Source organism: Flavobacterium sp. 2, from assembly GCF_049949195.1.
Classification (GTDB): domain Bacteria; phylum Bacteroidota; class Bacteroidia; order Flavobacteriales; family Flavobacteriaceae; genus Flavobacterium.
Map to the genome: position 1 here is coordinate 4,729,058 of NZ_CP188206.1, position 115,343 is coordinate 4,844,400.

Annotated in this window: 95 protein-coding genes and 1 pseudogene (2 of these 96 running past the window's edge); 35 read left to right on the forward strand and 61 right to left on the reverse strand. The window is 34.9% G+C overall.

Features of this window, described 5'->3' with window-relative positions; genetic code table 11:
• From ACNFIH_RS20580 to ACNFIH_RS20610, 7 genes are all read right to left on the reverse strand, one after another.
• Positions 1–1,265, reverse strand: partial view of an aminopeptidase gene (locus ACNFIH_RS20580; protein WP_426486737.1) — the beginning only. 1,486 nt of this gene lie to the left of the window's left edge; 1,265 of the gene's 2,751 nt are visible here — the first part of the coding sequence; the start codon lies at positions 1,263–1,265; its stop codon lies off the left edge, out of view.
• A 270-nt stretch (positions 1,266–1,535) separates the two neighbouring features.
• Positions 1,536–2,264: a TIGR00730 family Rossman fold protein gene (locus ACNFIH_RS20585; RefSeq protein ID WP_035650835.1), complete on the reverse strand. Its 729-nt coding sequence runs from the start codon at positions 2,262–2,264 to the stop codon at positions 1,536–1,538.
• Positions 2,265–2,622: 358 nt separating this feature from the next.
• A complete protein-coding gene (locus ACNFIH_RS20590; RefSeq protein WP_426484564.1) occupies positions 2,623–6,435 on the reverse strand; it encodes a hypothetical protein in 3,813 nt (1,270 codons plus the stop codon).
• Between the two features lie 14 nt (positions 6,436–6,449).
• Positions 6,450–9,281 (reverse strand): excinuclease ABC subunit UvrA, encoded by a 2,832-nt coding sequence (uvrA, locus tag ACNFIH_RS20595; protein WP_426484565.1) that lies wholly within the window; start codon positions 9,279–9,281, stop codon positions 6,450–6,452.
• Positions 9,282–9,397: 116 nt separating this feature from the next.
• Positions 9,398–11,182: a chloride channel protein gene (locus tag ACNFIH_RS20600; protein ID WP_426484566.1), complete on the reverse strand. Its 1,785-nt coding sequence runs from the start codon at positions 11,180–11,182 to the stop codon at positions 9,398–9,400.
• Between the two features lie 84 nt (positions 11,183–11,266).
• A complete protein-coding gene (ggt, locus tag ACNFIH_RS20605; RefSeq protein ID WP_426484567.1) occupies positions 11,267–12,949 on the reverse strand; it encodes a gamma-glutamyltransferase in 1,683 nt (560 codons plus the stop codon).
• Positions 12,950–12,978: 29 nt separating this feature from the next.
• Entirely contained in the window at positions 12,979–13,563 is a 585-nt protein-coding gene (locus ACNFIH_RS20610) for an ACP phosphodiesterase (protein ID WP_426484568.1), read from the reverse strand.
• 306 nt (positions 13,564–13,869) lie between these two features.
• Here ACNFIH_RS20610 and glmM point away from each other — a divergent pair, with 306 nt between their 5' ends.
• Positions 13,870–15,258 (forward strand): phosphoglucosamine mutase, encoded by a 1,389-nt coding sequence (glmM, locus tag ACNFIH_RS20615; protein WP_426484569.1) that lies wholly within the window; start codon positions 13,870–13,872, stop codon positions 15,256–15,258.
• Positions 15,259–15,329: 71 nt separating this feature from the next.
• Here the strand turns inward: glmM and ACNFIH_RS20620 are convergent, their stop codons facing one another.
• Together ACNFIH_RS20620 and ACNFIH_RS20625 are read right to left on the reverse strand one after the other, a co-directional pair.
• On the reverse strand, positions 15,330–16,814 hold the full coding sequence (locus ACNFIH_RS20620; protein WP_426484570.1) for a glycosyl hydrolase: 1,485 nt from the start codon (positions 16,812–16,814) through the stop codon (positions 15,330–15,332).
• Positions 16,815–17,035: 221 nt separating this feature from the next.
• Positions 17,036–17,911: a lysophospholipid acyltransferase family protein gene (locus ACNFIH_RS20625; RefSeq protein WP_426484571.1), complete on the reverse strand. Its 876-nt coding sequence runs from the start codon at positions 17,909–17,911 to the stop codon at positions 17,036–17,038.
• Positions 17,912–18,023: 112 nt separating this feature from the next.
• Between ACNFIH_RS20625 and ACNFIH_RS20630 the strand changes: the two genes are divergently transcribed.
• The 6 genes from ACNFIH_RS20630 to ACNFIH_RS20655 all read left to right on the forward strand — a co-directional run bounded on the left by ACNFIH_RS20630 (position 18,024) and on the right by ACNFIH_RS20655 (position 28,166).
• On the forward strand, positions 18,024–18,662 hold the full coding sequence (locus ACNFIH_RS20630) for a rhomboid family intramembrane serine protease (RefSeq protein WP_142450770.1): 639 nt from the start codon (positions 18,024–18,026) through the stop codon (positions 18,660–18,662).
• A 52-nt stretch (positions 18,663–18,714) separates the two neighbouring features.
• The gene (locus ACNFIH_RS20635; RefSeq protein ID WP_035650855.1) at positions 18,715–19,407 is read left to right on the forward strand and encodes an SIMPL domain-containing protein; all 693 of its coding nucleotides are present in this window, start codon (positions 18,715–18,717) and stop codon (positions 19,405–19,407) included.
• Positions 19,408–19,920: 513 nt separating this feature from the next.
• Positions 19,921–23,289, forward strand: a complete 3,369-nt coding sequence (locus ACNFIH_RS20640; protein ID WP_035650857.1) for a SusC/RagA family TonB-linked outer membrane protein — start codon at positions 19,921–19,923, stop codon at positions 23,287–23,289.
• A gap of 13 nt (positions 23,290–23,302) precedes the next feature.
• A complete protein-coding gene (locus ACNFIH_RS20645) occupies positions 23,303–25,306 on the forward strand; it encodes a RagB/SusD family nutrient uptake outer membrane protein (RefSeq protein ID WP_035650859.1) in 2,004 nt (667 codons plus the stop codon).
• Positions 25,307–25,481: 175 nt separating this feature from the next.
• Positions 25,482–26,636 carry a TlpA family protein disulfide reductase gene (locus ACNFIH_RS20650; RefSeq protein ID WP_426484572.1) on the forward strand — a complete coding sequence of 385 codons (1,155 nt, stop codon included), beginning with the start codon at positions 25,482–25,484 and terminating at the stop codon, positions 26,634–26,636.
• A gap of 105 nt (positions 26,637–26,741) precedes the next feature.
• Positions 26,742–28,166 carry a TlpA family protein disulfide reductase gene (locus tag ACNFIH_RS20655; RefSeq protein WP_426484573.1) on the forward strand — a complete coding sequence of 475 codons (1,425 nt, stop codon included), beginning with the start codon at positions 26,742–26,744 and terminating at the stop codon, positions 28,164–28,166.
• A 138-nt stretch (positions 28,167–28,304) separates the two neighbouring features.
• Here ACNFIH_RS20655 and ACNFIH_RS20660 read toward each other — a convergent pair whose 3' ends face one another.
• From ACNFIH_RS20660 to ACNFIH_RS20700, 9 genes are all read right to left on the reverse strand, one after another.
• Complete coding sequence (locus ACNFIH_RS20660) at positions 28,305–28,793, reverse strand: CHRD domain-containing protein (RefSeq protein WP_426484574.1); 489 nt, start codon at positions 28,791–28,793, stop codon at positions 28,305–28,307.
• 29 nt (positions 28,794–28,822) lie between these two features.
• A complete protein-coding gene (locus ACNFIH_RS20665; RefSeq protein WP_426484575.1) occupies positions 28,823–29,365 on the reverse strand; it encodes a YceI family protein in 543 nt (180 codons plus the stop codon).
• 9 nt (positions 29,366–29,374) lie between these two features.
• Positions 29,375–29,719: a c-type cytochrome gene (locus ACNFIH_RS20670; protein ID WP_426484576.1), complete on the reverse strand. Its 345-nt coding sequence runs from the start codon at positions 29,717–29,719 to the stop codon at positions 29,375–29,377.
• Between the two features lie 18 nt (positions 29,720–29,737).
• Positions 29,738–30,601 carry a DUF5777 family beta-barrel protein gene (locus tag ACNFIH_RS20675; protein WP_426484577.1) on the reverse strand — a complete coding sequence of 288 codons (864 nt, stop codon included), beginning with the start codon at positions 30,599–30,601 and terminating at the stop codon, positions 29,738–29,740.
• 4 nt (positions 30,602–30,605) lie between these two features.
• Positions 30,606–31,001, reverse strand: coding sequence for an OB-fold protein (locus ACNFIH_RS20680; RefSeq protein ID WP_426484578.1), 396 nt, complete (start codon positions 30,999–31,001; stop codon positions 30,606–30,608).
• Between the two features lie 90 nt (positions 31,002–31,091).
• Positions 31,092–32,000, reverse strand: a complete 909-nt coding sequence (locus ACNFIH_RS20685; protein WP_426484579.1) for a COG4315 family predicted lipoprotein — start codon at positions 31,998–32,000, stop codon at positions 31,092–31,094.
• 305 nt (positions 32,001–32,305) lie between these two features.
• A complete protein-coding gene (locus tag ACNFIH_RS20690; RefSeq protein ID WP_426484580.1) occupies positions 32,306–34,756 on the reverse strand; it encodes a TonB-dependent receptor in 2,451 nt (816 codons plus the stop codon).
• Between the two features lie 84 nt (positions 34,757–34,840).
• Positions 34,841–35,740: a FecR family protein gene (locus tag ACNFIH_RS20695; protein ID WP_426484581.1), complete on the reverse strand. Its 900-nt coding sequence runs from the start codon at positions 35,738–35,740 to the stop codon at positions 34,841–34,843.
• A 49-nt stretch (positions 35,741–35,789) separates the two neighbouring features.
• Complete coding sequence (locus ACNFIH_RS20700) at positions 35,790–36,305, reverse strand: RNA polymerase sigma factor (protein WP_035650877.1); 516 nt, start codon at positions 36,303–36,305, stop codon at positions 35,790–35,792.
• A gap of 201 nt (positions 36,306–36,506) precedes the next feature.
• Here ACNFIH_RS20700 and ACNFIH_RS20705 point away from each other — a divergent pair, with 201 nt between their 5' ends.
• Entirely contained in the window at positions 36,507–37,526 is a 1,020-nt protein-coding gene (locus tag ACNFIH_RS20705) for a hypothetical protein (protein WP_426484582.1), read from the forward strand.
• Between the two features lie 134 nt (positions 37,527–37,660).
• Positions 37,661–38,617 (forward strand): YheT family hydrolase, encoded by a 957-nt coding sequence (locus ACNFIH_RS20710; protein WP_035650880.1) that lies wholly within the window; start codon positions 37,661–37,663, stop codon positions 38,615–38,617.
• A 164-nt stretch (positions 38,618–38,781) separates the two neighbouring features.
• Here the strand turns inward: ACNFIH_RS20710 and ACNFIH_RS20715 are convergent, their stop codons facing one another.
• Positions 38,782–40,185, reverse strand: a complete 1,404-nt coding sequence (locus ACNFIH_RS20715; RefSeq protein WP_426484583.1) for a DUF1254 domain-containing protein — start codon at positions 40,183–40,185, stop codon at positions 38,782–38,784.
• A gap of 700 nt (positions 40,186–40,885) precedes the next feature.
• Between ACNFIH_RS20715 and ACNFIH_RS20720 the strand changes: the two genes are divergently transcribed.
• From ACNFIH_RS20720 to ACNFIH_RS20745, 6 genes are all read left to right on the forward strand, one after another.
• Positions 40,886–43,315: a tetratricopeptide repeat-containing sensor histidine kinase gene (locus tag ACNFIH_RS20720; protein ID WP_426484584.1), complete on the forward strand. Its 2,430-nt coding sequence runs from the start codon at positions 40,886–40,888 to the stop codon at positions 43,313–43,315.
• Between the two features lie 586 nt (positions 43,316–43,901).
• On the forward strand, positions 43,902–44,459 hold the full coding sequence (locus tag ACNFIH_RS20725) for an RNA polymerase sigma-70 factor (RefSeq protein WP_142450744.1): 558 nt from the start codon (positions 43,902–43,904) through the stop codon (positions 44,457–44,459).
• 112 nt (positions 44,460–44,571) lie between these two features.
• Positions 44,572–45,501, forward strand: a complete 930-nt coding sequence (locus tag ACNFIH_RS20730; protein ID WP_426484585.1) for a FecR family protein — start codon at positions 44,572–44,574, stop codon at positions 45,499–45,501.
• 117 nt (positions 45,502–45,618) lie between these two features.
• Complete coding sequence (locus ACNFIH_RS20735; protein ID WP_426484586.1) at positions 45,619–48,936, forward strand: TonB-dependent receptor; 3,318 nt, start codon at positions 45,619–45,621, stop codon at positions 48,934–48,936.
• A 19-nt stretch (positions 48,937–48,955) separates the two neighbouring features.
• Positions 48,956–50,491, forward strand: coding sequence for a RagB/SusD family nutrient uptake outer membrane protein (locus ACNFIH_RS20740; RefSeq protein ID WP_426484587.1), 1,536 nt, complete (start codon positions 48,956–48,958; stop codon positions 50,489–50,491).
• 145 nt (positions 50,492–50,636) lie between these two features.
• Positions 50,637–52,454: an alkaline phosphatase gene (locus tag ACNFIH_RS20745; protein ID WP_426484588.1), complete on the forward strand. Its 1,818-nt coding sequence runs from the start codon at positions 50,637–50,639 to the stop codon at positions 52,452–52,454.
• 458 nt (positions 52,455–52,912) lie between these two features.
• Here ACNFIH_RS20745 and ACNFIH_RS20750 read toward each other — a convergent pair whose 3' ends face one another.
• From ACNFIH_RS20750 to ACNFIH_RS20785, 8 genes are all read right to left on the reverse strand, one after another.
• Positions 52,913–53,914 (reverse strand): NADP-dependent oxidoreductase, encoded by a 1,002-nt coding sequence (locus tag ACNFIH_RS20750; protein WP_426484589.1) that lies wholly within the window; start codon positions 53,912–53,914, stop codon positions 52,913–52,915.
• A gap of 149 nt (positions 53,915–54,063) precedes the next feature.
• Positions 54,064–54,867, reverse strand: coding sequence for an enoyl-CoA hydratase/isomerase family protein (locus ACNFIH_RS20755; RefSeq protein ID WP_426484590.1), 804 nt, complete (start codon positions 54,865–54,867; stop codon positions 54,064–54,066).
• A 33-nt stretch (positions 54,868–54,900) separates the two neighbouring features.
• Positions 54,901–55,734: an alpha/beta fold hydrolase gene (locus tag ACNFIH_RS20760; protein ID WP_426484591.1), complete on the reverse strand. Its 834-nt coding sequence runs from the start codon at positions 55,732–55,734 to the stop codon at positions 54,901–54,903.
• A 72-nt stretch (positions 55,735–55,806) separates the two neighbouring features.
• On the reverse strand, positions 55,807–56,706 hold the full coding sequence (locus ACNFIH_RS20765) for a helix-turn-helix domain-containing protein (protein WP_426484592.1): 900 nt from the start codon (positions 56,704–56,706) through the stop codon (positions 55,807–55,809).
• Between the two features lie 142 nt (positions 56,707–56,848).
• Positions 56,849–57,736 carry a helix-turn-helix domain-containing protein gene (locus ACNFIH_RS20770; RefSeq protein ID WP_426484593.1) on the reverse strand — a complete coding sequence of 296 codons (888 nt, stop codon included), beginning with the start codon at positions 57,734–57,736 and terminating at the stop codon, positions 56,849–56,851.
• Between the two features lie 111 nt (positions 57,737–57,847).
• Entirely contained in the window at positions 57,848–58,687 is an 840-nt protein-coding gene (locus ACNFIH_RS20775) for an alpha/beta fold hydrolase (protein WP_426484594.1), read from the reverse strand.
• A gap of 39 nt (positions 58,688–58,726) precedes the next feature.
• Positions 58,727–59,461: a hypothetical protein gene (locus tag ACNFIH_RS20780; protein ID WP_426484595.1), complete on the reverse strand. Its 735-nt coding sequence runs from the start codon at positions 59,459–59,461 to the stop codon at positions 58,727–58,729.
• A gap of 118 nt (positions 59,462–59,579) precedes the next feature.
• Positions 59,580–60,404, reverse strand: a complete 825-nt coding sequence (locus ACNFIH_RS20785; protein ID WP_426484596.1) for an SDR family NAD(P)-dependent oxidoreductase — start codon at positions 60,402–60,404, stop codon at positions 59,580–59,582.
• 237 nt (positions 60,405–60,641) lie between these two features.
• Here ACNFIH_RS20785 and ACNFIH_RS20790 point away from each other — a divergent pair, with 237 nt between their 5' ends.
• Together ACNFIH_RS20790 and ACNFIH_RS20795 are read left to right on the forward strand one after the other, a co-directional pair.
• Positions 60,642–61,445 carry an SDR family oxidoreductase gene (locus ACNFIH_RS20790; RefSeq protein WP_426484597.1) on the forward strand — a complete coding sequence of 268 codons (804 nt, stop codon included), beginning with the start codon at positions 60,642–60,644 and terminating at the stop codon, positions 61,443–61,445.
• Positions 61,446–61,483: 38 nt separating this feature from the next.
• The gene (locus ACNFIH_RS20795) at positions 61,484–62,389 is read left to right on the forward strand and encodes a helix-turn-helix domain-containing protein (RefSeq protein WP_426484598.1); all 906 of its coding nucleotides are present in this window, start codon (positions 61,484–61,486) and stop codon (positions 62,387–62,389) included.
• A 54-nt stretch (positions 62,390–62,443) separates the two neighbouring features.
• Here ACNFIH_RS20795 and ACNFIH_RS20800 read toward each other — a convergent pair whose 3' ends face one another.
• Together ACNFIH_RS20800 and ACNFIH_RS20805 are read right to left on the reverse strand one after the other, a co-directional pair.
• Positions 62,444–62,983 (reverse strand): carboxymuconolactone decarboxylase family protein, encoded by a 540-nt coding sequence (locus ACNFIH_RS20800; RefSeq protein WP_426484599.1) that lies wholly within the window; start codon positions 62,981–62,983, stop codon positions 62,444–62,446.
• Positions 62,984–63,030: 47 nt separating this feature from the next.
• Complete coding sequence (locus tag ACNFIH_RS20805; protein WP_426484600.1) at positions 63,031–63,852, reverse strand: SDR family NAD(P)-dependent oxidoreductase; 822 nt, start codon at positions 63,850–63,852, stop codon at positions 63,031–63,033.
• Between the two features lie 177 nt (positions 63,853–64,029).
• Here ACNFIH_RS20805 and ACNFIH_RS20810 point away from each other — a divergent pair, with 177 nt between their 5' ends.
• Entirely contained in the window at positions 64,030–64,932 is a 903-nt protein-coding gene (locus ACNFIH_RS20810; RefSeq protein ID WP_109192244.1) for a helix-turn-helix domain-containing protein, read from the forward strand.
• Positions 64,933–64,975: 43 nt separating this feature from the next.
• Here ACNFIH_RS20810 and ACNFIH_RS20815 read toward each other — a convergent pair whose 3' ends face one another.
• The 3 genes from ACNFIH_RS20815 to ACNFIH_RS20825 are packed head-to-tail and all read right to left on the reverse strand — an operon-like array spanning position 64,976 to position 68,550.
• Positions 64,976–66,463, reverse strand: a complete 1,488-nt coding sequence (locus ACNFIH_RS20815; RefSeq protein ID WP_426484601.1) for an L-dopachrome tautomerase-related protein — start codon at positions 66,461–66,463, stop codon at positions 64,976–64,978.
• A gap of 2 nt (positions 66,464–66,465) precedes the next feature.
• Complete coding sequence (locus ACNFIH_RS20820) at positions 66,466–67,596, reverse strand: L-dopachrome tautomerase-related protein (protein WP_426484602.1); 1,131 nt, start codon at positions 67,594–67,596, stop codon at positions 66,466–66,468.
• Between the two features lie 12 nt (positions 67,597–67,608).
• Positions 67,609–68,550 (reverse strand): NADP-dependent oxidoreductase, encoded by a 942-nt coding sequence (locus tag ACNFIH_RS20825; protein ID WP_426484603.1) that lies wholly within the window; start codon positions 68,548–68,550, stop codon positions 67,609–67,611.
• 115 nt (positions 68,551–68,665) lie between these two features.
• Between ACNFIH_RS20825 and ACNFIH_RS20830 the strand changes: the two genes are divergently transcribed.
• Positions 68,666–69,517, forward strand: coding sequence for a helix-turn-helix domain-containing protein (locus ACNFIH_RS20830; protein WP_426484604.1), 852 nt, complete (start codon positions 68,666–68,668; stop codon positions 69,515–69,517).
• A 242-nt stretch (positions 69,518–69,759) separates the two neighbouring features.
• Here ACNFIH_RS20830 and ACNFIH_RS20835 read toward each other — a convergent pair whose 3' ends face one another.
• The 17 genes and pseudogenes from ACNFIH_RS20835 to ACNFIH_RS20915 form a co-directional block, all read right to left on the reverse strand.
• A complete protein-coding gene (locus ACNFIH_RS20835) occupies positions 69,760–69,918 on the reverse strand; it encodes an IS3 family transposase (protein WP_426484605.1) in 159 nt (52 codons plus the stop codon).
• 3 nt (positions 69,919–69,921) lie between these two features.
• Positions 69,922–70,440: pseudogene (locus ACNFIH_RS20840) on the reverse strand (IS3 family transposase); the annotation flags it as partial.
• A 1,102-nt stretch (positions 70,441–71,542) separates the two neighbouring features.
• Entirely contained in the window at positions 71,543–71,719 is a 177-nt protein-coding gene (locus ACNFIH_RS20845) for a hypothetical protein (RefSeq protein ID WP_426484606.1), read from the reverse strand.
• A gap of 602 nt (positions 71,720–72,321) precedes the next feature.
• Positions 72,322–73,110: a cation transporter gene (locus tag ACNFIH_RS20850; protein ID WP_426484607.1), complete on the reverse strand. Its 789-nt coding sequence runs from the start codon at positions 73,108–73,110 to the stop codon at positions 72,322–72,324.
• A gap of 1 nt (position 73,111) precedes the next feature.
• On the reverse strand, positions 73,112–75,292 hold the full coding sequence (locus tag ACNFIH_RS20855; RefSeq protein WP_426484608.1) for a TonB-dependent receptor: 2,181 nt from the start codon (positions 75,290–75,292) through the stop codon (positions 73,112–73,114).
• A gap of 73 nt (positions 75,293–75,365) precedes the next feature.
• Entirely contained in the window at positions 75,366–75,689 is a 324-nt protein-coding gene (locus ACNFIH_RS20860; protein ID WP_426484609.1) for a DUF6660 family protein, read from the reverse strand.
• Positions 75,690–75,797: 108 nt separating this feature from the next.
• A complete protein-coding gene (locus ACNFIH_RS20865; RefSeq protein WP_426484610.1) occupies positions 75,798–77,102 on the reverse strand; it encodes an alginate export family protein in 1,305 nt (434 codons plus the stop codon).
• Between the two features lie 167 nt (positions 77,103–77,269).
• Positions 77,270–77,443 (reverse strand): hypothetical protein, encoded by a 174-nt coding sequence (locus ACNFIH_RS20870; RefSeq protein ID WP_426484611.1) that lies wholly within the window; start codon positions 77,441–77,443, stop codon positions 77,270–77,272.
• Between the two features lie 127 nt (positions 77,444–77,570).
• Positions 77,571–78,128 carry an RNA polymerase sigma factor SigZ gene (sigZ, locus tag ACNFIH_RS20875; protein WP_426484612.1) on the reverse strand — a complete coding sequence of 186 codons (558 nt, stop codon included), beginning with the start codon at positions 78,126–78,128 and terminating at the stop codon, positions 77,571–77,573.
• Positions 78,129–78,167: 39 nt separating this feature from the next.
• Positions 78,168–78,731 (reverse strand): hypothetical protein, encoded by a 564-nt coding sequence (locus ACNFIH_RS20880; RefSeq protein WP_426484613.1) that lies wholly within the window; start codon positions 78,729–78,731, stop codon positions 78,168–78,170.
• A gap of 68 nt (positions 78,732–78,799) precedes the next feature.
• Entirely contained in the window at positions 78,800–79,375 is a 576-nt protein-coding gene (locus tag ACNFIH_RS20885; protein WP_426484614.1) for a Crp/Fnr family transcriptional regulator, read from the reverse strand.
• Positions 79,376–79,394: 19 nt separating this feature from the next.
• A complete protein-coding gene (locus ACNFIH_RS20890; RefSeq protein ID WP_426484615.1) occupies positions 79,395–80,129 on the reverse strand; it encodes a metallophosphoesterase family protein in 735 nt (244 codons plus the stop codon).
• Positions 80,130–80,134: 5 nt separating this feature from the next.
• Positions 80,135–81,220, reverse strand: coding sequence for an ACR3 family arsenite efflux transporter (gene arsB, locus ACNFIH_RS20895; protein ID WP_426484616.1), 1,086 nt, complete (start codon positions 81,218–81,220; stop codon positions 80,135–80,137).
• A 1-nt stretch (position 81,221) separates the two neighbouring features.
• Positions 81,222–81,836 (reverse strand): low molecular weight phosphatase family protein, encoded by a 615-nt coding sequence (locus ACNFIH_RS20900; RefSeq protein WP_426484617.1) that lies wholly within the window; start codon positions 81,834–81,836, stop codon positions 81,222–81,224.
• 42 nt (positions 81,837–81,878) lie between these two features.
• Complete coding sequence (locus ACNFIH_RS20905) at positions 81,879–82,352, reverse strand: DUF6428 family protein (protein WP_008463724.1); 474 nt, start codon at positions 82,350–82,352, stop codon at positions 81,879–81,881.
• 33 nt (positions 82,353–82,385) lie between these two features.
• On the reverse strand, positions 82,386–82,892 hold the full coding sequence (locus tag ACNFIH_RS20910) for an N-acetyltransferase family protein (RefSeq protein ID WP_426484618.1): 507 nt from the start codon (positions 82,890–82,892) through the stop codon (positions 82,386–82,388).
• Positions 82,883–83,215: an ArsR/SmtB family transcription factor gene (locus tag ACNFIH_RS20915; protein WP_426484619.1), complete on the reverse strand. Its 333-nt coding sequence runs from the start codon at positions 83,213–83,215 to the stop codon at positions 82,883–82,885. The genes ACNFIH_RS20910 and ACNFIH_RS20915 overlap by 10 nt, the downstream gene beginning before the upstream one ends.
• A 505-nt stretch (positions 83,216–83,720) precedes the next feature.
• Between ACNFIH_RS20915 and ACNFIH_RS20920 the strand changes: the two genes are divergently transcribed.
• The 11 genes from ACNFIH_RS20920 (at position 83,721) to ACNFIH_RS20970 (ending at position 97,453) form a co-directional block, all read left to right on the forward strand.
• Entirely contained in the window at positions 83,721–85,364 is a 1,644-nt protein-coding gene (locus ACNFIH_RS20920; protein ID WP_426484620.1) for an ATP-dependent nuclease, read from the forward strand.
• Positions 85,365–86,456 (forward strand): UvrD-helicase domain-containing protein, encoded by a 1,092-nt coding sequence (locus ACNFIH_RS20925; RefSeq protein WP_426484621.1) that lies wholly within the window; start codon positions 85,365–85,367, stop codon positions 86,454–86,456.
• Positions 86,457–86,517: 61 nt separating this feature from the next.
• Complete coding sequence (locus tag ACNFIH_RS20930) at positions 86,518–88,041, forward strand: AAA family ATPase (protein WP_426484622.1); 1,524 nt, start codon at positions 86,518–86,520, stop codon at positions 88,039–88,041.
• A 1-nt stretch (position 88,042) separates the two neighbouring features.
• On the forward strand, positions 88,043–88,891 hold the full coding sequence (locus tag ACNFIH_RS20935) for an HNH endonuclease (RefSeq protein WP_426484623.1): 849 nt from the start codon (positions 88,043–88,045) through the stop codon (positions 88,889–88,891).
• Between the two features lie 552 nt (positions 88,892–89,443).
• Positions 89,444–90,295, forward strand: a complete 852-nt coding sequence (locus tag ACNFIH_RS20940) for a restriction endonuclease (protein ID WP_426484624.1) — start codon at positions 89,444–89,446, stop codon at positions 90,293–90,295.
• Between the two features lie 442 nt (positions 90,296–90,737).
• Positions 90,738–92,780: an ATP-binding protein gene (locus ACNFIH_RS20945; RefSeq protein ID WP_426484625.1), complete on the forward strand. Its 2,043-nt coding sequence runs from the start codon at positions 90,738–90,740 to the stop codon at positions 92,778–92,780.
• A 90-nt stretch (positions 92,781–92,870) separates the two neighbouring features.
• Positions 92,871–93,734: a hypothetical protein gene (locus ACNFIH_RS20950; protein ID WP_426484626.1), complete on the forward strand. Its 864-nt coding sequence runs from the start codon at positions 92,871–92,873 to the stop codon at positions 93,732–93,734.
• A gap of 158 nt (positions 93,735–93,892) precedes the next feature.
• A complete protein-coding gene (locus ACNFIH_RS20955) occupies positions 93,893–94,666 on the forward strand; it encodes a hypothetical protein (protein WP_426484627.1) in 774 nt (257 codons plus the stop codon).
• A 153-nt stretch (positions 94,667–94,819) separates the two neighbouring features.
• Positions 94,820–95,644 carry a hypothetical protein gene (locus ACNFIH_RS20960; RefSeq protein WP_426484628.1) on the forward strand — a complete coding sequence of 275 codons (825 nt, stop codon included), beginning with the start codon at positions 94,820–94,822 and terminating at the stop codon, positions 95,642–95,644.
• Between the two features lie 89 nt (positions 95,645–95,733).
• Positions 95,734–96,804 (forward strand): AAA family ATPase, encoded by a 1,071-nt coding sequence (locus ACNFIH_RS20965; RefSeq protein WP_426484629.1) that lies wholly within the window; start codon positions 95,734–95,736, stop codon positions 96,802–96,804.
• Position 96,805: 1 nt separating this feature from the next.
• A complete protein-coding gene (locus ACNFIH_RS20970) occupies positions 96,806–97,453 on the forward strand; it encodes a DUF4276 family protein (RefSeq protein WP_426484630.1) in 648 nt (215 codons plus the stop codon).
• A gap of 138 nt (positions 97,454–97,591) precedes the next feature.
• Here ACNFIH_RS20970 and ACNFIH_RS20975 read toward each other — a convergent pair whose 3' ends face one another.
• The 9 genes from ACNFIH_RS20975 to ACNFIH_RS21015 all read right to left on the reverse strand — a co-directional run bounded on the left by ACNFIH_RS20975 (position 97,592) and on the right by ACNFIH_RS21015 (position 106,508).
• Positions 97,592–98,014 (reverse strand): hypothetical protein, encoded by a 423-nt coding sequence (locus ACNFIH_RS20975; RefSeq protein ID WP_426484631.1) that lies wholly within the window; start codon positions 98,012–98,014, stop codon positions 97,592–97,594.
• A gap of 10 nt (positions 98,015–98,024) precedes the next feature.
• Positions 98,025–98,651 (reverse strand): SOS response-associated peptidase, encoded by a 627-nt coding sequence (locus ACNFIH_RS20980; RefSeq protein WP_426484632.1) that lies wholly within the window; start codon positions 98,649–98,651, stop codon positions 98,025–98,027.
• Positions 98,652–98,939: 288 nt separating this feature from the next.
• Positions 98,940–101,993: a DNA polymerase III subunit alpha gene (locus tag ACNFIH_RS20985; RefSeq protein WP_426484633.1), complete on the reverse strand. Its 3,054-nt coding sequence runs from the start codon at positions 101,991–101,993 to the stop codon at positions 98,940–98,942.
• A gap of 3 nt (positions 101,994–101,996) precedes the next feature.
• The gene (gene dinB, locus ACNFIH_RS20990) at positions 101,997–103,178 is read right to left on the reverse strand and encodes a DNA polymerase IV (protein WP_426486738.1); all 1,182 of its coding nucleotides are present in this window, start codon (positions 103,176–103,178) and stop codon (positions 101,997–101,999) included.
• Between the two features lie 169 nt (positions 103,179–103,347).
• Complete coding sequence (locus ACNFIH_RS20995) at positions 103,348–103,587, reverse strand: DUF6965 family protein (protein ID WP_426484634.1); 240 nt, start codon at positions 103,585–103,587, stop codon at positions 103,348–103,350.
• Positions 103,588–103,645: 58 nt separating this feature from the next.
• Complete coding sequence (locus ACNFIH_RS21000; RefSeq protein ID WP_426484635.1) at positions 103,646–104,116, reverse strand: JAB domain-containing protein; 471 nt, start codon at positions 104,114–104,116, stop codon at positions 103,646–103,648.
• Positions 104,117–104,384: 268 nt separating this feature from the next.
• Entirely contained in the window at positions 104,385–105,701 is a 1,317-nt protein-coding gene (locus ACNFIH_RS21005; protein WP_426484636.1) for a PcfJ domain-containing protein, read from the reverse strand.
• Positions 105,698–106,081 (reverse strand): Cas9 inhibitor AcrIIA9 family protein, encoded by a 384-nt coding sequence (locus ACNFIH_RS21010; RefSeq protein ID WP_426484637.1) that lies wholly within the window; start codon positions 106,079–106,081, stop codon positions 105,698–105,700. Before ACNFIH_RS21010 ends, ACNFIH_RS21005 begins: the two co-directional genes overlap by 4 nt.
• Before the next feature lie 37 nt (positions 106,082–106,118).
• A complete protein-coding gene (locus ACNFIH_RS21015; RefSeq protein ID WP_426484638.1) occupies positions 106,119–106,508 on the reverse strand; it encodes a single-stranded DNA-binding protein in 390 nt (129 codons plus the stop codon).
• A 327-nt stretch (positions 106,509–106,835) separates the two neighbouring features.
• Here ACNFIH_RS21015 and xseA point away from each other — a divergent pair, with 327 nt between their 5' ends.
• Together xseA and xseB are read left to right on the forward strand one after the other, a co-directional pair.
• Entirely contained in the window at positions 106,836–108,272 is a 1,437-nt protein-coding gene (gene xseA / locus ACNFIH_RS21020; protein WP_426484639.1) for an exodeoxyribonuclease VII large subunit, read from the forward strand.
• Positions 108,250–108,459, forward strand: coding sequence for an exodeoxyribonuclease VII small subunit (gene xseB, locus ACNFIH_RS21025; protein ID WP_426484640.1), 210 nt, complete (start codon positions 108,250–108,252; stop codon positions 108,457–108,459). The genes xseA and xseB overlap by 23 nt, the downstream gene beginning before the upstream one ends.
• 52 nt (positions 108,460–108,511) lie before the next feature.
• Here xseB and ACNFIH_RS21030 read toward each other — a convergent pair whose 3' ends face one another.
• Positions 108,512–110,839, reverse strand: coding sequence for an ATP-dependent helicase (locus tag ACNFIH_RS21030; RefSeq protein ID WP_426484641.1), 2,328 nt, complete (start codon positions 110,837–110,839; stop codon positions 108,512–108,514).
• Between the two features lie 221 nt (positions 110,840–111,060).
• On the opposite strand from ACNFIH_RS21030, the gene ACNFIH_RS21035 reads away from it, so the two are divergent.
• The 3 genes from ACNFIH_RS21035 to ACNFIH_RS21045 all read left to right on the forward strand — a co-directional run bounded on the left by ACNFIH_RS21035 (position 111,061) and on the right by ACNFIH_RS21045 (position 112,434).
• A complete protein-coding gene (locus ACNFIH_RS21035; RefSeq protein ID WP_426484642.1) occupies positions 111,061–111,525 on the forward strand; it encodes a hypothetical protein in 465 nt (154 codons plus the stop codon).
• Between the two features lie 67 nt (positions 111,526–111,592).
• The gene (locus ACNFIH_RS21040; protein ID WP_426484643.1) at positions 111,593–111,985 is read left to right on the forward strand and encodes a hypothetical protein; all 393 of its coding nucleotides are present in this window, start codon (positions 111,593–111,595) and stop codon (positions 111,983–111,985) included.
• Between the two features lie 14 nt (positions 111,986–111,999).
• Complete coding sequence (locus ACNFIH_RS21045; protein ID WP_426484644.1) at positions 112,000–112,434, forward strand: DUF1810 domain-containing protein; 435 nt, start codon at positions 112,000–112,002, stop codon at positions 112,432–112,434.
• 48 nt (positions 112,435–112,482) lie between these two features.
• Here the strand turns inward: ACNFIH_RS21045 and mobC are convergent, their stop codons facing one another.
• Both mobC and ACNFIH_RS21055 read right to left on the reverse strand, forming a co-directional pair.
• Complete coding sequence (mobC, locus tag ACNFIH_RS21050; protein ID WP_426484645.1) at positions 112,483–114,471, reverse strand: conjugal transfer protein MobC; 1,989 nt, start codon at positions 114,469–114,471, stop codon at positions 112,483–112,485.
• A gap of 16 nt (positions 114,472–114,487) precedes the next feature.
• On the reverse strand, positions 114,488–115,343 hold the 3' portion of the coding sequence (locus ACNFIH_RS21055) for a relaxase/mobilization nuclease domain-containing protein (protein WP_426484646.1). It continues 410 nt past the right edge of the window; the window shows 856 of its 1,266 coding nt (coding positions 411–1,266); the start codon falls outside the window, past its right edge; the stop codon is at positions 114,488–114,490.

Sequence of the window (115,343 nt, forward strand, 5' to 3'; positions counted from 1 at the left end):
TTATGATTCAAATAATCATCTAAATAACTCAAACTTAAACCAGCGCGATATTTACTTGCGATTTGTTCGTTGAATTTAATAAGTGTATTTTTTGGATCACCAAGAGGCTGATCTAAATTTTTACGTGCCATCAACATATAATAATAGCTGTATTGCTCGTTAAAAGTCAGATTGGTAATGTTATAGCTTTTAAAGAGTTTCATGTCCGAAAGCCTTCCCAGCATTTTTTGATCGAGATGGTTTTCTTCCATGTATTTCATCATGGTATAAATCTGAATTCCGTCATAAACCCAATTGTCTTGCCTTGGATCCAATCGGAGACTATTTTTCAGATAATTGTTCAGATAAGTCTTCAGAAAAGTAATTTCAAATATAAATTCATCTGAAAAGGGACTAATAAAGGAAGGAAGCTGATTCAATCCATAAAACGGATTTCGGTCATAATCTGCCTGTGAAACAGTGATTTTTGAATGTGGATATTTTCCAATAAACGCATTTGCAAAAGAAGCTACTCTATTGATAACTATCGCTCTTTGAATTTCGTTCAGTTTTTTTGTTTTTAAATCCGAAACTACTTCTAAACCACCAGTTGTATAACTTCTGAAGCTATTTTGTTTTTCAATAATAACATTAAAATCGGTTCTGTTAGTTCCTGAAAAAAGATAACTCGTAAACGATGGATTTGATTGGTCTTTTGAAACCGAATCCAAATCGGTACTAATAAAATAATTAGTAGGAAGTTTTATTTCAAGCTGATAATCAACAACTGAATTGGCAATATCATCAAGATTGAAATTGTTGTTTTTTACAAAACGATGATTTTCAAATCGGGCAGGAGTTAAAAACCAGTTCTTTAAGTTCATGCTGCCATCTTGCTCAAAACCATAATGCGTGAATTTTGCGCTCGGAATTTTTGCAATATACGTCAAATGCAAATCCATTTTTTCACCCGGACGAAGCTTTCGGTTTAGTTTTATAACAATAAAATCAGGATTTTTATCTGTTCTTTCCCATTCGAGCGCCATATTATCAGAATCAGTAAGATTCAAAATAGTTGTATTTCCTCTTTCTTCAGGTTTTGCTACATGAAAACCCCTGTAAAATTCATCTGAAAATCGTCTTGCAAGCGGCGTATTTTTATCCGAAAACGCATTGTTCCAATCATTCAGAACAATTGAAATCAATGAATCGTTTGAAGTATTGTAATACGTAATATCCTGTCTGACATTAAGCGTTTTAAGGTCAAGATTTACCGCCACTTCCATCTTAGATTGATGTTGTGCATATTGTTTTATCGAACTCAATAAAACAAAAAACAGGATTATAATTTTATAAAATGATTTCAAATAGTGGCGTAAAAAAATTATTGATATATCTTAAGTTACGAGTATAAAGATGTTTCGGTTTTTTGTAAAAATAGCATAAAAAAAGCTGTTTTAAAAAACAGCTCTTAAAATTTAATCATATTATAAGTAAATGAAGTTGATACTGCTAAGTATCAAATAAATAGCTTATATGACTTATGTCGTGAAAAATTAGAAATTCGGACTCAAATCGTATTTCTTGTAGAATTTATCTAAAACATCAACAACTTCATCTTCAGTATCAACAATTTTAAATAAGTTCAAATCTTCAGGGCTTACAGTGTGCATTTTTTCAACTAAAACCGTTTTTACCCAATCAATTAAACCCGACCAGAATTCAACTCCAACAAGTATAATTGGGAATTTTCCAATTTTCTTTGTCTGAATCAAAGTAATCGCTTCAAACATTTCATCCAAAGTTCCAAAACCTCCAGGCATAACCACAAATCCTTGCGAATATTTAACGAACATAACTTTTCTCACAAAGAAATAATCGAAATTCAGGTTTTTATCGTGATCGATATAAGGATTAAAATGCTGTTCAAAAGGCAATTCGATGTTCAAACCAACCGAAGTTCCGCCTCCTAAATGCGCACCTTTATTTCCGGCTTCCATAATTCCCGGGCCTCCTCCCGTAATTACGCCATAACCAGCTTTACTTATTTTAAAAGCAATTTTTTCAGCCAATTGATAGTATTTTTCATCCGGTTTTGTTCTCGCCGATCCAAAAATCGAAACGCAAGGTCCAATTCGTCCCATGCTTTCGTAACCATTCACAAATTCGGACATGATTTTAAAAATCGCCCAGCTGTCATTGGTTCTTATTTCATTCCAAGTTTTCTGTTTTAAACTGTCTTGGATTACTTTATCTTCATCATTATCAAAATCTTCTAATCTCATTTTAGGTATTTTATAATTTATATTTTTATTTATGCCGATTCTTTTAGCTATAATCCCAAGTGCAGTTGAAGGAGAAGGAGCTGATCCTGCTGTCCGCTATATCTTTTCCTGGCTAAAGAAGCCAGAAAAAGGATGCCGCTTCCATCAGGGCTAGGGCAATCGGTTTCAATTGAACAATTGGTTTAATCGAAACATTTTTATTTAAAGCTCAAATTTTTGAAAAAAGGCGGATGCTAAATTAACACTTTTTATTAGAATTGTTACAAAAAGGAAAGGTTATATTGTAAAAGTAATATTTAGGTAATAATGAGATTTAGGGTTTGATTTCATTATCAATCGATTGCAGAAAACTGATTTGTTATTTTTTAGTTTTTAAATTGACTTTTATTCTTTTGCCGTCTTCAATAAAGTTTTTACTCGAAATAAAGATTTTGTCGGTTTCCAAGAGATTAATAAATTTTAAATTATCATTATTATTGATGAATTTACTAACTTTTCCGATAGTTATTGTTGAGTATGGATCTCCAAGTAATATAATTAAACTTTTTAAATCTGTCTTATTAATAGTTGAATAATATTTATTAAAGAGTTTTACTTTGTCTTCTTGGGATTTGCTTTTCGATAACAGTTCTTTAAAAAGTTCTTTACTGATTTTTATTATTTCATTTTTTGATAAATAATGGCAAACTTTTTTTAATAATTCTACATTTTCTAAAAGTAGTGACTCTTCAGTGTTTTTAATTATAAAAGTTTCATTTCCTGCCGTATATTTTGAATTTATAAGTTCTAAAATAGTTTGACTTTCTAAAGGATAGGTATTCATTTGGCCTAAAAATTCAGTTATATTTGTTTCCAATAAAACTATAAGTAAATTGGTGTGTTTATTGTTGATAAAATTGTAATTTTCTACAGTCAAGGTAAGTATTTTATTCTCAATTAAAATCTTCATCTTTTCAATAGAGATTTCATTAAAATAGATTACGCCATTTGGATAAGAATAAGGAATTATTGAATTTGTAATTAAAACAGAAAATGAGCTTAATGAAATATTACTTTGTATAAGTTCACGAGTAAATTTTTGGATTACTTGTTTATCTTCTTCAATGTCTTTATTAATTCGATATTTAAGTTCACTTTTATGTTCATTAATATTTAAATAGTTTATTAATGTATCGTCAAAACTGTTTATAGTTTTGAAATATTGTAATAAATTGTTCCATGAGATTGAGACTTTATCTGCCTCAAGTAAAACCTCCCAAATTGAAGTATCATTTATTTCAGAAAGATTATTAATTAAATTTTGATTTTTATAAATGATTTCAGCTTTGAGCTCTAGATTAATATTTTTATTTAAAATGTCAATAATTGTTTTTTCAGATTCATTATTGTTATTTTCTAATTGTTGAAATACGTTTTCTAAATACTCTTCTATATTATTATCAATATACGACTTAAGTTTTATAGCTCCTGAATTTGTAATTGTTGTATAGTTTTCAGTTTTAAGTAAAGAGAGATTTATATCATTTTGTTTGTATAAATTTGTAAATAATTCAATCATAGTATCATTGATTGCATAATTATTATTATCATAAATGAAATCGAGAATAACTTTAGAACCTTTTCCATTAATTTTTTTGAATTTAATGTCATTTTTAGATATAAAAGCAGTTATTTCCTTATCTATGCCTTTAAATGATTCTAGGTTTTCAATTTCGGATATATAATTTGAAATACTATTTCGGATATTTAAATTTTGTAATATAGATACATCTAATTTTGAAAACATGAAATTTACATATTCAAAAAGTTTGTCATCTGATAAATTCGACATTAATTCCTCCCAAATATTTTGATTAGAGTTTTTCCAATTTTTACAAAGAGCTTGAAAAAAAGCTTTTTTATTAGGATCTTTTGTATAGGTTAGATATTCATCTATAAAAGTAACTGGTTTAATTATTTTTGTGCTTAATAACGTAACGATTTGATTTAATTGCTTATCTGTGTTGTTTCTTTCAATAATAAAATCTAGAAGCGAAAAATTTAAGATTTCCTCTCTGCTGAAATCAGATTCTAAAATATCCGAAAATAAATTTTCAATTTCTTGTAATTTGAAATTGTAAGGTAAAGGTTTATTATTTGTAAAACTTTTTAAGAAATCATTATCTTCTTTAGTAATGGTTCCCGGATAGAAATAAGAAATATAATGTGAATAGCTTTCATCTATATGACCATATCTTATTAGAAAATTAATTAGATCATAGTTATTTATTTTCGGAATCACTATAATTTCAGTAGTAATTATAGATTCTTTTCCGTCAATGGTTTCTTTTGTATTTATATTTTTTTTGTATTGCATATCATTCAAACATTCTTGAAAATATTCATCAGATACTATGTCTTTAATTTTCTGAGTTCTTAGAATTTGTTTTTCATTTTCTAATCTTTCAATTTCTTTTTTAATCTCGTTTATTTTATCATTGTTTTTATTGTCAATAATCTCAAAACGCTCTGAATAAGATCCAACTTCTGATTCTAAATTTTGAAAAGAAATACTACTACTTGAAGGCATATATCTTCCGTAGCTCGAATTCCATTGATAAAATGAAATGTTACTAAGTTTACTAAAAGCATCAAAATAACTGTCAAGAACAAGTTTATTTATTGGACACTGTTCATTTTCAATTTGTATATTTTGTATATTTTGATTTTGAGGAAGAAGTAATTTCTCATAAAATTTTACTATATATAATCTTCTTAATTCGTTAACATCTTTGATTAATTCTTTTTTTGAATTTTCAATTTTGAGATTTTCTTTTATTATTTCTCGATCTAGAGAATCAATTGTATCTTTTATTAGCTTATAAGAATTATTAAAAACAGAGTGAACGTATCCTCTTTGACTATTTAAATTATCAAAATCTCTAGGCTCTACATTTTTATATATCATCATTGCTAAAAGTTTTGTTTTATCTAAACTATTGCCAATTATATTTTTATAAATTTTGTACTCATTATTAATTGAAATTAGGGTTCTTTTATCACATAAATATCTTGCAACTTGCTTAATGAAAACTTTTGGTATTTGATCTTCCTTAATATCGATTTTATCTAATAATTCAATACTTGAGTTAGAGTAATTAATTACAGGTATTACTGGAATAATAAAATCGAAGAATTTTGCTCTTTCGTCTTCTTTGAAAGTATCATCTTGAACTGCATAAATAAATGTTATTTTTCTTTTCTCTTTTATTGGATCATAATTGTTTATCAAATAATTAATCTCCCGGAGTTTTATAAAAATTTCTGTATTTTTAAAACGATCTAAATCCTCGATAAATATTACATTAAAAGGATTTCTCTCAAAAAAATATAAAATCTCGTCGATTTCATTTTCAAAATTCACACTTTTTTTATCATCTCCATTTTCAATTTCTGCATCTTGAAAACTAAATTTAGTAAGTTTGAAATTTAAGACGAATCCCATTGTTTTGTATACTATAAAGGCAATACCACTTAAAAAGTAGATGAGATAAACTATGTTATAATATTTAGAATAATAGTTAACGGAAAAAAGTTTTGAAGCTTCATTTAAGAAGCTGATGTTTGAGAAATAGGCAAATGACACTAACCATAGAAAAAATAAAAAAGCCTTCCAAGCAACATTTTTATGATTAACAATTCTTTTGAATCTTGATTCAGGGATTCTTTCTTGTTCAATTTTATAGAATAACTGCTTTAGTATACAATATTCTATTTCTTTTAAAGTATGAACTTTTTCGTCAAAAGTTGCTAATGATATGTTTAAATATTTGTAGTCAAGATTTTTAGATTCAAATGTTTTTAGTATTGAACTTTTTCCTGAGCCATAAGGTCCAGTTAATGCTACATTTTTAGTATTTGGATTTTCAATGGAATATTTTAGAACATCACTATAATTATCATCCTTATCTTTAAGGGTCGTGGGGGTGAAATCTTCAAAATTTTGAAGGTTAATTAAATTATTAGCTTTGCTTAATTTTTTATACCAATTGGTTAATAAATTTATAACATTTAGCAATGCACTAATTAATAAGTTTTTTATTGATATTTTAATTTTTGTTTTACGCTTATTAATTTGACTAATAGGTACTAACTTATTTACTTCAGAAATTAATAAAACGAATACATTCATAATAATTTAATAGATTAGTTTAATTCTTTTTTCAAAAACTTAGCTGTATAACTCTTTTTATTATTCGCCACTTCTTCTGGAGTTCCTTTAGCAACTAATTGTCCGCCGCCTTTTCCGCCTTCAGGGCCAATGTCAATTATGTAATCGGCAAGTTTGATAACGTCCATATTATGTTCGATAACAAGAATTGTATTTCCTTTATCAACCAATTTATTGATAACGTCCATTAAAACGCGAATGTCCTCAAAATGCAATCCCGTTGTTGGTTCATCAAGAATGTAAAATGTGTTTCCGGTATCTTTTTTGGATAATTCTCCTGCCAATTTAATACGTTGTGCTTCACCACCAGATAGCGTTGTGCTTTGCTGACCAAGCGTAATATAACCTAAACCAACATCCTGAATTGTTTTTACTTTTCTGTAAATCTTAGGAATGTTTTCAAAGAAAGGAACTGCTTCATCCACTGTCATATCCAAAACATCAGAAATAGATTTTCCTTTGTACCTGATTTCCAAAGTTTCTCTATTGAAACGTTTTCCCTGACAAGTTTCACATTCTACATAAACATCTGGTAAAAAGTTCATTTCAATCGTTCTTACACCAGAACCCTCGCAGGTCTCACAACGTCCGCCTTTTACGTTGAAACTGAAACGTCCGGCTTTGTAACCTCGAATCATACTTTCAGAAGTCATGGTAAAAAGGTTTCTGATTTCAGTGAAAACTTCTGTATAAGTCGCTGGGTTTGAACGAGGAGTTCTTCCAATCGGACTTTGATCGATATCAATTACTTTGTCAATATGTTCTAAACCTTCAATTTTTTTATAAGGCTGTGGTTTTTTTACGCCATTAAAATAATAAGCGTTCAGAATCGGATACAGCGTTTCATTAATCAATGTAGATTTTCCGCTTCCCGAAACTCCTGTAACACAAGTTAATTGTCCCAAAGGTATTTCGATCGAAACATTTTTTAGATTATTTCCTGTAGCTCCCGTTAATTTTAAAAACTTTCCATTTCCTTCGCGACGCTTTTTCGGAATTTCAAGTTTCATTTTACCATTCAAATATTGAGCGGTAATAGTGTCTGATTTTAAAGTTTCTGCTGGAGTTCCAATACTGATAATTTCGCCGCCATATTTTCCGGCTTTTGGTCCAATATCAATTACATAATCTGCCGTTTCAATCATGTCTTTATCGTGTTCAACAACAATTACAGAGTTTCCAATATCGCGTAATTGTTCTAAAGACTTGATCAATTTTTCGTTATCTCTTTGGTGCAAACCAATACTTGGTTCATCCAAAATATATAAAACACCAACCAATTGAGAACCAATTTGTGTTGCTAGACGAATACGTTGCGCTTCTCCACCAGAAAGCGATTTTGAACTTCGGCTTAAAGCCAAATAATTCAAGCCTACATTCATCAAAAAGTTCAAACGATCTTTGATTTCTTTTACAACTTCAGAAGCGATTAAAAGCTGTTTATCAGTTAAATGACTATTTAGATCCAAAAACCAGGCTGTTAAATCTGAAATGTCCATATCACACAATTCGGTGATATTTTTTTCATTTACTCTAAAAAATAAAGCCTCTTTTTTAAGACGAGAACCTTCGCAAACCGGACAATCAATTTCGTCCATGAAATCTTTTGCCCAACGTTTTATGCTGGTTGTAGCGCTTTCATCGTATTGATTTTTGATGAAATTAGAAATTCCTTCAAAATCTATTTTATATTCTCTGGTTACGCCAAGATCTTTTGAATTGATAGCAAATTTGTCTTTTCCGCCATACAAAATCATGGTCATGGCTTCTTCCGGAATTTTCTCAATCGGATCCGTAATTTTAAATCCGAATTTTTCTCCAATGGTTTCTAATTGCTTGAAAATCCAGGAAGATTTATATTCGCCAAGGGGAGCAAAACCGCCACTTTTTATTGATAATTTTGGATTTGGAATGATCTTTTTAACGTTGATTTCGTGAACCGTTCCTAGTCCGTTACAATGCGGACAGGCACCTTTTGGTGAGTTGAAAGAAAATAAATTCGGTTCCGGATTTTGATATGAAATACCTGTTGTAGGGCACATTAAATTCCTACTGAAATAACGCACTTCATTCGAATCCTGATCTAAAATCATTAAAACATTTTCACCATGATGCATCGCTGTATTGATGCTTTCCGATAATCTTTTTTGAGTATCTGGATTATCTTCAATAACCATTCTGTCTACAACAATTTCGATATCATGTGTTTTGTAACGGTCTAATTTCATTCCTGAAACCAAATCCTGAACTTCTCCGTTTACGCGAACTTTTAGAAATCCTTGTTTGGTGATTTGTTGGAATAATTCAGCATAATGCCCTTTTCTGGCTTTAATAACTGGAGCCAGAATATTAATTCGTTTCCCGTTATAATCCTGAATAATCAAATCTTTAATTTGTTCATCAGAATAAGAAACCATTTTTTCGCCGGTGTTGTAGCTATAAGCGTCAGCACCACGTGCAAATAAAAGTCTAAGAAAATCGTAAATTTCAGTAATTGTTCCAACCGTAGAACGCGGACTCTTACTTGTCGTTTTTTGTTCAATTGCAATTACAGGAGAAAGCCCGTCGATTTTATCTACATCCGGACGTTCTAAACCTCCAAGGAATTGCCTGGCGTATGCCGAAAAAGTTTCAACATAACGGCGTTGCCCTTCAGCATAAATCGTATCGAATGCCAAAGAAGATTTTCCCGAACCAGATAAACCAGTAATTACAACCAGTTTTTCACGCGGAATAGATATATCGATATTTTTAAGATTATGAACTCTTGCACCAAGAACTTCAATAGTATTGTCTTTATCTAGCATAATTTTGAGCAAAACGCAAAGTTACCACTTTGATTTGTTCTTTTTGTGCTCGATAGCAAAAGTTTATGTTACAAATAGTAACAAAATAAGTATCTCGATTAAAGTCTTTTGATCATTTATTCAATCGTCATCGATCGCAGTTTCATTCTGTAAGCTTCAAGTGCAATTGATTTTGAAATGATACCATAATACTTATCATTTCGAAGCACAGGCAGAAAAGCTGATTTTGAATTTTCGAACTTTGTCATTACGATTTCCATGCTGTCATAAGATGAGATAGTTGCTGCAGGAGTTTTCATAACATCTTTAATCTGAGTGTATTTTACACGGTAAGCATTAAAAATGATTTCTCGGATATCATTAAAATGTACAATTCCAACTAAATCTTTTTCGTTGTTGACAACCGGAAATACGACTTGATTAGAGTGTGAAATAAGATCAACGAGTTTGCTTAAATTTTCGTCAGGATGAACAGTTAGATAATCACATTGAATGATTGTATCGATATCTAAAGTCGAAAGAATATTTGAATCTTTGTTGCTGGTAAAGGCATGGCCTTTTTTTGCCAGATTTTTTACGTCAAGCGAATATTTCTCAAAACGTTTAGAAATCGCAAAACTGATTGATGAAACGATCATTAGCGGAATCATAAGTCCGTAACCTCCTGTTATTTCTGCAATAAGGAAAATTGCGGTCAATGGTGCATGAAATAATCCGCTCAAAATTCCAGCCATTCCAACCATGGTAAAATTACTGATTGGCAAATGTGATAAACCGGTTAAGCTTATTAGTTTTGAGAAAAAATAACCTAAATAAGATCCTAAAAATAGAGATGGAGCAAAATTTCCTCCATTACCACCGCTTCCAATTGTAAGCCCGGAAGCAAATACTTTTACCATCATGGTACAGCCTATAAACAAAAGCAATACCCATTGATTGTTTCTAAAATCAGCAAATAAAGTATTGTCTAATAATTGTCCGGGATCGCTTTCAGATAAGGTTTTAATGCTTTCATATCCTTCCCCAAATAAAGTTGGAAATACAAAAATCAGTAAAGCCAAAAGCGATGAACCTATCAAAGCTTTTTTATAAGGATCAATCTGCATTTTGCCAAAATAATGCTCAACACGTTGAAAATTTCGTGAATAATATATTGCAGCCAAACCTGTCAAGATTCCCAATATCACATAAAAGGGAATATTATGATAATTAAAAGTTTCTTGTTTTTTGAACGACAGCAAAATAGTTTCATCTAAAACAATTGCAGAAACTAAAGCACCTGTTGCTGCAGAAATCATAATTGGTGTAAAGGCAGAAATACTCACATCGACTAATAAAACTTCGATTGCGAAAAGAACTCCGGCAATTGGAGCATTAAAAGCAGCAGCAATTCCGGCAGCAACACCGCATCCAATTAATAAAGTCCGGTCTTTGTAAGCTAATTTATAATTTTGGGCATAATTTGATCCAAAAGCCGCTCCTGTAATTACAATTGGGCTTTCTAATCCGGCAGAACCTCCTAAACCAACAGTCAAAGAGCTTGTAACAATCTGCGCATACATTTGTTTTTTCGGAATTATACTCGCTTTTTTGGCAACCGCATATAAAATCTGTGAAGTTCCTTTTTGGATTGTTCCGTTTAAAACCTTTTTAATAACAAGAACAGTCAATAAAATTCCAATTATGGGAAGAATACTATTGATGAAGCTTAATTTTAAAGTCCCGTTAATATAAGTTGCAAATGAAAAAACGCTATGCGCAAAAGTTTTCAAAACAATTACAGCAAAAGCACATGAAATACCGACTAACACACTCGATAAAAAAATAAATTGCTTTGGCGTCAACAAGGATTGAGCTAATGCAATAATGCTTTCTAGTTTTCGAAAAAGTCGTTTTATCATAATTTTATTACAAAGTTACCAGGGGATACAAATTTAGCTCTAAACATTCAATTTTGTATAATTTTTTGATGTAAATCTTTTTGTTTAAAATCCTGCGGCTTTGTCATCACCGCGAAAATCGGCACCTCCTTCAAGAGTGTTGTCTGGCAAAACCAAAATCGCATCCACTTTACCAATTACAGGTGTCGTTTTTTCGTTGATCAAATATCCTTTTGCTTTTAAACTTTCTAATGTTTTGTCACTAAAAGTATTAGGCTCGAAAGTAATTAAATCAGGAAGCCATTGGTGATGAAAACGAGGTGCGTTTACAGCTTCCTGCATGCTCAAATTATATTCGTAAACATTTAAAATAGTTTGCAAAACAGAGGTAATAATGGTTGATCCGCCTGGTGAACCTACAACCATATAGAGTTTTCCGTTTTTTTCTACAATGGTTGGTGTCATGGAACTCAGCATTCTTTTTTGTGGCGCAATGCTGTTCGCTTCGTTTCCAACTAATCCAAACATATTTGGAGATCCTGGTTTTGCACTAAAATCGTCCATTTCATTATTTAGGAAAAAGCCCAGTTCATCGCAATAATATTTTGAACCAAATCCGTCGTTGATAGTGGTTGTGGCCGCAACTGCATTTCCAAATTGATCTACAATCGAGTAATGCGTTGTTTCTGTGCTTTCGCTATACGTGATTTTTCCTTCTTTAATATCCGATGATAAAGTGGCTTTTTCGGAATTGAAATTTGACATTCGTTCTTTCAGATAACTGTCTGATAGAAGTCCGTTTATTGGAATTTTTACAAAATCAGGATCGCCTAAAAACTGGCTTCTGTCAGCATATGCTCTTCTTTCAGCTTCTACAATAACTTGTATAGAATTCTCAGAATTATGACCCATTTTTGAAAGATAAAACGGTGAAACCATTTTCAGGATTTGTGCCAGACAGATTCCGCCGCTGCTTGGCGGTGCCATCGAAGTTATTTTTAAATCTTTATAGTCAAATTGAAGTGGTTTTCTCCATTTTGCTTCATAAAGTGCCAAATCTTTCATTGTGATTATACCACCTTTTTTCTTCAAATAATCAACTAAAATTTGTGCTGTTTTGCCTTTATAAAACTCATCTTTTCCATTTTTTAGAATTCGTTTTAAGGTATTAGCAAGTGCAGGGTACTTTATGGTGTCTTTTTCTTTGAAATTTCCAGCCATAAGTGTATTTGGTCCATTGGCTTTTACAATGGCGTCATGGTAGGATTCAAGTTGTTTTTGTTGTTTTAATGTTACTACAACTCCTTTTTCGGCAAGGGCAATTACAGGTTTCAAAATTTCTGACATTGGCAACGAACCTAATTTTTTATGAACGGCAAAAACGCCTGCGATTGTTCCCGGAACTCCAATTGCCAAAGCTGTTTCGGTACTTTTTCCTTTTATGACATTTCCGTCTTTGTCCAAAAACATATTTTTTGAGGCAGCGAGCGGTGCTTTTTCACGATAATCAAGACTTCCAACTTCGCCGTTTGCTTTTCTGTAAACCATAAATCCGCCTCCGCCAAGGTTTCCTGCATAGGGATATGCAACAGCCAATGCTAATTCTGTAGCAGCCATTGCATCAAACGCATTGCCGCCTTTTTTCATTATTTCAACACCAATTTTTGAGGCTTCTTCGCGAGCCGAAACAACCATTGCTTTTGAAGCTGTTAAACCTGTTGGGTGAACAGCTTGCTGTGCAAAACTGTATAGCGATATAAAAAAGAATAAAAACGAAATTTTTTTCATAACTGAAACTATAATCTATCGGTTTGAATTTATAAGGAAATTAATTTTTGATTGGCATGCAAACGAAGATCTTCAAAAAACAGCGTGAATTCTTCTTCAAATTCATCATAAAACTCTTTTAGTTCTTCGCTGGCATATTGCATTTTTGACATGTTTTTGGATCTTCGATCCATTTGTGTTAGGATTTGATGAATTCCTTCGACTGTTCTATAACTTAGAAGCCAGTTTCTTTCGATCATATAAGGCATTAAACCTTGTGTTTTTTCAGTTAAAATTGAATAATTTTCGTCTAATGATTTATAAAAACGATTTATAAAGCTTTCCAGATTTTCATCGGAATATTTTGTCCAGTTTTTGGCTAAAAAATGATCATAAACAATATCCACAATTACTCCTGCGTAATGATGGTATTTTTCATGTAAACGTTTGGTACTTTGTCTAAAAACATCATGAGAATCCGTGTAAGTATCTATAAATCTATGCAAAAGAATTCCTTTTTGAACATCTTTTGGGAAATGTTCAAATTGTTTTCCGCGAATGCCATCGGCCATAAAATTACCAATTTTGATTAAATCATTATCGCCTGAAAGATAGATGTGGGCTAGGAAATTCATTTTTTTTAAGATACTAAGGTTCTAAGATACTAAGAAACTAAGTTTTTAGCAAATATGTTTTTACGATGCTAAGGCTCTAAGATACTAAGGAACTATGTTATTTTAGTAAATGTATGAAAAGTTTTTAATATGGATTTATTGAAGTGTTTTGCAATTTCTAAACTTGATAATTATTTAAAATCACGGCAACTTAGCAACTTAGTATCTTAGAACCTTAGCATCTTTTTTTAAAATCTTAGCAGCTTAGTATCTTAGAACCTTAGTAACTTTTTTATATTTGTAATAAAATAACCTTAACTCAAAAAAATGACTTTAATAAAATCGATATCCGGAATTCGTGGAACGATAGGAGGAAAAGTGGGTGACAACCTGACTCCTGTTGATGCGGTGAAATTTGCATCGGCGTACGGAACATTTCTAAAAAATAATACTTCAAAAGAAAAATTAACCGTTGTAATTGGTCGCGATGCCAGAATTTCAGGGCCAATGATTCACAATCTTGTTGTGAATACCTTAATTGGTTTAGGAATTGATGTTATTGATCTTGGACTTTCGACAACACCAACTGTAGAGGTTGCCGTTCCTTTAGAAAAAGCTGATGGCGGAATTATTTTGACAGCATCTCATAATCCAAAACAATGGAATGCCTTAAAATTATTGAATGAAAAAGGGGAGTTTTTAAGCGGTGCTGATGGCGCAAAAATTCTTGAAATTGCCGAAGCTGAAGCTTTTGATTTTTCTGACGTTGACAGTTTGGGAGAAATTACAGTTAACGACGCTTATATGGATATTCATATTGATGAAGTTTTAAATCTTCCATTAGTTGATGCTGAAGCTGTTAAAGCGGCTAAATTTAAAGTGGTAGTTGACGGTGTAAATTCATCAGGAGGAATTGTTATTCCGAAACTTTTGGAACAAATGGGTGTTGAAGTTGTAAAATTATACTGCGAACCAAACGGACATTTCCCACATAATCCTGAGCCATTAAAAGAACATTTGACTGATATTTCAGAATTGGTAGTTAAAGAAAAAGCGCATCTTGGAATTGTAGTTGATCCAGATGTTGATCGTTTGGCTTTCATCAGCGAAGACGGTGAAATGTTTGGTGAAGAATATACGCTTGTTGCTTGCGCAGATTATGTTTTGAGTAAAACTCCAGGAAATACAGTTTCGAATATGTCATCTTCACGTGCATTAAGAGATGTTACTAAATCTTATAATGGAGGTTATGAAGCAAGCGCAGTAGGAGAGGTGAATGTTGTGGAATTGATGAAGAAAAATAATGCAATTATTGGCGGAGAAGGAAATGGTGGTATCATTTATCCTGAATTGCATTACGGAAGAGACAGTTTGGTTGGAGTTGCTTTGTTTTTAACGCATTTAGCAAACAAAAAAATATCAGTTTCTGCATTGAGAGCTTCTTATCCAGAATATTATATGAGCAAAAACAAAATTGAATTGACACCACAAATTGATGTTGACGCAATTTTAGCTGCAATGACGGACAAATACAAAAACGAAGATATTTCGACAATTGATGGTGTGAAAATTGATTTTGCCGAAGAATGGGTTCATTTAAGAAAATCGAATACAGAACCGATTATTCGTATTTATACTGAATCAGCAACGCAAGAATCAGCGGATAAATTAGCACTTAGAATTATTGATGAAATTAAAGTAATCGCGGGATTATAAAATTTTCATTTAAATATAAAAAAGCCTCTTTTGAAATTTCAAAAGAGGCTTTTCTTTTTGGTTAGATATATTTAGTTTTTGATAATTTTTACTGATTTCTGGATTTTTCCATAAGAAGCATTTACGATATAAACACCAGTAGCAAGTTTTTCGCCAATTTTAATATCTTCATTGGTAAAATAATCTTTAGATTCGAAACAAACTTTTCCGCTCATATCAACTATTTTCAAAGTCAAAGGTTCAGTTGAAGATGATTTTATATGAAGCGTAGATTGATTTTTAACCGGATTTGGATAAATCGTAAAAGAATCTTTTTCAGCAATAGGATCATTTACTCCTAGATTTCCGGCAGTAACATCAATATAATTAAAATTCATGTCGTTTGATTTGAATTTAATTTTAAGATAAACTTCTCCTTTAGGAAGTGTAACACCACTTACGATTTTATCTGTATAAGTTTGATATCCTCCAGTTGCAGGAAAGGTTTCATCTGTTTTTACAACTACATTGTTTACCAGAATATCGAATTTTCCGTTTATAGAAGGTGCGGCTACTCTAAAATTTAGATTGTACGTTCCAGCATCAGCTACATTCAATAAAAATTCATTCCAGTCTCCTTCATTTATAAAACATACATTTTGTCCTGTATCAGAATCTGTTGTAGCTTGTAAACCAGTTCCTTTTCTGCGGTAATGTTTGTTTGCGGTAATTTTTCCTGGAACATTCATTTTTTTAGAAGTATAGCTTTCGTTTACGTAAGCAGTTCCAATTGGCTTTAAAACGCCGCTTGTTGGGCTTAACAATTGTCCTTCTTGCATGTCAGTCCAATCGGCAGGAACTCGACCTGTAAACCAAGAATATCTGTAAATATCCGGATCATTTTCAAAACTGCTTACAATAGTTTTCATGAAACTGATTTTATCGGCTTCACTTTGAATAACTCGGTTTGCAAATTCAGTTACCCAAACTGGGCGATTGTATTTTTTAAGGTTTCCGGTAACTCCAATAACCGAACCTGCTGTATTATCATAAGTATGAAAAGCGATATAATCGACTTTGCAAGTTGGACATAAAAGAAAAAATTGATCGTGCCATGCAACCGGATCGCTGAATCCTCCATAATTGTTTGGTCCATTGTAAGCAGGAGATGCGCTGACGATTTCTAAGTTTTTGGCAGCAGCAATTTTTTCGACATTAGCCCATGCATTTACCGCTTCCTGAGGTGTTAAACGCGCGCCATCAGTAAAATTAGGTTCATTAAAAGCCAATAAATATTTTGCTCCGGGTTTAATATTGTCAATAAAAGTCTGTACTTCGTTATCATTTAATTTTCCCCAGGCCATCGGAACATATTCAATGCCAATAGAAGCGTAATTGGCATTCGTATCATTTTCGGGGATTCTTCCCCAGTTGTACCACCATGAAACTCCGGGTTTTAGAGCCATTAAATCGGCAGCGCTGTTTTGTCCGTAGGCAATACCTCGTTTTGGGCTTTGAGCAAAAACGGGTTTCGAAAAACAAATTATTAAAAATGTGAAAAGTAATTTTTTGATCATGGGTATTAATTTTGCAATGGTTTTTGGATAGTTTTTAGTCAGCTTCAAATTTATATTGTTTGTCTAAATTTGCTTCTGTTTTAATTCAACAAAAATCATTACAAAAACACATCAAAAATTTATTTGAGGGCTTTAAAACATCGTTTTTTATTGTTGTGTACTTTCATAAATAAAAAAGTCCAAAAAGTATTTCTTCTTTTTGGACTCTGTTTTTTATAAAATTAGGAATCAACACGATGTTTCCATCTTTTGTGTGTCCATAAATAATATTCTGGTTTTGCAAGAATTTGTTTTTCTACCTCTTTCAAATACATTTCTGTAATTTCAAAATCGGGAAAATCTTTTGGGTTATCAGCAATAGGAATAAATGTAGCTTCATAATAACCTCTTCCTGTTTTTTTTACGTTGGCAAAAATAACGCTTAGATTGTATTTTTTTGCCAGCATTTCTGCTCCAGTATGTACAGGAACTTCAACTCCCATAAATTCCATTGAGTGGAAAATTCGATCTAATTTAGGAGATTGATCACTTGCCAAACCGTACATGCTCAAAGTTCCGTCGCGCTGGTTTTGTGCCATTGTCGGAATTGCTTTTCGGGTTTCGATCATTTCTGTTTTGTATTTAGAGCGAATTTTTCGAACTAATTTATCAAAATAGGGATTAGCTAATTTTTTATAAACAGCAACACCCTGAAAACCAATTTTTGGGTTGATTGTCATAAGCCATTCATAACTTGCATAGTGAGAAGCAACGAGAATTACGCTTTTTCCTTTTTTAGCATAATCCAATACCAAGTCAAGATTCGTTACTTTGAATCTTCTTTCCATTTCTTCCGGAGAAATACTCATGGTTTTGATCATTTCTAAAAACATATCACACATATGGCTGTAGAATTTTTTCTCAATAACTTTTCTTTCAGCATCACTTAAATGTGGCAAAGCCAAAGCCAAATTCTCACGAACTACTTTTCGGCGATAGCCAATAACGTGATAAACCAGAAAATAAACGAAATCTGAAAACCAGTAAAATAACCGAAATGGAAGTATAGAGATAAGCCAAAGTAAAGGATAGGCTAAAATATAGACTAGAAATTGCATGTAATTTTTTTTTACAAATATAAAGTAAAAATGAATAGATGCCGATATTTTGGTTAGTGGCGGACTTGTGTTCAAGAATGACTATATTTACCATTCACAATAAATATGTTTTATGAATGCTATTTTGATTGGAATTATAGTTGCCAATGTTCTTTTTAGTTATAAAGGTTTTAATGATTATGCTTTTTTTAGAAAATATGAATTTCATGTTGGAAGTATTCGTTCAGGAGAGCAGATAAGAATGCTTTCTTCGGGATTTTTGCATGTTGATTTTATGCACTTGGCTTTTAACATGTTTACACTTTGGTGTTTTGCGCCTGTTGTTTCAAGCTTGTTAAGTGATTTTTCTTTTGTTTTGATTTATTTTGGAAGTTTGATTTTTGGAAATCTGCTTACTATGCTTTTTCATAAAAACGATTATAGTTATCGTGCAGTTGGAGCTTCTGGCGCTGTGACAGGAGTTTTGTATTCGGCTATTTTATTGCAGCCTGATATGACATTAGGAATTTATGGCATAATTCCGATACCGGCATATTTATTCGGAATTTTATATTTATTGTATTCAATTTATGGAATGAAAGCCAAAAATGACAATATTGGACATACAGCACACTTTGGAGGTGCTATAGGCGGGTATTTGATTACTTTGATCAAAGATCCTTCTTTAATTGTTGATCATACTTTAATGACAATTCTATTGGCAATTCCAATTATTATACTTTTTGGGATGGCTAAATTAGGAAAATTGTAAGGCTGGCATAACTTTTGAAATGTCCTTATCAATAATTTAAAATATAACAAAAATGAAAAAACTAGTATTATTTTTAACAATCATGTTTATGACTATGTCTTACGGCCAAGAAACCAAACAAATACCTCTTATTAACGTTAATGGGGAAGGAAAAGTAAAAGTAGCACCTGATCAGGTTTGTATTTCGGCTACGGTTGAAACAAAAGGGAATAATGCTAAAGACGTCAAAAAACAAAATGACGAAAAAATGGACGCTGTTTTAAAATTCATTAAAAAGATGAATATTCCAACAGCAGATTTCAAAACAAAACAAGTTGCTTTGAACCCGCAGTATGATTACGAAAAGAAAAAAACGAGTTATAATGCGACACAAACTGTTGAAATCATCGTAAAAGATTTGTCTAAATACGATGAATTGATGGAAGGTTTGGTTCAGCAGGGAATTAACCGAATTGACCGAGTAACTTTTGAATCTTCTAAAGAAGCTCAATTACAAGCTGAAGCTAGAAAACTTGCAATGAAAGATGCTAAAGCAAAAGCAGACGATTATGTTTCTGTTTTAGGTCAAAAAGTTGGAAAAGCTTTTGTTATTTCTGATAATTCTCAAGTTTATCATCCACAGCCAATGTATGCTGCTATGAGAATGAAAGAATCAGCAGATTCTATGGGAGCTTCTAATGAAACTTTAGCGATCGGTGAAATCGAAATTACTGCGAATGTAAGCGTAAGTTTTATTTTGGACTAAAAAAATAGAATTCCAAATATTTAAAAATCCAAATTCCAATTCAAATTGGAGTTTGGATTTTTTTTTGTTTAAAACTATAATAGGAACTTTAAACAAATAAGGTTTGTGTAAAAACGTGATAGGATTTCTCAAAAATGTTTAAACACTTTTGATGAAAAATTTATCGGGTTGAATAGTAATTTGAATCGATTAAATAAAAAAGCAGCAATGTCATATTGCTGCTTTTTTATTTAAATACTTTCTGGATTTGTATTTCATAATAGATTCTTAATTATTTATGTGTTCTGTAATTTTTCCAGATATTTTTTATAGGAACGTCATTTTTTAGCTACAAAACATGGGTAAAATGTATACGTGAGACATTATTATACCCAAAAACGGATTTTATTGCTCCCTCTGAAAACCATTAATTAATCAAATTTGTCCCAGTAAAATCATTAATCGGTTTTGACCGAAGCTCAGAAGATTTTAGAAAACTAACTAATTAATTAACCAACAAATTACAAACCAAAAATGACAAATTTTACTAGGATTAAAAAAAGTCCTAATGGTGGATCAGGATTTAATTTGAAAAAGAAGATGATGATGTTTTGCGTCTTATTTTCTTTGTCACAAGTTCATGGCTACGCTATTAGTTCTAAAAGTACAATGGAGTCTCACGATGTTGTTCCACAAAAAAGCATTAAGGGACTAGTAGTAGATGAAAGCGGCATGCCGATGCCGGGAGTTTCAGTTTTAGAAAAAGGAAGTAAAAATAGTACTTCAACCGATTTTGATGGAAAATTTACTTTAAAGGTAGATAACGACAATGCAGTAATCGTTGTGTCTTATTTAGGCTATGTAACTGCAGAGGTTAGCGTAAAAGGCGAAGCTTCAATTACTGTAAAATTGAAAAAAGCGACTACCTCATTAGAGGAGGTTGTTGTAGTAGGTTACGGTAAAATGAAGAAAAAGGATTTAACTGGAGCAATTGTTCAGGTAACGCCTGATAAATTGGCGAACCAAAATCCACAAACAGTTCAGGATATCTTAAGAGGTACTCCGGGTGTACGAGTAGGTTATGATCCTTCAGCAAAAGGAGGAGGAAGCATACAAGTTCGTGGTCAGACTTCAGTTTATACAGGAGGTAGTCATAATTCACCGCTTATTATTTTAGACGGAATGCAGTTTTATGGTGAGTTATCAGAAATAAATCCTGATGATATTCAGCAACTTGATATTTTAAAAGATGCTTCGGCAGCATCAGTATATGGATCGAGAGCAGCAGCAGGGGTTATTCTTATTTCAACTAAAAAAGGAAAAACAGGTAAGCCTATTGTTAGTTTTACTACAAACACAACAATTAGCAATAAAAGCGCCTATCGTGGTGTGTATTCTCCAGAAGGATACTTAAAATATCGTGAAGACTGGGAAACTGCCCAAACTTACGGTGTTAATCCAACAACTAAGCAATACGAAGCGTGGATTGCGGGAACAGTTGCTAACGGTAAACCGGGATATTTTTCGAATCCAAATGATTTAGCGAAATGGGGTATTACTGAAGCGCAATGGTTAGCGTATCAACCGGCTACTCAAACAGCAGGAAAAAGCAGTAAAGAAGTATGGGGAACACGTTTAGGATTGAATTTTGATCCTTCGTTAATGGCTAATTTCTTAGCTGATAAAACGCATGACTGGAGCGACAGCTCTTTTAGAACAGGGATTAATCATGATAATAATTTGAGTATTTCGGGAGCAGGAGATAAGGTTAACTATTACATGTCGTTTGGTTATTTAACTTCAGAAGGAGCTATTGTTGGAAATGATTATAAATCAGCTCGTTCTAATATGAAAGTTGATGCTAAAATTACAGATTGGCTTGACTTTGGAGCAAATATTAATTTTCAGGATCGATCAGATGGAGACATAACTCCTTCGTTAGGTACAAATGCTGGAGATAACAATATGATGAGAACCAGCCCATTCGGAACTTTTATAGATGCAAATGGAAACTATGAGAGACAGCCAATGGGGAAAAATGTTTCTGGACAGAATTATAACTATTACTACGAACGTCAATATATTGACAAGGAAACAGGATTTACAACATTGAATGCTATTTTCAATACAAAAGTAACGTTGCCGTTAGGAATTACTTACTCATTTAATATTGCTCCTCGTTATCAGTTTTATCATGATCGTTATTTCAGATCAACACAAAATCCAAACTGGCCGGCAGCTACGACTGGTGTAAATAGAAATAATTCTACAAGATTTGAGTATAACTTGAATAATACAATCACGTGGGATTATACAATTGCTGAAAAACATCACTTCATTGCAACTTTTGTCCAGGAAGCTGAAGAACGCCGCTTATGGTCAGACGGAATGGATGCTTATAATATTCAACCATCAGATGCATTAGGTTTTCACAATGTTAGTACAGCAACTATGGCAAATAGTGCACTTAGATCAAACGATACACATGAAACAGCAGATGGTTTGATGGCAAGACTTTTCTATTCATTCGATAATCGTTATATGTTGACAGCGACTGTTCGTCGTGATGGATATTCAGCATTTGGAGCTTCAAATCCTTATGCAGTTTTCCCTTCTTTTGGAGTGGCTTGGAATTTTAAAAATGAAAACTGGTTCAAATGGGATGCGATGAGCACAGGTAAATTACGTTTGTCTTGGGGTAAAAACGGAAACAGATCGCTTGCAGATCCTTACATTTCTCTTGCAAACTTAGTAAATACTGGAACAATGGGATATTTAGATCCTTCAGGAAAAGCGCTTGAGTTGAAATATTTAGCACTTGACCGTATGGCCAATCCAAATTTGGAGTGGGAAAAAACAACATCAACAAATATTGGTCTTGACTTAGGTTTCTTACACGATCGTATTACGGCTACTTTAGATCTTTACAAAGCATCTACTCATGACATGATTATGAGTCAATCATTACCTGGTTTCACTGGATTCTCATCAATTGCAACTAATCTTGGAGAGGTTCAAAATAAAGGTTTTGAGTTTAGTATTAATACACTTAATATGAAAACACCAAACTTTGAATGGCGTACTACATTTGGTATCTCATATAACGAAAATAAAATTATCTCATTGTATGGCAATATGGTAGATATTAAAGATGCCAGTGGTAATGTTATTGGAAAAAAAGAGGGTGATGATTCAGCTAATGGATGGTTTATAGGAAGACCTATTTCTCAAATCTGGGATTATAAAGTAACTGGAATTTGGCAAAAAGATGAGTGGAAAGAAGCTCAAAGATACGGACAGCGTCCTGGAGATCCAAAAGTTGAAAACAGCAATACATCAGATGACGTAGATGCAGTAGATGCAGATGGTGTTGCTTACAAAAAAGCGGTTTATAATGAAAAAGATAAACAGTTTCTAGGGAATTCAAATCCTCCAGTACAGTGGACGTTGCGTAATGATTTTAAAATTTACAAAAACTGGGATTTAGGAATCAGCATGTATTCATATAATGGTGGGAAATCACTTAGTTCAATTTATATGAACACTTTCAACGATGCCAGTTTGTATAAATTCAATTTTAATCCATATGTAAACCCTTATTGGACACTTGATAACCCAACTAATGAATGGGCTCGTCTTGACGCTAAAGGACCTGCTGGAACTCCAGTTGCACCAGGAAAATTATATGACCGTAGTTTTATTCGTCTAGACAACATTTCTATAGCTTATACGCTTCCTAGAGATCTTTTAGATCGCGCGCATATTAAAAATATAAAAATTTACGCTTCAGTTCAAAACGTAGCAACATGGTCTGCTTCTAAAGAATGGAAATATTTTGGAGATCCAGAAACAGGAGGATTGGCTACAAGACAATTTAATTTAGGTTTTAATTTCCAACTTTAAAAATTATTCAACAATGAAAAAATATATAAAAAATAAAATAACAAGACTAGTGCCTTTTGCTTTATTGGCAGTATTGGCCAGTTCTTGTTCGAAAGATTTTTTGGAATCTGACCCGCTTTCGTTTTACGAACCAGAAACTACATTTTCTACAGAAGCTGGTTTGCAGGCAACTTTAGCACTATGTGATAAACAGTTGCGCAATAATTATATTCATTACGGTTTTTCTGGTGTGAGTGTGCCTATTGGTACAGAATATCTTTTCTCAGACATGGCGCAATATGGTAAAACAGATACAGGAAGTAACATTGCTGATTATGCTGCTACGATCGTTCCAACTGGAGATTTTAGAAGAGACCCAAGTGGTGAATCACTTTATCTTGGATTCCTTTGGACTGAAGCTTATACAGGTATCAAAAATGCTAACACAGTATTAACTTATATTGGTAATGTAAAAAGTTTATCGGAAGAGGTTAAAAATAAATATATCGGTCAGGCATATTTTCACAGAGCATACCGTTATCTTAATTTAGTGTATGAATTTGGTGATATACCATTGATTACTAAAATCTTGTCGGTTCCTAAACAGAGTTATTATTCTACAAAAAAAGAAGCGATCATTGAAATGATTACGGCTGATATGGAGAAAGCTGTACAATGGGTACCAGAGCAATCAAAAATAGGATATGTAGGTATGGTTAGTAAAGGTGCTTGTCGTCAATTGCTAATTAAGTGTTATTTGGCATCTGGAAGATTTGCTGATGCTGAAGCACAAGCTAATCTTTTGATTAATGGATCAGGTTATTCTTTGGTACAAAATTCTTTAGGTATTTTTGATCCGGGAGGAAATCCTACTGCATGGCCTATTACAAGGAATGTAATTTGGGATTTACACAGACCAGAGAACAAAGTGATTTCTGCTAATACTGAAGCGATATTAGTTGCACCAAACGGAGGAGCACAGTCATTTTTAGCATTTGCTTCAATGAGAATTTTTGGACCAAACTGGAATGATGCTAACTTAATTACTCCTGATGGTAAAACTGCAGCACCTCGTTTTCCTTTAACTGATAAAACGAATTACAATGCAAAATACGATTACCAAAGAGCAATAGGGCGTGGTATCGGGACTATAAGTGGATCTTATTATTCGCAGCATCCTATGTGGGTTGTAAATGGTGTTGAGGATAAGGTGGATCTTAGACATAACAGTACTGTTGGTAACTGGGTAAACATGGAAGACCTTAAATACGCTCCAGGAGCGGGGGGAAGTGCTACATGGGCTGGACAAAATTTCAGAATGAAAGATGCAGCTGGTAAATTGCTAGCAACAGATTCCATTCGCGATTGGTTTGATTTTCCTCATTATAAAATCTTTTATCATGATGTTGTAGCCGAGGCTAATCCAGCAGCAAATGATTTTCAAGGAGCTACTGCAGGAGCAAGTGCACATATGTACATTTATCGTTTAGCTGAAACTTATTTGTTACGTGCTGAAGCTCGTTTTTATCAAGGCAATGCGACTGGAGCAGCTCAGGATGTTAATGTTGTAAGAGCGAGAGCAAAAGCAACACAAATGTATACTACTGTAACTATTGGTGATATTTGTGCAGAAAGAGGAAGAGAGCTTTACATGGAAGAATGGAGAAATGTGGAGTTAAAACGTATTTCGCACTGTTTAGCTATGAGTGGAAAACCTGATGAGTGGGGTAATACCTATAATAAAGCAACTTGGGATAAACAATCTGGTAAAGATGCATCTGGAGGAAGCTACTGGTGGCAACGTATTGTTCATTACACACTTTACAATAAATATCCAAATGGTATTTCGCTTAAGCCAGGTGTAAAGTTTTATACTATGGATAAACGTAATAATTACTGGCCAATTCCTTATAGACTTGCTATAGAGCCTAACATCAAAGGTCAGCTAAGTCAAAATTATGGTTATGATGGCTACAATGAAGCTGTTAAAGTATGGGATAAATGGCAGGATGCTGTTGATGACGAAAGTAAAATTTAATTTTTTTTTCTCAAAGTAAAATTTGAGATATAAAATGAAAAAATAGCTTGAAGCCCCCAAATAAAGCTAAAACAAGAAACGAGTTAATTTATATAGTTAACTCGTTTTTTGTCTTTATTTTAAAATGTATTGTTTGTCTGCGTTAACTCAAAGAACGATTTTAATTTTTATAATTATGAAAAAAACAGCGATTACTGTTTTAATGATATGTTTTTGTCTCACATTGAGTGCACAACATAAATTTTCGATTTCAGGAACTATTCCTTCTCAATATAAAGGAGCAGATATTATACTTTCATCCCAAAATTCTGCTTTTGCTTCTGTAAGTACAAAAGAAAAAAATGGTAAATTTTATTTATCTGGTGAAATTAAACAAGGTTATGAGCCAGTTGTTTTAAGTGTACAGAAAGATGATAAATATGTGGGGACTTTTTTTTTATTAATTGGCTCACAGAATATGACAATTGATATTGAAAAACTAAATCAAAAAGATTTCTTAAATAACTTTCATGCTTCCAATCTTCCCTTTAATGAAGAGCAAAAAGAATACAAGCTCTTGACAAGATCACTTAGTGAGAGTGCTTATGCAGCTTTTAATGTTTATTTCGATGCCAGAAGCAAACATTTGAAAGCAAGCACGCAAGATTCTTTATGGACAATCGTTTCAGATTTAAGGAAAAAACTATTAGTCCAAAAAATAAAATTTATTGAATCACATCCTAATCAGTATATCTCATTATATGTTTTTAACAAAGATATAGTGCATGGTATTCATTTATTTGATCCTGAGGAGCTTAGTGTAGTTTATGATAAATTCAGCAATGATTTGAAGCAAACCGATTTAGGAAAATCGCTTAATGAGTATATCCAGAAAAAGCTGTCATTCACAGTGGGGCATATTTTACCCAATTTCTCTTTTTCAACAGACAAAGGACAAAATTTTGAATTATCATCATTTTCTAAAGAGAAAAAATACGTACTTCTTTGTTTCTGGTCAAACGGTTGCGCACCGTGTATAAAGAAGATCCCAACCTTAAAAGTACTCAATAAAAAATATGAATCCAGAGGGTTGCAATTGATCTCGATTTCATTAGATTCAAATACTGATGTGTGGTTAAATTCTTTAAAAAAATATGAAATGCCGTGGTTACAAACGTGTGACGCTTCAACTTATATTCAAGGAAATCGAGTCCAAGATCTTTTAGAGGTAGATCATATGCCACAGTATTTTTTAATTGATTCTACAGGAAAGTTGATTTATCATAATGAACAATTAAATGATGATGATGAGTTTAGTGTTTTACAAAAGCTGTTAGAAAGTAAGTTATGAGGTAAACACATATTCTATTAAATTTTGATAAATGAAATACTAGATTTAGTTACTTTGAACTGAATTAAAACAATTAAATAACAGCCCAGAAACCTCTTTAAACCAATGCGTAAAATTCTTTATTTTATCCCTTTCTTTTTTTTGCTTTTATGTAATACAACAAAAGCATCTGTAAAACCTTATCAGACAAAAAACGAAATTGTTTTTATATTCAAAAAAAATGATCACGTTCCAACTACAAAGTATCGTACTATCAACGGGACTATTAATCCAATTTATATTTCAGAACAAGGAGATTTTAAACGTTCGGAATTGATTATTAATAATAAATCAAAGACGGATACAATCAGAAGAGCAGTCAAAGGAGATTTAATTTGTATGACTTATATTTATGATTCTCCCAAAACGTATTATTACTTGTTTCAAAAAGGAGATACTGTAATTTTTGATTATGAAAATGGTGTACCAAAAGCAACGATAGTAGGTCGCAAGACTAAAGAGTTTGATGGCAATTTTGAAGCTTCTTTTAAAATTCAAAAACCGCTGGATGATTTTGAGTTTTTTGATCAAAACAAAAGAATGCGAAATGAATTTGATAACCAAAAGTATAAGACAGAAATGCATAATTATACAGTAAAAACATATAATACTTTAGATTCTTTGTCTACTAAAGGTTTAATTTCTAAAGATGTTATGGAATTTCAAAAAGAGCATGCAAAATATTATGAAATTAATGTAAATAAGGAGCTGTTAGCCACTATTTCAGCTAGTGATTTAAAACGAGATGACTTGTTGTGTTTGAGAGGTTATCAAGTTTTTTTAGACAATTATATTGCCAAAAAAATAAAAGAAACAAATACAAAATCACAACTAGATAATCCTAAAATAGCATTTGATTATGTTTTGAAGAGTAATGTTTTTTCTGTTATAGTAAAAGATTATTTATTGTACACAACTTTGTGTCGAATTATAGAATCATCATCAAATGCGGATTCGGAAATATATTTTGAAAAATTCAAACAAGCAGTGCATAATAAAGAAATGTGCAATGAAATTTTTGAGAAATATGCTTTTGATCTTTCTAAAATGAAAGAAGAAAAAAAGATAAGTTATTTCATCAATTCAACTAAACAGAAATTTACATTGGATGAAATCCTTTCAAAAAATAAAAACAAAGTAGTTTATGTTGATTTTTGGGCAAGTTGGTGCGGACCCTGCAGAGCTTCTATGCCGGCATTCAATAATTTAAAAAAAATGTATAAGGATAAAGAGGTTGTGTTTATCAATATTTCTATCGACAAAGATTTATCAGCATGGAAAATGGCTTCTGATAAAGAAAAATTATTTTCAAGCAGCAGTAATCTATTTGCTGTCAATTATCCGAATGCGGAGTTTTATCAAGATCTGCAATTGAAAACAATTCCAAGATATTTACTTTACAATAGAAAAGGAGAATTAGTCAATAACACAGCACCACATCCTGAAAGTAAAGAAATTGAAATAGAATTAGATAAATTATTACAAGAATAAAGATATGTAAAGTATTATAAAGGATTGTTTTATTCAGCTCAATATGCTATTAAATAATTAAAAACTCTTAAAAACACCAAAGCCTTACTAATTCAACAGTAAGGCTCTGGTAATTAATAAAAATTAAGAAAGGAGAAGTTAGTAGCCTCCGCCACCTCCGCTTCCGCCACCACTTCCGTTAGGATTTTCAGTAATAAGTTGCCCTCTTATTTCACCTCCTGCAAAAGCATCAGTATGCAGATTGACATAATAATTATTAGCTATAAGATCCGTTTCTTGAGCTGCAGTCAAAGCAGTACTAGTATAACTAATAGGTGATGCCAAACTAGAGAACGGAAATATTACAGGACCATTAGTACCTGCGGCGCCCATATGTATATGTCCCATAGTTGGCGTTAAACCGGAATACGTCACAGTGACCGTAAAGATTTTTGTTGTTTTATTATAACTCAAGGTTGCTGTTCCTGTTGCTGTTGAAGCGTTTGCAGGAACTTCACTTGCACCACTCAAAGTCGCATTGAATGTTACAATAATAGGCGACGGATTAGAATTGTCATCATTACTAGAGCAAGAAACTCCAATAAATAGCAACAAGAAGAGAGCTGAAAAATTAAATAGAGATTTCATAATTGTATAATTTTAGAGTTTAAAAAAGATTATTTTCCATCGAGAATAAAATTCAGGGCAATATTTACATCTTCCGAAACTTTGCTTTTTACAACACTTGGTATTTTGATATTATAATCTTGAGCTTTTACTGTAAAATTGTTGGAGAGATATAATTTTCCATCTTTCAAGGCCAAACTGACTTTAGTTTTAATCTTCTTTGTAACACCATGTATAGTCAGATCACCTTCAGCATCATATTTTTTTGAAGTGCTTAATTTAGAAGCATCAAAATCTATGATTTTTCCTTTAAATGTGGCTTTTGGATAAACGGAAGATTCCATATAATTTTCATTAAAATGTTCTTCCATAAGCGGAATTTCAAATTTGAAAGCTTTTACCAAAGCCAGTACAGCAAATTCACCAGTCGATTTATCAAGAATTGCTGAAACCGAATTGTTTACAGCTGCAACAGGCTCAAAAGAAGGTGCAGAAGCTTCAAATTTTATTTGTCCGGTTCGGGTTATCATTTTTTGGGAGAAAATGGTGCTTCCCACAAAAAATAATAGAATTAAAAATGCTGTTTTTTTCATCGTTTTAATTTATTCTTTTACAAATCCGTTTGCTGCCCAAAGTTTTATCATATCAATATCGGTTTGAGGTAAACTTCCTCCTAATGGCATTCTTGCTCCGCAGGATTCAGATTCTATTCTGCAGATTAAATTGGCATTGGTACAGGCATTTTTGACTCCATCATATGTTTCCAGATTTGGATATTGCGATGTTCCGGAATGACAGCTGATACAGTTATGTTCCATAATGTGCTCTATGTTTGCTACATAAGTTGGATTGCTGGTAGGCGGAGCTAATTCACTATAAGTGTTAGATTCGCAGGAGACAATGAAAACACTGGATAATAGGATCAGACAAATTTTTATTTTTTTCATAGAATTTCGTATTAATTTTTAAAAAACCCTGTAGAGATTAAATCCGAAGTAAATACCTCCGCCATTCCATTTTCCTGTAGCATTAGAAAATGCATAAACGTCGTTCATAGTCTGGCAATTTGAGAATACCATTTGAAAAATGTGCCCACCGGTATCGATATCTAATCCTACTGAAAGCAAGTTGTGATATACCTCGCTTTCGGGAGCATTAATTCGCGGTGCATATTCAAGATTCATGCTTAATCTTTTTGTGAATTTATATCTTCCGCCAAGTCCAACCGCAAATTGATCTTTTCTTTCCGTAGTTTCATCGTACAGATTTTTGTGAATATAAATTGGATTTATTTCAAGCGAAATCTTATCTGAAAATTGTCTTGAAACCAATAATTGCGTAGTATAAGCCAATCGATTATTAAATTCTAAGTTCGGATATTGATCTGTGCTTAAATTGGTATTGATATCCATTGTATTATAGCCTACAATTGTCACCGGAAATCCATCAACTTCCTGAGTTTTCAATCTGTATTTTAATGTTAATTCATAAATTTTATTGTTAGTTTGTCTTGAAGCTCCAACAGAAAGCCAGTTTGTTACACCGTAAATTGCTCCCAATTTGGTATACGCATCATCTAATCCAAAGAAATTCTCAAACCCTTCTGTCAAATCACCAAAACGATGGGAAATCAATACATACCATTCTCCTTTGGCGGTTAATTTTGTTGATTGCATATTACAAATCTGCAGTCCTTTGAAACCTAAAGTTTCTGTCTGTTTTTCTTTTGATTTTATAGTATCCAATTCCTTTAACAAATCATCTTGTGCCGATACATGACAAATGATTGAAAGAAAAAATGTTACGGATAAAAATAATTTTACCTTCATTTAATTAGTTTTTGATTATAAAACATTGATCTAGTTTTACTTCGCCCATCAAATCATCATATCCGACAATTCTCCCTTTTACAGTCACTATTTGGTCTTTTTTAATGGATAAATCCTGATCTTTAAAACTGCAGATAATAGTGCCGTCCAGAATTACTTCTTTTCCATTCAGAGCTGTTATTTTTCCTTTTATGGCAACGGCATTTTCAAGATATTTTTTGTTTGCAGCTTCTAAATCTGAAATAAATTCGTCTGTAATAGCAGCGGAACTAACCGTGAAATCTGTTTTTTCTGTTGCTAAATTTCGAGCTCCGCTGTGCATTAAATAGTTATAAGAGAGAAAAATGATAAGGACAATTGCGATTAGTATTGAAATAATTATTTTGCTTTTTTTACTCATTTCTCTTTTCAATTTGTTGATATTCAGAAAACATTATTATGGACTTATTTTGATTTCATCCTTAATAATGTTTTCTTCTATTTTAGCAGTTTAAATGGCAAGCGGTATATCTTTTACCGGAACTGGCCAAATTCCAGGACTTGGAAAACTAATTCCTTTGTTAGCGCCTCTTACGCCAGCATCTTGTCCGAAGTAATACAAAGGCCAGCCATTATAAGTCAATTGCACTTTTCCAAAAACGGTTATCGAACTGAATTTAGATTTATCAAGAATAGACGGAACAACAATTTTATCTGTTTCATAAATTGGCCAAACCGCATTGTTTGAAAAATCTTCTTTGGTGAAATTGTTTTTCTTGAAATTGTCATTTTTGAATGTGTACAATGTCAATCCTTTAGCATCAGTAAAATAGGTAGTTGTACCAACTCCAACAGTATAATCTGATTTGTAATTTTTAGTGTCATGACCTACAAGTTGACTTCTCACAATCATGATAGAATAATCTGGTTTTGCAATAAACCAAGTGCCATCAACTCCGTCTCCTGAAGTTTTTCCAGCAGCTTCAGGCGTGTTGACACCTGCGCCGCCATATCCATCTCCGGCAGACATTGGTGCGTAGTAATACAAAGGCCAACCTTTATAAGTCAATTGCTTTTTGCCTGAAGCAGTAGTAATAGAGGCAAAATCAGCTAATGTTAATCCGGTTCCTAATTTGTCGGCAGTTAAATTATCAACATTAAAAACAGGCCAAAAAGCTTCACATCCGCCGGTACATGAAGATTGTCCGTTTGCATCTGTTGCGAAAAAATATAAAGATCTTCCGTTTTTATCTGTAAGATAAGAGCCTAAAGTAGTGCTTGTAGCAAGGTTTACTTCTGTTTTTGTAACCGGTGGTGGTGGAGTGGTAGGGGTATCACTGCCACTGTCGCTGGTGCAGCTTATAAAAAATGATGAGATTGCAAGGGTAATTGCGGCGAATTTAAATAGTCTTAATTTCATAATACTTTGGATTTAAGTTATGTTAAATTGAAATGGACTTTACAGACTAGTAAAGTATTTTGGTTTAATGATTTTGTATCAAGATTTTCACTTGATTTTAATGGACATTCTATTCGATAATTTTAGTATTACGAACTGTCCAGAGGAAATAATTTCAGATTTTTTAAGGGGTTCATTTTTTACTATTTTGATAAAATTCAATAGTAAAACAGTCTTGTGATAGAATACCCTACCTTAAGAATTGATATTTTGAAAAAAAAAGTAAAAAAAGTCTAAGATTTTTTTTAAACCTTGTAGGATTAAGATTAAAATGAAACTCTAAAACTCACATTTGGAGTTCGTTGCAGTGAAAATGTCTCCACTTCTTCAATAGAATTTGTTAGCGAACTTATTCTGTAATATTCGCTGATTTCATTTTTTCGATTAAGGATATTTAAAATAGAAACGCCTAATTTGTACTGAATTCCATTTGCAGTTTCCCACTTGTAAGTGGAAGAAAAATTAACCTGCGCAAAAGTGTGTAAATTGGTGTTATTAGGTTTATTGTATACCAATGTGGGATTTGAAAGATCAATTTGAGAATTGTCCGGAGAAGTTTTTGGTCGGCCCGAAGTCCATTTTGTTCCTAAAGCAATTTTGAAATTGTTTTTCTCATAAATTCCTGCCCAGCTTGCAGTATGCATTACTTCAAAGTTGTTAGGAAAAACGGGATATTCATAATTAATAAAATGATAATTATTGTGGTTGTAGGTATAACTCAGCCAAGTCAAAAAATGATTCATTTTTTTCTGAACAAGCATTTCTGTTCCCCAGATTTCATAATCTCCGGTTGTTTTTACAAATTCCAATTGATTTTGAAAACCTTGGCTTGAGGTTGTAATTCCGGTTACTTTTTTATAAAAATTTTCGATATCAAGCAACCAGCCTTTTTTTTCATAAGATAAGTTTAATGACAGTTGTCTGCTTTTTTGAATCGGAATTGTGGAGTCGTTTGAGATAATCCATCGTCTCTTTTCAATTCCGAAATAATCTTTCTGCAAATCAATAATTTGTTGGGAATTTTGACTTTTCATTTCGCCCAGCAATTCTAAGTTCAGATTTTTATTGATTCCATAACCAAACTGAATTCTAGGTTCGGCGATAAATTTTTTAAATTTTTCGATATAATTAACTCGGGTTCCGGCCTTAAAATAAACTCTAGAAAGCGTGTCATTGTATTTTCCTTCCAAAATTAAAGCATGTGTTCTTAAAACATCTTTAACCTTGCGATAGAAATCAGGATTGGTTACATCCTCTAAATTCGTGACACCAATTTCGTTAAACTGATAACCATCATTCAAACTAAATTTTGAGCTAAGAATATGATTGTTTTCTAAGTTAACTCCGTTATTATTAACCGTATTCTCCTGAATCGCAATTTGATTTCCAAAAGTTGAGGTCTGATTGGCTAAAAGTTCGTAAGCCGAATTATAAACATTGATTTTAGTGGTATTAAAGTTGTTCCAATTTCTTTTCCAGGCCAGATTTCCGCCATAATTTTGTTGACGCAATATGTTGTTTTCCGATCTGAAAATATCATATACCGTCGCACTTTGAAAAACTTCCAGATTATCTTTAATCGTAATTAAATCAAGTACGATTTGATCTTTTTTTCCTATTTTTTGAACATATTTTAGCGTCGCATCATAAAAACCGAATTTCTTGTCGCTTTGATAATCAACGTTTTGATTGTTTGAAAAATCAGTGATTGTGGTATTCTGAAATACTTTATTAAAATACTCTTTGTAAGTGGGCGTTTCAACAAAATCAGTAATCGATTTTCGGGCTGAAATTTCAATATAACTTTTTTTCGAAAGATTATATTTCGCATAAATATCAGCATTAATCATATTGATTCCTGCGCTAAAAGAATTTTTTTCAGCGGTTTCAGGCGTCGAAGACATTGCTACAACACTGGATACACTTTCTCCGTAAAAAGCAGAACTTCCGTTTTTATAAATTGAAATCGTATGCGCTAAATTGGGATTGAAAACTGATATTAAACCAAAAAAATGTCCCGTTTGGTACATCCGAATTCCATTCCATAAAAACAAATTCTGATCATGCGTACCGCCACGAACATTTATACTCGATACACTTTCGTCGATACTATTAACACCCGGAATTTGTTGCATGGTTTGCAAAGCGTCGGGCTCGATAAGTCCGGGCAAAATTCCGAATTTCTTGGGTTTAATCTCAAACGATCCATCGACATTTTTAGAAATTCCCGAAGCCAAAATCGCATTGGTTTTAATTTCGTGAAGTTCCGTGATTTCAGGCTCCAAAAATAGTTGCAGACAATTTTCAGAATCGGCATTTCCAATCGCACTTTTTTTGGCTACAAATCCAATATGCGTAATTAGAAATGTATTATGATTTTCCTTTTTAAATTCAAAATAACCTTTTGAATCTGTTCTGGTTTGTGTTTTATCGGCTAAATTAATATTAGCGTTTTCTATTGGTTTCTTATCTGCATTAGAAAAAACATATCCGCAAATGATTTGAGGTTCATCACTTTTTTTATAAATGTTAATGAATTGGTTGCCAATATTTTCAAAAGACAAATTGGTTTTTTTAGAAAGATATTCTAGTTTTTGCGCAAGCGAAAGTGTTTTTTTTGGTGGAATTAATTCAAGTCCAGCAATGTTATCTTCGGTGTAATTGAAACTAACCTGATGCTGCTTTTCAATTTCAGATATGATCTTTTTAAAAGGCATGACTTGCCCTTGGCCCTGAGCAAAAAGATTGAGGGTCAGAAAAAAAAGGAAAAACAAAAAATGAAATTGTTTGGGGAGCAACATTTATTTTTCGTCAAAAATTATTTTATTTTCTGAGACTTTTTTGGCCTCTAAATGATAAGTTGTACTAATAATATGCAAAGCTACATTTAAGTCTTTGGCTGGTAATTTTCCTGTAAATAAAGAGGTTGTATCTTTAGAATTTAATTCGACTTCAATGTTATATTGTCTTTCCACTTCATCTAACAGGCTTCGAATATCTTCTTTATAAAAACTTATTTGATTATCCATCCATTCCGGTTTCGATACATTTACAATTGTGTTCGTTTGATTTTTATTTTCAAAACTAACGCTTTGTCCGTGAGTCAATACGATTTGGGTGTTTGCATAATTTACTTTTACGCGTCCTTCATAACACACGACATCAAATCTGTTTTTTCTGGCTTTAACATTGAATTGTGTTCCGAGAACAGTAACTTTTCCCAAATTGGTATGTACTTCAAATCGGCGTCCTTTTGCGACTCTAAAATAAGCTTCTCCTTTAAGGTCAAGAGTTCTGTGGCTATCCCAATTTAATTTTTTATAATTTATTTCAGAACCTGAATTCAGCACTACTTCCGAATTATCTGGTAAGGAAAAAGTAGTTCTTTCGCCAAAACCTGCTGTCTGTGTTTGAGGTGTCAAAAAATTAAATGCAAGCGTAACGCCAAGAGCCAAAACAAATATAGCCGCCGCTCGAAAAGCCCATTTTTTGTATAACGGAACCACTTTTGGAGTCGTTTTTTTCTGTTTAAGAATATTCGACAACATAGAGTTTTCATCCAAATCATCCATTGCTAGATGATCTGTATACTGTTTAATTTTCTGGTATTTTTCAAAATCGGGACTTGCTTCAAATGCAGCTAATTCGTCTTGAGACAAATCATTGTTGAGCCATTTTGCTAATAAGCGATTTTTTTTCATTTTCTTGTATTGTATAATTAAAACAATTGGAACTAAATTTACCCTACTTTTATAAATCAATTTCTTTACGCAAACTTACTAACGCGAGATGAATTCGTTTTTCGACAGCCTTTACACTAATGTTTAATTCAAGTGCAATTTCGCTGTATTTTTTTCCATCAATTCGATGCATCAAGAAAGCAACACGTTGTTTTTCGTTTAAGTTTTCAATTGCTTTCAGAAGTTTTGACTGAAATTGTTTTTCTTCTAAAATATATTCTGGGTTTTCATTGGTTTTATCTAAGCCAGTAAAGTTTTTTTCATATTTCAAAACCACTTTCTGATGCGCAATTTCATTCAGACTGCTATTATTTGCAATCGTATAAATGTATGATTTTGCTTTTTCGAGCGGTACAGATGCACAGTTTTGCCAAAGTTTTACAAACGCTTCCTGTGCGACATCTTCTGCCTGATTTAGATTGCCAAATTTGTAAAAAAGAAAATTTCTAAGCGCTTTAATGTGGCTTTTAAAAAAAGACGAAAAAATAATTTCGTCGCAAGTATTTGATTCGTTTTTAGTTGGCATTTAAATTTTCGATTTGATACCGTACAAAAGTATTTGTTTTTGGTTTAAGTAGGGTAAAACTAAAGCTGATTGTTTTATAGAGACATAAAATGTTATTTTCGTGTAATGGTTACACTTTTTAAAAGAAAAATTAAAAGCTTTAATGCCGAATTTATTGAAAAACAGTTTTTTAAATTTTATTACCTTTGTAAAAATATAAGTATGTTTTCGCTAAAAAAATATTTATCTCTTGTTGTTTTTTTGTTCTTATTGTCTTGCCAAAGTGAAATGGATGAACAGGGTAATAACACACAGGGAACAATAACAAATTCTTCGCCTCTGACTTCCTATCTGCAAAGAGTTGCAATGGTGCAAACTGTTCAGGATAATGTAATTGACGGATCGACTTACTGTACTATAAAACCTCCATACACAGTTACTGTCAATAACACACAAATTGCGATAAACAGCGCTGCAGATTATAAAAAAGTAACCGATAATATTAATGCAAGCAATGCTGATGATGATATCGTAAAAATAAATTTTCCGGTAACGATGGTGTATTATAATTACATCGAAAAAAATATTCCAAATGAGGCCGATTTTAATTCTTTAATCGATTATTGGAACCAATATCCGGATCTTTTATCAAAAATAAATGGATTAAATATTAATTATCCCATAACAATTAATATTTATAACAGTGCGAATCAAGCTGCAAGTTCAACAACAATTATAAGCGATCAAGCCTTTTTTAATTTCATCAAAAATTTGAACGCCAGCCAGTATATTTCGTTAAAATATCCAATTTCTATAGTGGATTACAATAATCAGACAAAATCGCTTTCAAATAATTCAGATTTCGAAAATGCCATAAAATATGCGATCGATTATTGTCCTGAAAATAACATTGTAACACTTGATTTTGTTGGCGCTATTACAAAAGGTTCATGGGGAATTCCTTATTATTTCAGTGATTCGGAGAAAACTTCTTCGTATAGCGGTTATTCGTTTGTTTTCAAAAGTGATAAATCGGTAGTGGCGACTAAAGGCTCAGCTTCAGAAACAGGGCAGTGGGATAGTAGTGTTCAAAATAATGTTAGAGAATTAAAACTAACTTTTAGCTCCGATTTATTAAGTAAACTAAACAACAATTGGAAATTGTTTGAGTTTAATAATTCTCAAGTACGATTGCGCGATGTCAGCAATACTACTAATTATCTGTATTTTGAGAAAAAATAAAGCGTTATCTCAGTTTCATTCGGTTTAGATATTCAATATTTTTTTTGAGTTCGTGAAATAAAAAAGACAGTATTAATTTACATATTGATTGATTTCTTAAATTTGTAAGAACCAACTTAAAAACTTTTTTAATCATGCCAATAATCGAACAATCAGAATATGATTCTCCTGCTATTATTCATCGCAACAGGCATGTCTCTACTATTTATGCCGCTTTGTTTAAAAAGTTTGAAGTTCCTGGCTATACCAGAGAAAAACTTGAACTAAATGATGGCGATTTTATAAATATTGATTTTATTATAAATGATTCAAAAAAGGCTGTTATTTTATGTCATGGCCTAGAAGGTGATTCTAGAAGAACTTACAATAATAGCTGTGCCTCTTATTTTGAAGAAAAAGGTTTTTCAGTTTTTGCCTGGAATAATCGCACTTGTGGAGGCGAAATGAATCGTTTGCCGAGGCTTTATCATCACGGTGCTGTTGACGATCTTGATGAGGTAGTGCAATTTGTTTTGAGAAAAGGATTTCAAGAGGTTTATATGATTGGCTATTCGATGGGAGGTGTTCAGTTGCTGAATTATTTTGGCTGGACAAAAATCGACGAACGTATAAAGGCTGCAGTTTCGATTTCTGTTCCAACTCATATCGCAACAAGTGCTGAAGTACTTAAACAAGGTTTCAACAGAGTTTACTTAAAGAATTTCACAATTGATATTAAGAAAAAGCTGAAATACAAAGCAGCGCAGTTTCCTGATTTTATAAACAGCGATCAGATTGATAAAATCTCTTCTTTTGATGAAGTTGATCAATATTTTACAGCACCTTTGCATGGTTTTAAGAGCAAAGATGATTATTATCAACGCGTATCTCCTGAATTTTCTCTTCAAAATATTACAACTCCGGTTTTAATAATTAATTCACTTGATGATCCTTTTTTGGGTGAAAGATGTTACCCGAGAGCTATTGCAAAGAACAGCCGATATGTTTATCTGGAAACTCCAAAATATGGAGGACATTGCGCTTTTCCGCTTCGTGATTCAATGTATTCTTATGCCGAAAAAAGAGCTTTTGATTTTTTTGAATCGTTGTAAAATTTTGGATTGATTAAAGCTTAAAAATCGTTTTTAACTTGTTTCCAATTTTAATGTTTAGCAGAAAGTTATATAAAAATATTTTTCGATTTGACCGTTCATAAAAAAAATCCTAATCAAACGATTAGGATTTTTTTTGTGAAAGTGTTTTTATTTTTAAGTAATTATTTCACAATTTCAGGTACAGGCATTTTCCAAACGTTGTTTATAACATCAGGCTCAGGGCCGTAAATTCTTGTAACAAACATGAATTTTTCATTTTTCGGAGTTGGAAGCCAGTTGCTTTCTTTATCTTTTCCTGGAGACGTACTTTGAAGATAAATAATCAGATCTCCGTTAGCTTCATATTTCAAACCTTTAGTTTTATTTCCAATCGAATATCTTTTAATCGGATTTGGAACCAGAAAACGTTTTGGAAGATTATACATGGTTATACTCCAGAAATATTTTGCTTTCGGAAGTTCATTTTTGCTAAATTTTAAAATATAATTTTTGTCCCCTGAAAGCGGCTGATTGTTTTTATCATTTGTTCCTCCGGTATAAACTGCCTCTTCTTTTGTATTACCATAAATTCCGGCTGCTGCAGCGACTGCACGATTTAAGTAGTTGTTTTTTAGTTCTGCTCTTGTACCAAAAAGGTTTCCAAATTCTTTAAGATTATTTAAAGTAGTTTCTAGTTCTTGTTTTCCTTCTGCAATTCCTTTTTCTATTGCTTTAATAGTTTCCGGCGAATATTTAGAACTATCAAAAGAAGTTCCCGGTACAATTCCGATTTTCGTAAAACGAGCTCTAAGTTCTTTTTCGCTACTGTCTTCGCTTGCGTATTGCAATAATGAATTTAATACATTGATAAATTCCAAAGAGCCGTAATCGCTTTCTTTCCATGAAGGAAGTGGCAGATTGTATTTTTTAAGCTGCGGAGCAGGCTGTTTCGTGTATTCGTGTAATGGAATTAGTTGGTATTGTCCTTGAATTCTTTTCAGATTAGAAACATCGGACGGATCATGAAGCTGAGTCCTGCCGACTATAAATATTAGATTGGTTTCTGAGTGTAATACTTTGTCAATTCCTTTTGGCGTTTCGCCCTTCCAGTCTGGTCCTGCAATTAGATACTTTCCTGGATTATTTCCAGTTACACGGGTTCCGATATATTCGTAATTGAATGTATATAAATCTACGAGCTGCATTACGTAATATCGGTCGTTTTCAATTTTTGGAACCTCGAGAACTACAGGCTCATTAGAAACATCAAGGGCAGCCATAGAATATGGAGTGTCATTATTTATTGTTATTACCAAAGTATCTGCAGGAGTAGCACTCGTTGCAAAGCTTTTAAATTTATTAAAACCAACATATGCTCTGTCTTCTTTGTTTAATGCGCTGGCGTAAATGGCTTTGTAATTATAAAATATTGGATATCCGTAGATCCACGCCTCTTTTGCTATGGCGGTTATAGAATCAGAAGATGCTGATGAGTCAGCAATGTTTTGATTGTCTTTTGGCTGATCTTTTTTGCAGGCTGTAACTGCTAAAAGCATGACGATTAAAAAAGCGGTTAGATTTTTCATAATACTAGGAGTTTATTTCACATGAGATTCTTTATTCCGATTTTAAAATTATAGGATAAAAGAAAATTTTACTTTTTTAAACCTTAAAAAATGGTTGCAGATTATAAAATGGAACAACTTTTACTATTTGAGTTATAATTATTTTCTAATATGTTTCTGATTTAAGAATTAGATAAGAAGTTAAGATGAAAATCTTTTTATAGTGCAAAAAAACGAATCATTTGATTAGGATTTTTTTCTGAGAAAGCACATAATATTTAAATGATTATTTTGAAGATTTCTGGTAAAGGTATTTTTCAGACATTATTTATAACATCAATCTGAAGGAGGCAAACTCTTTTAATAGGCATGAACTTTTATTTTTAGGAGTCGGGTAGCCAGTTACTTTCTTCATCTTTTCCAGATGATATACTTTGAAGATAAATAATTAGATTTTCTTTTTGGAACCGGAAAACATTTCCAAAGATTATACAAGGATATATTTCAAAAGTGTTTTACTTCTAGAAGTTTTTTGAAATTTTATGATATAATTAATTGTTGGAATACACTGCCAATATTTTGATTGTTTTGTAACAAATAAAAATTTTTTATGGAAATTTTTCTGATATTTATGTCTAGTATAAAACGCTGTTTTTGATACATTTGACTATCATAATTTAACGAAATTAACTCCATTATAAATATGAGATATCTTTGTTTATTGTTTTTCTTTTCAATAACCTCTTCAGCTCAATTATCACCGTCCGTAAGCAAGTATGATTTACCTAAAAAGAGACATTTGATTAAATCCTGCGCCAACTTTTTGTACGGAGCCAACCAAGGTGCCATTGATGTTGACAGCTCCGTAGTTTTAGCAAGCAAAGCCTATAAGCTACCCGCTTCTTTAGCTTATGATGAAGGTTATAATGATGGTTCATATCTGATTGGTCAGGACTTAATTGACAAAGGAAATATCGATTCGGCTAAAAGACTCCTTGCTAGTTCTAAAGATGATGAAAAGATTAAATTATTGCTGCAGCTTGGGAGTTTTTATCTCTTTAAGCCGGGAACCAGATCTGAGGATCTGCAGAATGCTTTTTTCTATATAAAAGATGCAGTTGATCAGAGCAATAAACTTAAAATAAAAAAATGGCAGCATCAAAGCGAAATTTTACTCGGGAGATATTATTTTCAGGCTAATAATGAGGCTGCAGGAAAAAAACACTTTGAAAAAGTCATTAATGAATCCCGAAAGCAGAATGATAAGATTACTCTTGCTTACGCTTTAGAATGTTATGGAAATGTTTTAACCAATTTCGATCCTGAAAAAGAAAAAATTTTCAAAGAAGTGTCTTCTTTGTATACGTCATTAAGGTTAGAGGAAAAAAGGATTGAAAGCGAACAAAGACTCAGCACTATTTATTTTTGGACCGGCCGAATAAATATTGCAAAAAAAAGATTTTATCAGGATCTAATAGACTTGAGAAAAATTGGTTTTACTCATCAGCAATTTACAGAAAATACGATTTCATATTTAGAAATGTACTTTCATAACAATAAAAGTGCCTTGTATTATGCTTTAAAAAGTGTAAAAAGAATGGAAGATGAAAAGGATTTTACTTTAGGGGATATTACCTATTTACGACTGGGTGACGTTTATAATACAATTGGCTATGATGAGGAGGCTCTGGAAATGTTCAAAAAGAGTATTGAAATAAGTCAGGATGTATTAAATAGCGGATTTTGGTATAAAAGTGTTTTTAGTACAATTGATGCCATGTCAGATAAGGGAAAGAACAGGCAAGCTCTTGATTTTATTAGTTCAATAAAAACTAAATATCCCCCAAAAAGTGTATTTGACAAAATGCAGCTAGCCTATACTACAGCTATGTGCTATAAAGGAATGAAAAATTTTATCCATACTGAAAAATATTTTAAAGAAATGGATTACTATGCTACACAACTTAAGGATTCTTATACCTTTTTTGAAGTTGTCATTGCATATACAGAAATGGCTTTGTTTTATGCCGAGACAAATCGCCTAAAACTGGCCGAAATCTATACAAATAAAGTATTTCAATTATGCAAGATTCATAAAAAAACTTTTAATTCAGATAATCTTCAAATTTTGCTGTATAAAATAGACTCTTTGAAGGGCAATTACAAGGGGGCGCTGACCCACTTCCAAAATTATAAGGTTATATATGATTCAATTTCGAATACTACACAAGACAAGCAAATTGAAGAACTTAAAATCGCATATGAAACAAAAAATAAGGAGCAAAAAATAAAACTAATGGATAGGGAGTCCAAATTACAGGAAAGAGAGTTGCAAAAATCACAGCTTTTGAATACTATATCGATTTGGAGCCTAGTTTTGCTTCTTGCTGTTATCGGCCTTTTATTTAACCGATACCGCGTGAAACAGAGAACTAATGCCAAACTGGAACAGAAGGAAAAGGAAATCAATCAGAAAAATATCAATTTGGTGCATTTATTGGATGAAAAAGAGTGGCTTTTGAAAGAAATCCATCATCGCGTAAAAAATAATCTGCAGACCGTTATAAGTCTTTTGAATTCTCAGTCCGCTTATCTGGATAATGATAAGGCTCTTTCAGCAATAAAAAACAGCCAAAATAGAATATACTCCATGTCACTTATTCATCAAAAGCTTTATGGTGCTGAAAATGTATCAACAATAAACATGCAAAATTATATAAAAGAACTTATAGGGTATCTTAGGGAATCTTTTTCGCTGGGGCAAAGAGTACGTTTCGAAGTAAAAACAGATCCGTTAGAACTCGATGTAGCGCAAGCAGTCCCTGTAGGTTTAATTTTGAATGAAGCTATAACCAATTCTCTGAAATATGCTTTTCCGGATGACAGATCGGGAACAATATTTGTTTTACTTGAAGAGAAAGCAGTAAGCCATTATCAATTAACTGTTTCTGATAATGGAATTGGTATTGATACAGACTTCACCAATAGAAAAGCTGATTCATTTGGTATGAGTCTTATAAAAGGTCTTACTGATGATATAGATGGTAGTTTCACAATGGAAAATGATAATGGTACAATTTTGAAGATTAATTTTAAAGCTGAACTCCCAATCAGTAAGAAGTATGTTAATAATAATGCTATAGATATTTAGAATTTTTTATAGTGGAAATGCTTTCTAACATATCATAGAAATTTTGGGAGTTTTTATAAAGATTGGAAAACTGCTGTAAAACAAAAAACATGCAAATCTTAGGATTTGCAGGTTTTACTTTTTTGAGGGGAGAGCAGGATTTGAAGCTTAAGATTCAAATCCGCATATTACCTGCATTTATTCTTTTTTAAATCTGTATTGTCACAATATTGCTATGAAAATCAAATTTCTAAAAAACATCTTAACTTTTTGTGGCAAAAAAGGCATTCACTCCACTTGTTAAATATCGCCTTAACTTTTTTCGGCAAAACTAGAGGAATCTGAAATTTCAAAAGTGCAAGTAGACTTACTTACAGCTAACCTTTGACTTCAAATGTTAATAATATGTTTCATTTTGCGATGGTTTTATTAATGTAAACGTAACCTAATCGACCTACCCCAAGTTTTAATTTTGGAGACATATAAGAAGAACTCAATACTTTGTATATGTCATTTTTTAAAGAACACGAACATTATCAAAACCAAATCAGAAAAAGTGTTTCTGCCAGCGCTTTTCTTTTGATTATCCATACCAAAATAATGTATCATGTATAAGAAGCTTACAGACGAAGAACTTGTCGAATTATTAAAATCGGGCAAGGATAAAGCTTTTGATGAACTTTATTTTAGATACCGCGATGTACTTGTTCGATTTGTTTATTTGAGAATGAAATCAATAGCAATCTCAGAAGAAATTGTGCAGGAAGTTTTTACCTCTATTTGGGAACGACGCAAGATCATTGTAATCCAGAAAAGTTTTGCGGCTTACATCTATACTTCAGTTCGTTATATGACTTTAGATTATATAAAATCTCATGAAGTTACGGGGCAGTATATTCAGGAAGTTTTAGATAAAAACGTGGTGGCTTACACAAGTCAAAACGCAACTGAAGATGCTATTTATTATGATGAATTGCGAAAAGCTGTTGATGAAGCGGCAATGTTGCTTCCTAAAAAATCAAAAGAAGTCTTTATTCTAAGTCGTGTGAAACATTACACCAATAAAGAAATTGCCGAGGAACTGAATGTTTCCATCGAAACGGTAAAATACCATATTACTTATGCGCTAAAATTCATGCGTACCTATTTAGGCGAATTCAACTAAAAGTAAAATTCAGATTAAGAATCCAATTTTTTCTTAACAGAAGCGTAACCTTCTGCGCCTACCTAAAAATTCAATTTCCAAGACATACTATTAAAGACATAAAGAAATTATAATGCCTGAAAATTCAAATAGCGAAAACAACGAAATAAAAAATTTCTTAGACGGAAAGTATTCCCCGAAAGGACAAGAAATGTGGAATAAATGGTACGACCGTACAGATGATTTTTTTGATAATATGGAAGTAATTCAGTCCGATCGTTCGCAGTTAAAAAAAGAATTAAGACAAATCAAAAATACGGGTAAAGTTATTTCCTTTCAATATAAAAACTGGGCTGTTGCCGCATCTTTAATTTTCTTAATGGGATTATCGGTGTTTTTTTATCAAACATCAAATTCTGTTGAAAGCAAACAATTTGCAGTAAAATTAGGCGAACATGCTCAAATAAAATTAAGCGACGGAACACAAATCTGGCTAAATGCAGGAAGTGTGCTAAAATATCCTACAGTATTTAAAGGAGGCACTAGAGAAGTGTACTTAAGCGGAGAAGCTTTTTTTGATGTAGCCAAAGACAAAAAGCATCCTTTTATAATTCATACCAATAAAATGGATACAAAAGTGCTCGGAACCAGTTTTAATGTTCAGGCTTATCCAGACCAAAGAACGCAAGAAGTTTCGGTAATGACAGGAAGAGTAAACGTGAAATCGACTGTTACTGAGGAAAATGTATATGTAACTCCAGGGCAAAAAGTGGTTTTTAAATCTCAGGATAATAAACTTCAGGCTTTTAAGGATATTCCGGTAAATACGATTTCGTTGTGGCGAAAAAATATTATGGTTTTTGAAGAAACACCGCTGACAGAAGTTGTTGCCACAATAAATCGCAATTATAATGTTGCCATTGAAATCAAAAACAAAAATTTAACCCCTTTAAAAATAAGTGGATATTTTAAAGAAATGCCTGCCGATCAGGTAATTGGACTGGTATGTAATATCATCAATGCCAATTATAAAATGGATTCAGGAATTTATAAAATAGAATAATTCAAAAATAAACTACGTAGAAACTCAATAAACAAAACAATTAAACTAAATCTAAAAATTATGAATGAAAAACAAATGCGGTCTGCCGTAAAGTGCCAGAGCATAAGGACAATAGGAATGAAATTATTCCTGTTTATGGCTTTGTTTTTTGCGACGGTGACAGTAAACGCCGAGAATGTTGACATTAATCAAAGAGTAACTTTGAAAGTTGAAAATGAAAGTATAAAAAATATATTTCAAAAAATTGAAAATCAGGTTGATGTACATTTTATGTACGAAAGCAGCCAAGTCAATGCAAATCAAAAATTAAGTTTAAAACTAAATAATGTAACACTAGAACAAGCTTTAGATAAAATCTGTGGCACTGCACTTCGATATGAAATTGTGAGCAATAATATCGTAATTAAGAAAAATCAAAAAGTAGCAGAACAAAACAAACTTATTATTTCTGGAACTGTTTATGGCGGAGACGATAATATGCCTTTACCAGGTGTTGGAATTAAAGATAAAGGTTCTAACGCGACAGCTACAACAGATTTTGACGGAACATTCAAAATGGAAATCAATGCTTCAGAAGCGACGCTTGTTTTTTCTTATGTTGGATATGTAAATCAAGAAGTAAAAGTAACCAGTTCGCAAAACATTACTGTAAAATTAGCAGCCGATGTAAAACAACTTCAAGAAGTAGTTGTAATGGGTTACGGAAGTGTGAAAAAAAATGAAGTTTTAGGAGCTGTAGGTTCGGTTTCGATGAAAGAAACAGCGAGCAGAACGTACAACAATGCTGCCGAATTATTACAAGGAACTGTTGCCGGAGTTACGGTTATTAATGATGGTGGTGATCCAACTTCTTCGCCAACAATCAATATTCGTGGTATCGGATCTTTAAATGCTGAAACGCCTTTAATTGTTTTAGATGGAATTATTTACAGCGGATCTTTAAATACTTTAAATCCAAATGATATTGCTTCGATCAGCGTTTTGAAAGACGCGGCTTCTGCAGCAATTTACGGTGCGAGAGCTTCTGGAGGTGTAATTTTAATTACATCTAAAAAAGGAATTTCGGATAAAATTAATGTAAATGTAAATTATCAAGGTGGTTTTCAAAATGTAGCAAAAAAACTAGAGGTTTTAAACGCTGCAGAATATGCTGATGCTATGAATTTAGCAAGAGATAATGCAGGTTTGCCAAGAATTCCAGCATTTGACCCTGCTTTTGAACCAACAGCAAGAACGACAAAAACAAACTGGATGGACGAAATTTTCCATACAGGAGAAATTCAGGATTTATCTCTTTCTGTAAACGGAAAAACAGAAAAAACGAATTTCTTCCTTTCTGGAAGTTATAGAAAAAATGAAGGTATTTTGCTGAATACTTACGGAGAACGTTATACAGTTAGAGCTAATTCATCTTTTAAACTGGCTGATAATTTTACTATTGGAGAAAATTTATCATACTCTTTAACAGATGGTCAAACGGCTAATACTTCAAGTTCGTACACAGGAGCAATTCAAGCGGCAATTTTGTATCCGCCAAATGCAACGATTTATAGAGAAGATGGTTCTGGACAATTTGGTGGTGTTCCTGAGAAATATATTGGTTCTTACGGAGACGTAATCAATCCGGTGGCATATTTGAAAAGATTAGATAATAAAAATCCAATTTCTACCATTTTGATCAATCCGTATGCAGAGTGGGAAATTGTTCAAGGACTGAAAATTAAATCAAACTGGGGTTATACCAGAATTCAGGATAACGCAACAGATTTTACTGTAAAAGTTACGGAACCTGGAAAAATATTTGATTTCAATAGATTGACATTGAAAAATATGACAATTACCGATTTATTGAGCGAGCAGACTATTTCTTACGAAAAATCATTTGGGAAACATAATTTGAAAGCTTTAGCTGGATATACTTTCCAAGAAACTAAAAGAGATTTTTATACAATTGAAGGAACTGGTTTTGACAACGAAGATCCATCACAGCGTTATTTATTGAATGCCAAATTAATTCAGCAAACAGGAGCAGGAAAATCAGATGAGATTATTTCTTCTTATGTGGGAAGAATTAACTACGATTTCAATCAAAAATATTTATTATCAGGAATCGTACGTCGCGATGGAACTTCAAAATTATTAGAAGAAAATCGTTGGAAAGTATATCCTTCTTTTTCTGCAGGTTGGTTAATTTCTGAAGAAAGTTTTATGAAAGGTTTAGAGCCAATTGTAAGCAGTCTAAAATTACGTGCAAGCTGGGGAGAAATTGGAAATTTAGGAAACCTTGGACCATATCAATTTAGTGTGCCTTTATCACAAACTCAGGCTTTAATTGGAGCTACACAATCGATCAATTACGGATATGCAGAAAGCGAATTATCAAACCCTAACTTAAAATGGGAAAGCTCTGAGCAGACCAATATTGGTTTAGATTTTACAATGTTGAATAACAGTTTAATCGGATCTGTTGATGCTTATGTTAAAAAGAACAAAGATATGTTGGTTCGTGATCAATTGCCAGGTGTTTCTGGAACGCCTCAAGGAAGAATTGTGAATTCTGGAGATGTTGAAAACAAAGGTATTGAGGTTAGTTTAACGTACCAAAAAACACGTGGAGATTTTAAATTTGATGTTACAGGAAACGCAGGATTCTTAAGCAATAGAATTGTTTCGATTAAAGACGATTTAAGTTCTCTAGAACCGCTAGGTTTAAGCCGAGTTCGTAGTTTGCCTTTAGCAAATATTTATCAAGTTGGAAGCCCAGTTGGTGCTTTCTACGGATATGCAACTGACGGATTATTTCAAAGTAATGCTGAAGCAAAAGCGTATGTAAACTCAAATGGTGTTGCGTATCAGCCAAATGCAGTTGCTGGAGATATTAAATTTAAAGATGAAAATGGAGACGGCGTAATCAACAACAGTGATAGAGTAGTATTGGGAAGTCCGTTTCCAAAAACAACTTACAGCTTAAATGCTAATTTCAGATATAAAGGATTTGATATGAATATCTTCTTTACTGGAGCAGCAGGAAATAGTGTTTTCAATGCAGTAAAATATACAGGTTTAAATGCTTCTTTCCCAGGTTATAATTTACTTGCTGAATCTAAAGATGCATGGTCGCCAACAAATACGAATACAAATGTGCCAGTTCTTTCGTCAACAGACAACAACAATAACTTCGGGCGTATTTCTGATTTGTATATTGAAGATGCTTCTTTCTTAAGATTGAAAAACGTTTCGATTGGTTATACAGTAAAAGAAAGCTGGTTGAACGGAAAAGCGAAATTGAGATTCTTTATTTCGGGACAAAACCTTTTTACAATCACAAAATATTCTGGAATGGATCCTGAAGTTGGTCTTAGAAGTTTTGGAATGGATTTAGGAAAATATCCGCTTTCACGTATTTATATGACAGGTGTTAACGCAACTTTTTAAAAAATAAAAAACAATTGAAATGAAAAAAATAAGTCTTTTATTAATGAGTTTGGTGCTTTTAGCTGGCGTTTCGTCTTGCGAAAGTGAACTTGATGTGGTTCCACAAGGAGCTCCGTCAAGCGGAAATTTCTGGAAAACACCAGCAGATGCAAAAGCCGGAGTAAACGCAATTTACGCTCTGTATTCTGATGATAATATGTATGGTCGTGGTTTCTTTTGGTTAAATAATGCCAGCGATGATATCGGAACAAAACCAAGACAAAATGCAGAACGTATTAAGAATTTTATTGTAGACGGAGCTGAATCGGATACAAAAGATATCTGGAGAATTCACTACGAAATCATGAAACGTTGTAATGATGTTATTCGCAATATTCCAAATATGTCTTTAGAAGAAAGCACAAAAAATGGAATGTTGGGTGAAGCTTATTTTAATCATGCTGTAATGCATTTAGAATTGGCTTATCGTTATGGAGATGATCGTGCTGGAATTCCAATTCAGGACAGAGCAAACCCAACAAATGTTTATGTTCCTCGTGCTAAAAATGTTGCCGAAAATTATGCTTATATCGCTGCCGATTTAATTAAAGCTGCCGATTTACTGCCATACTTTAATCAGCTTACACCAGACAATTACGGACGTGCGCACAAAACTGCTGCGTGGGCTTATTTGGTTCGTACATATTTGTATGCAAAAGATTGGGACAATGCTATTAAATACGCTAACATGATTGTGGCAAGTGGAAAACATAAATTGCTTGACAATTTTGAAGATGTGTTTAAAATCAGCAATAACTGGTCGACAGAATATATTTGGTCGGTAACTTCAAGTGCACAAAATACTTCTTTAGGATCTATTTTTCCTGGAGTTTGTTTAGAAGATAAAGGCTGGGGAGTTTACAATGGCTGGGGGAATTTCTATCCAACAAAAGAATTGTTTGATACTTACGCTGCAAACGATAAGAGAAGAAGCGCTACAATTTTACAAAAAGGAGACAAGTTTGTTTATTTTGGAGAAACAGTAACTTTTAATGAAGGAAAATATGTTGTAAGTTCAAGTAACAGAACAGGTTATCAGTTTAAAAAATATATGGAGCCATTCAGTTATACAAAAACTACATCTGGCGGAGTTGATATTCGTTATGTAAATGCAAACGGAGATAAACCTTCAACAGCTTTAAACGTTCCGCTTTTGCGTTATGCAGATGTGATTTTGATGTTAGCGGAAGCAAAATTAATGAAAGGTCAAAATGCAGATACAGAAATCAATATGATCCGTCGTCGCGCAGGTCTTACCGATCTTTCTGGAGCAACATTAACTGATTTAAAAAGAGAAAGAAGATGCGAATTAGCGGGAGAATGGACAGATCGTCATTTCGATTTAGTGCGTTGGGGAGATGCAAAAGATACTTATGCAAAACCATTACACCATTATGATGGAAGCGTAATTTATCCTGCTCGTAATTTTAATCCTGCAATACACCATGTTTGGCCAATACCGCCAGACGAAATTGCAGTGAGCAAAGGTGCCTTGACTCAAAACCAAGGTTGGTAATCAATAATTTCATTGTGTTTTTTTAGTTTTTTACGCTGCAGTCTTTGTCAGGAGGCTGCAGTTGTAAAAAAATAGTAAAACCTTTTTTTGTTTCAAAACATATCAAAAAGTTGCCTACAGCTTTTTGCTATTTAATTTATTTTCGATGAAAAAAATAATCACCCTTTTTTGCCTTCAGTTTTTCCTTTTCGCGCAAGCGCAGGAATACACTTCTTCCAACATTCATTCTCACAACGATTACGAAAGTAAATTGCCTTTTTATGGTGCTTATTCAAATGAAACAGGCGTTATCGAAGCCGATGTTTTTTTAGTAAATAACGAATTGTTTGTTGCGCATACTTCTAAAGAAATCAGTTCTCAGAATACATTAAAAAGTATGTATTTGGAACCGCTTTCTGCTAAATTAAAAAGTCTTGGAGGAAAAGCGTATCCAAGCAATAAACCTTTGATATTAATGATCGATATCAAGTCAGATGCTGATTCGACTTTAAAAACAATCACACAGCAGTTAAAAACGTATCCCGATATTATTTCGAACAAAAATATAAAAGTGGTAATTTCTGGAAATAGACCTTTGCCGTCTCTTTGGGCAGCATATCCAGATTTTATTTATTTTGATGGAAGGTTGAATGAAAATTATACCGCAGATCAATTGGCAAAAGTTGAAATGATCAGTGAAGATTTAAAAGAAATTACAGTTTGGAACGGAAAAGGCGTTCTGACACAGCCAGATGCTGAAAAAATACAAGCGATTATTAAGAAAGTTCACGATCAAAATAAAAAAATAAGATTCTGGGCAACACAAGATAATGTGAATACGTATATGACTTTGATGAACTTGAAAGTCGATTTTATCGGAACAGATAAAGTAACTGAGTTGACTCAATTCATTAATAATATTAAAACGACATTTTACCAGAATACAGAATTTCATCAAGCTTACGTTCCAAAAAATGCCTTCAAAAATAAACGTCCAAAAAACGTAATTCTCTTAATTGGTGACGGAATGGGATTAACGCAAATCTATTCGGGTTATACAGCAAATAAAGGTCAGTTGAGTCTTTTTAATATTCCAACTCAAGGATTTTCTATTACAAAAACTTCGGACAGTTATATTACCGATTCGGCTGCGGGAGCGACTGCAATGGCAACGGGACACAAAACCAAAAATCGTTTTATCAGCGTAGATGATAATGGAAAACCTTTGGAATTGATCACAAAACAATTGGCTGCTAAAAATTATAAAACCGCTATCATTTCTGCGGGAAATATTACAGATGCAACTCCAGCAGCATTTTATGCCCATCAACCAGAAAGAAGTTTAAGCGAACCTATTGCAAATGATTTCCTGGCAAACCCTTCGGATATTTTAATTGGAGGCGGACAAAAAGAATTTATCTCCAGAAAAGATGGTAAAGATTTGTCTAAAGCATTGAAGGAAAATGGGTATACATTTTCAGATAAATTCTCCAGTTTAGATACCATTAAAAATAACCGATTTGTTGTTTTGGAAGATGCAGCAGTGGTTTCTATAAAAAATGGAAGAGGAGATTTCTTGACTAAGTCTTTAGCGAAAGCGACCAACACTTTTTCGAAAACAAAAAATCCGTTTTTCATCATGGCCGAAGGAGCACAGATTGATTACGGCGGACATCAGAATAATGTAGAATATGTGGTTCGTGAAATGCTGGATTTTGATAAGTTGGTTGGACAGGCAATGGAATTTGTAGACAAAAATCCAGAAACACTTTTAATTGTAACTGCCGATCACGAAACCGGCGGATTATCTCTTATTGATGGAAGCATAGAAAAAGGATATGTACATGGAAGTTTCAGTACAAACGATCATACGGCTATTCCTGTTCCTGTTTTTGCTTACGGACCAGGTTCAGATAAATTTATGGGAGTTTACCAAAATACAGCAATTTATGATAAGATAATGGAACTGCTTGCAACAAAATAGTAAACGCTTTTTAAAAAAGATATTTTGAGCGTTTCTTATAAAGATTGAAAATTGCCGTAAAACTAAAAAAACCTGCGAATCCTAGGATTTGCAGGTTTTACTATTTTAATTTTATTTGAAAAGAATTCTAAGCATTAAACTTTATCCAAAAAAAAATCCTAATCATTTGATTAGGATTTTTGTGGGGAGAGCAGGATTCGAACCTTAAGCCCAAAACCCGCGTATTTCCTACATTTCTATTTTTATAAAACCTATGTTGCCACGATGTTGCATTGAACTATATTCATATGTTTACAACGAAAACTTGTTGATTATGAATTCTATAATTCATTCTGTAATATCAAAAGTAACTTTTTTTAAAATAAATTGATGTATTTTTTTATAATTTTTATATGTGTAGTTCAAACTCAAAAGCTATTTATAATTGTGGCAAATATGGAGGCAACCCCATAACACAATTATTTTACTTTTACCACAACCTTTCCTTTTGCATGTCCGCTTTCCAGATAATCAAAAGCATCATTGGTCTGCTTAAAAGGAAAAATTTTATCTACAATTGGTTTAATAATTTCTGAAGCAAGTAAATCAGCAATTTGTTCTAATTGTCTTCCGTCTGCTTTCATAAATAAAAATGAATAATTAATATTTAATTTTTTAGCTTTATTACGGATTTTCAGACTGGTTAACCAAAGGATAAAACGTATTATTGATGATGCACCGATTGATTTTGCAAACTCTGGAGTTGGAGGTCCCGAAATTGAAATAATACTGCCTGCTGGTTTTAAAATTGTCAATGATTTTTCAAGTGTCTTAATATTCTGACTGTTAAGTACCACGTCATAATCTTTAAGAATAGTTTCAAAGTTATCCTTTTTATAATCTATTATAATATCTGCTCCAAGTCTTTTCAGCATGTCAAAATTCTTTTCGCTTGCTGTTGTGGCGACAAATGCTCCAAAATGTTTGGCCAGCTGAATTGCTATTGTGCCAACTCCTCCAGAACCGGCCTGAATGAAAACTTTTTGTCCCTTCTTTATATTTACTCTTTCTGCAAATGCCTGCCATACCGTTAAAGCAACCAATGGAATAGAGGCAGCTTCTTCCATAGAAATTGTATTGGGTTTTAAAGCAGCGTCATTTTCATCGATTGCAATATATTCTGCAAGAGTGCCAATCCTCATATCTGAGACTCGTGCAAATATTTCATCTCCCACTTTAAAACGAGTTACTTTTACTCCTGTTTTTATTACAATTCCGGCCAGATCATGCCCCAGAATAAAAGGTGTTTTGTATGGCAAAATTAATTTAAACTCACCGCTTTTCAATTTAGAATCGAGCTGATTAAGTCCTGCGGCATATACTTCAACTAAAATGTCATTTTCTTTTACAGAGGGTAAAGCTTCTTCAACTAGTTTCAGTTTCTCATTTTTTCCGTATTTATTTACTATAAAAGCTTTCATGAGGTAGGTATTTATTATAATATAAATTTAAGTTTTTTTTGCTTCTAATTACTTTGCAGCAGTTTATGCTTCAATAAATCAATTTGCACAAAACTGCAGAGCTTTGTACAAATTGGATTTAGTTATGAAAATTATGAAGTAGGCAGCTATTAAAGATGTTCTCCCAAGTTTAATTCAACATCACCATAAGTCTGCAGGCCATTATCTAAAAGTCTTTTTATACGCTGTCTGCTTTCCGGTGATTCTAAAGATTGAAAGAAACGAGTCTGTGTTTCCATAATATGGTCATTTTTTGGCAGCACTGCTCTTTCATTCATTATTGATTTAATAGAGGCAATGGCAAACTTGTCAAATGAGGCAATTCTCTCAGCAAAATTCGTAACAAAAGCATCCAGTTCAGCATCTGGAACTGCACGATTAACCCACCCGTAAAGGGCAGCAGTTTTAGCATCATAATCGTTTCCGCTTAAAATGATTTCCAAAGCCCTTGCTTTACCGGTAAGCAGATGTAAGCGCTCGAGTCCGCCTCCGCCTGGAAATGAGCCTATTCCAATCTCAGGCTGACCGAAAAAAGCTTTTTCTTTACTGGCAAAGCGAATATCAAAAGCCTGTACAAACTCGCTTCCCAGACCTCTTGCCCTTCCTCTTATTGATGCAATACTTACGAATGGTGCCTGTTCGAGACGTTTTGCAATATCTGGCCATGAAATAGAAAGTCCTGTTTTTCCTGTGCCTTTTGGAAAATCAGTAATATTTAGAAGTTCAACATGTGCCACAAAAAAATCAGGATTTGCACTTTCAAAAACGACAACTTTTAGATTTTCTTCTGCTTCCATTTCATCTATCAAAATGATTAACTGTTTTGAAAATTCGGCATCAAAAACGTTAACTGGCGGATTTTCAATAGTAACTTTCCAATAGGATTCACTTATTTTCTGTGTTGTAAAAATCATGATTAAGAATTTTAATTATTAGTGTAATATTTATTAACTGAGAAATAAACTGATGTAGCCCGCAATAAGGACAGGCTCCTGATGCTGAAGTCCGTGTCCGGCATCGTTGATGATAATGTGCTGCATTGAAGGTGCATGTCTCAAAAGAGGGAACCAGTTTTCTACAGCAAAACTAATATCATGATCAGCTGATATGACTAAAACCGGATTTTTCAGTGTTTTATATTGGCCGCGATAATCATGAATGTCTTTTTTTATCATTGCGGAACCTTCAAAATACTTTTGAAATTGCTCTGGAGTGGAAGGAATTTTAGTGCGGTCAAGTTTTACCGCTATCCGATCAAAAGAAGCTTTGGAGGCAGCCCTGCTTTTTTCAGATGAAGGCTCAAAAAAAGCAACCGTTTCATCTTCAAGATCATTTACAGGTTTAAGCGCTCTTTCGAAGAAAGTTTTGTCAAAAGGGACTTCATTAATTCCGGGAGGATTTGTACCGATAAGAACCGCTTTAGCAACTTTCTCTCTATTCATGAAAAGAGCAGTCTGCGCGACAAGGCCGCCGTAAGACCATCCTGCAGCATGAAATTTATTAATGCCTAAATTTTCCATTAATTTTACTCCAACAGCAGCTACTTCAGCGATGTCAGAAGATAGTTCTCCTTCCGATTCTCCAATTCCAGGGTAATCAAATAATACAATAGTGTATTTTTCTGCGAGTGCATCCAAAAATAGCGGATCCCATGTATCGAGTATTCCACGGAAACGATTATAAAATAATATAGGATCTCCCTTTCCGAAATGGCGGAACGCCACTTTGAAGGAATTGATGATGCTGAACTGGGTTTGGGAATTTGAAAAATTCGAATTCATCGTAAAAGCTTTTAAATTTGCATACTCAAAAGTATGCAAAGCCGTTACCTTCTTATTTCACAAAACACCAAATTACCTGTACTTTTCCCTGATTTCGCCCGGTGTGTAGGTTTTGTTTTTTTTAAATAGTCTGGAGAAATAAGAAGCATTGTCAAATCCCAGCTGATATGCAATATCGCTGACATTCATATCGGTCTGAAGCAATAATATTTCCGCCTGTTCGGTTACATATTCATGTATGAGGTTAATGGTAGTTTTCCCAGTTTCCAATCTTATCAGGTCGGTTAGATAATTGGGAGATAAATTCAACTCATCTGCAATGGAGGCTACTGTTGGGACACTTTTTACAGGTACTGATAAATCATTATAATACTGCTGTAAAAGTGTTTTTACTTTTGATGAAACAGAAGCAGAAGCAGTATTTGATCCGTTTTCTTTAAACTGTCTTTCGTAGTAGAGCTCTGAATAAGTTAGGATAACATGCAGCAGTGAGAGTATTACATCTTCGTTGGCATTATTTGTATTATTTAGAAGTTCAAGGTGGATTTTGGTAAACAGCCATGTTATAGTTTCTTCTTCCTCGGGAGTCATAAACAGAGCATCGCTGATTTCATAGCTGAAATATTTATAGTGGCTGATCTTCTGTGCAATGGGATGCTTTTTAATCAGGTCAGGATGAAATACAAAGGCATATCCGTCCCAGAAAGTAAGTGATTCCCATGATACGACCTGGCCGGGGCTGCTGAAAAGCAGTAAGCCATTATCTGTTTTATATTTATTTGCGCCATATTTGATATCACCGCTAAAGTTCTTTTTTAGTGAAACCTTAAACATGTTAACCTGAATTTCTTTGCTTGACTGCGGGAAATTCGGAATAGCCTGTTTGCAGACCCTGCTGTCCATCAATGGATGAAAAGGTTCTGAAAGATTTAAGTATTTATTATAGGCAGATAGGTTCTCAAAAACTTTCATTTATTCTTTATATTTAGTGGTACACAAATATATGGACATACTAAGAAAAAAAACTGGAATGCAGGCTTACTTTTATGTAATTTGCGTCTCGTCAGTGATTTCTGAATTGTCATTATTTATTTTCATTGGAAAAAATCAATTATTAGTTCAATGAATGCTTAAAATCAAGCGGACGGAAGCCGGTCTGCTTTTTAAAAAGTCTGCTAAAGTAGGATGCATTTTCAAATCCTAATTGAAAAGCAATTTCAGCAACACCTTTATCTTCTGACCGAAGTAAATTTTTGGCTTCTGTTATCAAATAAACATGTATTAACTCAATAGCGGTTTTACCGGTTTCCTGTTTCAATAAATCGCTTAAATATCTTGGCGATAATAGTAATTGTGAAGCTAATAAAGCGACACTTGGCAAACCATCTTCTTTTAGCTTGCCATTGTTTAAGTGCTGCTTTAAAGCGGCATTAAATTTAGAAACTACCCTGCCTGATAATTGTTTCCTGTCAATAAATTGTCTTTTATAGAAACGCTGTACATATTTTAAGATAGATGCTACATGGCTTAATATGATTTCTCTGGTAAATTCATCAGGATTTGTCATATATTCTATGTTTATCTTATTGTACAGTTCCCAGACAATCAGCTCTTCAGCAGGCGATAGATGGATGGCTTCGTTAGTTTCATAATCAAAAAAAGCGTATTGCTGTATAATAGAATATAACTCGTTACGGTACAAATAATCTTCATGAATAAATAGCATAAAACCTTGCTCTTCAAGTTCTAAATTTTTCATTTCAATAATCTGGCGCGGTTTGGTAAAAAACATAGACCCATTGTCGTGATCGTAAGGAGTTTTACCATACATAATTGTCCCGGATTTAATTTTTTTAAATGCAATCATATAAGAATCAGTGGTGTATTCCCGGTTGCCCAGCGGACAGCTTGATTGACAGCCCACAATACTAAATAGAGGATTTTGAGGAGCGGGCCAGCCGTTATCTTTATGTAATTCGCTTAATGTTTTATAATGTTTCATCGTTAGAACATTGAAGAAATTGCATTTGCTGTGAATGCAGCAAATGCAATGTTATTATTCAGTCTATAATCAAAACTATCAATTGTTTAAAAATTGATGATTACAGACTATTTAATTATTCAAAAAATAATTTGCCTGGCTGACAAACATTTCAGGATACTGATAAAAAGAACCGTGTGCTGCATCTGGATAATAAGTCAGTACTGCATTTGGTAATTCTTTAAACAGGGTGTATGAACTGTCAGAATCCATCATTTCATCATTGCTTCCTTGTATAAGCAAAACCGGATGCGGTATTTTTTTCAGGTTAATTGAAGGTTTTTCGGTACCCCAGTGCGTAATAGCTTTCATTTGTGCCATTACTGCTTGTTCTGTGGCAGCTTTTGTTCTGTCTTCTGTTCTGGAATATAAACGTTGTAATGCTGCCTTTCCTTTGTTTCTGCTCTCTTGTGATGAAGTGAAGAAAATATACAGAAAAATTTCCATTGGTTCTTTCTGCTGTGCTCTGCCAATTAACTGAGGGAAATTATGCAGTGCTTTTGTCCCCTGCGGAGCTGCGCCTACAATAATTATTTTGTTAATTAAATCAGGATGCTGTTCTCCTAAATACTGCGCAATAAAACCCCCTAACGAAAATCCCAGTACATCAATCTTGGCTATTCCTAACGCCTTAATAAAATTTACTGCGTCATTGGTCATAGCAAGAACATTGTCAGGAGTTTCTCCGGAGGAGTTTCCAACACCGGCATTGTCAAAAATGATTATTTCTCTTTCTGCGGCCAGTCCATCTAAAATAGTAGGATCCCAGTTGTCTAATGTCCCTGTGAAGTGCTGAAATCCTACTAACGGAACTGCAGACGGTTTTCCGAATCTGCGGTAAGCAAAATTAACTCCTTTTGTCTCTATGTATTGTGTCGGGGCTGTTAGAGCATTTATTTCTGAAGTTTTCATGATTTTTTAATTTTTAAGAATGAAAAATAATACTCATTATTATTCGAACGAGACATTTAGGATATCAATAGAAACCAATACAAGATCTGTTGAATAACTGTTATCTGCGTCATTCAACACATAAATGTTTCTTTTAGTCCCTGTTACAATGCCATCGAAATTTTTGTGGTTTTCTATGATCTGCACTGCAGATGAACCGCCTAAAACCTCAGGCCAGTAGTCGTGACGTTTTAATAAGCCGTCAGCATCAAAATAAAATATTTGTCTTTTACTGTGCGTGGCAAATCCGTCAGGGTAAATCACTTCCAGTCTTTGGAGGATTGCTCCTTTTTCGTTCCAGTCTTCCAATTGATTGATTTCAGTTCCCGGCACTAAAAAATTGAATGGGGCAGTAGCGTAGTTCCAGGTGGCATAACTCGAAAAATAAACTAATTGAGCTTTGGTCCAAGGCGTTTCTACAGTATGTCCTTTAAAGGACTCTTTCGGATTTTCTAATTCTTCAATTAATGCACCTTTTTCATCAAAAAGAGCCACTTTTCCCGCTTCAAAACTTGATGTATGACCAGACTGAAAAAGATTTTTCCATGAAGCTTTTTGTTCTGTTAATGATCCCGTAAATTCTACATCAGCAAGTGCATTTTCATGTCCCTTTACTGCCCATACAGCACCGCCGATATTGGCATGCAGTTTTAAGGTCTGAAATTTACCGGCATTTTGTATGCCTCCGTGAGCATCAAGTGCTTTGTTTACTAATTGTTGTGTTGATGTGTTCATTTATAGTTTTTAATGGTTGTTTTTTTATACATTTTGACAAAAGTATGGTTTGGGCTGCCGGCAGGATAGTTCAAATCAACGAAAAAGCAGCACATAAACACGATTGCTGTCAGATGTCTTAATGTCCGTGAGCAGCAATGCTTACTTCTTTCCACTCGTCAATTTCCGCAAGACGTTTTGTGTACACTTCTTTAACAGTATGGTAGGCAATTTTTCCAAGCAATAAACGCTGAGGCGGATTGGCACTATTTGCCACTTTTAATATCGCTTCCACCGTGGCTTCCGGTTTTCCCCATGTTTCGGGATTTTCTCCAGATGATGCAAAGGCTTCTCTTACCGGATTATAATCTGCAATTTCAGCTGTTGTTTGTACGGCGGAATTTCCAGCCCATTCTGTCGCAAAACCGTTTGGTTCGATTAAAGTAAATTTGATTCCCAGATGTGCAACTTCCCTGGCAATTGTTTCGCTAAGCCCTTCTACCGCAAATTTAGAGGCATTGTATAAGCCTAATAAAGGCAGGGTAGTAATGCCTAAAAAGCTTGAAACCTGTATAATATGTCCACTTTTTTGAGCTCTCATCACAGGAAGAACAGCTTGCGTTACCCATAATAATCCAAAGAAATTGGTTTCCATTTGTGCTCTCGCTTGTTCTTCGCTTGTTTCTTCTACTGTTCCAAAAAGACCAAAACCTGCATTGTTAATTAAAATGTCGATAGCGCCAAAATGCTCTTTAACTTTTGCTGCGGCTTGAGTTACTTCGTTTTTTTTATTAACGTCTAATGAAATAGGGAGAATGTTACTGCCATATTTTTCAACCAGATCATCCAGTGCCGTAATGTTTCTTGCTGATGCTGCCACTTTATCGCCTGCTTTTAAAAAAGCTTCCGCCCACAGTTTTCCAAACCCTCTTGATGCTCCTGTGATAAAAATTATTCTTGCCATGATATCTAAATTTTAGTATTTCTTATTGTTTTAAATTGATAGTACAAAGATATTTCTGCACCCTCAGAAGTAATAAGACATATCAGCGGAAGAATAGCACAGAAGTACGAATGATGGGAAATTAAATAGTCTTAATCTTTTATGACAGAGAAATGTATACGTAATGCCAAGAAATGCATACATACGTAAGAGACTTTCGATGGAACTTTGCCTTATAAATTTTAACTTATTTTAATTATGAAAAAGACGGTATTTATAACAGGAGCTTCTTCCGGATTTGGAAAAGCCAGTGCTTTATTGTTTAATAGCAAGGGATGGAATGTTATTGCTGCAATGCGCACGCCGCAAAAGGAATCAGAACTTTCTCAATTAGAGAATGTATTAGTGGTGAAATTAGATGTAACTGACAGTTTAAGTATTGACGAGGCAGTCAAAAAAGGAGTGAAGGTTTTCGGGAATATTGATGTCTTAGTCAATTCTGCCGGTTATGGCTTGATGGGCGTTTTTGAAGCTTCTGACGAAATACAAATAAAAAGACAATTTGATGTCAATGTTTTTGGTTTGATGGAAGTCACCAAGACGGTACTTCCATTTATGAGGAAAAATAAAAGCGGTTCAATCATCAATATTTCTTCTTTTGGTGGAGTAAATGCAGGAGCATTTTCCAGTTTATACAGCAGTTCAAAATTTGCAGTTGAGGGATTTTCGGAAGCCTTATCGCATGAATTGGCTTTTTTAAATATTGCTGTAAAAATAATTGAACCGGGAAGTGTTCCTACGAACTTTAGAAATGGCATAGAAATGATTCAAAACACTATCGAGGATTATAACGCAGAACTAGCTTCCTTTATTCCAAAATTTATTAAAAGAACAGAACACTTATCTAAGGCCGCAGCAGAAGATGTCGCACAGACCATATGGACCGCAGCAACGGATGAAACTGTAAAACTGCGTTACGTAGCAGGTGACGATTCCCAGTATTATATTGATCTGAAAACTAAAAATACAGAAGCTGAATATTTAAGATTGATGAGAAATTGAAATTAGCTTATATTTGAGTTATTAATGAGATCAAAGTAATGATGACAAAATTTGTAAATATAGATACGATCGCTACCCTTCATCATTATTACAATTACGGGAGTCCTGGACATCCGCTCATCACAATAATTGATTTAAAGGAAGTAAAGGCGAGAAATAGGGGAGTTGAAGATGCCTTTTATAGACTCGGACTTTATACTATTGTTTTTAAAAAGTTTAAAGGAGAGTTGAGATATGGCCGGTCAAGTTATGATTTTCAGGACGGATCATTAATGTTTGCAGGACCAAATCAGGTTTTGAGCCCAAGTGAAAATACGGTAATCGAAGAGGGATGGTTTCTTGCCTTTCATCCGGATTTACTTTATGGATCTTTGCTGGGGAAAAATATAGGTTCTTATTCTTTTTTCAAATATGATGTCAATGAAGCTCTGCATATTTCAGATGTGGAAAGAAAAACTTTAGAAGAAAGCATACAAAAAATTGCAGTGGAATATTCGCAGAACATGGACAAGCATACTCAGGGTTTGATTGTTAGCAATCTTGAACTTATGCTGCAATACTGTGACCGTTTTTATAATCGTCAGTTCCTAACGAGATCCAAAGTAAATAATGATTTCGTACAGCAGTTTGAAGATTTGGTACAAAATTATTTTGAAGCTGATGATTTAGCTGATAAAGGGCTTCCTGAAGTTAAATATTTTGCCGAACAGTTAAATTTGTCCGCCAATTATCTATCTGATCTGCTAAATAAATATACAGGTAAAACCACTATTGAGCATATTCACCTTCAATTGGTAGAAAAAGCTAAATCACTTTTATGGGGATCCAATAAAAGCGTAAGTGAGATTGCGTATAGTTTAGGATTCGATCATCCCTCTCATTTTAGTAAAATTTTTAAAATGAAAACCGGAAAGTCTCCAAAGAATTTTAGACTTGCGCAGTAAATCTGCTTTATGCAAAAAAGAGAAAGACCAGCTTAAAAAGCTGGTCTTTCTCTTTTAGATAGTTGTTGCTGCAGGAAAATCTACAGGAATCCTGGTATTGGCAAAAACATAATTAGTAAAGCTTCTTAAGGCAATCAGCGCTGTTAATTCTATCAGTGCTTTTTCATCATATCCAGCTTCAAAAAAGTTTTTCAAATCTTCCTCCTTAGCAGTGCCTTTGTTATCGGCAATAGATTTTGCCAATTGAATGACAGCGTTTAATTTTGCATCTGCGAAATCGCCTTTACGAATGCTAATCGTTTCTTCTTCACTAAATCCCTTCAATTTAGCAAGCGTAGTGTGCGCAGCCAGACAATATTCACAATTATTTACCTGTGATACAATAAGATTAATAGCTTCTCTTTCTTTTGTAGTATAGGAAGAATCCTGTGATAATGCACTTTCCGTATCCAGCATGGCTTTTAAAGCTGCGGATGAATAGCCAATTGTGGCATAAAGATTAGGGATTTTTCCCATTTTAGATTGTACAGCTTCGAGAATAGATTGTGAAGCTGCATTTAACTGTTCTTTTGCAGGAACTGAAATTGTTTTCATGATTGTATTTTTATTAGAGTATTGTTGTGCTGTTTAATTGTATTGAATTAACCATGTGCTTCTTCAGACACTTCTTTCCAGTCGTTCCAGGTTTTTAGTTTTTCGGCATACACACGTTCTGTTTTTTTCAGTCCGACTTTTCCTAAAAATAAGCGCAGAGGAGGATTTTTACTGTCTATCAGTTTTAAGATAGCAGGAACTGTAGCTTCTGGTTTTCCATAATCTTCTGGCAATAAACCTTCTGTTGCTCCTAATGCTTCTTTCACTTTATCATAAGCCGAAATCGATTCGCTGACAACAGCTGAACTTCCTCCAAAATCTGTTGCATATCCGTTTGGTTCAACCAGGGTGACATTGATTCCAAAGTCTTTCACTTCATCTGCTAATGCTTCAGTAAATCCTTCTACAGCAAATTTTGTAGCGTTGTAAATACCTAAAGTAGGCAGAGACCACACACCTAAAACACTTGATAACTGAATTACATGCCCATGTCCCTGTTCGCGGAAAATTGGCAGTGCTGCCTGTGTTACCCATAATGTTCCATAAACATTTGCTTCAAAAACATCTTTAACTGCTTTCTGGCTCACTTCCTCTACAGCACCAAAAACCCCGTAACCTGCATTGTTGATTACCACATCCAATGTTCCAAAATACTCTTTTGCAGATTGTACTGCTGTCGCTGCTGCTTCTTTATCTGTAATATCCAGTTTAATAGCCAGAAATTGAGATCCGTATTGTGCAGACAAATCCTTGTAGGCGTCGATTGTTCTTGATGTTGCTGCTACATTATCTCCTCTTTTTAATAATGCTTCGATCCATAATTTTCCAAATCCTCTTGAAGCTCCTGTTATAAAAATTGTTTTTTTCATGATTTTAAATTTTAATTAATTGTTTCATTTTGATAGGACAAAGTTAGATCTAAGCTGTTTAGGGAAATATCTCATTTCAGCGGAAGAATAGCACAGAAATACGATGAAGGTATTTTTGGATATAATTTTGTTAATTTGTGACAGTTATTAATCGCCGCAGTCATTAAAATTATAAGGATGGAAAAAATAAGCCATTATAAAAGTATTTCAGAACTTCATGAAAAGAGCGGCTTTGAAAAGCCACAGCATCCTTTGATTAGTATGATGACCTGTAAGGAACTTATGACGTACTCTGTAGGAGAGGATAGATTTACGGGAGATTTTTACATGATTGCACTGAAAAAGATAAAATCAGGACATGTTTTGTATGGCAAAACACAGTATGATCACAGTAGCGGTTCAATGGTGTTTATGAAACCCAGACAGACCATAGAAGTAAGCAATGTTCAATTTGCCGAAAAAGGTTTTGTAATGTTTTTTCATGAGGAATATCTCATGGGGCATGCCCTTCACGAGCTGATAAAAAAATATGGATACTTTGAATATGAAATAAACGAAGCGCTGCACACTTCTCCGACAGAAGATAAAATACTTTGGGAACTTTATTATAAAATAAGAAGTGAATATGATACGAGCCAGGATGAATTCAGCCGTGAAATTATTTTATCGCATCTGGATTCTATTTTAAAATATTCTGACCGTTTTTATAAAAGACAGTTTATTGACAGAAGCATCAATGTATCGGGAAATACCGTGAATAAATTTCAGAAGATATTGAGCAGTTATTTCGATAAAGGTCTGCATCAGTCAGTCGGGCTTCCGTCTGTTAATTATCTGGCAAACGAACTGCTTTTATCCACTCGTTATTTAAGTGATGTCCTGAAACAGGAAACAGGTAAAACAGCATTAGACCACATTCATATTTACCTGATAAAAGAGGCTAAAAACCTGCTGGTTGGTTCTGATAAAAATGTGGCGCAGATTGCCTATGAGCTTGGTTTTGAAAGCCCGTCTTATTTTACAAGATTATTTAAGAAACAGACAGGTTTTACTCCTTTAGGATATAGAGCAGTGTTATAAAAAAAGCTGACAGGAAACTGTCAGCTTTTTTTAAGAGTAAGGATTATCTGTTGGAAACACCCTTGGATAAAGGCAGAAACCTGAATATGTAAAATGGAGCTCGGGCTTCATTTTTTCCATTATTAAATGCAGCGCCCAAATGCACCTGTGCTGCAGAGACATACATAAATCCATCTGCCGCATTATAACTTACGCCGTCGGGCCAAAGCATTTTTTCATCAGAAGCTAGTGTATGAACGCTTCTGTCAGCTGCCAAAACTATGGAGACACTGTGGCTTTCAACCGCTGTGAGGTACAGATTTCCAGCAATATCGATACTTAAGCCTCCATTATTTGGTTTTGCAGAGTAGGTTTCAATTTTGGAATTCAGGTCAGTATCTGTAAATTGTACGTTAATTAAATCCTGAATTTTGATCCTGTAAATCTTAGTTCCGTTCAACGGCGAATAATACAGCCACTCAAAATCTTTATCTGCTGTTATGCCGTCACAGCCAACTAATAAGTTATTTCTGCCTGAGGTTAATATTTTACCGTCAACTTTTATCGGAATATTTTCAGGAAGAGTCGTTCTGTGTCCTTCCAGAATTCTTTTGGTTATTCCAGTATTCATATCAACAGTTAACAGAGAAGCCGTGCTTCCATCACCGCCATTTCCAATACCTTCGTCGGCAATAATAAAAAAGCCGTGTTTAGTGTCAACTACAAAATCATTAGATTGTGTATTCTTTTTGCTGGTGATTTGCGGAAGATAGTAAATGCGTTCCAATCGGTTAAAACGAGTATTCCATCCTACAATTTTGGGTGTTACCTCATTTCTCTGTCCCATATCCATCATCCAGATAATACCATTTTCATCACTTCTGACACCTAACACATTACTTAAAAAATGATCGTCTGCTGCTCTGGGCGTATTCCACTCCAGATTAGGAAACGGCACGCTTTTTTTTGTTTTTGCGTCATATTTTTTTACGCGGATTTCCGGATTGAAAAATGGGTGAAGACTATAAATAAGATCTCCCTGAGGCGTAAATGCAATGTTTCCTGCAGCTTCATCTAAAGAGGCAAATATTTCGGGGGCCAAAACTTCACCAGTCCATTTAGCAGTTTCTTTTTGGTTGGAATCTTTATAATAATTATCAGAACCTGTAATCCAATCCATTCTGGATGGAGAAAAGAAATCAATGTCTATAGTATTGTCTTCCAAAGAAACAAAGCTATGAGGTACATTAGGAGGAATTATAATGCCTTCGCCCGCTTTAACTATAACTTCCCCGCCTTCAGTTAACACCTTTACGCTTCCTTGCGTTATCAGGGAATACTGCTCATTGCTGTGCTGATGCATTGGAACTACGGCTCCTTTTTTATAAGTGAAATAACCAATGGTTCCTTTTTCTCCCGAAATCATTCCCCGAGTCAAAAGCTCGTTAACCGATTTTGACGGCAGTTCCTTTAAGGAAAAGTGCTGTGTTTTTTGAGCACCGCTGTTTAATGCAAATGCCAAAAATAAAATGCTGAGAATATTTTTTGCCATTTTTAATTGATTTTAATTTTTACAACTTTAAACGGTTTTTTAAACAGCTCTTTTTCCTGATGAAACCAGGGCGAGTTTTGTATTTGTGAAACCGATACATACAGATATCCATCTTCGGAAATACTGTAGCTGTCGGGCCATATCAGTTCATTGTCATTCTGCACTATTGTTTGCATTTTTAAGTCTGGCGTAATCTTTACGATGCTGTTTTTTTCAAGGTCGCCAAAATAGAGATTGCCTTTTTTATCGAATATCATGCCGTCGGTAGTTGTAAATTTTCCTAAACTCTCAACATTTTTATTCAGGATTTCATCAGATATGTCAAACTGTCGAAGCAGTTCTGTTTTAATTCTGTATAAATTATCATCAGTCAGCGCTTTAAAATACAGCCATTTTTTATCTGGAGTTAAAGCAATTCCATCTGAATTCACTTTTAATGGTGTTCCGTCTCCTTTCAGCAGCTCTTTCCCTAAAGGAGAAAAATGGTAAGCAGGATCTGATTTTACTGCTGGCGAGTCTCCCAGAACAAATTTTGAACTTCCTGTCTTTGTATTTAAAATAATAATACCGCCAGTATTGGAATTGGTGATGTAAGCAAAGCCATTAACAGTATCAACGCGGATATCATTAAGATAAACATTCTCGCCGGCGACATTTTCAGGAAAACGGTAAATGTGTTCTATCTGGTTGGTTTTTAGGTTTATTTTGACAATTTTGTTGCTTTTATTATACACCTTGCCAAGTCCGATGCCTGCAGCGTCAACAACCCATAAAAAACCTTTGTCATCTGTTACTACCGCTTGCACGCACACAAACTTGTTTTGTCCGTCTTCTCCTTTCTTAAAACTGTTCCATTCTGCGTCAGGGTAGGGAGTAGGTCTGCCTTTTATAACTTCGACTACCGAATACTTATGTTTTTCTAGCCAGTAGGGATAATTTACAAACAGCCGATTGTCTTCTGCAACTGCAACACCCGTTAATTGATAAGTTGAATCCGCGAAGACTTGTTCTATTTTTTCATTGCCAGCATCATCTGAAGAAACGGCATTTACCTGTTTTTTAGAAGAAGGATTGTTACAGCTTATCGTAAATGCTACAATTAGTACTATTCCTATTTCAATATAAGTTTTCATTTTATTTCTTTTTTATAACGTGATAATTATTTTTCCTTTTGTTCTGCCTGTTTCCTGCTGCAGATGTGCTTCTTTCATTTTATCAAAAGGAAACGTCTCACTTACAAATGGTTTAATGATTCCTTTTTCTAACAGATCTGCAATTGCTTTCATATCTTCGCCGTTTGACTGCACTAAAATGAAATAGCCTTCTATGCCTTTTAATTTGGCTTTTTCAGCCACCTTTTCATTAAGACCTGTCGGTATGCTGATTAAGGTTCCCCCTTTTTTGGTCACTTCTATCGATTTGTCAATATTATCCCCGCCAATTGTATCGAGAATAAAATCAAAGCTGTCCTGATTGGAATTCCAGTCATAAGTATTATAATCAATGTGTTTGTCGGCTCCAAGTCCAAGTACGAATTCTTTGTTTTTTAACGATGAGGTTCCAGTTACTGCTGCGCCCAGATATTTAGCAATCTGTATCGCGATATGCCCGACACCTCCAGAAGCGGCATGAACTAAGATGTTCTGTCCTGCCTGCACTTTTGCATGATGGATCAGTGCCTGATAAGCCGTCAAGGCAACCAGTGTGGCAGCAGCAGCTTCCTCAAAGCTTACGTTTGCAGGCTTTAATGCCAAGTGTGTTTCAGGTACAGCTACATATTCTGCATATGCTTTGCCATGCCCGGGAAAATTAACCATTCCAAAAACGGCATCCCCTTTTTTAAACTGGGTTACTTTATTGCCTGTTTTCTCAACAACTCCGGAAATGTCCCAGCCGATTATTAACGGACTTACCTCTTTTAATCTGCCGTAAACTCCTTTTCCTGCCCGTGTCTTAACATCTACGGGATTAATCGAAATTGCTTTCACTTTTATTAAAACCTCGTTCTCCAGCGGCTCAGGCTGCGGGATTTCTGTATAATGTAATTGATTGACATCACCAGGCTCATTTAAAATTATTGCTCTCATTTTTAATTAGTTTAAATTTATAAGGCAAAATTATACCAGTTAAATGTTTTAAAATGGTATAAATTATCCTTTTTATAGTACATTTGTACTATTATTAAAAGTAATACAGGTAAAAATGAGTAAAGAGCAATTGTACAAGCCTTTTGAAATAGTATATAAAACATTAGATGAATGTCCTAAGTTAGAACACCAGCATGCTTTCTTTGAATTGATCTATATTTTGGATGGAAAAGGAATTCAGGTTATTAATGGTAATCAGTTTCGATATCATCCTAATCATATGTTTTTAATTACACCTTCTGATATCCATCGTTTTGATATTGAAGAGAAAACCACATTTTTTTTCTTACGATTTACTGATATATATATTAAAAATGGCGGTCTGTCTGCTAAAAACATTGAACAGCTGGAGTTTATTTTACAAAATGCAAATCATCAGCCGGGATGTATCCTGAAAAATCAAATTGATAAAAGCCTAGTAAGGCCTATTGTTGAAGGCATTATTCGGGAAGAGCAGAATCAGGACGTTTATAACACAGATTTAATTACCCATCTGGTAAACACCTTAATTGTTATAGTTGCGCGAAATATTGCCAAATACCTGCCCGAAAATGTTAACGAGTATTCTGAGGAAAGAATATTGCAGATACTTCAGTTTATCCAGTCAAATATATTTAATCCGGAAGAATTGAGAGCTGAAAAGATCGGCGCCCATTTTGGACTTTCAACCCGTTATTTAGGCAAATATTTTAAGAAACATACAGAAGTAACACTTCAGGAATATATTGCACGCTATAAAACGCAGCTCATAGAGCATCGGCTAAAACACAGCGACCTTCGTATAAATGAAATTGCAGCTCTATTGGGGTTTACAGATGAAAGCCATTTAAATAAATTTTTTAAAAAGAATAAAGGCACAAGTCCTGTAGGGTTTAGAAAAGCTTTAAGAGCTGGATTAGTAAAATAGTCTCCCTTTTATACAATGCGAAATTAGTAAAGTAAGGTTAAGAGTTATTTTATTAAATAAAGTTGAAATCCTTCTTCAATTAGAAGCTAAATCGAGGAAAGTTTGATAATAACTGTAAACTTATAGAAAATATATGACCCGTCACGATTCTGACATAAAATGTTACACTCAATTCTATTTTTTTTAATTTTTAAAGCTTTAGTTTTTGACATTAATTTAAAATTGGTGAAAACGGTTTTTTCCTATTTCGACTTTAAATTATGGTATTCAGTAATTGTAAAATGCCCCAAGGCTGAGTGTCTTCTTTGAGTGTTATAGAAATTTTCAATGTATTCCGAAATTGAGGATTTTGCTTTTCGTCTGGTTGCATAATTATTTTTTGAAATCAACTCTGTTTTCAATGTTTAAAAAAAACTTTCTGCTACTGCGTTATCAAAACAATTTCCTTTTCTGCTCATGCTTCTAGATATTTGAGTATTTTTTGTAATTATGTATACAAAACCCTTACATGCGTATTGAATTCCCCTGTCAGAATGAAATATTAATCTTTGACTGCTGGTTAAAGGGCGATGTAGTACACTTTTTTTATAAGCGGCAATAGAAGTGTCGATTGCTTTCATAGTTTCACTTGCTGACCAGCCTATTACTTTGCGGTCAAATAAATCAATAATTATTGTTAGATATAACCAGTCTTGTCCAGTTCTGATATAAGTAATATCAGATACCCAAACTTCGTTTTCATTATTTACTTTAAAATCCTGGTTTAATAAATTATCTACTACTGGATAATTATGAAATGAATTTGTAGTTTTTTTAAATTTTAATTTTGAAACTTTTTGTAAATTTAATCTCTGCATTAGCCTTCCGACATACCCGCGAGAGATTTTAATGCCGATTGAGTTTAATTCCTTTGTAATTCTTGTACCGCCGTATCTGCCTTAGCTCCAATTAAAGATTCTTGAAATTTCAGAACATATAAAAGCCCTGCGATCTCTTTTGCTGATAGGCTGAGCTTTGTTCCAGCGGTAAAAACTGCTTCTGTTTATTTCGAAAATCTCGCACATCTTCCCGGTAGGGAATATCTGAACATTATCTTTAATAAATTGATATCTTACCTGCCTATCTTGGAGAAGATGTTTTGCTCCTTTTTAGAATATCGCGTTCCAGTTTTATATTTTTAATTTCTTTCCTCAATTTCAATAAATCTTCTTTGGTGATATTTGAAGCGGTTAATTTCAATGAAGTAAGTTTTCCGTCCTTATGCACTTTTTTCCAATGTGAGAGAGTATTTTCGCTGATTCAAAGTTCTTGGGCGACGTCAATGACGCTTCCGCATTTTATGCTCATTTCGACAGATGATATTTTAAATTCTATGCTGTATTTTTTTCTAACTGTTTCCATACTCTTAAAGGTAAAGAGAATAATTTTTTAACCTCTACAATTAGAAGTGATATTTCGCAATTCTGATAGTATATTAGTTGTTAAATTACTAAATTCCCTATGCTAGATTTACTGGGGTTTTTCGATTTAAAACACCTAGACTGCCTTAACTTTTTGGTGCGTTTACAAGAGGTATTCCATATTGAAAATAGGCTTAAAACGAAAAAAACCTGCAAATCGTTGAATTTGCAGGTCTTCAGACATTTTTTGTGGCTTTTTGAAAAGATTGAAAACTTAATTTTTTCCTGCTTTTCGGCCTTTCTGTGGGGAGAGCAGGATTCGAACTTTATGCCTGAAACCGCCATATATGCCACTTTTATTTATGTCTTGGACCTCTGTGCACCGATTCTGCACCAAATTCAATTTTTTATTATATTAATATAAAATCATGCACAAAATTTGTGTATTAACGGACTAACACGCAGTAGTATTAATCTTTTTTGTATTGCAAATATAGTAAAATACTTAGTTTTTTCGATTAAGAATTAAAAGTTCTGTTATATAGGGGCAAAAAAGTTTCAACTCCAACATCATAAGTTTGAGGCTTCTTAGAGTTTAAAAATGGATTTTGCTAACTTAGGTTGGTTATATAGCATCTTCTTCTTTTAGAAAATTTCTTACTGCTACATCTGCCATTTTAACTAGAAATTTTAAAATATCTGTCGCTTCTTCCAAACTAACATTCATTCCTTCGTTATTGAGCACTTTTTGAGCTTCTAGAGGTGTAATTTTTCCTTTATATTCATATTCTTCATATTCCATAGCCAAATTGTTATTAAGATAAAGATAATAAATTTTGATCAATTTTTTGTTTTACAGTGTTTTATGCTTCTAATGATTGAATTCTGTAAAAAAAAGTGAAATGAATCTTTTTATTTTTTCTTTGATTATTTCAAAATTAAGTGAAGTTTAGTTCACAATTTACAAATCATTTTATGAATGATTTAAAGAAATTAGATTATTTCCAAGTGAATTTGTAAGATAATTATTTGAAATTTTTATTCAATCCGGTTTGTATGTATCGTCAGGGTTAGATGTTGAAAAATATTAATTCATGCGGTGATTTATTCTATGAAACAAATTCTTAAGCAAAATTTTTTTAAATAAAATGTAAAAGTGTATTTATCTAAATTTAAAACAATTTTACTGAAAAATTTAAATCAAAATTTAGTGTGCATCTTATGTTTGTTGCAACTTTTATTTTAATGCTAAAGATGAAAGGCTGTCTCACAACGTATGTGGGACAGAACCTTTCTTTCTTTCTTTCTTTCTTTCTTTCTTTCTTTTTAGGTTGCTCTATCGTTGCAGCGACATCAAAAAAAAACAATTTTGAAAGACTTGCTATTTTTTTATAATTACCAATATCATAACCGTAATATTTTTAATGCTCCTCTTGCGACTATGAAAAATACACAAACACCAATAATAAGATCGGGTACCATTGAATTAGTAAAGTATACTAATATACCCGCAATTATGACTCCCATATTAATTACAACATCATTTGAGGTAAAAATCATACTAGCTTCCATATGTGCCTCTTTGCTTTTAGATTTTTGAAGCAGGTAAAGGCATACCGAATTACCTACAAGGGCAAATAATGAAACTACTATCATAGTTCCGTATGCAGGAATATTGTCAGATTCTACAAATCTTCTTATAACTTCAGTAAGTCCCAAAACTGCAAGTCCAATCTGAAAATAACCACTTATTTTTGCAACACTACCTTTTCTTGATGCTGTACTCCCGACAGCGAAAAGAGCTAAGCCATACACAATACTATCGGCCAACATATCTAAACTGTCGGCAACCAATCCCATCGAATTGGATATAAAACCAGTAATTACTTCTATTAGAAAGAATGAAAAGTTTACAATAAGAACCTGCCATAATAACTTACTTTGCTGTGCGTCACTGTTTTGCTCTATTTGATCTGATGTATGTTCTGTTGCCAGCAGAGTGCTGTCCAGATTGAGGGAATCAATTGCATTTGTTATAAGAGTGTTCTCGTTCGTATGATAGATGCTTAATTTTCTGTTTGCAATATCAAAATCAAGCTGTTTGATTTGTTCTAAACCAGCGAGCTTCATTCTTATTAATTGTTCCTCACTCGGACAATCCATCTTTTTTATATTATAAATACTTTTTTTCATATCACTGTATTTTAATCTTAAAACCCGCATTTACAACAAATCCATCTAATGGAGCATATATATCTTTGAAAACAGGATTTGAGATTGGTCCTGTGTAGATGCTTCCAAATTTTGTCTGTCTTGTATCGGTAAAATTTTCAAAATTGGCATAAATTGAAAAATTTTCCCAAAGCCTTTCTACCATGAAACCGAAAATCCAGTATTCCCTTCCAGTTGTACCATCGCTTAATTTTTGAGGGCTATAATAATAAGCTTCTAAACCAGCTTTCCACTTATCCTCGACTTCATACATCAAAACATTGTTTAATCTGTGTTTAGCAGTTAAAGGATTTTGAGATTTCATTCCGTTATTGTCTATCGAAGCATCGGTAAAAGTGTAACCCACAAACAATTTAAAATCTTTGTAACCTAATTTAATATTTGTTTCTGTTCCTTTTGTATCTAAATATCCATTAATATTTACAAATTGATAAAGGTCATTAGGAATCGAAGTTAAAATCAGTGGATTATCAACATTTGTATAAAAGAATAATTGATTCAATGATAATGAAATATCTTCGGTAATTTTAGTTTTATAATTTACATCAAAATTAAGGCCGTAACTTTTTTCAAGTTTATTGAAATCACTATTGATAGGAAGTACATTTTGATATTGAATACGCTCGCTTTCTTCGGTAAAAATAGTCGGTGTTTTGTAGCCTAAACCACCGCCAAGTCGAGAACTAAGTTTAGGATTTATTTTAAATAAAGCTGAGATTCTTGGTAATAATGAGAATCCATAATCAACAACATAATCACCTCGAAGACCGGTCTCGATATCCAGCCATTCCTTAGCTTTGACGATATTCTGAAAAAAAGCACCATAAGTTATCTGATTATAGTTTCTTAATGGAAAAGATGTCTGACGGTTTTCAGTGAACTTGTCGGTATATAAATTTCCACCAGCGACCCATTCAGCAATTTCTCCATTTTTAGAATAGCTAATTTCTGAGAAACTACTGTTCTGCAGACCATCAAAAATATAGTCAGGAATAGTTATAACACGGCTGAAATTATTAAAACTGTTTTTAATCGTAACAGATTCCTGTTCATTAAATTTATGAGTCAGGGTAAACTGTGTGCTTATTCTCTGGGTTTTATTTCTTTCAAAATAACTGCCAGAATACTTATCTTCATCCTTAATATAGTCAATATTCCCGCCTATACGATTTTCAAAAACCGTATTGATCCCAAAATTTAGCTTCGTGTTTTCATTAAAATTTACAAATAATTTTGGATTAAAATTAAAGCGTGCAAATTTAGGAATAGCGGTTAATTGTATATCTGCTGGATCATATGGAGCATTTCGGTCGTGAGAAGCAAATACAGTCAATCCGATTTTGTTAAACTGCTGGGAATAAAAACCGTTGATATCCAGACCAAGTGCAGAGGTTCCATTGATTAAAAATCGCAGTTCTCTTTCTTGAGTTGGGGTTTTAGAGACAAGATTGACAAGACCAGCAATTGCTCCACCGCCATATAGGGTAGAGGCAGAACCTTTGATAATCTCAACCTGCTTTAAATCTAACGGAGGAGTCTGCAGTAATCCCAGTCCACTTGAAGCGCCTGAGTATACAGGAAAACCATCTTTTAAAATCTGTGTGTATCTTCCGTCAAGTCCCTGAATTCTGATAGAAGAATTTCCTGAAATCGCAGAAGTCTGCTGAGTCTGGATTCCGGTACTTTCGTTAAGCATCATGCGAATGTCTCCCGGTTTCATATTGGCTTTTTCTTCAAGCTCTTCTCCGGCAATAAATTCAACTCTGGTTGGAATATTGCTGATTGTTCTGGTTCCTCTGGTTGAAGTAACAATTATTTCTTTCATTTCCTCAGCTTCTTCATCTTCACTTTGCAATGCGATTTCTATAAAATTGTTAGCTGAAGGTACTTTAAAAAGTGTTTTGTTTGGAGCGTAGCCTTCTATTGAGATAGACAATGTATAATTTCCATCTTTAAGGTTTTCAATAATGATATTACCTTCAATATCTGATTTGAAAATAGAATTTGTTTCTTCAATTTTTGCAGAAGCTCCTTTTATAGGTTCGTTAGTTTCAGCATTCTTGAAATGAAATTTGATAGTATTCTGTGCTTGTGCAGTGCCAATAAATGTCATTGCCACAATCAATAAAATATATTTAAACATTTATGATTTCTTAATATTAATAATAAACAATAGATCCGCATAATGAGATTAATGCAGGGATAAACTTTTTATATTAAGAAATTTTAGGAGGCTGCCAGATTTTACAGATGAATGAAGAATAGACAAATTTATTGTAAGATGGCGTCTGTGAGACTTCATCCAATTTGAATTCCAATTTTTTAGTAATAATTACAGAATTAAAATTTATTGTAAAGCCAATACAGTTTCCACAGGAATAAAACGGGGAACACTTTCCATTACATTCGTTACCGCAGTCATGCGAGTCATTCTCACAGTTTTTCTCTACACCACATTCTGAATGCTTAGCAAATGCGGAGCATGGAACTGTAGAAAGAAACAGTACGATGAAGGATAATATTGTTACGATTAATTTCACTTTTCAAATTTATAAATATTTTAGAGATTAAAACTCAAGTACTGAATTTTTATCTTATTATAAAAAGGCTAAATCCAACTTATAGACTGGCGAATATTTAATAGGAAGCTAGTTTTTGGGTTCTTTTGAATGTATGACATTAAAATTATAAGATATCATTAGATAGCTCCAAATTGATATTTTATTTTCATCTATTATTTTAGGAAGATTCTTCATTGAATCCGAGGATTTATAAAATGAAAAAGCATAATTAACTTCTAATTCTTTTACAGGTTTATATTTTAGTGAAATATCATTTTCAAATCCAAGAAACTTTGATTCCTGCTGGCCTGACTTATTGATTAAGGAATATTGGGTGTAAAAAAGATGAAAATCCGAACGTAGCGATAATTTAGTATTTATAGGTATTGTGGTAAATAAGTAAGGATTTACTAAACCTTTTCCGCCAACATCGGCAGGGAAACGTGTAAATACATTCATGTTTCCGTTAAATTTCCAGGTAACTCCATATAAGACGTCAAAATCTTCGGATTCGTTTTTATGTAATGAAGAGCTGCTTCCGCTAATTATTTCAGCACCCAATCTCCAAATTGATTTTGGAAGGCTTAATCTAATTTCAGGCTGAAGATAGTAGGCTAATAATTTCTGGCCTTTTGGATTGTTTCCAAATTGCAGATAGGTATTAAGTGTGTAATACCATTGTGTTTTTTGAAACGCAATTCTTCCCCCTGTAGTGGCACGAGTATATATCTTATCAGAGGCCGCGCTTTTAAGAAAATCAATGATATTCATTGAATTAAAAGAAAAATATTTGCCAGAATTATAGTGAAAATTGTTCATTAACAAGTATTTATAACGATTTGAAGCGACGGGAGAATAAAATGCATCAAATTCTTTATTATAATTACGTGTAAATAAAAAGAAGAAATCGTTAGAGAACTTTTTAGAAGAATTCATTACTCGTATTCCTTCATGAGCTCGTCCTTGCTGTGCCCAGGGAGCGTCGGAAAATAACCGGCCATTATCCAGTAAAATGCTTTGCCTTCCTAACTTAAAGTTTATCGATTTGAATTTAGTTTCAAAATACAACTGATAAAAATTAATACTTCCTATTTTGGATGTTTTATTATCTTGATTCCAAAGATGAATTTCCTGAAGATCTGATTTTATAAGCCATTTTTCTCTTTCGTACTGCGTAGAAACTCGATTTCTCTGTGTGATATAAAAATATGGATCAATTGAGTCGTTGGGAGGAAGTGTATAATTTGAAGTGTACTCAACTCTTGGTCTTATTTCAATATTCATTGAGAACTGCAGGGATAAGCTGTCTTTTTGCTGTGCACATAATTGAAATACAGATAAATGAATAAAAAGTAATAAGATTTTTTTATCCGCAAGTGTTTTAATTATCATACTTCTAATATCCTATAGAATTAGTGTGTAAAAGTAATAATAGTATGCCTATTTACAATACTATAATTAAGTTTGATAATTCGTGTTTATAATTTTTTTGTTAAATAATTAATATAAAAAATAAGACAACTCAAAAAGTTGTCTTATAATTGATAATTGCGGAAAAATTACTTTTTACAATCTTTCGGAGCACAAGCTCCAGAATCGTCATTACAGCAATGCGTTGAACATTTTTCAGTGCAGTTTTTCTTTGCATCAGTTTTTGATAAATTCGCATAAGCAAAGATACTTCCAGCAGACAATACCAATGCAGCAATAGTAAGGTACATTTTGTTTTTCATAATTTTAATTTTTAATGATTAATACTACTTAAGACGTACTAATCTAAAAATGATGCAAACCTTGCTGATTTTTTTTCTTACAGCCTGAATTTTTATATATGAATCTTCCGTAAATGATTAGGTAAAATCAGCATTTTCCTCCGGTGCATGATTTTTTAGACGTAACATTCATAACATTTCCACGGCGGTCTAATTCAATACTGCAGCAATCCAGAAGCATTTCCTTTAATTTGGATCTGCCTCTTTGCACTCTAGAACGGATGGAAGGGTAGGCAAGGTTATATTTTTCTGTTAAGTCTTTCTGTTTAATTCCATGTATTTCGCTATCCATGATAATATCCCGATAGTCTTCCGGCAGCTGCTCAATAAATTTTATTAAACAGCAGTCCAGACTTTCCGAAGTCTCGAAATCTGTTTCATGCATTATTTTTTGCATTATACATTCGGTCAGCTCTGATTTTTTACGATTGGAATTTTTTCTGTAATAGTCAATAATGGAATTTCTTGTGATCGTGAAAATCCAGCTTTTTAATTTACTTTCATCAGTCAGCGATACTAAATTCTCATTTATCTTTATAAATACATCCTGCAAAACATCAGAAGCATCGTCGGTATCATTTATACGTGCCTTAATATATCTGCCCAAAATGATATAAAACTGATTGTGAATAGTATTTATTTCCAAATTAATAAATTTTATCTTCTGCTTATGCAGAAAGATGGATTAACAACAATTGATTTTACTTCTGAAATTATTCCATACGTTGGCCGTTTTTGGCATGCATAAGAAAACATGAAGAATTGCCATGAGGATAGCTCCCGGCAAAAGATTTACAATTAACAAATTAAAGAATCCCGGAGATTGAATTATATTGGAAATCATAATTTCCCCATTTTGAAAAGTAAACCTGATGGAGAGGTAAACCGCAATTGAGGCAAAATGAAAACCGTTTACAAATAAATGGACAATATATTCCCAGCGTGGAAGCCCTCCCATAAACTGTCTGCTGTCTTTTTCTATAAAAGCATCATACCCTAGCACCAGTATATCCAAAAGGACAATGGTTAAGCCTATTGTAAAACTAGTATGATTATCCTGTTTCAAGAACAAAAAATAAAGGATTGCCGGAAAGAAAACAGCTCTCAAAGTATGAGTAATGTGCTCAGTTTTACTTTCTTCCTCATTGTGAAGCTGGTATTTGAAAATATGTAGATAAAAGCCATCATACAAGGCCAAGACCGCAAAAAGAACAAGAAAGAAGGATGAAATGATAATTGCTGTTTCCATTTTATTTTTAATTGATTATAAAAGCAAAATTATGGGGAAGCATAATTAAAACTAAGGACAAATGTCCTCTATTTTTGTGCTATCTCATTTCTTATCCTGCTTAAAGTCCTGCGCGTTATTCCTAGATAACTTGCAATATCATTTACGGAAGCCTTGTTTACAACTGCAGGCTGTTCCTTAAGCATGCGGATGTATTTTTCCTTTGCGCTTTCATTGCACAAAACACTGGCATACTGTTCCATCACCATATACTGCCGCTCGGCAATTTTCCTTCCAATATTCTGCCAAAGAGGACTCTTTTGGTAGAGAATCTGCTGGTCATTGTAACTGATTGTTATAAGTTCGGTATCTTCTACGGCCTGAATGGAAAGTTCCGAAGGCTGCTGCGAAATAAAGCTCTTGTAAGAAGCTGTCAAATTATTTTCTGCACAGAAGCACGAAGTTACTTCTTCGGATTTTTCATTTAAGTAATACGTTCGGAGCAGCCCTTTTTTTATAAAAGCAGCCTCTTTAGAAGTTTTCCCGATCTCTGCAAAATAACTGTTTCTGCCTAATGTTCTTGCTTTGAAATACGGACTGTAATTTTCAAATTCCTGATCGCTGAGAGGAACAATGCTCTTTAAAAATAATTTAAAACTTTCCATAGTATATTTTTTCAAAACATTAATATGCTTTTCTAAGCATAAACGCGTAAACGTCCGGAAGAGGACTTTCTTCAATAGCGCGGGCCGATTTTTCAATATCATAAGGTACTCTTATGAATTCTACTTTAATGCCGTCTTTTTTGGAAAGATTACTGCTTTTTTCAATGGTTATCACTGCATAACAGCAGTCCGGATTTCTATCTTTTGGTTTTCCAACCGACCCTGCATTAATGGCATGAAAATAACTGCCTTTTTTATTGGGATTTTCCAATATACGATGATAAGGTAAATGAGAATGTCCGCAGATAAGAATGTCTGTATTGGAATCAAGAAAAATGTTAGTGAAATCTTTCTCATTTTTATCCTCAAGCAGATATTCTCTGTTGCTGTAAGGACTGCCATGGACCATCAAAATCTTTATAAGTTTGTTAGCAGTCTGATATTCAAGTTTAATATGGGCAGGAAGAGCAGAAAGATATTTTATCTGCTCTTTGCCCACAATCTGATATGCGTAGCTTTCAATGTCATTTGAACCGTCATTATGTATTTCGACAGCTTTGACATCGTGATTTCCTGCAAGGGTAGGGATATGCTTTTTACGGATCTCGTTGATCACGGCATTGGGGCATAAATTGTAGCCTACTAAATCTCCTAAGCAGTAAACAGCGTCAATATTCTGCTCTTCAATACTTTTTAAAGTCTGCTCCAATGCGGGGAAGTTCGCATGTATATCCGATATTATTGCAATTCTCATTTTTTTTAAGCAGTTTCTGCAGCTACCTGTTTTGTAAAATACTTTTTTCTGAACCAGAATGCAAGGTTTACCAGTGCTATAAGAGCAGGCACTTCTACCAGAGGGCCTATAACTCCTGCAAATGCCTGGCCGCTGTTTATCCCGAATACTCCAATTGCAACAGCAATTGCCAATTCAAAATTATTTCCGGTGGCTGTAAATGCTATAGAGGTTGCCTTTGAATAGTCAGCCCCAAAATATTTTCCTGTAAAAAAGCTGATGATAAACATTAAAGTAAAGTAAATCACAAGAGGTATTGCAATACGAACAACGTCCATAGGGATCTGAACAATAAGTTCCCCTTTCAGGCTGAACATCACAATAATTGTAAAGAGCAATGAAATAAGAGTAATTGGCGAGATAAACGGCACGTACCTATTCTCAAACCATTCAGAACCTTTTAAGGCTATCAAAGCATAACGGCTTATGATTCCCAGAGCGAATGGAATACCTAGATAGATACCGACGCTCTCGGCAATCTGTGCAATGCTGATGTTCACTTCAAAACCATCATATCCAAAATATGGAGGTAGGATAGTTATAAAAATGTATGCATATACACTGTAAAGAAGCACCTGAAAAATACTGTTAAGGGCAATAAGTCCTGCAGCATATTCGCGGTTTCCTTCTGCCAGATCATTCCATACCACAACCATTGCGATACAGCGTGCCAGACCGATCAGGATCACCCCAATCATGTATTCAGGATATCCGTTCAAAAACAGGAGCGCCAATAAAAACATCAAAACAGGGCCTACAATCCAGTTCAGGAATAAAGAGGCACTTAAGACCTTTGTGTTTTTGAAAACCTGAGCCATCTGCTCGTATTTTACTTTTGCCAGTGGCGGATACATCATCAGGATAAGTCCTATTGCCAATGGAATGTTTGTTGTTCCGCTGGAGAATGAATTGATGAAATCTCCGCTTGAAGGAATAAAGTATCCTATTGCCACGCCTATAGCCATAGCAAGGAAAATCCAAAGTGTTAAGAAGCGGTCAAGGAAGTTTAACTTTTTGCGTCCGACGACTGGTGCACAATTATTTGCTGACATTTTATTTTTTTATTTGTGAGAATACGTAAAACATTTCAGTTCCAATCTGCAGGCTGCGCTCCAGATAAGTTTCTTTCTGCTGAGGCGTTCCGTCAGAAATTTTTGGATCTTCAAAGGTAATCGGGATTCTTTTCTCAGCGCCTGCTATAAACGGGCATCCGCCGTCAGCCTGCGAGCAGGTCATTATTGCGGCGAATCCGCTTTCAGGATTGAAATCATCATCATAGGTTTTGGAAAAACCGATGACAGGAAGTTCGTCAGCTGAATATTTTATTGAATAAACAGGGTTTGATCCCTCTGAAAGAGTTTTGATGTTGAATCCTGAATCCTTCAAAGTCTCCGCTGCCATTGGGAAAAGGGCAGTAGCCTCGGTTCCTCCTGAATAGCATGAAACGTTTTTGATGTCGTAATAGGCGGCCGCAGTCTGCGCCCAAACCTGCGATAAGTGGCTTCTTCTGGAATTGTGTGTGCAGATTAGGTTTAGTCTGGTTTCCAGCTTACTGTCCACTTTTGTCTGAATGAAGTCGATTAATGGCTGAAGGACTGCTTTGCGGTCTTCGGAGATCTGCCTAAAATCAAATGCTTTAACGGTATTCTCAATTTGTGGATATATCATAGTTTTTTGGCTGTAAAGGTTTATTTATTATCTGTTTAATGATTAGCAGCATCCTCCACCAGGAGTGCATGAATTAGCATTGTCAGTATTTAACTGAGATAATTTTACCTTAGGCTTATCAGATGGAATACCGCACTGCTCCTGAGCAAGACAGGCTGTCTGTTTATTTAGTAAAGTGAAGTTTTTACCATTAAAATCCAAATCGTATTTACCGATAGTAGTGTTCTGGTACTCCACTTCAATTTCATTGTCTTCAATTCCCAATACTTTTTCTGAAAGCTCAATGATGTGGATCAGTTTCTGAGGTTTAAGCCTGTGCTCGTAGTCGTTGGCGTCCCAAAGCTGGAAGTTTACAACTGTTTCTTTTCTAACTGTTCCTCCACAGTCAATGAAATTTTTGGTAACCAGACCTACTTCAGTTACGTGAAAATATTCCGGTACAAATGTGCCGTCCGGCAGTTCAAAATTTACAGCTTCCACTGTTTTAAGCACTTCTTTAATTTCTGAAAGTTTCATAATTTTTTATATTTAGTTAAACTATATTTTTTATTAAATAATAACGGAGCTTCTTCTTTCAAGAAGCGCAGTATCTCTCCAGATACCATTTTGTTTTCCGATTTTCTCCCTTGTTCCAAGTAATCTGAAACCTGCTTTTTCGTGGATGCGGAGACTTGCCGTGTTCTCAGGAAAGATCCCTGCCTGAAGCGTCCAGATTCCTTCTGTTTCGCTCTGTCTGACAAGTTCATTTAAAAGGGTAAGCCCGACTCCTTTTCCTGAATGTGCTGGATCCACATATACGCTCACCTCTGCAACCCCTGCATAAACGCAGCGTGAAGAAACAGGTGTAAGGGCAGCCCAGCCAATTACCTTGCCATCTTCCTGCATCACAACCCGGCATGACTTAAGATGCGACTGATCCCATTCTTCCCATGAAGGGGCGCTGGTCTGGAAAGTTGCATTGCCGGTATCTATTCCTTTTTGGTAGATTAATTTTACCTGATCCCAGTGTTTGTCTGAAAGTTTTCTGATTTCCATTTTTTTATAGATTAGCAGCATTCGCTTCTCTTTTTTGCCAAATGATCTGATATATGCTCAAAGAAGCCTTTTATCTTTTCCAGACCAGGTTCATTGATACAGTAGCAGATCGAGTTTCCGTCGATGCTTCCTTTGATCAGACCTGCATTTTTCAATTCTTTCAGATGCTGTGAAACTGTCGGCTGTGAAAGCGGAAGTTCGTTTACAATATCTCCGCAGATGCAAGCATCCACTTTTAATAAATATTCCATAATAGCAATACGCGCAGGATGGCCTAATGCTTTGGCTAAAACAGCAAGCTCATTCTGGCTTTCTGTAAAGTGATCTGTTTTTGTTGCTCCCATCGTTTTATATTTATATTGCAATATTACGATATAATATTTAATAGACAAAGTTTTTGCGTTTTTATTTTCAAATTCTGGCTATTTTAATGGCCTCTTTGTTTAGGAAAAGTATCAATTTCAAATGCTTTTTGTTAAGACTTTGTGACACATTGTGGAGCATTATTTGTTCTGAAGTTCTTAAATGTGTAGTAATGTTTCGAACGTACACTTTTAAATATTTGTTTCACAGAGTTTTAATTTGGTCCCTAAAATAGATGCACCGATTCTGCACCTAGACTAATATATTTTCTTCAATATTTTACTATGCAAGATTGTAGTAATATCTTCATGATGTAATATGAGCCTTTCGGATGGTTTCACTTTTTGATTATGAATGAGTTCATAATATAGTATTGGATTACGGTTTTCCGTAAAAATCTCAGATTAAAAATCTTGATATTTGCAAATATCGGATTTATCACTGAAGGTGGAAAAAGAGGCTCATAAATATTAAGTACCTAAAAATATGCATATATCAAAGATTCATATAGAAAACTTCAAAAGTTTCAAGGGTTCGTTCAAATTGATTCTTGAAAATGGCACAAACATAATTGTCGGGGACAATGAAGCCGGCAAATCGACTATTTTGGAGGCAATTCATCTCGCTTTGACAGGGTTAATCAACGGCAGATATTTAAGTGCTGAACTAACGCAATACATTTTTAACTACGAGGTAATTAAAGAATATCTTTCGAACCTTGAAAGAAATGTCAATTGCGCACCTCCGCATATACTTATCGAAGTCTATATGGAAGGTGATGATCTGGATGAATTTCTGGGAGATATGAATAGCGAGAGATCTAATTCGAAAGGCTTTTTTTTAAAAATTTCTTTCGATGAAAAATATAAAAGGGAATATCAGGAGTTAATTAAAATTGGAGGAGTCAAATCACTTCCAATAGAATATTACAGTATACTCTGGTCGAGTTTTGCGCGCGATGAAAGCATAACTGTGAGGACAATTCCAGTCAAATCAGCTCTAATCGATTCTGCAAGCAGCAAATTTCAGAATGGTTCGGACATATATATATCGAGAATAATTAAGGAATTCCTTGAATCGAATGAAATTGTTGAGATATCCCAATCTCACCGGAAAATGAAGGATTTTTTTAATTCAGATGCGCCTATAAAAAAAATAAATCAAAAAATATTAGACGCCGCCAAGATATCGAATAAAAGAGTAGAGATATCTGTTGAGTTGTCTTCTAAGAATGCTTGGGAAAACAGTCTGATGACCTATTTGGATGATATACCATTTCACTACATCGGAAAAGGAGAGCAGTGCATAATAAAAACCAAGCTGGCATTAAGCCATAAAAAGGCAAAGGAAGCAGCCATTATCCTCCTGGAAGAACCTGAAAATCATCTTTCGCATTCAAGTTTGAACCAATTAATATCTGATATCAAAGCAGGAGACGAGAATAAGCAGATTTTGATTTCTACACACAGCAGTTTTGTATCGAATAAGCTGGGTTTAGAGCATCTAATTTTGTTGAATAATAAAAAAACAGTGAAGCTGAACAATCTTTCTGAAGATACCGAATTGTTTTTTGAAAAGCTAGCGGGGTATGACACCCTTAGATTGATTCTTTGTAAAAAAGCGATCCTCGTTGAAGGCGATTCAGACGAATTGGTTGTTCAGAAAGCTTTTATGGATGCGAATGATGGTGCGCTGCCTATTGAAAAGGGAATAGATGTCATTTCAGTAGGGACCTCATTTTTAAGATTTCTGGAAATAGCCGAAAAAATCGACCGAGAAGTTGCTGTCGTTACCGATAGTGATGGAGATATAAGTGCTTTGGAAGAAAAATACAGTGGCTATCTTGGTGACAATGCAAAAGAGAATATAAGAATCTGCTTTGACAAGGATATTGATACGGGGCCATTAAAAATCGGCACTAAGGATTTCAACTACAATACCCTTGAACCAAAGTTTCTAAAGGTGAATGGCCTAAAAAAATTAAATGTAATATTTGGAAAAGATTTCACAGATGAAGATGATATGCACAGATACATGAAAGCAAACAAAACAGAATGTGCTTTAAAGATTTTCGATTCTTCAGAGACTTTGCAATTTCCGCACTATATTTTAGATTCAATTAATAAGTAGATGGAAAACAATAAACTTATTATTGCTGCAGCTGGATCAGGTAAAACAACCTATTTGATTGATCAAGCGATAAAGAATCCAGAGGCAAGGGTTTTGATTACCACTTACACGCAGGCTAATGAAACGGAAATTAGGAAGAAAATCATTGAAATAGTAAATCATATTCCTGAAAACATTACAGTTCAAACCTGGTTTTCCTTTCTTCTGAAACATGGTGTGAGACCCTTTCAAGGGGCTATTTTTGACAGGCGGATAAAAGGACTGGTGCTGGTCAATACAAAATCAGCGATGTATGTTGCTAAAAGCGATGTTGAAAATTATTATTTTACAAAAGACCAAAAGATATATTCCGACAAGATATCGGAGTTCGTATGTGCGGCCAATGAATCTAGCAATAACGCTGTAGTGGACAGGATATCAAAAATCTTTCCGAAAATATTCATTGACGAGATTCAGGACTTGGCAGGTTATGATCTGGAACTGCTAAAGTTGCTGTTCAGTTCGAACTCTGAATTGATACTAGTGGGAGATCCGAGGCAGGGTACCTATTCGACAAACAGTTCTGCAAAAAATAGACAATATAAAAAGGCAAATGTCGTAAATTATTTCTTTGAAGATAAGTCAATCAAGATTACAACCGATCAGACCTCACTGCTTACTAACTATAGATGCAACGAACTAATCTGCAACTTATCAAACAAATTATATAATAAATTTTCGGCTGCCGAATCCGGCAATACCTATAAGTCTGGCCATGATGGAATTTTTTTTATTAGGGAAAAAGATATTGACCGTTATTTGGAACTCTATAATCCGGTGCAATTGAGAGATAGCCGAAGGCAAAAAGTGAATGATAATTATGCCGTTATGAATTTTGGAGAATCCAAAGGGCTTTCTTTTGAGAGAGTGCTAATCTATCCTACAAAACCATATGTCAAGTGGCTCTTGGATAATGACAGCGAGCTGGCAGCGACCAGCAGATCAAAATTTTATGTTGCAATTACCCGAGCGCGTTATAGTGTTGCTATTGTTTACAGCTTTACGAGCAAGACCTCGGCCGCCGATGTAGTAAACTTCGATTTGACAAATTAAGAAGAACAGAAATTTTGACTGGGTACATGCCCATTATTAAAATAATTTACATTAAAATAAAATGATTTTCAGAATTCTAGATACTTGGGGCGAGTATGCCCCGGAAACTAAAAACGAGGTGTGTCTTGTATGGGACAATTGGAACGATTATAGCTTTTATACTTTATTCGGAATTTTCTATGTCGATAATGAATCTCGTAAGCACGATATAGGCGGATTAAAAATAGGTTTCAAAGGACAGGAAAAACATGACAGAATTTATGAGGTTGATCATGTCTTTGATTATATCGGAGATGAGTATTTTTCAGTTGGAAACTCAGAGGAATATTATGAGGAATTAAATAAACTCGGAGATGAAATAAGGGATTTTATTCTTAACCAATTAAATGATATTGCAAAAAAGCCTGAGATTTTTGACAGCGTGAAAGATGAAAAAGTTGTCGAGGTTTCTTTTCTTAGGGGCCTGCAAGCCAGTACTATTACAGGCCAATATAGGAGAATTGCAAACGGAGGAGCTACATTAACTCCTTATAGTTTTAGATTTGTAAGGGAAGAGCGTGGAGGGATTGAGCCGCTTGATTTTTTATTTGATGTGATTCCTGAGTCCATGCCGCCAACCAATATACATGTTCTAATCGGCAGGAATGGGGCAGGTAAGACGACCTTAATTGATAATATGATTCATTCACTTGCAGTGCCTTCAGATTTTCTATTTTCTCCGGGCACTTTCCATTTTAATAAAATAAATAAGTATGATCTGGAGGAAAATTCATTTACAAATTTGATTTCAGTTTCTTTTAGTGTTTTTGATGATCAGGATGTGCTTGAAAAAGAGGAATTTATTAACGGAATGACATATTCATACATAGGACTTCGCGGAAAAGATGGACAGGATTTCGGACTAGGAATTAAGGATTTGAATGCACTGTCAGAGGAATTTTTTGAAAGTGTGAACGTGTGCAAGTCGCGGGGATTAATGAACAGACTTATCGAGTCGCTCAAAACTTTGGAATCAGATCAAAATTTCCAAAGGGAGAGTTTTGTCGAATTATTCCTACGCGATGATCTAAATGGTTCGCAAATGGTGATTGTTACTGCTTTTAGGAGACTTAGTTCAGGACATAAAATAATTTTGCTTACCATAACAAAGTTAGTTGAAAAACTGCAGGAAAAAAGCCTGGTGTTAATGGATGAACCGGAAGCCCATCTGCATCCTCCGCTTTTATCAGCATTTATTAGGGCCGTGTCAGATCTCTTGATCAAAACAAATGGAGTGGCTATCATTTCGACACATTCTCCCGTAATTCTGCAGGAGGTGCCTAAAAGCTGCATATGGAAGATCAGAAGAAGCGGAAACGTGGCTGTTTGTGAACGTCTTCCCAGAGAATCGTTCGGGGAAAATGTGGGTGTTTTGACCAATGAAGTATTTGGACTGGAGGTTAGAAATTCAGGATTTTACAAAATGCTGGCGGAAATAGTTGCAAACAATAACTACAGCTATGAAGATGTGTTGAAATTATTCAATAATCAGCTTGGGGCAGAGGCAAGATCAATTGTCATGGCTTTGATAGCTAATAAGGAATGAAATGAGAAAAATTGATAAACCAACCATAACTGCGGCCGAAGTATTTCCAATTTGTGTAAGTACCGTCGGCAATGCTGCATTTAGAGGCAGGCTTACTGCCTGCCAGACCTTAATAAACAATGCTGAAAATGAATTTGAAAATAAAATCACCAAGGGGCTGGTACACACAATTCTCACTGAGACATTGGTTAACGGAAATGTAACAAATGAAGATCTGAAAAAATTGTATACCGGGCAGATGGTGGCTAAACCTCAGGGCAGAGCATATTATGATAAACTTATTATGTCCGCACCTCAGGGAATATGCCCACTGTGTTCGCACGGAGAGGCCACAACTCTGGACCACTACCTTCCAAAAACAAAATTTCCACGGCTATCGGTGGTCCCCATAAATTTAGTGCCCTCATGCAAAGACTGTAATACGGGGAAGCTGGCAGACTGTCCCACTGGACCAACCGATGAAACTCTGCATCCCTACTTTGACAATATTGAAAATGAAAAATGGCTCATCGCTGAGGTAAATAAAACCGATCCCTTATCATTAAAATTTGGCGTTTCGGCCCATCCCAGATGGAGTGCCTTATTGTCTGCGAGGGTGGTGTCGCATCTGCATTGTTTTGATTTAAAGAAATTGTATGCATCTCAGGCAGCAAGGAGGCTGTCGGGAATGAAATATAATCTGGAGAGAATTTTTTCAACTCCGGCAGGAACTGCAGGAGTAAAAAAGTACCTTGCAGATGAGGCTGATTCATATGAACACGTAAATTTGAATTCATGGGAGAGTGCGATGTATAGGGCACTAGCAGAAGATGACTGGTTCTGTTCAGGCGGTTTTCGTTTTATTGCGTAAATGGTCAAACTTGTCCTCCAATAATAAGCGGCACACCGTTAAGTATGAAAGTTTCCATGTTCATCGTAAATTATAGTAAGTAAGAGGATGAAAAAGCCAATTGGAGGCACAGAAAATTTAGTATAATTAGAACACTATCAGAAATCACATTATTCAATGAAAAAAATCTAATCATATTTGGAGATACGTTAAATAATTTTGTCATTTGCCATATTCCTCTTGTCATTGTAGGTACTAAGGCAATCATAGTTTTTTTCTTTAATTAAAGTGTATGTTTTATTTAATGTCTCTTTTATTTTTAGATTTACAATAAACTGTTGACATATAAGAAGAACATCTATAATGATTTTTGTATTTTAGCTGTAAGTAAAGAATGGTTGTTCAGTTATGGGGCATCTGTTTCAAGTGTGAAACGATTGCGTTTATAGATGCGAAGCCAATGTTATTCTTTAAATCATTTAGGAAATAAATCCTTGATATTTTTTTTGATAAATAAGAATTCGGGTTTAATTTCTGCAATCATAATTTTTTCATTAATCACTTGCATAAATTATGGATGGAACAAATACTTTAGATTGGAAGACTTACGAATCCATTACAAAATACATTTACGAGACCCTTGGTAAACAGACTGGGGTTAAGGTCAAAGGGTACGGGAGTAGCTGTAAAGTTATTGGCAAATCTGGATTAAGCCATCAAATAGATGTACTAACTTCTCATTCTGATGGGATACATTCCTATGATACTGCTATCGAATGTAAATACTGGAAAGAAAAGGTTAACAAAGATATCGTAATGAAAGTGTCTGAGATTATTGAAGACGCAAATATTAATAAGGGAGTCATTGTTTCGAAAGGAGGCTTCACGCAAGATGGAATTAATTTCGCTAAGTACCGAAATATAGGTTTGGTTGAACTAAGAGAAATCAATGATGAAGATTTACAAAGGGATTCCAGAGAAATATATATGGGACAATTCGGATTCAATTTGAGTATATTGATTACTAGTCCGGTGATACTCACTGTCGGTATAGGCAACAATCGAAGGATTGAGTTTGAGCATGAACTGGATTTTTATGAATATTTAATAATTCTGAATAACGGAAAGCAGGTTTTGTTAGCATCATTTGCTGAGGATTTTAGACGTGAAGTGGGTAAGGGACGTAAAAACAAACTGTATACAAAATGCCGCGAGATTCCAGGCAGTACCTTGGTCCATAGAGTGACCTGTGCATCTGTAAATTTGGACGAAATAACTTTTACAGGTAAGCTTACTGAAGTTGACGCGAGTAGAAAAATTGAAGTCAAGCTAACAGATAAGGTCTGGCTGATTATGAAATCAATTTTTGAAGAACGTGTGTTTACTTTTTCTCATACTGGTATAATTACAGAATATAAAAAATAATAGATGAAAGAATAAGAGAAATTATTCGCTACATCAATTATCAGAACCAAAACAAAATCATTAAAATTCTAGAGAAATTATATTCCGAAACGTATTTTAAAGTGAACTTTTTGATATTTATAATTTTAAATTTGAAAACTATGTCATCGAATTAAAGTCAAACTTTGTTGAATAAGTATTAAAATCTGTTATTTTTTAATTTAGAGTTGATTACTTCGGTTCTTGAAAATATTTCTAATTAGTAATTATGATCAAATTCATCAGCAAAAGAGTAATCGTGAAAATATTAATGCTATGCAATTATATTATAATTTAATCAATTTTAAATTACTATTTTAAATTTTAGACAACAAATAAAAATGCGTTAAATCACGAAAAACAAAATATAACTTAATTTTACCAGGTATTTTAGGAATAGTAAACTAATTAGAGCAAAGACACGATGAAAAGCACATCTGAGAAAATAACCACTAATACTAGGGTAATTAAAAGCCATTTTACAAAATATGGCGATACATTTAAAGCGTTTAAAGAACTAATTAATAATTCTATTCAGGCAAATTCAAAAAATATACATATTAATATTAAGTATAATGACTCTCTAACATTTAAATCAGGTATTGAACAAATAGCAATTACAGACGATGGTCATGGTGTCTCAAAGAATAATTTCAAAAATACAATCCTTGAAATTGGGACAAATGTAAAAGAGAAAGGTCAAGGTATTGGACGATTTAGTTCTTTTCAAATAGGTGAATTAATGAAAATTGACACCATTGCATTTGATGAAAAAGAGAATAAGTTTAGTAGGGTTCTATTTGGAATAGACACAACAGACTTGAAAGATATTGCTTTAGAAAATATTGATTTAAAAGTTGATTACGATTTTTTAGAAGGAAAAGATTATAATTCATATTATAAAGTTGAAATCCAAAATCTTCATCATAATATTCAAACCAAGCCAATAATCAAGAATAAGATCACAAGTAATTTTTTGGAAAATAACATTGCTCAAAGTTTATTTGAGAATTATCCTTACGAAATATTTAACAATAAGGTTGCTTTTTTTGTTAATGGAAACAAACTTGAAAAAGAAAACTTTGTAATAGAACCGCCATCAATTAAAACAATTAACTACACAGATAAAAGAGGAAAAAATCATTTAGTTAATTTTTATTTCTATAATATACAATCTAATTTAAAAAAAGTAAAAGTCTTTTTTCAAACTGATAATGCAGGTGTAAAGTCTGTTGCTCACGAATATACATATTCTTCAGATTGGTATACGCCTGATTTAGGAACTTGGTTTATATATATAGATTCTGATTTTTTTGATTTGGATTTATTTAGAAATATTGACTTAGAAACTTTAGGCGAAGAAGAAATTAAAAAATTAAAAACTGAAATTAAGGATTCTATTAATGACTTCTTTAAAGGCAGAAATCAGAAGTTCGATAAATTTATAACGAATTTAGAGAATGATAAATTCTATCCTTACAAAGAAGGAAAACCCGCATCAACATCGCAGGAGGTGGTTTTTAAAAAAATTGCATACTTATTAGAAGATGAACATCACTTGATACAAGAAGATAATAAAATTAGAAATTTTCTTTATCCGCTTTTAGATAAAGCTATCTCTAATGGAAATATTGAATATTTATTTAGTAAAATTTTAAAACTTTCAGATGATAATTTATTAAAATTTAATTCATTGTTACAGAAAACGGATCTCGAAGATGTAATACAATTTGCGTCTCAGGTAAGTGAAAAATTGGAGTTTTTAAATTTTTTACATGAATTAGCTTACGGTGAAATATCTAAAGTACTTAAAGAGAGAAGCCAATTGCATAAAATAATTGAAAATGAATTATGGCTTTTCGGTGAAAATTACAATGGGACACCACATCTCTGGTCAGATAAAAAAATTGGAAATATTTTAGATCAACTTCACGATTCTTTTTTAAATTATGAACCAACTAATGAGGATGAAAATTTAATTGAAGAAAATAATTTAGATGATATTACAGACTTATTCTTTTACAATGAAAAAATAACAGATTCAGATGAGCGAGAAATAATGGTTGTCGAACTAAAATCACCAAAATGTTCAATAGGCTTAAAGGAAATAAATCAAATAGATAGATATGCATTTACACTTGAACAACATTCGGCATTACCAGCAGATAAAGTAAAATACAAATTAATTCTGATATCTTCAAAGCTTAACGCATACGCAAAGTCAAAGATAAAATCTCAGCGAGAAATTTACAGGGAAGTTCCATTTTTGTTTGATAAAAAAACGGATAAAAATATTGAAGTATATGTTATGAGCTGGTCTGAAATTATTGAATTAAATAAAAGAAAATTAGGACATTTACATCAACAATTGACTATAAAAGACAAATCTGTTAAGGAAAAATTTGAAGAAGAATATCCTGAGCTTATTGATGAAAAAATACATGCCCAATTGAGAATTGTAGGGTAAGAAAACGTTGATAAAATTTTTTTATACTGGTGAATTTGTTTCTTAAATCTTCTTCCTCCTTTTGTCTAAGGGCGAAATAATAAACTATAAATGAATAACTTTGACTTTCAAAAAGACTTAAAAAACGAAATTTCAAATATTTTGAAAGACTCCGATTTGAAGGTTTCTTTAGATCAGAATATCCAAAAAATATTGATTGATTTTTTTAATTTAAAGTCAAAAATTTTAGAACCTAAAAAGAGAAATGTTTTTATAGTTTCTGAATTTGAGGATCAAATTAAGTCCCACCATAAGAGATTAGAAATAGAAACAATTATTCAATTGGCTTTAGATGGAGGAAATTTAAATTGTTTTCAAACTGATAAGATTATTCAATCAAAACAAATTGACCATTTAAGTAATGAATGGAATATTTTTCATTTTCACCTATCCTTGGAATCCTTTAAGAAACCAAAGTTTGTAAAAAGAGGCAATCATTTATTATTCGCTTATATTGATGAAGAGAACATTATATTCCTTGGACTTGACAAACATAAAGATTCATTCGCAAATCTAAAGTGGCTTGAAGTTTTGGAGAAAGACTATCCACATATATTGAAGAAGTTTTTAGCACCAGACCTACCACAAGTAAGACAAAATTTCACTAACTCAGATAGAGAGAAAATGTGGGAAAGTGGTCTATCTTCTGGTTTTATGAATATTAATGGGAAAACATATTTGAGTCCAGGATTTGGTAAAGTTACAAGTGGTCATAATTTAAAAGTAATTGTACAAAGCAATAATATTCTGCACTGGATTACTTATGTAGAAGATATCATAAGAAAAAATGAAATTATTGATAAAAAAAGTATTAATCTAAAATTAAGAATTAGTGAAAATTCAATTGAAATATATGAAAAGGAAAAAGGAGATGTTTTTTTTGAATATCCAAGTTTTGAGTCTAAGAATAAGTAATTTTAACAAACACCATAATAGTTTTCGGCATTAAATTTTATTCAGTTGATTATGTGCTTAGAAGAAGTCGCGCATGCTGGAAAGACTGGTATCTCTAATATTAAACTTAATTATAGTGCAAACTCTTTAGTAAAAATGTAAACTCAAGTACGGTAAAAATGTCCATTGAAAAAAAATTGCTTGCAATTAGAAAAATTGCCCGTATTCATGGAAAGTATGTTATAGGGAAATTATTTGATGATTATTTGACAGGTTTAATCTCGAAAAAAAGAGTTCCGTCATGTTCATTCTGCGGTAATGAATCAAATTTAACAAAGGAGCATATTTTGCCTCGATGGGTTTTCGAGAATGATCCTAAACATTTTTTTACTTCCGATGTCAATGAACTAGAGCAATCATATGTAGGTGCAACGATACCACTTTGTTCGAATTGTAATTCTAATTTGTTCAATTCTCTGGAGCGAGAGATTCAAATTATTTTAGGAAGAACAGACCTGAAAAATAACTTCTATAGTCCTGATGATTTATTGTTAATAATTCGTTGGTTCGAAATAATTGATTTTAAATTCCAAGTTTGGGATCTAAGAACAGATTTTAAACGTCATAAAAAATCGCAATATATTCCGTTTCTAGCTGAGTTTTCGATTGCTTTTATGCGATTGTATTCAGTGAGAATCATAACAACTAAAGCTAGAAAGGCACTTAAGCGAATAGCAACTAAAAATAAAATCAATAGAGAAAGAAGTCTGATAATTGGAACTACCAAAGAGAAGACCTTTCATTACTTTCATACTTCAGGAGAATTTATCTATCTAGAAATTCCTGCGTACAAAAAGGTTTTTTTTTATTTTTATGAAAGAGAATTTAAAACAGAGCTACAGGCAAGAAGAGCGGCTCTAAAAACTATTAGATTTGCATATGGTATTGACTAAAGTGTAATTCATCTAACATTCAATACCTGAGATTTAATCTTTAGTTGTATTTATTGATAAATTATACTTGGGAAATTAGCGTTTAAAGAAAAAAAAACTCATCTTTATTCCAAAACCTCGCTTTGCACTAAAATTTTTAAATTATTTCATTATATGATACCATTTAAGGAAACTTTTGAAAGCCAACAAGCTTTTTTTAAAAAGCATTCAATTCGGACAAATAAACCAGGGTTCTATGATGATTCAAATTTTCTAAAAATTGAACATTCAAATCCTGCAATCTTAAATAATTACGCAAGTTTTGTTAAACAACAAAAATATGATGAGAATTATCTGAAAAAGGTAGAAGAAAAACTTCCAATTATTTGCAATACTCTTTATGAAGAACTTTTAAAAGACAAACGACAAGGAGCGTGTATAGATATGTCTATGGCTTTAAGTAGAATTCTAGAAAGGGAAAAAATTTGGAATTATGCCGTAAAAGGAAGTTTAACTATTACTTTTCCAAAGGAATCTGGTATTAGAACAAAGTATTTTTGGACAATAGATCAAGGAGAATTTGCCGCAGCTCATGCATGGCTGGTGGTGCCTCCTTTTAAAATAGTTGACCTATCGATTAAAGAGCAGCCGTATAAACAGGAAGAGAAGAAATTTTTACCCGAGACAATTTTACAAAAAGAGACAAGGATATCTGAAGTTGACTTGGAAGACGTTATCGAGCCCAATATTCTTCTGTATTTAAAAAAGATAAATCAAAATAATACTGCCAAAATAATGTCTTTAATTTCAAAAGAGATGAATGAATTTACGCGTTTTTTTACGCCAGAAATATTTAAAAACAAAGATACTATATTCAAATATACACCGGTTGGAATTGCAGCCGCTGATGTACTACTTGAGGATTTAACAGGTTTGAAATTAAGTGGAATGTATCCACAACAAATTTATGAGGAATTAATTAAACCCAAGCTAAGGTAGGTTGGTAAGTACAACTGAATAAATGAAAGCAGAAAAAATGGACTTAAATAGAAATGAAATTAGGATTCGATTTATAAAAAGAACGTGAAATGGGAATGAATAAAATTGAAATAAAGGGATATAAATCTATTCAAAATCAGAAGATAAAACTTACATCAATAAATATCCTTATTGGTGCTAATGGATCAGGTAAAAGTAATTTTTTATCTTTTTTTGAGTTTCTTTTCAACTTATATGAACAGAAATTAAGGCCTTATGTTAAGCAGAATGGAGAGATGGATAGTTTTTTGCATAAAGGGAAGAACCCAGCAACGAAATTAAGCTCAAAATTATTCTTTGGACCTAACCAATATTCTTTTGAGTTGGAAAAAGGACAAGATCATTTTGTTTTTACACAGGAAGATCTATGGTATGATAATAATCCCTATTACACTAACCCATTTTCGATTTCAAATTACAATAATGAATCAAATTTAAAGTTTAATACAACTCCACGTGCTAAATATACTACAGAATTTTTATCCAGTTTTAGAAAGTATCATTTTCATGATACAGGGAAAAATTCCCCCTTCAATTCTTCTTCAAATATTGAAAATGATTCCTATTTATTGTATAGCGATGGTAGTAATCTGGCAGCGATTTTGTATAAAATAAAAGAGAAAAGAACTAAGCTGTATGTTAGATTGGTCAAGAATATTCAAAATATTGCTCCATACTTTAATGATTTTTATCTTGTGCCTGATGAGAACAATATTTTGAAAGTTCGCTGGACAGATAAGTACAGTGAATATATTTATGGTGTAAACAATTTTTCAGACGGGACAATAAGATTTATTGCATTATCAACTCTATTTATGCAGCCTGTATTGCCTAAAATTATTATACTTGATGAACCAGAGCTTGGTCTTCACCCTGTAGCAATTTCAAATTTAGCGGATATGATAATTAGTGTTAGGGAAGAATGCCAAGTTATCATGGCTACGCAATCAATTGAATTATTAAATAATTTTGAACCTGAGGATATATTAACTGTCGACAATGTAGATGGAGAATCTAATTTCACCAGATTAAATTCTGACAGCCTTTCAAATTGGATAAATGACTATTCAGTTGGGACTTTATGGAAAAAGAATATTATAAATAATGGACAGCCTCAATAATATGAAAGAAGTATTAGTAATTTGTGAGGGAACTACAGAGATTGAATTCTGTAAACGAATACTTCAGCCTTATTTCGAATCAGTTGGGATTAATTTAAATTTTACCTTAATTCTGCATTCTGACGGAGGTATTGTACCATGGCGTATTTTAAAAGAACAAATAGAAACACATTTTGAGGATAACAACGATGTTACTATTACCACTTTTATAGACTATTATGGTATATATGATCATCATAAATTTGAAGATTGGGATCGAGCACATGAAGAGACAGATAAGAAAATAAGGATGAAAATTTTAGAAGATGGAATGAAAAATGATCTGGATGAACAAATAAAATTTATACCATTTATATTGCTTCACGAATTTGAAACTCTTGCGTTTTGTGATCAAGAAGTATTTGATAATATATATGAAAGCAATGAAGCGAGAATTTCTAAATTGAAAGAAATTTGTACAAATTACCCTAATCCAGAAGAAATAAATAATGGTCTTACGACAGCCCCTTCTAAACGATTAGAAAAATATATCAGAAGGTATAAGAAAACATCTGACAGTATAAATATTGTTACAGAGATAGGACTAGGAAAAATGAGAGCAAAATGTCAAGGATTTCATGAATGGCTTGTTAAAATTGAAAACATTTGATTATTCTTTAAATTTGTATAATACTCATCTTCCAAATATCCATGATTTGGAAAAAGTTTTAAATGGATGTTTTATTCAAGCATTTAATCTGTTTTTTAAAGTTACCATGACTTTAGATTTATGGTTTTGTAATTATCTCTATTTAAATAAAGATTTTAAATACTTACAAGAACTGTACAGCCATTGAAGGATAAGATATTTTTGTCCACATTTTGGCAAAGGATCTATATAAGTTACCGAAACCTTTTCAATATAATCTTCGATGGCAGATCCGGTGAGCTGGTTGATTTCTTCTCTTTTCTTCTGCACCATTTCTTCAATCTGCCTCTCGGTTAATACTGTTCCTGCTTCGGATGATGCGGTGCGAATTAATTCTCTTATAAAATTTCTTTCCTCGGCAATACACTGTGTTATATGGTTTCCGTATTCCTGTTCGGGATCGAAAAAATCATCAGGATCATTGTACTGGATGAACTCTGTCTTGGAATAGAGCTTCTGCATAAATCTCTGATGCAGGTCTTCGTTGGTCATTCCGTTGAAATAGTCGATATCCTGTTTCATAAATCTGTTATTAATTTGAAGGAAGTGCGATTAAGTTTCCTTCGTAGGGATAGGCAAATTCGGTAATAGCAACAGACTGGTCCAGCCAAGCTGTCTCATCCTGTTTTTTTAGCATTATCGGCATCCTGTTTTTGTGGTTGTGCACGAAGTCCATTATTTTGTTGGCTTTTGTGGTTACCATGGTATAAGTGTTTTTAATTTCATCCGTTACAGGATCTGTCCAGGAGGAATACAAACCTGCAAAAGTGAAGATTTCATCATCCTGCGAGTTGATCTGGTACTTATCCTTGCTTTTTCCCTTCTCATCATTCCAATGCCATTCGTAATAGGCCGAAGCGATGATAAGGCATCGGTTATGGGTTATGTTTTTGAACGATGCTTTTTCGTCAATAGATTCAATGCGGGCATTCAGTGTATTCTTTCTAAACTCAATGTCTTTTGCCCAGGAAGGCAGAAGTCCCCAAGTATAATCCGTTGTGATTAGATGCGGAGAGGAATTCAGTATCACAGGAATGTTGGGATGGGAGAACCCGTTTATAAAATCCGACTGAAGGTAGGTTTCCTCATTATCGAGTTCTGCATTAAATCTTCTTTTGAGATCTTCTATCGAAGCATTTTGCTGGGTATAATAACACATAATTTTCCGTTTTATGGCTGTTTAAAAATATCCTATTCTGATACAATCTAGGTCTTATAAGGCCTTTTGTCTTTTTAATTGTGCTTAAGTTTGACAAAACGATCTTTTTGAATCTTACCCAATAGACATCAAGCACATTGAAAGGCTTATAAAAGAAATGAAAAGCGAAAGCAAAAGCTTTGGAAAAGAAACAGCAGAAAACTGATGTGCTTTATGCTTATTTTTCTTTTCTTTTTTTTCTTCTCTATCAAATTTAATTCATTATTAGGACTTTACATATATATAAAATCAAAATTTCATTCTGTGACGCGGCAGGTTGATTTCGTGCTCCTGCGGATAAGGCTGTCTGTGTGTGCTGCTGACATCCTGTTTGATATTGTGCTGTGTGGTATACCTTTTTTCCGAGTCCGAATATCTTGGGTCAGGGATAAATGGCATTTTCGCCATCCGTGAAATGGTGATCGTCGGGAAATGATAATCAATTTCCACGGTACCCAATAGCAGGTAGCAGCCTCCTCCCTGAAATGGATTCTGAACAAGACTGTCCGGAAAATGCGCCGTATCAAAATAGGCTCCCTCATTATCGATCCATGTCCCGAAATACATATTGCCCCTTTTGGTCGGCACCTGTTTGGTCGAGATGAGATAGGCCAGCATGCGGACCTGTTTTTTATGGTATTTTAATAAATCCCTCACCATGACATCTCCGCGGTGCTTTGTCTGCAGCAAATCAAAAACTGTGCAGGATACAGGGAAATTCAAAAGCTCGATTTCATCAAAGGCATCCTCAAATACAGAGCGCTCCAGAACAGGCAGCTTAAATTCTTTTGCGGGCTGCTCAATGAGCATAAGCCCCCGGTTTTCAGGCTTTAAATTATTCATCAGAAGGCTTACCTGCACCAGCAGCTGGTTTTTGGTTTTTCCGGTAAAGCGGAAAGCGCCGATGAAAATAAGCACCTTCACATTCTCAATTCCCATTGGCACCCTGTTTATGAAATCTTCCAGTGATTTGTAAATGCCGTTTCTCTCGCGCTCAAAAGCGATGAACTGCGATAGTTTTGAATCCAGGCCCTGCAGGTGCATAAAGCCCAGATAAATGTCGCTGCCGTAAAGAGTGGTTTCATATGCGCTTTTATTCACGCAGGGAGTATGGATAACAGCACCGGCCATTCTGGCTTCGTACACATAGATTTCAGTGCGGTAAAATCCTCCCTGATTATTGATTACGGCAACCATAAATTCAACAGGGTAGTGCACCTTCAGGTACAGGCTCTGATAACTTTCCACTGCATAGGATGCCGAGTGCGCCTTACAGAAGGAATAGCCAGCAAAGGACTCGATCTGACGGTAGATTTCCTGGCTCAGTGCTTCGGGATGACCCTTTGCGGCGGCTGAAATAAAGAAATCGTCCTTTACTTTCTGAAGCGCCGCTTTTGAGCGTCCCTTGCCCGACATGGCTCGTCTTAGTATATCGCCATCTGCGGCCGAGAGCCCGCCGTAATGCAGGGCAATTTTGATCACGTCTTCCTGATAGACCATAATTCCGTAGGTTTCTCCAAGCTCCTTTTCAAAGACTGGATGAAAATATTCAAATTTTGACGGGTTGTTATGGCGGAAGATATATTCCTTCATCATACCGGACTGCGCCACACCCGGGCGGATGATTGATGAAGCAGCCACAAGTGTTTTATAGTTGTCGCATTTCAGACGGCGCAAGAGTCCGCGCATCGCCGGGCTTTCGATGTAAAAGCATCCGATGGTGCGTCCCTCGGCAAGATAGACGTTTGCGGACTGTTCGTTTTTTGAGATTCTCGTGTCTCGGATGTTGATGCGGATTCCTCTGTTCTGCTCGATTATTTTCACGGTATCATCAATATGTCCGATGCCTCTCTGGCTGAGGATGTCAAACTTGTCAAAGCCGATATCCTCTGCCGTATGCATATCAAAGAGCACGATTGGAAAACCTTTTGGCGGCATTTCCAGCGGTGTGTAATTGGTCAGCGGTTCTTCCGAGATCAGGATCCCGCAAGAATGCATGCTTCTCATATTGGGGTATTTTTCGAGCATCATGCCGTATTCCTGCACCAATTTGACAATGGAATTGCTTTGGTGGAGCTTCATGGGATTTTTTGCCAGCATATCCAGCTCGTCTTTGGGAAGTCCGAAAACCTTGCCAACTTCCCTGAATATGGAACGGTACTTGAATTCCACATTGGTGCCGCAGAAAGCCACGTTCTCATAGCCGTAGCGGTCAAAGATGTATTTCAGGATCACGTCACGCTCTTTCCACGACCAGTCTATATCAAAATCCGGAGGGCTCTTGCGGTTTTCATTCAGAAAGCGCTCAAAATAAAGATCAAGCTCCAAAGGGCATATGTCCGTTATTCCCAGACAGTAGGCAATAATGCTGTTGGCTCCCGAGCCCCTTCCGATATGAAGGAAACCGCGGCTGTTGCTGTAGCGGATGATATCCCAAGTAATGAGGAAATACCCGCTGAATTCAAGATCGTTGATGACTTTGAGCTCTTTCTCGACACGCGCTTTTGCTTCGGCGTTATGTCTTCCGTAACGCCATACAAGACCTTCCTCGGCAAGGGTGGTCAGAAGGGCAATGTCTCCTGCTTTATTTTTGGTATAATGCTTTTTGTTTTTCGAAGTCTCAAAATCATACTGAAAATTACAGTGTTCGATAATGAATCGGGTATTCTGGATGATCTGGGGATAATCTTTATATAAATCTATAAGTTCCGTTTCGGGTATCATCATATCTGATTTTCCGCAGCAGTCCTCAGGACCGAGTTTGGACAGAAGCTCATTGAGGTCAACGGCGCGCAGGATCCTGTGCAGGTTGTATTCCCTTTTGGTGCGGAATACCACTGGCTGAAGGATAACCATCTTGGAAATCTTCTTTTTCAGTTCAGGCATGAAAAGCCTGCCGAGCTGGTCAGGCTGGATGCCGATATATTCATTTTCGCTGAGCTGTGCAGGTGCGTTTTCCAGCGTATAGATGATGTATACCGATTCAAAATCCGGAGCCTTCTCAGGCAGGGGATTTCCGCTGAAATTATGATCGGTCAGAAAACGGTTCATCCGGGCAAGTCCTGCAGCATTTTTGGCCAGACCGATATAACGGAATTTGTGCCTGCAGCGGAATTCTATCCCGACAAGCGGTTTTATGCCTATAGCCTGGCAGCCTTTTATAAAATCATAAATCCCTGTTACGGTATTGATATCGGTCAAGGCCGCTGCCGTCACACCGCAGTCCGCTGCCTGTCTTATCAGATCATCCAGCGGAATGGTGCCGTAGCGCAGTGAATGAAAAGAGTGGCAGTTGAGGTACATGATTTATTTTTTGCGTTTTAAAATTTCGTCTTTATTGTTGGGTTTGAACGATGCGCCTGCGCATCGCATCACGGCATCAAAACCGTAACGGGTCTTCATCCTGTCCATAGCTTGGTAAAGGGCCAGCATTTCCTCGGTGTCATTGAATAGGTCAATCTGATAGGTTCCCCTGACCAGTCCGCTGAAGCGTACGCCGATAAGGCGCAGGCGCATACGGCGCTGGTAGAGTTTGGTAAAGAGATCCGTAACGGTCTGGGTCAGAATATGATCCGCCGAGGTGTAAGGCACTCTTGTCTGCTTGGTTTCGGTATCAAAATTGGCGTACCGTATTTTGACGGTCACCGTTGAGGTGAGCCATTCTTCAGCCCGCAGCTGATATGCCAGTTTCTCCACCATACCCTGCAGGATGCGGTTTAATTTCATTACATCAATGGTGTCCTGTGAAAAGGTATGCTCGGTAGAAATTGATTTTCTTTCCGTATAGGGCTCCACAGGCGTGTTGTCAATACCATTGGCTTTTTTCCAGAGCTCGGTGCCGTTTTTGCCGATCATCTGCTGCAGGGATTCGGCCGGCATTTCAGAGAGTGTCTGGATGGTGCGGATGCCGATTCTCGAAAGAAGCTCAAAGGTTTTCTGGCCGACCATCGGGATTTTTCTAATGGAGAGCGGATTCAAAAAGGACTGGACAAGATGCTCGGGAATTTCAAGGTTCTGCTTCTGCTTGCCTTCGCCGGTTCCGATTTTCGAAACTGTTTTGTTGACCGAAAGGGCAAAGGTGAGGGGAAGCCCCGTTTCTTTGGTGATGCGCTGGGCGAGCTCATCAGTCCATTTGTAGCTCCCGTAGAATTTATCCATGCCGGTAATGTCAAGATAAAATTCATCAATGCTGGCTTTTTCCACCACGGGCGCTTTCTCCTGAATGATCTCGGTGATGTCGTGGGAAAGCCTGGAATAGAGTTCCATGTCGCCTTTCATAATTTTTGCCTGAGGGCAGAGCTTCATGGCCATATGGATCGGCATGGCGGAACGCACGCCGAATTTTCTGGCTTCATAAGAGCAGGAAGCCACAACGCCCCTGTCACCTCCGCCGATGATAAGCGGTATGCCGTTCAGTTCTGAATTTGTCAGCCTTTCGCAGGAGACGAAAAACGTGTTCATGTCGATGTGTACAATAGCCCGGCTCATAATCTTAATCATTTTATACCAGTCAAAATTAGTACAGATAATAACAATTTGTAAAAATAAAATGTTCTAAATAATAACAAAGTTTAAAAAGCCTTATTTTTCAGGGCATAAAAAAAGCACCGATTTGGGTGCTTTTTTGCTTTATTAAGAATTTACGGAAGGATCAGAATTATTCTGAAGCAGGCTCATCGCTGATCGGCTGGCCGGCTGTTTTCTTCATAAGAAGGTAAAAATCCCTCAGATGCCACCAGGCGGGGCAGCGGTCTATCGGGCCGTTAAAGTTTTTGATGGTGGTATAGCAGCTCCTCAGGAAAACCTGAGTGTCGGTAATCTTTGCCCATGGTTTCCAGTCCACCTCTTTCGGCGGCGGTGAGGCTTCAAAGTATCGTTTTATTTCTTCGGGATTCATAAGGCAAAATTACCTAAAAAACCAGAACAGCGCAAGGGCGTGAAAGATGAAAACGCCCTTACAGGGCGCCTTCATCTGCAAAAGAGTAATAGGTCTCAGGTGTCACGATGATGTGGTCGAGAAGCGGTATATCCAGCAGTTTTCCCGCTTCACGGATTTTTCGGGTCATATTTCTGTCGGCCTCGGAAGGCACTGTTTTTCCTGAGGGATGGTTGTGGGTGATAATGATTCCGACGGCGGCAGCTTTCAGGGCTGCCGCGAAAAGCAGGCGCATATCAACCACAGTTCCCGCAATGCCTCCTGAGGAAACCTCGTAGATTCCCAGAACCCTGTTGGATTGGTTGAGCAGCAATACTTTGAACTGCTCAAAGAATTCTATTTTGCCGGGATCCCAGCTGTCGAGAAGTATTCGGTAAGCATCTCTGGAAGAACCGATATAAGGCCTTTCAGTGCTTTTTACTCTGGATTTATAGATCAGTTCGATTTCTGATACTTTCTGCCAGTCTGTGTTTTGATGTGCATTTTTCATAGCTGCTGTAGTTTTAAGATTAATTACAGCACCGCTGCCCGGGCAGGGCTGAGCGAACGCAGAAAGCAACGCAATAAAGCAGGAGCTCAGCCCTGCATTTATGGGGGAATTTTTTGCGGAGAACCGAAAGACGTGCCCGACCTTTGTGATGAAATTGACTTAACATTTCCCAATAGCCCCTAAACGAAGACTGTCCCGTGCGCCTTAAAGTGTCTGCGCGCCAAAAAAAAACCGCAGTGTAAATCTGCGGTCTAAGTAGTAAAATGGGTTAAGCTGGAGCGGTCTGCTTTTTCTGTTTTTTCAAACGTCCAGCAATCTCTGGCAGATTTCTGCGGATTACCCTCAGAATCCTGCTGTGATATTTAGTGGCTTTATTTCGATTCCCTCTGCATTGGATGACTTCCATTTTTGAAAGGGAAATTTCAATGGTTTCAATTGGTCTGTTCTCTATCTGCGCAGAAAGGATAAGCGAATCTTTCTTTTTATAATACTCGTTGGTAAATACGCAGTGATGGAGCGTGTCGCCCTCGTTGAGAAAATCCTGCACACGCTCAAGCACTTTTACCGTTAGGTCTTTATCGGTAAAAGAAAGTCCCAAGAACTGTTTTTTATCGTTCTCATAAATCGGCTCTGCCTGCTGTATTTCGGCGCGCATCTGCGCAAGATGCTTTCTTCTTTGAATCTCCATTTTTTTGGCGACAAGCCTGTCATGCGCTTCGTCCAAGTTTTCAGGGCAGACAAGCGCAGGGGAGGTGAGGTCTTTTTTAAACCATCGGAGCAGGGCAATATAATCCTCCCAGATTTTGATGTCCTGAATTTTATAGCCGTGCTTAAGGCAGGTTTTCACAGCCTGCCAATTCTCACGCAGGTGCTGTTCATGGGAAGTCAGATAATGTTTGAGCAGGGAGTTCTGCGAACTTTTCAATAGGGTTTCCGCAATGGGGTCTTTTAAAAGAGCTGTAAAGAGAATCTGAGGGGCAATGCCGTGCAGGGAAGCCTTGAAGCCGTTTCTTTTCAAAAGCGGAATCACTTTCAGGCTTGGATAAACCTTATAGGGATTGATGCGGTATTTTGGGGAGTCCTGAAAATTTTTAGGACGGATTTCGAGTGGGGAATAATATTTCCATGCATCATAGGTTTGGGAAAAAACGTTGGTGCTACGGGAGATGGTGCGCACTTCCCCTTTGGGATTAATCCAATGCTGCATTACTTCCGAATGTGAATAGTCGGGAAGAAAATTCTTTTTCATGTTCTTGTGCGAACAGATGATGCGCACGACCTGATACCCTTGGCAGGCATCAGTCACGGCAAAGTATTCGATTTCTTTGAAATGCACCTGATTGTATTGGTGCATTTTAAGCCTGCCCTGACAGGCGGTGCAATTGATATACTTTTGACAGGACTGGCTTTCGCTGTCTGGTTTCCACGAGTGGGTGCATTCGAGGCAATGAAATTTTCCCCTTGAGAGCACCGCCCATTTCAGAAAAATATTTTTTTCCGCCCACTGTTTCATCTGCTCTGTGATTGGCGCAAGTTTGTCGCTTAAGCCGCAGATTTCTTTTTCTATAGCTGTTTTAGGTATCATAAGTCAAAGAGTGTTAGGGTTTGCTGAACAGGCTTCACGAGTGGCGGTACTGTTTCTGTTTTCTGAACTTCATTTTCAGAAACTGCGGGAGCAGTAGAGAACAAATCAGGCTTTGCGGGAGGGGTGACTGCGACCCTGCACTCAATTGGGGCAGGCGTGCCGATGCTGTCGTCTGTGTAGTACTTCACAGCCATGTCAAAGATTTCCTGATTGTCAAAGGCGCATTCGCCTGTTTTTTTGACCTCGCCGAAAATGTAATGGAAACAGCTCTCCAAGTTTTTGGTTTCTTTCTTTAAGCTGTCAGCAAATAGCGCATCAGTCAGCGCTTTCACGTTTAGGTAGGTTTCTATGGCGGTTTTGAATTTTTCTGATGCTTTCATGGCGCATAATTTTAATGTGAAACGGTATTGATTCCAATCAGAAAGGCAGGTCGTCAGACTCGCCTTTAGCCGTTCTTTTGCTTTGGACTGCGGGAACATCGACAGTATTTTCTGTTTTCGGGAAAACCAGTATCTTGATGTTACTGGTGTGAAAGGTCAATGAGCCGAGCGCTTTGCCCTCGGCATTGGTGTAGACGTTCAGACCGATGCGCCCGAAGAGTTCGACCATAGTGCCTTTTTTAAGCCACTGCGCCATTTTAGCACTCATCCAATAGGAGCAGTCGATGTAGGTCACTATCTTTTTAAGTTCAGCCGACCCTTTTGGTCTGTAGCTGTCGTTTACGGCGATGGAAAAATTTACCACCTCCCTGTCATTTGAAACTTTTGCCGTTACGGCATCTTTTACAATTCGTCCTGAGATTTCCATGATTCAAAAATTTTAAGTGAATACTTTTCTGTTTTTCCTCAAGCCCCGCATGAAATTTTCCAAAAGAAAAACGGGAAAAAAGAAAGCACAAAATCAAGCGCCCGATAAAGGATCCGGAGTGCTATAAGTCCCGAAGGGCGGCAAGGCCGTTATGCGCATGCAGGAGCCTGCGGATGCTATTTTCGCGGCTCTTTTAATCCGTTTTCATTGTGAATTTCCCTATATGATTTTGCAGCAGTTTTTCAGTGTTTCAGTATCTGATGGATTATCCTTACCTTAGCTGTGCGGAATAATCAAAGCCAAGAGCCGCAGTTTCACCTTTACTCTATGGGACCGGAAAACTTTATCACACTCTCTCAGCTAAACTATCAGATCCATCAGGCCATCAGTGATCGTTTCAAGGGACGCACATACTGGGTAGTGGCGGATGTGACAAGCCATACCTATAAGGCAGATAAAAAGATCCATTACTTTGAGCTTGTTGAGAAAGGGGAGAAAAACAGCGCGATCACAGCCAAGATCATGGGAAAAGCGTGGGGGGAAGGTGCTGTAAGGCTGTCTGATTTCCAAGAAAAGACAGGCCAGATATTTACCAATAATCTTCATGTGCTGGTACAGGTCAGTGTGGATTACCATGCGCTGTACGGATTGTCGGTTAATGTTTTGGATATAGATATCAACTTTACTCTGGGTGTTTTGGAGCAGCAGCGCAATGCAACCTTAAAAAGACTGGAAGCAGAAAATGATTTTATCACCAAAACACCGGATGGCTACTCCACACTCAACAGCCGTCTTATACTGCCTCTTGTCATGCAGAGGCTTGCTGTGATATCGGCCAGCAATTCGGCGGGGAATGAAGATTTCAGGCACACCCTGAAGCATAATGATTTTGGCTATTCTTTTCATATCGATGATTATTACACCGTAGTGCAGGGAGATAATAATGCCAAACTATTTTTAAATAAGCTCATAGAGGTATTCAATACAGGCATAGCGTACGATGCCATAATCATTATAAGGGGAGGAGGCGCGCAGTCCGATTTTCTGATTTTTGATAATTATCAAATAGGACGTGCCGTGGCTAAATTTCCGATTCCTGTCATAACGGGGATCGGGCATCAGAAAAATGTCTCCATAGTGGATCTTATGGCGCATACCAGCACCAAAACACCTACTAAAGCCGCAGAGTTTATCATCGCCCACAACCGAAGTTTCGAGGTGGGGCTGCTTTCACTGCAGCAGAATATCGTAATCAAATCACAGCAGCTTTTTATGGGCCATTTCAGAATGCTTGAAGAGCTTAAAAGAAATATCTCCAGAAACGCAACAGGGCTTGTGGGCCTTTACAAAGAAAAGCTGTCAAACACCAATCAGAAGCTTGCAAAGGACAGCAGAGGCATACTTTATCAGCACAGCCGTGAGTTATCGTTAAAGGCGCAGAGTACGGCGCAGATCTCTCGCAGCCTGCTTGCCCGCAAAAGAAGCGAAATTGATTATCTTGTCGGAAACTTGAAACGATCTGCGGCAGGATATCTTAAAACCAGAAGCCTGCATCTTGAACATATGCAGAAAAGCATCAGGCTGATGTCACCGCAGAACATACTTAAGAAAGGCTATGCCATCGTAAGAGCAGGAGGCGGGATTACCAGCAATACAGAAAATATAAAAGAAGGGGACAATATAGAAGTGATCCTTTATGATACCATACTAAAAAGCACCGTTAGGGAAAAAATACAATATGATGGAAGAGAAACTGACTTATGAAGCAGCCTGGAGCGAGCTGACTGCCATTTCAAAAGAAATAGAAAATGAGACTATCTCAGTAGATGAGCTTGCATCTAAAGTCAAGAGGGCCTCAGAATTAATCGCCTTCTGCCAGGGCAGGCTTAAAGCCACCGAGACAGAAGTGGGAAAAATAATAGACGGCATGGAAAATCAGCAGAAGGAATAACAGTTCTGAATCACAAGCCAGTATGATATTGCCAGAGCGATTACGGGATCATCTATTCCGGCCATTTTTTTTCACTGCTCTCAGCGCTTTGGTCAAATATGTCTGAAGAATTGCCCTCCTTATCCAAAACGTCCTGCGGAGAATCTTTATCTTCAAAAGGATCCGGCGTGTTCTTTAAGCTAACTTGCAGTTCGAGCAGTTTGGCAGGCGACGCGGCATCCTCTTGTGAATCTGCTGCGGCCGTAAGAAAACGGAAAGCAAAATCAATTGGTTTTTCCTTTTCCATTTCAAAAAAGTGTACGATATACTGGTTTTTCTCCAGATCAACGGATTCTATCCTTCCTTTATTCCATACCGGATGCATTACAAAATCTCCCTGTTTGAATGCTGTATCTTCGCTGTTTTTTGAAGCTGCAGCAGATGATTGCGCCGCCTGAAGAATTTCAGGTGAAAGCTTTCCCTTCCGCACATAAAATTCTTCTTTTATTTCAAATAGGAATCTTGAAGGGTACTTGTTGAGGCCCGTGGTAAAATTAAACCCTTCCGAGTCGGTCATATAGAACCTCTTTTCGGCTCTTGTAACGGCGACATACATCAATCTTCTTTCCTCCTCAATTGCCCTTTTTCTTCTTTCTTTAATCGACAGCGCACTTGGCAGCACCCCTTCGGTAAAACCGCAAAGGAATACATATGGAAATTCAAGACCTTTAGAGATGTGGATGGTCATCAGGCGAACCTTGTCCTGATTTTCGGTATCTTTATCAAGATCGGTATAGAGTGCTATTTCCTGCAGGTATTCCACAATATTGACAGGCGCGTTATTTTCTTTCTCCAGCAGCATCATGGAGCTTACAAGCTCTTTTATATTTTCAAGCCTGTCTTCGTCGCCGTCTTTGCGGTAGAGTTCGGAGAGCCCGCTTTTGTCGAGTATGATCTTGACCAGATCCGAGATGGAATTCTGATCTGCCTCTTTTTTAAGTTCTGAAACCAGTGCCAGAAAATCTGCCGCCCCTTTTTTGCTGAGTTCCTTATCATCGATATTGCGCTGCAGCGCATCAAGCAGGGAAAGGTTCTGCCCGGCTGCCAGAAAGCTCAGCCTTTCCAGAAACTTTTTGCCCAGTCCTCGGGAAGGATGGTTGAACATGCGCAGAAATGAGAAATTGTCTCCCTGCACAATAAGCCTTAAGAACGAGAGCACATCCTTGATTTCCTTACGTTCGAAAAAACGCACGCCGCCAAATATGGCATAAGGAATGTTTTCCTTAATGAGCGCCTGCTCAATATTTCTGGAAAGATGATTGGAACGGTATAAAATGGTTATATCGGAATAGGATGCATTTTCCGTTTTAAGGATTTCTTTGATTTCCGAAGCCACCCACAGCGTTTCCTCAAAGTCATTTTTGCCGTGAAAATGGACCACTTCAACCCCCTCGGGATTCTCAGTGATCATATCCTTATCCACTCTTACCTTATTGTTTTTAATGATATGGTTGCCGACTTTGAGGATGTTGGGAGTTGAGCGGTAATTCTGGTTCATTATTATGGTCTTCGTATCGGGAAACATCCTGTCAAATTCCACAAGGTATTCGGGTTTGGCGCCTCTCCATTCATAGATGGTCTGGTCTGGATCTCCTACAAGAAACAGGTTCTGGTGCACACGCGAGAGCATTTCCACCAGATGGAACTGGCTGTCGGAGCTGTCCTGGGCCTCATCCACCTGTATATAATGCATCATTTCCTGCCATTTGGCAAGCACGTCGGGATTGCTATCGAGTATAAATGCCGTAAAATGGATCAGGTCATCAAAATCCAATGCATAGTTGCGCTTCTGCTTGTCAAGGTATTTCTGGTAGACCTGGCTGGAAAGCGAATCTTTTTCGTCGGTAGTGAAGCTTTTATTTTCAATCATGTAGCCCAAGTAATCAGAGGTGCTTTTCTGTTTGGAGATAAATCTTAAGACCTGCTTGAAAGTCAGGTTTTTGGAATTGATGTCCAATTCGGTGAAAACATCGCGAAGGATGGTTTTCTGGTCTTCTGCATCCAGTATGATAAAATTCTTCGGGTAGTGTATTTTATTGATTTCCTCACGCAGAAACCTCACGCAGAAACCGTGGTAGGTGGTGATGAAGCTGACATCATAGAGATCGCCGATCAGCGCTTTAACCCTTTTTTTCATTTCCTGCGCCGCCTTGTTGGTAAAAGTCACGCAGAGAATATTGGATGAGTTGATTCCCAGCCGGTCCACTATGTAAGCAAAACGTGAGGTCAGCGCCTTGGTTTTTCCGGATCCCGCTCCTGCAATAACTCTTATATAGCCTTCAGTGGTTTTTACTGCCTGAAGCTGTTTTGGGTTTAAATTTTCTAATATTGGATCGGTCATATTCAAAATATTTAGCAGGAAGCATCTAAAGAAAAGGCTCCGCTTTTACAAATTTAAGCAATAAATTTCAAGAGTTTAAAACCAAAACATTCCTTTCTCACAGTTTATGTGCTATGTATAAGATTTACGATGCCATGCAAAACAGTTGAACAGGCTTCTTTTAAGGTTGGCTGCAATCAAAAATTTCGCTAATTTTATATATAACTTAAATAAAGCAACGTATGAATGTTGACTATCAAGATGTTAATGTTTTTGAGGTGGATTATATATACAGGATCCAGACCTTTGAAAAGTATCTGGCCGATTTGAATGCTTCACAGGAACATTATGCGCACTATAAAGCAGGACTGATTCCCGATATTTTTTATGGACATAATATGCCTGAAGTGATGAACCTTTTCAGAAAACAGTTTCTTGAAATAAAGTCGGGGCTTGAAAGGTATGAGGTGGATGACAATAATGATTTTCCAATGCTCAAATCAATTGTAAACACTGAAAGGGATCTGCGCAAAATACTCGATGACAGCCAGCTTAAGGATTATACGGCATTGCTGGAGCGATGCTTTGACGGCCAGAAACTCGATGCGAAAGCCGCAGCGGTCAGCCGGTTTTACCTGGCGACTCCAATATTGAAAAGCTATATTTTTCAAATTGAAAAAATATTCGGGAAGGGTATTCTTGACTGACTCTGAAAAGTTACGTGAAAGACTAGGGGCATTGCCACAATAGATATGGAAATCAAATTTGCCATTTATGGAAGGACATTTTGAAGATCTCGCATTAACTGTCAGGGCAAAGAATCTGCAGGTTCCTTATCATCTGAAGGACGAATGCCTGTTTTTGACTGTCCGCACTGATGTTCTCGGACTGTTTTGCGACCCCGGAACTGAAATTTACTCCTTTGGTCCAGCGCCCGACAATACAGCCGATGGAAACGATGAACTTTTGGAGGATGGAGTATTCTACCGAATTATCGGCTATCAGAATAATCTGGGGATCAATCTGGAAAGTCCTGCAGAGGAAATATTAGATGCATTCCATTATCTGATTAAAAATTTTGAGCCCAAATGGACGACGATCTTCACAGAGGAGGGGCCAGCCAAAAAAGAGATAACAATTGAGATTATGTATCAAGAAGTATTTTGAAAAAACAGCTAATTATGAATCTAAAGGAAGGTATTGAGCGCTATTTATCTGCACAGGAGAATGCCTATGAGCAGGCTTTGGATGAAATAAAAAAAGGAAGGAAGCAAAGCCATTGGATGTGGTTCATTTTTCCCCAGCTCAGGGGACTGGGTTTTACGGATTACAATGTCTATTACGGCATTGAAAGCCTAAAGGAAGCCGAGCTTTATCTTAATGATCCGATATTGGGAAAACGACTTGTAGAAATTACAGAGGCTTTGCTTCAAATCGAAAATAAAACGGCACTGGAAATCCTTGGCAGGCCAGATGAGAGAAAACTGAAATCCTGCATGACCCTGTTCAGTCTGCTGCCGCAAGCGCCAGAATATTTTGTTAAGGTGCTTGAAAAATATTATGGAGGAGAGAAGGACGAAAAAACTCTGCAGCTTATAAAAGACTCCACCGGCTAAAAAAGTTTTTCTTCTCTCTGCCTCATGAAAGTTTAATGTATTTAATGATTACTTTTTCTTTTTGATAACTAAATGTGAAAGGGCAGGGTCATGAATAAGACGCTCCATTTCTGAATTGACTATTTCGGATATATCCTCTTTTATCTGGAGATAATTTCGTTCAATCATGGTATTGTTTATAATTCGCACCGGGGATATTTCCTGATATGAGTTTTCTTCTTTTTTAAGCTGTTCGTGATTATTGATTATTTCCGAATGGAATGTTTTCAGCTCAATTTTACAGTCGGGATTATCAGCTGTAATGCCGACAAACTCACCAGAGCTCAAACATGAAATCTTTGAAGCAGGCACTGCAGCTTCCAGCTGTTTTGATCTGCTTATTGAAGTATCCGAGCTGTTTATGGAAATGCTCTCGCGGTCCTGCATTATTTTTCCAAACCGTTCAGAGAGCTGTTTTGCAGTATCGCCGTTTACCTGTCCGCTGATGATATTTCCCGTTATATTGAGTATTACATCAGCCTGCTCACGGCCGTAATCCTTGCGCAGCTGGCTGAAGTCCTGAATCCCCAGACAGGTGCTTACCTTATTGCTTCTGGCCGTCGCTATAAGGCTGTCCATATTATTTAGATAGATGGTCGGGAATTCATCAAATATAAGACTGCTTTTGATCCTGTTTTTCTGGTTCACCTGCTTGATGAGCCTGCTTACATAAAGCGAGAGAACGGCGCCATAGGTCTGGATTTTAAGCGGGTTATTTCCCATGCAGACTATCTTTGGATCTTCAGGATTATTTATGTCAAGAGTGAAGTCATTTCCAGAGAGCACATAGTAAAGCTGTGCACTGGAAAGCCTTGCCATTGATATCTTTGCCGAGGCTATCTGCCCCTCCAGCTGCTCCATAACATTCTGAAGATAGGCACTGACAAATGGATCTATCAGAATCTCTATTTCTTTTTCGGTTCTCAGCAACGTAAAAAGGCTGTTATATTCAACCTGCATGAGTTCAATTACATGAGGCAGGGTGCAGAACTCGCCGTTATTGTATTTGCGCAGGTACCATATGACGGCAGAGAGAAAATTGATAGGAGATTCGACGAAAAAGTCTCCCTGCTTTTTTATCCATTCTCGGTTTAATCCAAGAAGAATGGTGCGTGCCGATTCTGACGCGTCTGTTATGTCGTCCATTGATTTTGGATCAAGGGGATTGCATCTGTGCGTGCGGCTCAGGTCATCAAAATTAATGACGTAAAATTTAGGTTCCACCTTGTATAAATGCTTGTTCTGAAGCCAGGCATTATAGGCTATTATGCTGAGGTCGTCAAACTTAAAATCATATACAAACATTGAGAAGCCTTTACGGATGTGCTGGGTAATTATATGGCGGATCACAAAATAGGATTTTCCCGAACCCGGGGTTCCTGCAACCAAGATTCCCCGAAAAGGATTTATGATATTAATCCAGCTTTTTCGTACTTTGTTTTTTAATCTATATTGGGCCGGCAGGTTAATGGAATATTCATTTTCCAGGACTCTTTCTTCCTGCGGGAATGTTTCATTTTCAAGGTTGAAAATATCCTTATGGCTTAGATTTCTTCTTATGATTCTCGACAAAAGTGTTCCGCCTGAAAGCAGGAGCAGATATCCCAGGACAGTACAGAGCACATAAAGAACCAGATTTTTTTCAGGAGCGGCCGGAATGATCAGAAAAAAATAGCTCAAAAAATAAGCAAGGAGTCCCAAAGCAATATAGCAGAATGCAGTTTTGAACACCAGCTTTTCATTTTTTCTGCCCTTTGCCCCAAGCAGTGAAATGCATAAAAATCCCAATGAAAACAGCTTGGATAAATGAAAATAATCAAAGAGTCCGGTGCGGAAAATATTCCCCATCAGTTTATCCCCAAAACTGCCTGCAATTCCCCATATTTTAAACACATTATAGCCGTAATAATAGAAATGAAGTCCTAACAGCAATATGCTGATAAGCCTTGTCATATCCAAAATTTTTCTAAGCGCCTGTTCATTTTCACCTGTCTGCATAATCTTAGCTTTTTACTTAATAATCTGACTGTCCTTTTCCTTTTTTTCGTTTCTTTTTTCTTTTCAGCTCAGAGGGAATAAAATCATCAGAAAACTCGGGCTGGAGCACCGAATCAATTATCTTCTGCAGCTCGCCTGCAGAAATAAAGGAGGACTGTGATTGTTTATTTTTTAATGCATCATCCTCAAGGATTTTAACGGAGGCACTGCTGGCTCTGAAACTTTTGATACCGCACCGTTCTTCTATGCCTGAAGCTGAGTAAGGCTTTCCTAGAGTGCTTCCATTAAAAACACATTTTGTTTTATGGTCTATATAGGTCAAGCCATAAAGAATGCCCTGTTCATTTCTTCGTTCAGCAGTCTTTATTCCGTCCTGGATCAGAATTCTGTCAAAATCTGAAACTGTCTTTATCCTGTTCTGCATAAAGGCGAGATCAACTGCATTTTTTATTCTCTTTAGATGAGGATTCCGTCCTGTCCTATTTGCAGCAAATTTTATTTCAAGATAGGCAAGGGTAGGTTTCATGTAAAAGCTGCTTGCTTTCAAAGGAATGCCCACAGGCTGTTTTTTATCATTCAGAATCTGGTAAGCCAGACCTTTATGAAGAAACATTCTTGAATCTTTGCTGCCTTGCAGGGCCGTAACGTTATAAAGATTCAAGACTGCATTTAATTCTCCTACAGTTGTGTATTTATAATTCGGAATTACTGCGTTTAATACGGCAGCAATTGCTTTTTTAGTTTCAGCTGCACCATACTCTAGAACACTGCTTTTTGCAGGTTTTATGTTTAGTATTTTTTCCTTTTGTCTGCCCTGTGCGGGAACCAGATTGAATGCTTTTTCAATTTCCTTACGGGCTGTTTCAGACTGG

Excerpts from the sequence above, each read along its gene's own strand:
- ACNFIH_RS20630 (WP_142450770.1), top strand. The coding sequence starts at position 18,024 with ATGAATGCTATTTTGATTGGAATTATAGTTGCCAATGTTCTTTTTAGT.
- ACNFIH_RS20770 (WP_426484593.1), bottom strand. The coding sequence starts at position 57,736 with ATGAAACATTATAAAACATTAAGCGAATTACATAAAGATAACGGCTGG.
- ACNFIH_RS20690 (WP_426484580.1), bottom strand. The coding sequence starts at position 34,756 with ATGCCTTTTAAAAAGATCATATCTGAAATTGAAAAGCAGCATCAGGTT.
- ACNFIH_RS20920 (WP_426484620.1), top strand. The coding sequence starts at position 83,721 with ATGCATATATCAAAGATTCATATAGAAAACTTCAAAAGTTTCAAGGGT.
- ACNFIH_RS20740 (WP_426484587.1), top strand. The coding sequence starts at position 48,956 with ATGAAAAAAATAAGTCTTTTATTAATGAGTTTGGTGCTTTTAGCTGGC.
- ACNFIH_RS20645 (WP_035650859.1), top strand. The coding sequence starts at position 23,303 with ATGAAAAAATATATAAAAAATAAAATAACAAGACTAGTGCCTTTTGCT.
- ACNFIH_RS20795 (WP_426484598.1), top strand. The coding sequence starts at position 61,484 with ATGATGACAAAATTTGTAAATATAGATACGATCGCTACCCTTCATCAT.
- ACNFIH_RS20640 (WP_035650857.1), top strand. The coding sequence starts at position 19,921 with ATGACAAATTTTACTAGGATTAAAAAAAGTCCTAATGGTGGATCAGGA.
- ACNFIH_RS20915 (WP_426484619.1), bottom strand. The coding sequence starts at position 83,215 with ATGGGAGCAACAAAAACAGATCACTTTACAGAAAGCCAGAATGAGCTT.
- ACNFIH_RS20955 (WP_426484627.1), top strand. The coding sequence starts at position 93,893 with ATGTCCATTGAAAAAAAATTGCTTGCAATTAGAAAAATTGCCCGTATT.
- ACNFIH_RS20585 (WP_035650835.1), bottom strand. The coding sequence starts at position 2,264 with ATGAGATTAGAAGATTTTGATAATGATGAAGATAAAGTAATCCAAGAC.
- ACNFIH_RS20700 (WP_035650877.1), bottom strand. The coding sequence starts at position 36,305 with ATGCCAACTAAAAACGAATCAAATACTTGCGACGAAATTATTTTTTCG.
- ACNFIH_RS20725 (WP_142450744.1), top strand. The coding sequence starts at position 43,902 with ATGTATAAGAAGCTTACAGACGAAGAACTTGTCGAATTATTAAAATCG.
- ACNFIH_RS20825 (WP_426484603.1), bottom strand. The coding sequence starts at position 68,550 with ATGAGAGCAATAATTTTAAATGAGCCTGGTGATGTCAATCAATTACAT.
- ACNFIH_RS20975 (WP_426484631.1), bottom strand. The coding sequence starts at position 98,014 with ATGAAACAGGATATCGACTATTTCAACGGAATGACCAACGAAGACCTG.
- ACNFIH_RS20945 (WP_426484625.1), top strand. The coding sequence starts at position 90,738 with ATGAAAAGCACATCTGAGAAAATAACCACTAATACTAGGGTAATTAAA.
- ACNFIH_RS20610 (WP_426484568.1), bottom strand. The coding sequence starts at position 13,563 with ATGAATTTCCTAGCCCACATCTATCTTTCAGGCGATAATGATTTAATC.
- ACNFIH_RS20635 (WP_035650855.1), top strand. The coding sequence starts at position 18,715 with ATGAAAAAACTAGTATTATTTTTAACAATCATGTTTATGACTATGTCT.
- ACNFIH_RS20650 (WP_426484572.1), top strand. The coding sequence starts at position 25,482 with ATGAAAAAAACAGCGATTACTGTTTTAATGATATGTTTTTGTCTCACA.
- ACNFIH_RS20800 (WP_426484599.1), bottom strand. The coding sequence starts at position 62,983 with ATGAAAACAATTTCAGTTCCTGCAAAAGAACAGTTAAATGCAGCTTCA.
- dinB (WP_426486738.1), bottom strand. The coding sequence starts at position 103,178 with ATGAGCCGGGCTATTGTACACATCGACATGAACACGTTTTTCGTCTCC.
- ACNFIH_RS20870 (WP_426484611.1), bottom strand. The coding sequence starts at position 77,443 with ATGAAAAACAAAATGTACCTTACTATTGCTGCATTGGTATTGTCTGCT.
- ACNFIH_RS20780 (WP_426484595.1), bottom strand. The coding sequence starts at position 59,461 with ATGAACACATCAACACAACAATTAGTAAACAAAGCACTTGATGCTCAC.
- ACNFIH_RS20815 (WP_426484601.1), bottom strand. The coding sequence starts at position 66,463 with ATGGCAAAAAATATTCTCAGCATTTTATTTTTGGCATTTGCATTAAAC.
- ACNFIH_RS20755 (WP_426484590.1), bottom strand. The coding sequence starts at position 54,867 with ATGATTTTTACAACACAGAAAATAAGTGAATCCTATTGGAAAGTTACT.
- ggt (WP_426484567.1), bottom strand. The coding sequence starts at position 12,949 with ATGAAAAAAATTTCGTTTTTATTCTTTTTTATATCGCTATACAGTTTT.
- uvrA (WP_426484565.1), bottom strand. The coding sequence starts at position 9,281 with ATGCTAGATAAAGACAATACTATTGAAGTTCTTGGTGCAAGAGTTCAT.
- ACNFIH_RS21000 (WP_426484635.1), bottom strand. The coding sequence starts at position 104,116 with ATGAAAAATGCACATCAAAACACAGACTGGCAGAAAGTATCAGAAATC.
- ACNFIH_RS21005 (WP_426484636.1), bottom strand. The coding sequence starts at position 105,701 with ATGATACCTAAAACAGCTATAGAAAAAGAAATCTGCGGCTTAAGCGAC.
- ACNFIH_RS20655 (WP_426484573.1), top strand. The coding sequence starts at position 26,742 with ATGCGTAAAATTCTTTATTTTATCCCTTTCTTTTTTTTGCTTTTATGT.
- ACNFIH_RS20705 (WP_426484582.1), top strand. The coding sequence starts at position 36,507 with ATGTTTTCGCTAAAAAAATATTTATCTCTTGTTGTTTTTTTGTTCTTA.
- ACNFIH_RS20865 (WP_426484610.1), bottom strand. The coding sequence starts at position 77,102 with ATGATAATTAAAACACTTGCGGATAAAAAAATCTTATTACTTTTTATT.
- ACNFIH_RS20600 (WP_426484566.1), bottom strand. The coding sequence starts at position 11,182 with ATGATAAAACGACTTTTTCGAAAACTAGAAAGCATTATTGCATTAGCT.
- ACNFIH_RS20685 (WP_426484579.1), bottom strand. The coding sequence starts at position 32,000 with ATGAAATTAAGACTATTTAAATTCGCCGCAATTACCCTTGCAATCTCA.
- ACNFIH_RS20710 (WP_035650880.1), top strand. The coding sequence starts at position 37,661 with ATGCCAATAATCGAACAATCAGAATATGATTCTCCTGCTATTATTCAT.
- ACNFIH_RS20660 (WP_426484574.1), bottom strand. The coding sequence starts at position 28,793 with ATGAAATCTCTATTTAATTTTTCAGCTCTCTTCTTGTTGCTATTTATT.
- ACNFIH_RS20950 (WP_426484626.1), top strand. The coding sequence starts at position 92,871 with ATGAATAACTTTGACTTTCAAAAAGACTTAAAAAACGAAATTTCAAAT.
- ACNFIH_RS20940 (WP_426484624.1), top strand. The coding sequence starts at position 89,444 with ATGGATGGAACAAATACTTTAGATTGGAAGACTTACGAATCCATTACA.
- xseA (WP_426484639.1), top strand. The coding sequence starts at position 106,836 with ATGGGACCGGAAAACTTTATCACACTCTCTCAGCTAAACTATCAGATC.
- ACNFIH_RS20970 (WP_426484630.1), top strand. The coding sequence starts at position 96,806 with ATGAAAGAAGTATTAGTAATTTGTGAGGGAACTACAGAGATTGAATTC.
- ACNFIH_RS20845 (WP_426484606.1), bottom strand. The coding sequence starts at position 71,719 with ATGGAATATGAAGAATATGAATATAAAGGAAAAATTACACCTCTAGAA.
- ACNFIH_RS20830 (WP_426484604.1), top strand. The coding sequence starts at position 68,666 with ATGAGTAAAGAGCAATTGTACAAGCCTTTTGAAATAGTATATAAAACA.
- ACNFIH_RS20745 (WP_426484588.1), top strand. The coding sequence starts at position 50,637 with ATGAAAAAAATAATCACCCTTTTTTGCCTTCAGTTTTTCCTTTTCGCG.
- ACNFIH_RS20935 (WP_426484623.1), top strand. The coding sequence starts at position 88,043 with ATGAGAAAAATTGATAAACCAACCATAACTGCGGCCGAAGTATTTCCA.
- ACNFIH_RS20905 (WP_008463724.1), bottom strand. The coding sequence starts at position 82,352 with ATGAAACTTTCAGAAATTAAAGAAGTGCTTAAAACAGTGGAAGCTGTA.
- ACNFIH_RS21030 (WP_426484641.1), bottom strand. The coding sequence starts at position 110,839 with ATGACCGATCCAATATTAGAAAATTTAAACCCAAAACAGCTTCAGGCA.
- ACNFIH_RS20765 (WP_426484592.1), bottom strand. The coding sequence starts at position 56,706 with ATGAAAGTTTTTGAGAACCTATCTGCCTATAATAAATACTTAAATCTT.
- ACNFIH_RS20900 (WP_426484617.1), bottom strand. The coding sequence starts at position 81,836 with ATGATATATCCACAAATTGAGAATACCGTTAAAGCATTTGATTTTAGG.
- ACNFIH_RS20995 (WP_426484634.1), bottom strand. The coding sequence starts at position 103,587 with ATGAATCCCGAAGAAATAAAACGATACTTTGAAGCCTCACCGCCGCCG.
- mobC (WP_426484645.1), bottom strand. The coding sequence starts at position 114,471 with ATGCAGACAGGTGAAAATGAACAGGCGCTTAGAAAAATTTTGGATATG.
- ACNFIH_RS20980 (WP_426484632.1), bottom strand. The coding sequence starts at position 98,651 with ATGTGTTATTATACCCAGCAAAATGCTTCGATAGAAGATCTCAAAAGA.
- ACNFIH_RS20810 (WP_109192244.1), top strand. The coding sequence starts at position 64,030 with ATGGAAAAAATAAGCCATTATAAAAGTATTTCAGAACTTCATGAAAAG.
- ACNFIH_RS20855 (WP_426484608.1), bottom strand. The coding sequence starts at position 75,292 with ATGTTTAAATATATTTTATTGATTGTGGCAATGACATTTATTGGCACT.
- ACNFIH_RS20880 (WP_426484613.1), bottom strand. The coding sequence starts at position 78,731 with ATGGAAACAGCAATTATCATTTCATCCTTCTTTCTTGTTCTTTTTGCG.
- ACNFIH_RS21015 (WP_426484638.1), bottom strand. The coding sequence starts at position 106,508 with ATGGAAATCTCAGGACGAATTGTAAAAGATGCCGTAACGGCAAAAGTT.
- ACNFIH_RS20790 (WP_426484597.1), top strand. The coding sequence starts at position 60,642 with ATGAAAAAGACGGTATTTATAACAGGAGCTTCTTCCGGATTTGGAAAA.
- ACNFIH_RS20665 (WP_426484575.1), bottom strand. The coding sequence starts at position 29,365 with ATGAAAAAAACAGCATTTTTAATTCTATTATTTTTTGTGGGAAGCACC.
- ACNFIH_RS20715 (WP_426484583.1), bottom strand. The coding sequence starts at position 40,185 with ATGAAAAATCTAACCGCTTTTTTAATCGTCATGCTTTTAGCAGTTACA.
- arsB (WP_426484616.1), bottom strand. The coding sequence starts at position 81,220 with ATGTCAGCAAATAATTGTGCACCAGTCGTCGGACGCAAAAAGTTAAAC.
- ACNFIH_RS20760 (WP_426484591.1), bottom strand. The coding sequence starts at position 55,734 with ATGAATTCGAATTTTTCAAATTCCCAAACCCAGTTCAGCATCATCAAT.
- ACNFIH_RS20985 (WP_426484633.1), bottom strand. The coding sequence starts at position 101,993 with ATGTACCTCAACTGCCACTCTTTTCATTCACTGCGCTACGGCACCATT.
- ACNFIH_RS20680 (WP_426484578.1), bottom strand. The coding sequence starts at position 31,001 with ATGAGTAAAAAAAGCAAAATAATTATTTCAATACTAATCGCAATTGTC.
- ACNFIH_RS20735 (WP_426484586.1), top strand. The coding sequence starts at position 45,619 with ATGAAATTATTCCTGTTTATGGCTTTGTTTTTTGCGACGGTGACAGTA.
- xseB (WP_426484640.1), top strand. The coding sequence starts at position 108,250 with ATGGAAGAGAAACTGACTTATGAAGCAGCCTGGAGCGAGCTGACTGCC.
- ACNFIH_RS20805 (WP_426484600.1), bottom strand. The coding sequence starts at position 63,852 with ATGAAAAAAACAATTTTTATAACAGGAGCTTCAAGAGGATTTGGAAAA.
- ACNFIH_RS21040 (WP_426484643.1), top strand. The coding sequence starts at position 111,593 with ATGGAAGGACATTTTGAAGATCTCGCATTAACTGTCAGGGCAAAGAAT.
- ACNFIH_RS20675 (WP_426484577.1), bottom strand. The coding sequence starts at position 30,601 with ATGAAGGTAAAATTATTTTTATCCGTAACATTTTTTCTTTCAATCATT.
- ACNFIH_RS20820 (WP_426484602.1), bottom strand. The coding sequence starts at position 67,596 with ATGAAAACTTATATTGAAATAGGAATAGTACTAATTGTAGCATTTACG.
- ACNFIH_RS20590 (WP_426484564.1), bottom strand. The coding sequence starts at position 6,435 with ATGAATGTATTCGTTTTATTAATTTCTGAAGTAAATAAGTTAGTACCT.
- glmM (WP_426484569.1), top strand. The coding sequence starts at position 13,870 with ATGACTTTAATAAAATCGATATCCGGAATTCGTGGAACGATAGGAGGA.
- ACNFIH_RS20750 (WP_426484589.1), bottom strand. The coding sequence starts at position 53,914 with ATGAAAGCTTTTATAGTAAATAAATACGGAAAAAATGAGAAACTGAAA.
- ACNFIH_RS20670 (WP_426484576.1), bottom strand. The coding sequence starts at position 29,719 with ATGAAAAAAATAAAAATTTGTCTGATCCTATTATCCAGTGTTTTCATT.
- ACNFIH_RS20850 (WP_426484607.1), bottom strand. The coding sequence starts at position 73,110 with ATGAAAAAAAGTATTTATAATATAAAAAAGATGGATTGTCCGAGTGAG.
- ACNFIH_RS20625 (WP_426484571.1), bottom strand. The coding sequence starts at position 17,911 with ATGCAATTTCTAGTCTATATTTTAGCCTATCCTTTACTTTGGCTTATC.
- ACNFIH_RS21045 (WP_426484644.1), top strand. The coding sequence starts at position 112,000 with ATGAATCTAAAGGAAGGTATTGAGCGCTATTTATCTGCACAGGAGAAT.
- ACNFIH_RS21035 (WP_426484642.1), top strand. The coding sequence starts at position 111,061 with ATGAATGTTGACTATCAAGATGTTAATGTTTTTGAGGTGGATTATATA.
- ACNFIH_RS20960 (WP_426484628.1), top strand. The coding sequence starts at position 94,820 with ATGATACCATTTAAGGAAACTTTTGAAAGCCAACAAGCTTTTTTTAAA.
- ACNFIH_RS21010 (WP_426484637.1), bottom strand. The coding sequence starts at position 106,081 with ATGAAAGCATCAGAAAAATTCAAAACCGCCATAGAAACCTACCTAAAC.
- ACNFIH_RS20890 (WP_426484615.1), bottom strand. The coding sequence starts at position 80,129 with ATGAGAATTGCAATAATATCGGATATACATGCGAACTTCCCCGCATTG.
- ACNFIH_RS20930 (WP_426484622.1), top strand. The coding sequence starts at position 86,518 with ATGATTTTCAGAATTCTAGATACTTGGGGCGAGTATGCCCCGGAAACT.
- ACNFIH_RS20785 (WP_426484596.1), bottom strand. The coding sequence starts at position 60,404 with ATGGCAAGAATAATTTTTATCACAGGAGCATCAAGAGGGTTTGGAAAA.
- ACNFIH_RS20910 (WP_426484618.1), bottom strand. The coding sequence starts at position 82,892 with ATGCTGCTAATCTATAAAAAAATGGAAATCAGAAAACTTTCAGACAAA.
- ACNFIH_RS20965 (WP_426484629.1), top strand. The coding sequence starts at position 95,734 with ATGGGAATGAATAAAATTGAAATAAAGGGATATAAATCTATTCAAAAT.
- ACNFIH_RS20925 (WP_426484621.1), top strand. The coding sequence starts at position 85,365 with ATGGAAAACAATAAACTTATTATTGCTGCAGCTGGATCAGGTAAAACA.
- ACNFIH_RS20885 (WP_426484614.1), bottom strand. The coding sequence starts at position 79,375 with ATGGAAAGTTTTAAATTATTTTTAAAGAGCATTGTTCCTCTCAGCGAT.
- ACNFIH_RS20775 (WP_426484594.1), bottom strand. The coding sequence starts at position 58,687 with ATGAAAACTTCAGAAATAAATGCTCTAACAGCCCCGACACAATACATA.
- ACNFIH_RS20730 (WP_426484585.1), top strand. The coding sequence starts at position 44,572 with ATGCCTGAAAATTCAAATAGCGAAAACAACGAAATAAAAAATTTCTTA.
- ACNFIH_RS20695 (WP_426484581.1), bottom strand. The coding sequence starts at position 35,740 with ATGAAAAAAAATCGCTTATTAGCAAAATGGCTCAACAATGATTTGTCT.
- ACNFIH_RS20620 (WP_426484570.1), bottom strand. The coding sequence starts at position 16,814 with ATGATCAAAAAATTACTTTTCACATTTTTAATAATTTGTTTTTCGAAA.